The sequence below is a fragment of the Rothia nasimurium genome, from assembly GCF_042660305.1.
GTDB lineage: Bacteria > Actinomycetota > Actinomycetes > Actinomycetales > Micrococcaceae > Rothia > Rothia nasimurium.
Map to the genome: position 1 here is coordinate 1 of NZ_JBHSTW010000013.1, position 96,407 is coordinate 96,407.

The window sequence follows — 96,407 nt, forward strand, 5'->3', positions numbered from 1 at the left end:
CCGATGGGGTATCGGAGCCAGGCTTTGGCAGCCCTGACGGTCTAGGATTAAACCAGTCCAACTTTCGGGGGCTAGTTCACAGCCGGTGGCGGGCTTTTGTATGGGCGCGGGCACAACATGTTGTGGCTACCGCCAAATGTGGCGGTGGCGTTGCCACATTTGGCGGTCAGCGCCACAGTTAGAAAAGGGTTAGCGGTGTAGGCGCGGACGTCCGTGCTCGGCTAGGCGCGTCGCGCAGAGTCGTCCGTCTTCGCGGCTCCTGGAGCAGCGCCGATACTTGCAAAGCTGTCAAGCCCTGTGGACGATTCTTAACACATAGCAAGGCCGCTACGACATACAGGCTGATAAGAGCAAAAAATAGCTGAAGTTATCCACAGATTCACCGCCCCCTCTAGAAAACGCGAGGTCTGGTGGTCAAGGTAGTGGGTATGAGCAGGATATACGATCAGATCAAAACCTCATCGGAGCTGAAAGACGAAGGTATCAGCTCGTCCGAAATTTCTCGGCGGTGTCGACGGGGTCTACTGTATAAGATCGCGACCAATGCCTATACGCCGGTGCAGACGTGGCAAAGTTGGGACGGCCGTCACCGGTTTATAGCCCAGCATGTGGCGTTTATGAAGACGCACCCTCAGTATGTGCTGAGTCATTCATCTGCAGCTCTTTGGTGGGGAGCGCCTTTATTGGAAGCACCCGCAAAGATATGGGTGAGCAGCGCTTCTTCTGCTGTGCGGTCAAAACCGGGTGTACATGTGAGTAGGTCGCGCAAAGAAATCTGTGACCAGGCAGTACTGAATCAGGGGCTAGCTGTGACTACGCCTCTTCAGACGATACTTGACTGCTGCCAGAGTCTTCCTTTTTTGAGTGCTTTGTGCGTTGCAGACTATTTTCTGCACCACCGTTTGGTGCCAGCTGCCGAGCTACGGAGTGCCCTGCTCAAAAGCAGCGGTAGGTATTCGAAACAGCGTCAAAAGATAGCTGAGTATATGAGCGAAAAATCTGAGTCGCCTGCAGAGACGGTTGCACGGTATCTGGTGATGTCGTGGGGTCTGTCTCGGCCTGAGGAACAGAAAGTTATTTGGGTGGGGCAGCGGTACTATCGTCCTGATTTTTTGTGGGAGGATGCCAAGGTCATCCTGGAGGTCGATGGAGACGTGAAGTACTCGGGAGCTTATGGGCAGCCGGATCATGTGCTTCAGAAGGAGGTTATTCGTCAGCGTGACCTTGAGCTGCGAGGCTATCGTTTTGTGCGTGTTAGGTGGAGCGACTTGATGAATAACCCTGAGCTTGTGCGAAAGAATCTGGTGGATAAGGGCGTCCGCTGATGGGCGGGGGCGCAACATGTTGTGGCTACCGCCAAATGTGGCGGTGGCGTTGCCACATTTGGCGGTCAGTGCCACAGTTAGAGAAGGGTTAGCGGTGTAGGCGCGGACGTCCGCGCTCGGCTAGGTGCGCTCAGTTGCAGTCACAGCTGGGGCATAGGTTAGACAAGCCTTCGTCATGGGTTAGCCGCCCATAGTTGAAGGTATGAACAACAGCGCAGACCAGAACATCGAACAGAACCCGCAGCAGACCCAGGCAGAGCAGAAGACCAGCTGGGTCAAATCCAAAACCACTCGACGTACCGCCCTCATCGGCGGTCTGGGCCTTTTGGGCACCGCAGGTCTGGGTAGCGGATGGGCCTACAACCGCTACCTGCGTGACCACACCGAAATCGCAGACGTAGCCGCCTACGAGGCCCAGGCTGCCTCGAACAGCACCACAAGCGCCGCGGCGTCCGACACCGAACTGACCAACATGCAGGTAACCGACACCGGCGTCACCGCAGATAACGGCTCTATCGCCCTGAATACCATCGTGCTCAACGAGGGCGCCAGCGACCAGATCACCGCCTACACCGCGGAGGTCAAGCTGGGGTCGGCGAGCATCCTGCGCTCGGCCTTTGCTAATAACCAGTTCGGCCTGAACATTGTTGACCTGCCCAGCAACATCGGCGCAGAACACAACGCTATCTGGGCTATTAACGGCGACTACTACGGCTTCCGCGAAACCGGCATCGTGGTGCGTAACGGCGTGGTCTACCGCGACTCTCCTGCCCGCACCGGCCTAGCCTTCTACGCTGACGGCAGCGTCAAAATCTACGACGAAACCAGCACCGACGCCCAGACCCTCCTGGCAGAAGGCGTCCTGCAGACCCTCTCCTTCGGCCCGGCCCTGGTCGAAAACGGCGCAATCCTTGACGGTATCGAAGACATTGAAGTAGACACCAACTTCGGCAATCACTCCATCCAGGGGCAGCAGCCCCGCACCGCCGTCGGAGTTATCGGTACCAACCACCTGCTCTTTATGGTGGTCGATGGCCGCTCAGAAGGCTACTCCCGCGGTGCCACCATGACCGAGCTGGCCCAGATGATGCTCGACGCCGGTTGCACCACCGCCTACAACATCGACGGTGGCGGCTCCTCCGTGATGCTCTTCAACGACTCCCTGGTCAATAACCCGCTGGGCAAGGGCCAAGAGCGCGAAACCAGCGACATCCTTTACATCGCAGGAGCCTAAAGGTCATGTTGATCCTGATTCCCGCCTACAAACCTGATACCTCCCTGGTGCGTCTCATCGAAGACATAGACACCCGTGCCAGCGCTGAGGGCATCACCGCCCGCGTACTGGTGGTCAACGACGGCTCCGGCTCAGACTTCGCTCCTATCTTTGAGCAGGTCGAGCAGCTGGGTGCCCGGCTAGCCCCTGCGCCCTCGGTTGAGCGTCGTTTTGCCCGGTCTGGGCTGGTATCGGTGACTGTGCTGCACCTGCCCGCTAACGGTGGTAAGGGTGCGGCGCTGCGGGCGGGAATCACCTGGGCTCAGGCTGAGGCACCCGGTGAGGTTATTGTGACCGCGGACGCTGATGGTCAGCACCTGCCCGCCGATATCCTGGCCGTGGGTAGGGAAGCGGCGGCGCAGGCGTCCGCCGGGCAAAAAACCCTGGTGATGGGCGTGCGAACCATTGCCGACCCCACCGCCCCCGAGACCCGGGTGCCGCTGCGCTCCCGGGTGGGCAACGCCCTGACCGCCGCCCTGTTTGGCTTGTTGACCGGGCAGAAACTGGCTGATACCCAGACCGGCCTGCGCGGGCTGACCCCGCAGATTCTGCCCTGGGCGCTCGATCTGCCCGGTGACCGCTACGAGTATGAGTTCAATATGCTGCTGCGGGCCTCGCGCTTTGGGGTTCAACTGACCCAGGTGCCGATTACTAAGGTTTACGAGCCGGGTAACCCCACCAGCCACTTCAACCCGGTCCGGGACTCCCTGCGGATTTACGCGCCGCTGCTGGCCTTCCTGGCGGCAAGCTTCTCGGGCTTCATCATTGATACGGTGGCCCTGATGGTGCTGGTTGCCCTGGGTGCGCCCCTGCTCCTGGCGGTGGTGGGGGCTCGCGTGACCTCGGCCCTGTGTAACTTCGCTCTTAACCGTATCGTCATGCACGATGGTGGGCCCCGCCCGCAGACCCACCACTCCCTGGGACGCTATGCGGTACTGGCTGTGGCGATTCTGGCGACTAACACCGCTCTGCTGGAGGCCCTCACCTGGATAGGGCTGCCGCTGCTGGCAGCTAAGGTGCTGGTCGAGCTGGTGCTCATCCCGGTCAGTTTTGCGGCGCAGCGCCGCTGGGTGTTTGCCGATCAAGGGCAGGGCACACAGGCAAAGAGCGCGGACGCCGCCCTCCCCGCGCCTGCGCCGGGCGAGCAGGCACGTGAGCAGCAAGCCCTGCTCAAGGTTGCCTAACCCCTAAGAGTTGCGGAAAACGGTGGTGGGCCCGGTCAAAAGACCGGGCCCACCACCCTTGTATATGTTCCTGTAGGGCCTACTTGTAGGAGCCCAGCAGCACTGCCGCGCCGCCGTCCACGCCCTTAGCACCCTGCACGTAGTCGGGGTTGCTCTTGTGCTCGCCAGAATCCTTCTGCACGGTACCCAGCACCCACGAGGGCAGACCGCGCTTGTTCAGGCGCTCAACAGCCGCATCGGCAACAGACGGGTCGACCACAGCAATCATGCCCACACCCAGGTTCAGGGTGCGTTCCAGGTCAGCCTGGGGAACAGAACCCAGCTCACCAATCAGCTTGAAGATAGCGGGAATCTCCCAGGTGGAACGCTCCACCACACCCACAGTGCCCACGGGCAGCACACGGGCCAGGTTAGCGGCCAGGCCGCCACCGGTCACATGCGAGAAGCCGCGCACACCCGAACCGGTCTGGCCGTCCTCACCGTTCACGGGGAAAGCCTCAATCAAATCCAGGCAGTCAGCGGTGTAAATGCGGGTGGGCTCCAGCAGTTCCTCGCCCAGGGTACGGCCTAGCTCAGCAACCTCGCGCTCGTATTCCCAGCCGGCAACCGACAGCACCTTACGCACCAGGGAGTAGCCGTTAGAGTGAATACCGCTGGAGGCCATAGCAATCAGCACATCGCCCTCGCGCACACGGTCGGGGCCCAGCAGCTCGTCTGCCTCGACGATGCCGGTAGCGGCACCTGCCACGTCGTACTCGTCCTCAGCCAGCAGACCGGGGTGCTCAGCGGTCTCGCCGCCCACCAGGGCGGTACCAGCCAGCGAGCAACCCTCAGCCACACCGCGCACAATATCGGCGATGCGCTCGGGCACCACCTTGCCGGTAGCGATGTAGTCAGTCATAAAGAGGGGGCGCGCACCGGTCACCACGATGTCGTCCACCACCATACCCACCAGGTCATGACCGATCGTGTGGTGGATATCGAGCTTCTGGGCAATCGCTACCTTGGTACCCACACCGTCGGTGGAGGTCGCCAGGTAGGGCTTACGGTAATCTTTGAGCACAGATAGGTCAAACAGGCCAGCAAAGCCGCCCACACCGCCAACCACACCGGCCCCGTGAGTTGCCTTGACGGCGTCCTTCATCAGCTCAACAGCGCGGTCGCCCGCCTCAACATCTACACCAGCCGAAGCGTAGGTAACTGCGTTCTGGTTCTCGCTCATTTAGCGGGCCTCTCGGTCAGTGCCGGTAGAATCGGCAGGAATCGTATCTTGGGGAAGGACTAAATCTTCAAGGTCTGAATCGGGGCCAGGCTCACAAGAACCGGTGCCCGATGACGCCGCCGGGGCACCATCAAACTTGTGCTCCAGCGCCTCGGTGCCGGGGCGGGTTTCGATAGACACCGCCTTGGCCTTAGAAGGCTTATGAGCAACAGGACGCTCTACCGTCACCTCAGCCGCGGTACCGGCCAGCGGGCCCCCCTTGGAATCATCAAAGATGGACTTGCCGCGGCGGTCTTCGCTGGGCAGCTCGATGGGGTACTTGCCGGTAAAGCAGGCGGTGCACAGGCGCTCGCGGGGCTGCTCGGTAGCGGCAATCATGCCCTCTTCTGAGATGAAGCCCAGGGAATCTGCACCCAGCGACTTACCGATCTCTTCAATGGTCAGGCCGTTAGCGATCAGCTCGGAGCGCGAGGCAAAGTCGATGCCGTAGAAGCAGGGCCACTTGACCGGCGGGGACGAAATCCGCACGTGTACCTCTTTCGCACCTGCCTCTCGCAACATGCGTACCAGGGCCCGCTGGGTGTTACCGCGAACGATAGAATCGTCAATCACGACCAGGCGCTTACCCTCTACTACGGAGCGCAGGGGGTTGAGCTTGAGCCTAATGCCCAGCTGGCGGATGGTCTGCGAGGGCTGAATGAAGGTGCGGCCCACATAGGCGTTCTTCACCAGGCCGTTGCCGAAGGGAATGCCGGATTCCTCGGCGTAACCAATCGCCGCCGGGGTACCGGACTCGGGCGTTGGCATGACCAGGTCAGCTTCTACATGGTGTTCACGGGCCAGCTGACGCCCCATCTCAACACGGGACTCGTAGACACTGCGGCCCGAAATCGTGGTATCGGGGCGGGCCAGGTACACGTACTCAAAGACGCAACCGGCGGGTTTGGCTTCGGCGAAGCGCTGGGAGCGCAGGCCGTCCTCATCAATCGTGATGAACTCACCGGGCTCTACCTCGCGCACGAAGGACGCACCGACGATATCGAGGGCAGCGGTTTCTGAGGCGATGACCCAGCCGCGGTCAAGACGGCCCAAGACCAGCGGACGCACGCCCTGGGGGTCGCGCGCAGCGTAGAGGGTGTGCTCGTCCATGAAGACCAGGCAGAAAGCACCTGAGAGGGTGGGGAGCAGGTCGAGGGCGGCCTCTTCGAGGCTGTCAAAGTCGTGGTCCTTGAGCAGAGCAGTAACCAGGGCGGTGTCGGTGGTGTTGCCCTGGGCGAGCTCACCGCGTTCGGGGCGCTTGCCGCCGTTCTTGGCTAGCAGGCGGTCGTAGAGGTCAGCCGAGTTAACCAGGTTGCCGTTGTGGGCGAGGGCGAGCGTGCCGTGGGGGGTGTCGCCCAGGGTCGGCTGCGCGTTCTGCCAGATGTTGCCGCCGGTGGTGGAGTAGCGGCAGTGGCCTACTGCCATGTGGCCGGTCATTGAGTTGAGGGTGGCCTCGTCAAACACCTGGGACACCAGGCCGATATCTTTGTAGACGTTCAGGTGTTTGCCGTCGCTGGTGGCGATACCGGCTGACTCCTGGCCGCGGTGCTGTAGGGCGTAGAGGCCGTAGTAGGTGAGCTTAGCGATATCTTCGCCGGGGGCCCATACACCAAAGACGCCGCATTCGTCTTTAGGGCCGTGATCAACGGGGTCAAGGTCGAAGGATAGTTTTCCGTCAGGACGAGCCAAGGTGGTTTTCCGTCTCTTGTTGTGGGGTGGTTATCTCGCCGTGCAGCGTGGGGTAGCACACGTGAGCGAGCGAACATATCAAGTGTACCTGCCCGATACGCTACTGATAAGTAAAGCCCACCGTGTGAACGTTTCTGCTCACGGGTGGGCTTGATTTAGTCTTGCTGGCTGACAGCGCGGTAGGTGGTGGTGCGCTTGGCTGAGCGCTTATCGAGGAGCAGGGCTACTACGATGGCGGTGGCGGTGCAGAGGGCCCCGAAGATAACGGCCATCACGCCGTAGATTGCGCCAAAAGTATAGTTGGGGTTTTCCGGGCCGAGGGCGGTCACAACAAAAGCCACAATGAGGCCGATGAGCAGGCCGGTGATAGCAAATGCCGGTAGGGAGGGGGCGCGGCGCACCGTCAGGTTGGCACGGTCAGGCGCGGACGCCGGTGCAAAATGCTGGCCGGGGGCTGCCTGCTTCTCAGCCTCGGTGAGGGGAGTAGCAGGTTCGGTGGGGCGACGGAATCTCGACAGGATGCTCATAGCTATCAACCTTATCAAGAAGCCGCACGCAGCGAGGCGTAAACGAGCACCGGGGCTAGAGCAGCGGCAGGTAATCGCTCAGATCTGCCCGTAGCCCGGACGCCGAAATCGCGGGGGCGGCACTCTGCCAGCTGGCATAACCCAGCGCGATAGCACACCAGGTCAGCGGGTCGGTTTCAACAACGTTGGGCGGGGTGCCGCGGGTATGCCGCGGCCCGGCAATACACTGGGTCACCCCCATGGGCGGTACCCGCACTTCCACAGAATTACCCGGGGCAAGGGTCGCCAGCTCCTCGAGCAGAAAACGGACGGACGCCGCCCTCACGCCCCGGGGCAGGGCAGCGAAAGCCGCCGCGCGGGCGTCCTCACCCTCTGTACCCTCAAAAACCTGCCGTACCTGGGCAAGGGCGGCGAGGCCGTCCGCCTCGGTAATCTTGCGGCGAATCGCCATTAGAGCAGCCCCTCAAAAGCCGCACCGGGCTCGATAGTACCCACGGGCTGCCCGCCACCGGTGATGGGGAAGGTCGTGGCCGTAACCGCCCGGTCAACGGCCTCGCCCTCAAGAAAACCGGCGGCCTGGAGCGCCCGCACAGCGACCAGGGAAGCAGCCCGGCTTGAGCCATCGAGCATCTTCAGCGCCACCGATGCGCCAGAACGCAACCCGATAGCCAGCACACCCTCAGCCCCGCGCTTGACCACGGCATCGAGGGTCTCAGCCAGCACCGTATCGGAGCCGCCGGGCGCGTGGACGTACTCGGGGTAGTCCACCATAGCGGTGGCCACGGTGGCTGCACGGGCATCGGCCTTAATGTTCTCAACCGCCGCGCCCAGGGTTGAATAGGCGCGGGCGAGGCCCACCAGCGAGGTCGCAGCTACCGGAGCGCCACAGCCATCGACGGTGACGTGCTGGGGAGTTTCGCCCGTGAACTCCTCAATAGTTTGAAGTACCAGCTCCTGCAGGGGGTGGTGCGGGTCGGTGTAGTTATCTGTCGACCAGCCCGACTTCACACAGCCCCACAGAAAGGCCGCGTGCTTACCGGAACAGTTAAAAGCCAGACGCTGCTTGTCGTGGCCGACCCTTACCAGGGCGTGGTAACTGGGCTCATCAGCAGGCCAGGCAGGAGGGCAGAGCAGCGCATCGGCGGTCAGCCCGGCCTCAGCCAGCACCGACTGGGCAACCTTCATATGCTCAAAAGAACCGGTATGGGAACCGGCAGCCAGCGCAATCTGGGCCCCCTGTAGCTCAGCCCCCGCGTTCATCGACGCAATAGCCTGCAAGGGTTTGAGCGCCGAACGGGCATAGACCAGAGCCTCGGGGGATCCCAGGCTCAGGGCGGTAGAACCGTCGGGCGCCAGTACGACCAGCGACCCCACATGGCGGGACTCGATAAAGTCACCACGGGTGACGACTGCCAGCTCTGCTGCCTGCTGCGCGGTAAAAGTCTGCATGCCCACCAGTCTACTGGGTAGCCACTAGCGCTGAAACGAGCGATGCCCGCACTTATTCTGATTCATCCGCAACTAGTTGCGGGTTTTTCAGAATAAATGCGGGCATCTACCGACTGGCCGTGCGAGATGAGCTGGGTGCGGCGTCCTCGCTACTGCTCTTTCTGCTGCTCAGAAAGAGCCTTGAGCGCCTCGCGGGCCGCGCGGGCAGCTCGCTGCGCCTCAACCTGGGCCTCGTCTGCCGCTGCCAGGGCCTGGTCGGCAGCAACCACAGCGGCCTGGGCCAGAGCACGCGTGGACTCAACCGCCACAACCTGGGTGGGGCTGACCGGATGCTCCGGCGCGGACGCCGGTTGCTGAGCGGGTGCCGGGGCCGCCACTTCGTGTCGAGCGTCTTCCACCGGGGCGGACGTCCGCGATTCAGTAGGTGCCGGGGCCGCCTCTTCCTCGTGGGCCTGAGCTTCGAGCTTGGTGCCCTCAACGTCCAGGTCGGGGAGCAGGCGGTCGAGCCAGGCGGGGAGCCACCAGGCCTTTTCACCCAGCAGGTACATGAGCGCCGAAATCAGGGTCATACGCACGACGAAGGCGTCCAGCAGAACACCGACCGCCAGCACGAAGCCGATGGAGGCAATCATGGGGTCACCGGAGAAGACGAAGCCGATAAAGACACCGGCCATAATCAGCGCCGCAGCGGTGACCACGCGGGCGCCGTGATGGTAGCCCACCACAACCGAGGTCTTAGCCCCGCGACCGTGCGAGTAGGCCTCTCGCATGCCCGAGACCAGGAAGAGCTGGTAGTCCATGGCCAGGCCGAAGAGAATACCCACAGCCAGAATCGGCAGGAAGGCAAGCAGCGGGCCGGGGGTTGAGACGTTGAAGAGCTCAGCAGCCCAGCCCCACTGGAACACAGCCGTGGTCGCACCGAGTGCTGCCAGCAGGGAGAAGAGGAAGCCCAGGGTTGCGGTGACCGGTACCAGAATGGAGCGGAAAACCAGAATTAGAACCAGCAACGACAGGCCCATGACCAGCGCAACGTACACCGGCAGAACCTCAGCCAGGTTCTGGGCAATATCAACGGCCATTGCGGTCTGACCGGTGACGCCGAAGGTCACCTCACCGTTCTCGGTTGAGACGGTCATATCACGCAGGGCGTGCACCAGGTCGGTGGTTGACTGGGCGTTGGGGCCCTCGTCGGGAATCACCTGGTAGAGCAGGGCGGAGTTATCGTCAGAGATCATGGCGGGAATGACGGCTGAAACGTCGCTCTGATCCAGAAGATCCTGGCCCACCTCAACCTGCAGAGCCTTAGCCTGTTCCTCGGTGGTTCCCTCGGGCAGGCGGGCTGCTACCACGATGGGGCCGTTCTGACCCTCACCAAACTTGTCGGCAATCGTGGTGTACGAGATGTAGGCAGCTGAATCCGTGGTTTGAGAGGCACCGGTCGGCAGACCCAACCGCATATCGGTCACCGGCAAGGCGACAGCACCCAGCGCCAGAACCACAGCGGCAACGGTAGCAATCGGCTTCTTCAAGATCAGGCCGATCCAGCCGCGGTGGGCCTCCTCGTGGTCAGCCGCCGCCTGCTTAGCTTCTGCCCGAATGGAAGCCGCCTGGGCGTCGTCCTCGCTGGCGGCCTGAGCGCCAGCCGCAATTTTTGCTCGCTGCTTTTTGCTCAGGACGCGCTCACCGAGCAGGGACATCACGGCGGGGGAGAGGGTGGTAGCAACTGCCACAGCAACGGCGACAGCAAAGGCACCGGCGTTACCCATAACGCCCAGGAAGGGAATGCCCACAACGTTCAGACCCAGCAGGGCGATAATGACGGTAGCGCCTGCGAAGAAGACTGCGCCGCCAGAGGTACCGGTTGCCAGGGCAATAGATTCCTTCACGCCCATACCCTTAGCCAGGTTCGTGCGGTGGCGGTTCAGAATGAAGAGGGTGTAGTCGATACCTACAGCCAGACCCAGCATGGTGCCCAGGGTGGGGGTGGTCGAGGTCATCTCCACAAGGCTAGACAGCGAAAGGACGGCCAAGGCAGAAGTACCCACGCCGATAATCGCCGTAATAATCGGCAGGCCAGCAGCTACCAGAGTGCCCAGCATGAGAAACAGGACGATAAAGGCAATGCCGATACCGATAATCTCCGCGGTTGCATTCATATGGGTCTCAACGCCCTGCATGTACTGGTCGTAGGTGACGGTCAGACCGCTATCTGCCAGTACATCAAGCTTCTGCTGGGTTTCTTCGAGAGTTTCCGCCGGGATAGAACCGGTCTCCGCATCAAAGGTAACGGACACGATCGCGGTGGAGTTATCCTCAGAAATCGCAACACCGCTCTGGGACATCTCCAACAGGGCAGCGTTCTGCTCAAGGGTGCTCTTGCCGCTCTCTACCTGGGAGCGGGATTCTTCGAGCTGAGCCAGGCCGGCCTCGTAGTCGCTGCGCCCCTGGTCAAGCTGAGCCTGGGCTTCATCGAGCTGGGCACGGCCCTGGTTGAGCTGTTCAGCGGTCGCATCCAGCTGAGCCCGCTGAGCATCCAGCTGGGCCTGCTGGCCGTTGAGCTCACCGAAAGCTTCCGGCGGTGCTCCCTCACCCTCAAGGCGGCTACGGGCCTCGTTCAGCTGATTCTGGGCGTCCTCAAGCTGGGCGTAGCCCTCATCAAGCTGCTGCTGACCTGAATCCAACTCGGCACGGCGAGAATCAAGCTCGGCCTGGCCCGAATCCAACTGGGCCTTCGCCTGATCGAGCTGAGCCTGGCCGTCCGCCATCTGCTGCTCGCCGCTAGCCAGCTCGGCCTGCCCAGCATCAAGCTGGGCCTGGGCATCCGCAAGCTGCTGAGCAATAGCAAAGGGGTCGTTGACGGTATCGACACCCTCAACGCCCTCAGCCTCAGCAACGGCGCCAGCGACGGCAGCTTTTTGTTCGTCGGTGAAGGCTGAGCCGTCCTCGGTCTGTACGATGGCAGAGCCGGTACCCGCATTGAGATTCAGGTTGAAGGTGTCGGTCAGCTCTTCCTGAACCATCTGCGCCTCGGTGCCAGGAATAGTAATGGAATCGGTCAGCTCCCCTTTAAAGGAAGCATAAGCACCGCCAGCTAGCGCAATCACCAGCGCCCAGATGCCGATGACGGCCCAGGCGCGGCGAGCTGCGAAGCTGCCGACTTTGTAGAGGAATTCAGACATGGTCTGCCGGTTTCCCTTTCGTGTGGTTGTGTTTTCTCTTAAACGGTCTGGTGGGAGGTAACGCTGCCGTCAGCGGCAAATACCGGGGTTCCGGCTGCTACCTGGTGGATATAAGCGTGGATATGGGGCACGAACATCTGGGGCTCGATGACCAGCTGCTTGGCGGGCTCTTCAAAAATATTCTCTTCAAGTTCTTGAGCGAACCGCACAAAGGCGAAAACGTAACCCATCAGCAGGTTGTAGGCGAAGAGACCAAGGGCTAGTGACTGGTCGAGTGATAGGTCGGGGTAGAGCCGATCAATCTCGCTACAGAGGGCGTTGCAGATATCGCCCAGGGTGAGGGTGACTTCGCGGGCTATCAGGTCAAACTCTTCCTCAACCAGTGCTGCGCCCAGAGTGACAAAGCGGACGAGGTTCTGCTGCACCCGTTCGGTTTCTACCGCCTCGTGGAAGTGCTGCACCAGGGCCTGCGGGAGGTCTTCGATGGCGACTCCCCGGGGGAAGGGAGGCTCATCGATGCAGGGTTCGAGGTGGACTGAGAGTTGGTAGGTCAGGGCGTCTTCGAGTTTTTTGAAGTGGTTGAAGACGGTGCGTTCAGAGACCCCTGCCTGCTCTGCGAGAGCCGATGCTGTTAGGCCTGTTCGCCCGCTGGTGAGCACAAGGTGTTCGGCGGCTGCGGCGATCTTTTGTTTGGACGCCGTCGAGCGGGCCCTGCGCCGGTCGAGGGGAGGGGTGTGTTTCAGCATGTATTTACAGTAACTGCAATATTGCAGGAACTGCAAATAGTTGGGGTGTGGGGTTGGGCACGGTTGCGGGTTGCTGGGCGTGGCTGGCGCGGACGTGGGGCGTTGGGTGCTGGGCGTGACTGGCGCAAGCCTTCCGCATTTATTCTGAAAACACCGCAACTAGTTGCGGGTAAATCAGAATAAATGCGGGGAGATGGTGGGATATAGAAGTTGAGCGGTTTCGGTTGTGACCTTCTGTTGCAATTTTTTCCACAGGTTCGATGCGCGCCCTGACAAGGTATAACTGAAGTTTTCCACAGGTTCGAAAATAGTGCTTGAGTGCCCACCGCCGCTCTGCGACAGTAGTCCCATGCACGACAGAATTGAACGGGTTGCCTCAAAAGTCAAAACATCTCAACAGCTCAACTTCGAAGGGCTGAGTAAAAACCTCATCGGCGCTATGCACCGGCGGGGCGAACTTATTAGGCTGACGCGGGGTGTCTATGTTTCAGCTGTAGAGGGCCGGCAGTTCACGCCCGAAGAGCGGTGTATCGCCGTGACCGTAGCGCTCGCGATGTCTCACCGGCAGGCGGTGCTCAGTCATGCTTCTGCTGCTCTCGTGTGGGGCGCTCCGCTCTTTGGGTTGCCCGCAAAGGTTGAGCTGTCCCTTCCACGTTCTAACCATCGGCACCATAGCCAGGTCAGGTACCATAGCGCCCGGTCAGAAGTATGTGAGGCGGCCCAGATGGTAGCTGGTTTTCCGGTCACGGACCCGCTCACGACTATCCTTGATTGCGCCCGATCTTTACCTGCTGTTCAGGCCTTGGCGATTACAGATTATTTTCTGCATCATGCGCATGTGCCTTACCGCGATCTGCATGCCCACCTCGCAAGCTCTAGCGGCTATCGAACGGGAAGCTTTTCCCTCATCGCTGAGTCGATGAGCGCTTTGACCGAGTCACCTCTTGAATCCCTGGCAATGCTCAGAATCGTACAGTCCAAGCTCGAGCGCCCTCGTCAGCAGCTAGAAATTTGGACGCACGACGGTCGGGCACACCGCGCAGATTTTGCCTGGGAGGCCTTAAAACTTCTTTTAGAAGTCGATGGCCTACACAAGTACTACGGCGCCTACCGCCCACCCGAGGAGCAGCTACGAAGGGACGCCCTGCGGCAGCGTTCGCTTGAGCTTGCGGGGTGGACGGTCATTCGGGCCACCTGGGATGACCTCATGAACAGGCACCATGCCCTTATTCACCGTCTTATGCAAGGTGGGGTGAAGAAACTTGAGCAGTAACCGGCAGTTCTCCCCGCACTTATTCTGAAAACCCCGCAACTAGTTGCGGGTACATCAGAATAAATGCGGTAGGTAGATGGGTGCGGACGCCGCTGCCCACCTACCAGCCCCTGGCAGGGGAGTGGGTGGCGGGCGTCCGCAAAAATCAATCGGCAAAAACCGCTCAAACTGCGGTAAAAACTTCATCAAATCGTGACCTTGCCGGTAGCCTAAAAGAATGAAGGTTTTGGTACTGGGCCCCGGCGGTCGTGAACACGCAATTATCCGAGCACTCCTGAAAGATCCAGCCGTTACCGAGGTGCACTCAGCCCCTGGTAATGCGGGTATCGCCCAGGATGTCCCCGTGCACGCTATCGATGCAAATAACCCCGAGGCAGCCCTTGCGCTAGCCACCGAGTTGGCCGCTGACCTGGTTGTCATTGGCCCCGAGGCTCCCCTGGTCGCAGGCGTCTCAGATACCCTGCGCGATGCCGGTTTCGCTGTTTTCGGCCCGTCCAAGCCGGCTGCCCTGCTCGAAGGGTCCAAGGCTTTTGCCAAGGAAGTCATGGCCAGCGCTAATGTGCCCACCGCTATGGCTAAGGTCGCTACCAACCGCGAAGAAGCAGAAACCGCTCTCGCTACCTTTGGCGCCCCCTACGTCGTGAAAGATGACGGCCTGGCCGCCGGTAAGGGCGTCGTCGTCACCGAAGATTTCGATGCAGCCCTAGCCCACGCTGAATCCTGCTTCGCAGCGGGCGGTAGCGTCGTCATCGAAGAGTACCTGGACGGCCCCGAAGTCTCCCTCTTTGTGATCTCCGACGGCAGCACCTGCCTGCCCCTCTCGCCCGCCCAGGACTTCAAGCGTATTTTCGACAACGACGAGGGCCCCAACACCGGTGGCATGGGTGCCTACACCCCCCTGCCCTGGCTGCCCGAAGGCTTCGTAGAAGAGGTCATTGAGCGCGTGGCCCAGCCTACCGTTGATGAAATGGCCCGCCGGGGCACCCCCTTCGTGGGCGTCCTCTACTGCGGTCTGGCAGCGACCTCCCGCGGTATTCGCGTCATCGAATTCAATGCCCGCTTCGGTGACCCCGAAACCCAGGCCGTGCTGGCCCGCCTGCGCACCCCGCTCGGTGGCGTCCTGCTGGCAGCAGCCAAGGGCGAACTGCCCGCCGATCTCACCCTCGACTGGGATCCCCGCACCGCCGTCGATGTGGTCATGGCCGCCGAAAACTACCCCGATACTCCCCGCAAGGGCGATGCCATCACCGGCCTCGACGCCGCCAACCAGCGCGAGAACGTACACGTTGACCACGCAGGTACCGCCCTCGACGGTGACAGCATCGTCACCGCCGGCGGTCGCGTACTGGCCGTTGTAGCCCTAGGCGAAAACCTTACCGAGGCCCGCGACGCCGCCTACGCCGGTGTGCGCGACATTGCCTGGAAGGGAGCCCAGTACCGCTCAGACATTGCGCTCGCCGCCGCCGAGAATCGTATTCAGATTCCCGCCCAGAACTAACCTCTCCGTGACTGCCCACCGTACCCCGCGTGGGCAGTCACTTTTATCATTACCCCACACCCCACCTGCACACCCCCAGGAGAAGAGCATGAGCCATACCCCCGTAGACATCCCCGGCTGGAAGCACGTGTATTCCGGCAAGGTCCGCGACCTCTACATCCCCGATGAGGACACCCAGGATGTGACCGGCCTGAACGTAAAGGACGACGCCGAGCTGCGCGCCGGTTCCGTGATGGTGGTTGCCACCGACCGCATCAGCGCCTTTGACCAGGTGCTACCCACCGAGATCCCCGATAAGGGCAAGATTCTGACCCAGATGTCCCTCTGGTGGTTTGAACAGCTCAAGGGTGTGCCCAATCATGTGCTGTCCACCGATGTGCCCGAGGTTGTGGCTGGTCGCGCCATGATCTGTAAGTCTCTCAACATGTTCCCGGTTGAGTGCATTGTGCGCGGCTACCTCACCGGTTCGGGTCTGGCCTCCTACCGTAAGACCGGCAAGGTCAACGAGTTTGAGCTGCCCGCCGGTCTGGTAGATGGCTCCCGCCTGGAACCTGCCCTCTTCACGCCCACGGGCAAGGCAGAGGTGGGGGAGCATGACGAGCCCATCACCCGTGAAGAGCTCGACGCTGAGGTGGGGGAGGCTATCGCCGACCGCCTGCAGGAACTGACTCTCTATGTCTACGAGACCGCCGAGAAGATTGCGCGTGAGCGCGGCATCATTCTGGCCGACACCAAGATTGAGTTCGGTACCGACTCCTACCGCGGTGAAATCACCCTGGGCGATGAGGCGCTGACCCCCGATTCATCGCGTTTCTGGGATGCCAACGACTACGAGCCCGGCCGCGCCCAGGCGTCCTTCGATAAGCAGTACGTGCGCGACTGGCTCAAGAGCGAGGAGTCGGGCTGGGACGGCACCGGCCCCGTGCCTGAGCTTCCCGCCGAGGTTGTGGAGAAGACCCGCGCCCGCTACGTTGAGGCCTACGAGCGTCTAACCGGTCAGACCTTCCAGGCCTAGACCTGCCCATCGCGCACCTTCTGGTGGTACTCGTAATGGGCGGCACCAATTTCTGAGAGGGCGTAGAACCATCGAATGTGCTCAGCGACTGTTCGCTGGGCACGTTCTGCATCTCCTGCGATAACCGCCGCGTAGATAGCCCGGTGTTGCTCTTGGAGCTCCCGCTTGGTGGCTTGCCAGTCGTCGAGGTAGGGCACGGCCTCCTGCACATAGCCCACGGTGGCCAGGTGCAGGGAGTCAATGACGGTGTCCATGACGATGTTGCCGCCGAGGGAGGAAATTTCGTAGTGGAAGCGGGTGTCGCAGAAGTGGAAGCGGTCATCGCTAATATCTGCGTGATCCATTTCGTCGAGGTACTGCCGGGCGGTTGCTAGGGATGCGGCGTGTTCGGGTTTCTGGGCTACATCGGCTGCCCGGGCGGCAGCTTCACCTTCGAGTAGGACGCGGGTGCTCACGATATCTGCGACCGGCAGGGTGCGGGTGGCGATATGCATGCGCAGGGCCCAGCCCAGGGCGTCCGAGGGTTCCGATACTACGACTGCACCGGCTTTGGGGCCAGAACCCACTCCCGAGCGAATGAGACCCACGGCTGAGAGAATGCGTAGGGCTTCGCGCACCGAGGCACGGGAAATGCCGTACTCTTCGGCGAGGGAACGCTCACCGGGTAGCCGGTCGCCCACGCGCAGCTGGCCGTGGCGCAGCCGGTGCTCTATCGACTCGAGCAGGGCGGTGTAGGTGGGCTCTTTTTCTTTCACGCGCTGTCTTTCAGGTGGGGTAGGTACATAGACAAGGTATAGGGAAGGGCGGTGCAGTTCCAACGTATGTTACGTGGGACTGCACCGCCCTTGCCTGCCTAACTCATAGGGCGAGGCTGGTGATTAGTGGCCGGTGAGGTAGGGCTCAACCAGCAGGCCGGAGAGGACGGTGGCCTGGAGGAAGACCAGGGCACAGACGGCCAGCAGCAGGATGAAGGACCAGCCGAGAACTGCCTTGAAGATTTCGGACTCCTTGCCTTCCATGTTGACCGAGGTGGCTGCGATGGCGAGGGACTGGGGTGAAATCATCTTGCCGACCACACCACCGGTGGTGTTGGCTGCCAGCATGAGTTCGGGGTGGGCACCGGTCATGCCGCCTTCTTGCAGGTGCTCAGCGGCGGTGACCTGGAGCTTGGAGAAGAGGGCGTTGGCCGAGGTGTCGGAGCCGGTGACGGCGGTGCCGACCCAGCCGAGGACGGGTGCCAGGAAGGCGTAGGCTACGCCGAGGGAGGCGACGTACTCACCGATGGCGACGGTCTGACCGGAGTAGTTCATGACGAAGGCCAGGGCCAGAACCAGGGCGATGGTGGCTGCTGACCAGCGCATCTTGTAGGCTACAGAGCCGATTTCCTTGAAGGCGTCAGCAATTGAGAGCTTGTACTTGCCGTTTTCGTTGAAGATGGCGTAGAGGACGGCGACCAGGATGCCGGAGATCAGCAGGTAGGTGCCGGGGTTGTTGAGCCAGGAGCAGGTGTAGACGGTGTTGACCGGTTCTCCTGCTGCGGTGAGCAGACGCTCTGAGAGCAGGGGCATCTTGAACTTGATGGCGGTGGTCTTCATCCAGTCGACCAGGGGGGTGTAAAGGTTAGCGACACCGAAGATGATGACAACGACCAGGTAGGGCATGAGGGCCATCCAGATGCGGCGGCCGGGCAGGTGCTCAACGTCGAGGGGGGCGGTGATGCCGTAGCGTTCGCGGACGCCTTCAACACCGCGGGGCTTGACGAAGCGCATGAAGACAACGGCTGCTGCGATGGAGACGATGCAGGCTACGACGTCGGTGAGCTGATAGACGAAGTGCGCAGAGGCCCACCACTGGGCAACGGCGAAGGAGGCGCCGATGACGGCTGCGTGCATCCAGGCGTCCTTAAGACCCTTGACGCCGTCGAGGATCCAGAGCAAGATGAAGGGCACGAAGAAGGCGATGAAGGGGGCCTGGTGACCAACGAGGGCTGCGATGACGGTGGCGTCCTTGCTGCCCACTTCACCGGCGGTGGTGATGGGGATAGCGACGGCGCCGAAGGCTACGGGAGCGGTGTTGGCGATCAGGACGGTGGTGGCAGCCTTGAGGGGCTTGACGCCCAGGGCCAGAATCATGGTTGCGGTAATAGCAACGGGGGCACCGAAACCTGCCAGGGCTTCCAGCAGACCGCCGAAGCAGAAGGCGATGAGGATGGCCTGGATGCGCAGGTCGCCGCCACCGATCAGGTCGAAGGTGCGGCGCAGGTCTTCAAAGCGGCCTGAGAGTACGGTGACCTGGTAGAACCAGATGGCCATGAGGATAACCCAGACGATGGGGAAGAGGCCGTAGATGCCGCCGCGGAAGGCCGACATGCCGGCCAGGTCCCAGGGCATGCCGAAGCCGAAGATAGCAACGAGCAGAGCTACCAGCAGGGAGACGAGGCCTGCCACGTGGGCGCGGGCCTTGAGACCCAGCAGCATGATAAAGAACGCCAACAGCGGCAGGGTGGAGACCAGGGCGCTGAGCGCGAGGCTTCCTCCTACGGCGTCGGTTACAGCGGTATAGGTATTTTCCACCGTAATTCTCCTTAGTGATGTGTGGTATGGCTGGGCGTCACATCTCTGGGGCGCTGAGCCAAAAAATATGAGGTCTAACCTTCTGTGGTCAGACCATTGTTTTCGAGGTCTACGTTACATGAGGTGCTTCACTTCCGCCAAGCTATTGCTGTATCTACGTGCGGTATTTTTTCCACCCCTGTGGTTTTGTGGGTTTTCGAGGTGGTATAGACGTGCTTTTGTGCTGGAATGTGTACGCTCTTGTGGTTTTGGTGACCGGCGGACGCCTACAGCTGGGAAGCGGGGAACATTCAGCTTTCTTTATGTGGTCAGACCGTTAGTTTATTTGCATAAGAAAATATGCTCTATTTAAAGTATCGTAAGCCCTGCTCCATCGTGTTAAATGAAGTGTAGGAAAAGAATCTAAACAGGCACCCTGCCCCGCCTTTCTCATCCCACCCCGGCCACTGGCGTCCGCGCCCCTGCTGCGGCGAGAAGTATGCGGGCTGTCCCTGCCGCACAGAAGAAGAGAGAACCAACATGCGTGTCGCACTGTTTTCAACGTGCATCGTCGACGCAATGTACCCCAAGGTAGCTAAGGCTACCGTTGACATTCTGGAGCGCCTCGGCCACGAGGTCGTCTTCCCGCAGGGCCAGACCTGCTGCTCCCAGATGCACGTCAACTCGGGCTACTTCGACGACGCTTACCCCATCGTCAAAACCCACGTGCAGGCCTTTGAAGAATGGGACTTCGACGCCATCGTAGCCCCCTCAGGCTCCTGCGTGGCTTCCCTGGGCCACCAGCAGCCCATGATCGCAGAGCGTGCAGGCGACGACGCCACCGCCCGCGCAGCCGCCTCACTGGCTGCCCGCTCCTTCGAGCTCTCCCAGTTCCTCATCGACGTCTGCGGTATCACCAACGCCGCCGAACAGCTGGGCTCCTACTTCCCCGAGAAAGTCACCTACCACTCCTCCTGCCACGGTATGCGCCTGCTAGGTCTGGGCACCCGCCAGGAAGACCTGATCCGCACCGTGGGCGGTCTGGAATACACCCAGATTGACGGCCTGGACCAGTGCTGCGGCTTCGGTGGCACCTTCTCCTTCAAGAACGCAGACACCTCCGGCGCCATGGTTGCCGACAAGGTAGAGAACATCGAAGCAACCGGCGCATCGGTCTGCACCGGTGGCGACTCATCCTGCCTGATGAACATCGGCGGCGCTCTCTCCCGCAAGAACTCACCCGTACAGACCGTACACTTCGCCGAGATTCTTGCATCCACCAAGGAAAACCCGCTCAAGGTCACCGGCCCCGTAGCTGTTACCGCAGGAGGTAAGTAAAGCCATGTCAACCACCGCACTCGGCATGCCCAAGGTCCGCCACGGCGTCGGCAACATCTTCGAATTTGAGCCCTTCCCCGAATACGCAGAGAAGGAACTCCAGAACGAGCAGCTGCGCGCCAACCTGGGCTTTGCCACCCACAAGATCCGTACCAAGCGCGCCGCCGTCATCTCTGAGCTGCCCGACTGGCAGGACCTGCGCACCGCTGGTTCCATGATCAAGCAGAAGGTCATGGCCAACCTGGACACCTACCTCGAAGAATTCGAAAAGAACTTCACCGCCCGCGGCGGCCACGTTCACTGGGCTCGCGACGCCCACGAAGCCAACGAAATCGCCCTCAAGCTCATCCAGGCTGAAGGCGTCACCGAGGTCAACAAGATCAAGTCAATGGCCACCGCCGAAACCGGCCTCAACGAGTTCCTCGAAGAGCACGGCATCCACGCCATCGAAACCGACCTTGCAGAAGAAATCGTGCAGCTGGGCGATAACGACCGCCCCTCCCACATCCTGGTGCCCGCAATCCACCGCAACCGCACCGAGATTCGCGATATCTTCCTCAAGAAGATTGAGGGCGTCAACCCCAACCTCACCAACGACCCCGCAGAACTGGCAGAAGCCTCCCGCTTCCGTCTGCGCGAAAAGTTCCTGACCAACAAGGTCGCTATCTCCGGCGTTAACTTCGGCATCGCCGAAACCGGCACCATGACCATCGTTGAGTCTGAAGGCAACGGCCGTATGTGCCTGACCCTGCCCGATACCCTGATTACCTTCATGGGCATCGAGAAGCTGCTGCCGACCCTGCAGGACCTTGAGGTCTTCACCCAGCTGCTGCCCCGCTCGTCCACCGGTGAGCGCATGAACCCCTACACCTCCATGTGGACCGGCGTCACCCCCGGCGACGGCCCCCAGAACCTGCACGTTATCCTCATGGACAACGGCCGTACCGCAGCCCTAGCTGACCAGGTCGGACGCCAGGCCCTGCACTGCATCCGTTGCTCTGCTTGCATGAACGTCTGCCCCGTCTACGAACGCGCGGGCGGCCACGCCTACGGTTCCACCTACCCCGGCCCCATCGGCGCGATTCTCTCGCCCCAGCTCGGCGGTATCGAGAACCAGTACAACTCCACCCTGCCCTACGCATCCTCCCTCTGCGGCGCTTGCTACGACGCCTGCCCCGTGAAGATTAACATCCCCGACGTGCTGGTTCACCTGCGCGGCAAGGCCGTTGACCATGAGAAGGCCCAGGGCGAGTTCGCAGGTGGCAAGAAGGAACGCCACGTGCAGATGGACGCCATGATGTTCGGTGCCAAGAAGCTCTTCAGCTCAGGTGCCCTCATGGCCCTGGCCACCAAGGGCCTGCCCGCCTCCAAGCTGATTACCGGCAAGAAGGGCAAGATCACCAAGCTGCCCGGTATCGTCGGCGGCTGGACCGAATACCGCGATATCCCGGCACCCCCCAAGTCCTCCTTCCGCAACGAGTGGAAGAAGGAGCGTGGCTCCGCCCCCAAGCGTGTAGGTGGCGAACGCGTTGACCTTCAGTCCATCATTGCCGCTAACCAGGCCAAGATTGCCGAGGCCCACGCCAACGCTGAGACCGCTAACCCCATCGCCCCCAAGGAGGCCAACTAATGTCTGATGCAAAAGCAGAAATCCTGGGCCGCATCCGCGCCTCCCTCTGGGACAACCCCCAGCCGGCTGAGTCCGTCCGCGCCTACCGCCGCGAAAGCGACAAGGGCGCCGAGGAAATCATCGAGATGCTGGTCGACCGCCTGATCGACTACAAGGCTAACGTCTACCATGAGACCGAAGAGACCATCGCCGCCCGCGTGGGTGAGCTGCTCGGCAAGTCCTCCCGCTACGTGGTGCCCACCGGCCTCAAGACCGAGTGGCTGCCCGAAGACACCGCAGCCCGCTCCCGCGTGGTTGACTCCGGCAACGCCAACAAGCCCGGTGCCCTCTCCGTGCGCGAACTCGACGCTATCGACGCGGTTGTCACCTCTTCAACCGTCTCCTGCGCTGAGACCGGCACCATCGCCCTGAACAGCACCGAGACCGAAGGCCGCCGCGCCATCACCCTGGTACCCGACCACCACATCTGCGTGGTCCCCGTCGATACCATCGTCGAGCTGATCCCCGAGACCGTGGCCCGTCTGAACTTCGACAAGCCCATCACCTGGATCTCAGGCCCCTCAGCGACCTCAGACATCGAGCTGATTCGCGTTGAGGGCGTACACGGCCCCCGTACCCTGGACGTCATCATTCTCAAGTAGGCTACATTAGCTCCTTGATACCAAAGGGCCCCCTTGCTTCAGCAAGGGGGCCCTTTGGTGTCGGTGGGCAGTAGCAGCGTGAGCGCAGTACTAGGAATTCGGACGCTTGATGACAGGAATCGCGCCAGTTGCTGCCCGCACCGCGGCGGCCCGCTCTAGCTTCTTGGCGCTACGACGCTGCCGCGAGCTTGAGCCGCCATCGTCACCTGAGCTGTTACCGGCGTCCTTGCGCCCCACTGCCCCAAGGGCCGAAGCCCAGAGGGGAAAGAGCAGGACGGTCAGCGCCCCACCTGCCACTAGCAGGGAGGCGTGCTGTTCACTGAGCAGGTCGTTGGCCAGTGCCACCTCGGTGACAGCAACAATGATGGGCAGGCCCGCCGCAGAGTAGAGCCCCAGCTGGAGCTTTTCCTGCACGGTGGTGAGCCCCGAACCGGTGTCGAAGAACTTTTCAGCGGCAAAGACCGGCAGACCGCGCACCACCAGAATACCGAGCACAATACCGGCAAGAAGCAACGGCTGCTCCCAAATGACCGATACCTTAATGCCCATACCCGAGCTCACGAAGAAGAGGGGAATGAGGAAGGAAAAGCCCAGGGCCTCAAGACGCTTGGAGAAGGGCTCGAAGGCACCATCGGGGGTAAGGGAGCGCAGGATAATGCCGGCGGCAAAAGCACCGAGCACCACATCGAGCTCAAAGACCGCGGCGACCATCATGAGGGTAGCCAGAAGGAACATGGCCAGGCGGAGCATGGTCTGGCTGGTGGTGTTAGCCTCAGCTGCCATGGTGCGGCGCAGGCCAGGAATATGCTCGAAGAGGCGGTGGGGCACAACCGCTGAAACTACCGCAATGACCATAAAGGCCAGCAGAATCAGCACCGCAACCCAGGGGGCATGCGATGAGAGCAGCAGGGACATCGCAAAGATAGGGAGCACCTCGCCGATAGCCCCGTGCACCATCACCCCGTCGCCGACTTTCGTGCCCGCCTTACCGTGGCTTTTGAGTAGAGGCAGCAGGGTGCCCAGGGCGGTTGAGCTCAGAGCAATACCGATGACCGCGTAGGTAGAGAAAGTACCCGAAAACTGGGAGAGGCTCATGGCTAGAATCAGGCCGAGGGTGAAGCTCACCAGCCAGGAGCCCACAGCGAAAGCCCCCTGGCGTCCGCGCAGGGCTCCGGCGTTAATTTCGTAACCAGCCAGCAAAAAGAGCAACCCTAACCCCAGATCTTTGACCAGGGCAACCCCTCCGTCGGCGCTGGCAAGCCCTAGCATCTGCGGGCCAATGAGTACGCCGAAGATAATCAGGAAGACAACATCAGGGATTTTCTTCTTCACCAGGGCGGACGCCAGGGGCGCCAGTAGGGCAGCGGCAGCTATCCAGAAGATAGAAACATACTCGCTGGTCGCCGAAGAACCGGCGGCCAGAAGGACGACGTCGGTGGAGTGGGTGCTCATAGTGACTTTCAGAGAGATGAGGGGCAACCTAACCAGTGTGCCATGGCTTCCCCTGCCCGCGCAGGGCGGCGGGGCAGTGTTAGGCTAAAGCAGGTATTTATTGAGGAGTATTGCGTGACCGACCTAAAGACCGCAGGCCGTGTTATCGGTATTGACCTGGCTCGCTGGGCTGCCCTGATCAGCATGTTTATTGCATACTGTGCTCCGGCGAGTGGCCCCAGCGATGTGTTGAATCTCAGCGAGTTCTTGGCTACCCCGCTCTTTGCCTTCCTCTTGGGGGCAGGTGCCCTCTTTTCGTCTCAGCGTATGAGCTTCCCCGCCCTCTTCGCCTCCTCGGTAGTACGAGCTATTGTGCTAGTTGCTCTGGGGCTCTACATCGGTACCTGGGGCGCCCAGGTCGATATCGTGCTGGAGTACTTGGGGGTATTGAGCCTGATTATGGCCCCTCTTGTCTTCCTGCCCTCCTGGGCCCTGGCCCTCCTGGCTGTGGGCAGCTGGTGGTTTGCGGCGTCCGCCCGGACCTACTTCCGCCCCCAGGCTATGCAGGCATCTCTCGACGGCAGCTACACTGCCTACCTCTACGAATGGATGTTCACCGGCCAGAACTACCAGGTTTTTACCCTGCTGACCTACGCCTGCACCGGTGCGGTGATCGCCTTCCTCATCGAACGCTGGGGTGTCTGGGGCGATGTCGCCCTGGCCCTGCTGGGAAGCCTGGCGACCGGCGGTCTCTTCTGGTACTCCCGTTTTGCTGTTGCAGAGTTCCTCCCCTACACCTCCAGCCGGCTTGAGATCGCCTTTAGCCTGGCAGCCTGCCTGGCGACCGTGGGCTGGTGCTGCCTGCTGGCGCGTGCTCTAGCCGGGCGGGAGCACCTGGCCGGTGCCCTGGTGGGCGCCGGGCGTATGACCCTTTCCCTCTACGTGCTCCAGATTGCCGTGCTGGCCCTGTACGCTAACTATGCCCCGGCCTACGGCCTGCCTGCCTCCGATAACTCCTGGGCCATGATGTTCGGCCTGATTCTGGGGGCTCTGCTCTTTGCCTGGGTCTGGCAGCGCCTGCTCGGGCAAACCTTCGTGCGGCGCGGCCCGCTTGAGACTCCCTTAGCCTGGGTCTCTGGCAGGGGGTAAACTCTCAGTATGCATACTTCTTCTTCGGAAACCGGCTCTATCAGGGCCGGTTCCTCTTCACGCACCTGGGTGCGGGTTGCTCTTGCCGTCCTATTGACCCTCACCTGGCTTGCTGTGGCGGGTATCGGCGGGCCCTACTTCGGAAAAATCTCCGAGGTCTCAACCAACTCCCAGACCGACTTCCTGCCGGCGTCCGCTGAATCTACCCAGGTGGTAGAGCAGCAGGGCGACTTTCTGGGCACCGACGCGGTGCCCGCAATTCTTGTCTTTGAAGCTGACGGTTCCCTCACCGATGCCCACCGCACCTACCTAGAGGGTCTCACCGGCCAGCTGGCGGCGTCCGGCACTTTCACCGGTGAAAGCTCGCCCGTCATTTACTCAGAGGACGGTCGGGCAGCGGAGCTCATTCTGCCCATCTCCACCGCCGATGAGACCCGAGAGGTCGTTGATGGAATCCGCGCCGAGATAACCCAGGCCCCCGACGGCCTCACCGGCTACGTGACCGGCCCGGCTGGCTTCTCGGCCGACCTGGTTGAGGCATTTGGCGGTATCGACGGCATCCTGCTGGCGGTAGCCCTTATCGTGGTCTTCGTGATTCTGCTGGTGGTCTACCGCTCACCTCTGCTGCCCATCATCGTGCTGACCAGCTCGATGGTTGCCCTCTCGGGCGCTATCTTCGTCATTTGGCACATGGCGAATGCCGGCTGGGTGATGATCAATGGCCAGGTGCAGGGAATCTTGCTGATTCTGGTGGTTGGTGCTGCAACCGACTACTCCCTGCTCTATGTAGCCCGCTACCGTGAGGCCCTGACCCAGCACCTCTCGCGCTGGGAGGCAACCCGGGTTGCCTGGCGCGGGTCCCTTGAACCGATTCTGGCCTCCGGCGGCACGGTGATTGCGGGTCTGCTGTGTCTGCTACTCTCTGAGCTGTCCTCGAACAAGGCCCTGGGGCCCGTGGCAGCTACCGGCATTGTGCTATCCATGCTGGCCTCGCTGACCTTCCTGCCCGCGGTCCTGGCCCTGCTGGGCAGGGTAGCCTTCTGGCCTGCCCGCCCCCGCTATTCCGCTGAGGTTAAGGACGCCTCAGCCGGCTTCTGGGCGAAAATTGCGGCTTTCGTGTCGGGCAAGCCCCGCAAGGTTTGGCTGGTCACGGCTCTGGTACTGGCTATCTTCGCCGGCTTTTCTGCGACTTTCCAGGCCAACGGGGTGCGCCAATCTGACCTGGTGCTGGGGCAGTCCCAGGCACGGGACGGCCAGAATGTACTGGCTGAACACTTCCCCGGTGGCTCAGGCTCCCCGGCAAATGTAATTGTGCCTGCTGCCGAGCAAGATACCGCAGTGGCTGCCCTCGACGGGCTCGACGGGGTGAGCTCCATTGCCGCGGTAGCCCAGGAGTCACCCGCTGGTACTGTGCCGGTGGGCGCTTCTGCTGAGTCAGTGCCGCCGGTTTTTGCCGCTATCACCCCCACCGAGGTTGAGGGGCGCATCATGCTCCAGGTAACCCTGGCTGACCCCGCCGACTCACAGCAGGCAGAAGAGACCGTGCGCCAGATGCGTGAGAGCCTGGCCAACGTAGCTCCCGGATCCCTGGTGGGCGGAACCACCGCGTCTGACCTCGATACCATCGATAGCGCCCAGCGTGACCGGGCCCTGATTATCCCGGTAGTGCTGGTCGTTATCACCCTAATTCTGATGGTTCTGCTGCGCTCAATTCTGGCACCGCTAATCCTGGTGGCTGCCACCGTGCTCTCTTACCTCACCGCCCTCGGCGTCTCAGCCCTGGTCTTCAACCACGTTTTCAAGTTCCCCGGTGCTGACCCCACCGTGCCCCTCTACGGGTTCGTCTTCCTCGTCGCTCTGGGTATTGACTACACCATCTTCCTGATGACCCGCGTGAGAGAAGAAGCCCTGCATCGGGGTACTAAGAGTGGCCTGCGCACAGCCCTGGTAGCAACAGGTGGCGTGATTACCTCAGCCGGTATCGTTCTGGCGGCCACCTTCGCAGCCCTGGGCGTTATCCCGCTGATTTTCCTCGCCCAGCTCGCCTTCATTGTGGCCTTCGGCGTGCTGCTCGACGCCACCGTAGTGCGAGCTCTGCTCATACCGGCACTCGTTGAAGATATCGGCAAGAAAATCTGGTGGCCCTCACGGCTCTCCCGCTAAGGCCTTAGCACAGAGCCTATCTCGCCGGGTGAAGCCACCTGCCAGGCCCATAAAGAAGGGGCCTCCCTGTTCTACAGGGAGGCCCCAATGTCTTGAGTTAAGCTGGCTTAGGCTGCCAGGAACTTGAGGTAGTCAGCAACGAACTGATCAACGTTCTTCTGCTGCTCTTCTTCTAGCTCCAGCTTGCCGGTGCCCCAGGCTTCACCGGGAATACGGATGCCCAGGCCCTCGCCCTCCATCAGGTCAGCGCGGACGTAGGGAACCAGATTGCGCAGGTTCTCGCGCACAAACTTGCCGTAGGTTGAGTTAGCAACCGAAGCTACACCGACCTTCTTGCCGTTAAGAACGGTGGGGGTGGTGTTGTCACCCGCGATGACGGCGCGTGAGGCCCAGTCAATCAGGTTCTTGAGACGGGCGGGGTAGGAGCCGTTGTACTCGGGGGAGACCAGAATCAGACCGGCCGCGTTAGCGATGTCGGCGCGCAGCTTCTCGACGGAAGCGGGGGCGGGGAATTCGGAGTTCTGGCTGAGCAGGGGGACGGCTGAGAAGTCGTAGACCTCGGCGCTCTGCCCTTCGTTTTCAAGGGCTTCAACGAGCTGCTCTGCCAGCTGGGTGTTGAAGGAGCCGTCGCGGTCGGAACCTGAGATAACGAGAATTTTCTGTGACACTGGTTTTCCTTTCACATTTGCATTTTTCTTTAGACTACACCCTATAAACTTTACAAGGCAAGTATTTGTGACGCGGTGTGACGTGCAGAAGACAAGAGAGATATGAAAAACCGCCCCCGGCTAGAGCAAGGGGCGGTTGTGCTTGGTCGGGATGACAGGATTTGAACCTGCGGCCTCGTCGTCCCGAACGACGCGCGCTACCAAGCTGCGCCACATCCCGATTGTTGCGTATAACAACCTCTCAAGTATAGCGCGGCGGTCTTAAGCCTGCCAAATCACCGGGTTTCTAGCCCTCGGTGCTGTTGTTCTCTTCCCAGGCCCGGGCCATGGCGGCAAAGCGTCCGCCGGCCTCCACCAGGGCCGCGGGGGAGCCGTCCTCTACCACGCGCCCGTCCGACACTACCAGCACCCGGTCGGCGGTAAGCACCGTCGAGAGGCGGTGGGCAATCACCACGGAGGTGCGCCCGGCCAGTAGGGACTCCAGACCCCGCTGAACCAGTTTTTCGGTGGGGATATCGAGAGAGGCGGTGGCTTCATCGAGAATAAGGACGGCCGGGTCGGCCAGGAAAGCGCGGGCAAAAGAGATGAGCTGACGCTGCCCGGCAGAAACCCGCCCGCCGCGTTTTGACAGGTTGGTGTCAAAGCCCTGGGGCAGGCTCATGATGAAGTCGTAAGCCCCGACCTTTCGGGCTGCCTCAAAGACCTCTTCGTCGCTGGCAGCGGGGTTGCCCAGGCGGATGTTGTCAGCCACGGTGCCCTTGAAGAGGTAGGCCTCCTGGGTGACCATGACAACCTCCCGGTGCAGTTGCTCATCGGAGAGGTCCCGCAGGTCTACCCCGTCGAGGGTTAGCTGACCGTGGGTGACGTCGTAGAAGCGGGCGATGAGCTTGGCAATGGTTGACTTACCAGCACCTGTTTCACCCACCAGGGCTAGGCGCTGCCCCGCAGGAATATCGAGATTCAGGCGGTGCAGGGCGGGGCGTCCACTGACGTACTCGAACTCAACCTCATCAAAGACCAGGTGCCCCGTTGCTGGGGTCTTGCGCTGGGCCGGACGTTCGGGCTCGGCAACCTCGGGCTCTTCAGCGAGAAAGCCTGAGACTTTTTCGAGGGCAGAGACCGCTGACTGAAACATGTTGTAGTAGTCCGAGAGCATGAAGATGGGTTCAAAGACCCGGTTGGCGTAGATGACCAGGGCTAGCAGGGTTCCGGCCTGCATGGAGCCGCCCAGAATGGAATAACCGCCAATGACCAGCACAATGGCCACGAAGGTGTTACCCAGGGCCTGTAGGGCTGGCATGTAGGTGCCGTGCACCTTGATGGACTGCATGACGCGCACTCGGTAGTCCTCGGCGGCGTCCGCGTAGGCTGCACGCGAGCTTGCCTCGGCACGGAAGGCCTTGACGGCGGCCAGGCCGGTGAAGGTTTCGGCAAAGCGGGAGATGATGCGGGCGGACGCCACCCGCTGGGCCCGGTAGGCCAGTTCAGATTCGCGGCGGAACCAGGCGGTCAGCCAGGCGACGGGCAGCATCATGACCAGCAGGGCCAGGCCTGCCCGCCAGTCCATCAGGCAAAGAGCAACCACGGTAAAAGAGATAGAGAGCAGCATGGCTGCTAGCTCGGAGAGACCGAAGTCAAGGAACTGGCGAATCGTATCGAGGTCGCTGGTCAGGCGGGAAATCACCCGACCTGAGGTGTAGGTGTCATGAAAGCCCACAGACAGTTTCTGAGCCTGCTCAAACATGCGCTGGCGCAGGTCGAAAAGCACTTTCTGGGAAATCTTATAGGTGAGCAGAATGTTGGTGTAGGTGGCTAAGCCCGCGATTAAAGCAGCCGCTACGTAGAGGGCCGCTAGGGTGATGGCATAGCTGCTGTCCCCGGCGAGAAGGGGCTCCAGGGCATCGTTAATGGCCGTGGAAATCAGCCAGGGCATGGCGGTGGTCAGGGCGGTTGCCAGGATGACCAGGAAGAGGGTGAAGAGTAAATGGCCCCGCACCGGCCGTAGGACATCAAGCAGAAGGGCAACCGAGCGCTGCCGCACCATCTTGGCCTCTTCGCGGCTGAGCGTTATCTTGTCTTCGGCGTCGGAAATCTTGTGTGCTGCCACGGTGCTAGCCCTCCTTGCTCTCGTGGGCCGGAGCCCCGGCGTCCTGCCCTGCGGCAGGCAAGGTGGTATCGGTGCTCATGAGGTCGCGGTAGACGGGGTTATCCAGAAGCTCTGTATGGGTGCCCACCGCTGCCACCTGCCCCTGCTGCAAGAGCACAACCCTGTCGGCCAGGGCCACCGTAGAGGGCCGGTGGGCCGTAAGCAGGGTGGTGGTTTCGGTCAGCTCCTGTTTGAGTAGACCCACCACCTTTTCTTCGGTGGTCACGTCCAGGGCAGAGAGGGGGTCATCGAGCAGCAGGACGGCCGGGGCGGCAGCAATAGCGCGGGCTAGTGAGAGGCGCTGACGCTGACCGCCTGAGAGGCTCATGCCCTCTTCACCAATCACGGTATCTAGCCCCTGCGGAAGCTGGTAGACATAGTCGGCAGCCGCTATGGTCAGGGCCCGGTGGAGTAGGGCATCTTCCTGGTCGGGGCTGAGCCCGCTGCGGTCAACCCCCAGCAGGACGTTCTCCCGCACGCTGGTTGAGAACAGCAGGGGGTCTTCAAAGGCGATTGACACCTGGGAGCGAAGCTCCGGCAGAGGCAAAGAGGCAATGTCTCGGCCGTTCAAGCTGATACTGCCTGAGGTGGGCTCATACAGTCTTTGCACCAGCTGCAGGACGGTAGACTTGCCTGACCCGGTTGAGCCCACCAAGGCAATAATTTCACCGGGTTTCACGTGTAGAGTGAAGCCGCTGAGCACCTGCTGCTCCTGCGCGCCGTAGCTGAAAGTGACGTCCTGAAAATCAAGGCGGGCAGCAGCTGCACCGGGGCGCTCGCGGTGGGCGGGTAGAAGGTCGATATCTTCGCCGGCTTCACCCACCATGACCTGGCGGTGGCGGTCCATTGAAACGCTTGACGCCAGGTACATAGAAATCAGCATGCCCGAGCGCTCCACCTGGGTGAAGAGGATGGTGGCGGTGGCGAAATAGCTGGTGAGAGCGCCGACAGTCATGACGCCGGTGCTCACCAGGTGCAGGCCCCAGAGCAGGGCTACACAGAGGGAAGCCCCGCTGATGAAGGTGCTCTGCATACGGACCCGACCCATGGCCCTGCCGCGCGCAACTTCAAGGTCAAGCAGCTCTAGGGACTCTGCTCGGAACCCCGCCAGGGCATGGGGGCCGCGTCCTAGCGCCTTGAGCACGCGCAGGCCCTGAACCGACTCCTCAACCGTGGTCGCCAAATCACCGGTGCGCTCCTGGGCCTGGCGGGTGAGGGTGCGGAAGGTCAGCACAAACCGCCAGACGCAGAAGAGAGTCAGCGGCATACTGGCAAGAAAGACAAGGCCCAGCTGCCAGGAGCCTGTGAACATATAGAAGCTACCCACCGTCACCTGCACCGCCACGGTAATGATCTGGATCAGGCCGAAGGCTGTCCAGCGGCGAATGGTGCCCAGGTCGCTCATGGCTCGGGTGAGCAGCTGACCTGATGGCCAGCGGTCGTGGAAGGCCACGGGGAAACGCAGCAGACGGTCAAAAAGGTCAATGCGCATGGTGTTCTCAACCGTGCTGGCAGGCTCAATGACCAGCTGCCTGCGCAGGAAGAAAAGAGCTGACTGGGCCAGACCCAGGGCAAATACCAGGGCGCCGCCTGCCCAGACTGCTCCCACCGTGGGCTGGTCGGTGAGCATAGCATCGACAATCCATCCCAGTACCTGGGGGATAGAGATAGCAATGATGGCGGCGGTGAGGGCTACGAGAAGCCCGCAGACCCAGCGGCCGCGAATGGGGCGGGAGTACTGCCAGAGGGTGATGTCCTGCTCGGTGCGGGCACCGGGTGGTACAGGGGGAGGGGTTGGTATGGGGGAGACGCGCAGTAGTCGAGAAGCCATAGTAATCTATCTTACATTTGCATTCCTGCAAAAACCAGATAGATTACCTGGCGGTTAGGGTCACTAGTACGGCTTCGGGCGGGCAGAAGAGGCGCACCTGGGCATAGCGTGAGGTGCCCAGGCCCGCCGTCACCTGCACGGGCACGTCCCCCTGGTAGGAGAGACCCTTGGCCCGGGCAGGGGGCAGATCGCAGTTGGACACCAGGGCCCGCCCACCCGGGAGGCACACCTGCCCACCGTGGGTGTGGCCAGCAAAGATAGCCTGGGCGCCGTCGTCCGCAAAGCGGTTTAGGGTGCGCAGGTAGGGGGCATGGCAGACACCCAGGCGGACGCTCGGGCTCGGCTCCGCATCGAAAGCGGTGGGGGAGAAGCCGGGGTGGCGGTCGTACTCCAGGTGGGGGTCGTCCACCCCAGAAAACTCTAGGCGCAGCCTTCCAAGGGTGAGCGTCTCGTAGCGGTTGATCAGCCCTACCCAGCCGCGGGCATCGAAGGCATCGTGCATGGCCTGGGTGGGGAGCACAGCGCGGGTCTGGTCGTTGGCCTCGTCCCCGGTGTTCTTCTTCCAGAGGTAACGGGCCGGGTTCTTGGGCACCGGGGCAAAGTAGCAGTTAGAGCCCGGCACATAGACGCCCGGGAAATCCAGCAGGGGATCCAAGGCCTCTAGCAGGGCGGGAAGACCGTCCATGTGGGAGAGGTTATCGCCGGTATTGATGACCAGGTCAGGCTCTAGCTCGGCCAGAGAATGCATAAAGGCGGTTTTCCGAGCCTGCCCTGGAATCATATGCATATCCGAGATATGCAGAATCTTGAAGGCGGGGCTACCTTCCGGCAGAATCGGCAGGGTTTCCCTGCGCACCTGGAAGTTATTGAGCTCAATAAAGTGGGCATAAGCGGCTGTGGCGGCCCCAGCTACGGCACCCGCTGCCAGAACCGCTGAAAGGGTCTGGGCAAGAGTGCCAGCTGAAGCCGCCACGCCACGAGAATTCTGAGAATTCACGGGAGTCCTTACTGGTTAGTACCAAGAACCGTGTTCGAAGGAGTATCGAACCTGTCGGTGTTGTAGTTCTTCGCCTGAGCCTGCATGAACTTCTGCCACTGGGCACCTGCGTAGGTGGCACCGTCCACGTAGTCCAGAACCCTACCGTTGATGGAAAGGCCGTTGAGGGGGCGAGAGGTATTTTCAACGCTACCCACCCATGACGCGGTGGAGAGACCCCGGGTGTACCCAACGGTCCAGGTATGGGCGGAGTTATCAGTAGTACCGGTCTTAGCGGCGGACGCATCGGTCAGGCCAATGCCGCGCTGGTAACCCGAGCCGTCCACCAGAACCTGCTTGAGCACGTAGTTCACACCGTTGGCGACATCCTCTTCGAGCACGCGCTCACAGGTGGACTCGTAAGTCTTGACCTCGGTATCGCCCTTGGTGACCTTTTCCAGCGCCATAGGCTCGCAGTAGGTACCACCGCTCGCGAAAGTAGCATAGGCTGCTGCCATGGCGAGGGGAGTAGTGCCGCGTTCCCAGCCACCGAGCAGGTAGGCAGGATTATTCATGTTGTAAGGGTCATTGCCCAAACCATCGGTAATACGGAGCTTAGCGCGAAGATCGTTGATGGCGCAGGCATCGGTCACCGACGCCATCTTAATGGCGTAGGAGTTAATGGAGTTCTTCAGGCCGTAGGCTACTGTGCCCCAGGTTCGGCTTGAGCCATCTGCGTTCTGGAAGGAGTAGCCGGTTCCAGAGCTTGAAAGCACGTACCCCTCAGGCTGGCAGCTAGCAGGCCACTGGAAACTTTGCGGGTAGCTGACAGTGGTGCCATCGATGGTAGCGTTGACGCCCTTGCCGTCCTTAATCCACTGGGCTAGAAGCACGGCCTTGAAGGTTGAACCGGGCTGCCAACCCGCTACACCGCCGTGATCCACATCTGCATTGAAGTTGAAGTAGTTATCCGCAAAGTTGCTCGTATCAGAAGGGCCGTAGCCGGAGTTCTGGGCCATGGCAATAATCTTGCCGGTACCGGGAGCAACGGAAACGAGAGCGGCGCTGACGCGATCGGGGTTGTTGGTGGAAGGCTGGGTGGCCTCAACCTGGGTCTTGGCGTCCTTCTGGGCATCGGCATCAACGGTGGTAACGATCTTGTAGCCGCCGCGGTAGAGGGCATTTTCACGGTCCTCTTCGGTGGCGCCGAAGGTCTCATCACCCAGGAAATCAAATATTGCGTACCTACAGAAATGCGCAAAGTCACCGGCGGTGGAGCAGCCCATGGGGGTGGTGTGAATGTCGAGAGTAATCTCTTCATTCAGGGCATCGGAGTATTCGTCCTCGGTAATTTTACCGTCGCGGAGCATGGTGCCCAGAACTACATCGCGACGTTCCTTGGACAGTTCGGGGTTAACATCGGGGCGGTAGACGTTAGGTGAAACCACCATGCCTGCCAGAATCGCCGATTGGGAGATGCTGAGCTCTGATGCTGAAATGCCCCAGTAGTAGTAGGCTGCGGCCTCTACACCGTAGTTGGAACCGCCCAGGTTGATGATGTTGAGGTAGCCCTCAAGAATCTGGTCTTTAGAGAGATTCTGCTCCATCGAGATGGCCAGCTTAATTTCCTTGATCTTATCAAGGTAGTCCTTATTAGCACCCAGGGTACCTGCCTCGGTGCCTGCCTGCTCAGCGGCATCAATCAGAAGGTTATTGACGTACTGCTGGGTCAGAGTAGAAGCACCCTGGCGGGCTTCGGGGTTAATGACATTGTTGACCAAGGCGCGGGCAATACCCATGGGAGAAACCGCGCCGTGATCGTAGAAGTTACGGTCTTCAGACGAAAGAATTGCATCCTTCATGTGCTGGGAAATGTCATCCAGCGCCACCTCGGTGCGGTTCTGGGCGTAGTAGGATGCCAGCTCAGTTTTTCCGTCATTTGCGTAGATGACGGACGGCTGAGAGAGCGGTCCGTCACTCAGGGAGGCGGGCAGACTCTTAAACCAGTTCATTGATGCATTAATGGATGCACTGAGAGCTGTAGTGGGCGGCACCATAATCAGCGCCGCAATAAAACCGGCAATGATGCTCAGCGCAATAAACTGAACAAGGTCGCCGGGACTACGGCGCCTCTTTCGCACATTCTTTGAAGAAGCCATTGCATCAGTTTATCGGCTCAGGGCGAAAAGCGCACCGGCATGCATGTCACAGCCACCCAAGAAAAACCTGTGAGAGATGTAAGAGTCGTCTTTTTAGCCCCGGTGGTCTAGGCTTGGTGCTATGGAAAAATGGGAATACGCAACAGTGCCCCTGATGATTCACGCAACCAAGCAGATCCTCGATAACTGGGGTGAAGACGGCTGGGAGCTCGTTACCGTGCTCCCCGGTGCCCCCGCTCCTAGCGGCGCCACTCCCGCCGGGAACATGGTTGCCCCCACTCAGGGCAATCCAATCGCCTACTTTAAGCGCAAGAAGGCTAGCAACTAAATACTCACACCAGAACCGGGTTCAGGCTTCGCCCCGAGCCCGGTTTTTGGCCCCTAGAAACACTGCTTTTCAAGAAGGTACACCGTGTCAAAGATCGAAGATCGACTCACAGAACTTGGCTACGACCTGCCCGAGCTGGCAGCCCCGGTAGCCGCCTACGTTCCTGCCGTCACCAGCGGTAACTATGTCTACACCTCAGGTCAGCTACCTTTCGTCAAGGGGGAGCTACCCGCCACCGGTAAGGTATCAGACTCCGGCGCTGAAGGCTTTGTAGACCCCGAGACCGCTCAGAAACTAGCTAGCCTCTCAGCCCTCAACGCCCTGGCCGCCGTGAAGTCGGTCATCGGCGATCTTGACCGCATCACCCGCGTGGTCAAGGTGGTTGGCTTCGTCTCATCAGACCCTTCTTTCACCGGCCAGCCCGCCGTCATCAACGGAGCCTCCCTGCTGCTGGGCGAGGTCTTTGGCGAGGCCGGTGTGCATGCCCGCTCAGCCGTTGGCGTGCCCGTCCTACCGCTGGACTCCCCGGTAGAAGTTGAAATCATCGTGGAATATGCCTAGCCAACCCATGTACACCGGTGCCCTCAAACGGGTGCCGCCGCCGGCGTCCGCCCCCTATGCAATGGTGGCGGCCCCCGCCCCCAAAACCCACCCCATCCCATCGAGCCAGCAGGACTCAGCCCGTACCTGGCTCGATGAAGGGGAGTGCACCCCGCGCACGGCCAAGCCCGCAGCCGCGGTCGTTTTTGTGCGTGACGGCACTTCTGGGCCTGAAACCTTTATGACCTACCGGGTGAAATCCCCCATGGGTCGGGTTGCCTTCCCCGGCGGTCTTGGTGTGCCCGAGGACGCCGCCCCCATCGGCTGGGTGGGCCCCAGTGGTGACTACTGGGCAAAGGCTTTCAGCGAGGACGACTTGGGGGCAGCACACGCAGTTGTGGTCACCGCAGTACGTGAGCTCTTTGAAGAGACCGGTGTGCTGCTAGCAGGTAGCGGAGAGCTCTCAACCATCGAACTCACTAGCGGGCACGAATGCATGGCCTCCCGCCAGGCCGTTGCCCAGCAGGATAAAACCTTTGCTGACTGCCTTGAACGCCGGGGCCTAAAGATTCGCGCTGACCTTCTCAAACCCTTAGCGCGTTGGCAGTCACCGGGCTTCTTCCACAAGCGCTACGACATTCACTACTTCACCTGCGCGGTGCCCGTGGGGCAGAGCCCCTCCCTGCTAGCTGGCAAGGGTATCTGGGGGCGCTGGGTAAACGTGCGTGACCTGGTAGCCCACCCCATGAGCGTGGAGCTCGGTAACGAAATTGGGCAGGAGGACACCATCGGGGTTCCCTTCCAGGAGCTGGTGACCCCCGGCGTCATGTACCTACTTGAACAGCTGGCCGCCTCATCGGGGGCGGTAGCCTTCCTGGCCAAGCGACGTCAGGTTTCCCTCTACCTGCCCGAGGTCAAGCAGGACGCCGCCGGCACCTGCTACCTGGCAGTACAGGAGAAAAAGGTCTAGTCGTGCCCCTCAAGCATCAGGCCCCCAGCCCAGTACCCATCTCGTTCTCACAGAGACTTACCAGATGGGCGACCCTGGTGGCCTGCTTTCTTTTGGTGGTGATTGCCGGTGGCCGGTATGGGTTGGACGTGTTGGGTTTCTTGCTCATCCCCGAGGTTGGTCTTTTCTGCCTGGGGCTCTCTTACCTGGCGTCCCTTACCTTATTGGTGTGTGGAACCGGCTATATCTTCAAAAGCCTGGGAAAAATCCCCCAGCCAGACGGGGTCAGAAGCAGCACTCTGGTCTTGCTAACCACCTGGTTCGCCCAAGGGCTTCTGCTCTTGCTGGTAAGTGCTCTAGCCCTATTGATGACTCTTTTCTTTATCTTCTTGTTGGTGCTGGGCAACGACTGGACGCGCTACGAGATTGAGGGGAAAACCTATTACCAGGCCAGAACCCCATTTTGGGGTGACTCTTGCAGGCAACTAGAGCAGACCTACCTGATATTTGCCCGTGACCTTGGCGATAGCTATGTCTGCTGGTACAACAACTACGACGGCAAGGCCACCCCCACACCGCCGAGCAGCCTGGATGAGATTCGGGTGCCAGAGGCCTTCACTCCGTCCGCACCATCAATGCCTGTCCCCGAGCCCACCGGCCAGCCCTACACTCCCGCTCCGCTTACCCCGGTTGAGGCTGAAAACGTCACCGACATCGACGAGAGCGGAACCTTCGGTCTGGTTCTGGCCAACAGCAACGACATCTACGCCGCAACCTACAGCCCAGACCAGGGCCACTGGCTCATGGGCGGAAAAATCTCTACGGTTGGAGCCAAATCCCTAGAACTCTGCGGTCACCAGCGCCTCAGCGAGACAGTCCTGGTTTACTGCCAAGCCCGTGCCGAAGGGGCCACACTGCTGACCAGCCCAGATAACGGGCTCACCTGGACTACCCACGAGCTAGACCCAGCTGCCTCCTACCTTCTAGAGGCCCACTACACTAACGGAATCTACACCCTTGAAGTTGGCTACCCGGCCTGGGTTCCCTCAAGTAGCACCACCATCATCACCTCATCCGACGGCCTCACTTGGCAGACCCGCTAACCACCGGCGTCCGCCCCTGCCCGGGGTAGGTACAAAAAACCGGGTGGTCAACTAGAGCTGACCACCCGGTTTTAAAGTATTGAGAGCAGGCAGGACGCCCGCCCTACCTTAGCGGGAGCGCTGGCGCAGACGCTGCAGGTCGAGGATGACCACAGCGCGAGCCTCCAGGCGGATCCAGCCGCGGGAAACGAACTCAGCCAGAGCCTTGTTCACGGTTTCGCGGGAAGCGCCCACCAGCTGGGCCAGTTCTTCCTGGGTCAGTTCGTGGGCAACCAGCACACCGTCGGTGGCGGGGCGACCGAAACGGTCAGCCAGGTCAAGCAGAGCCTTGGCAACGCGACCGGGAACGTCTGAGAAGACCAGGTCAGCCAGGTTCTCGTTGGTGCGGCGCAGGCGGCGGGCCAGGGCCTGCAGAACCTGGGCGGAGATGTTGGGGGACTTCTCCATAGCCTTACGCAGGGACTCGTGCTTGACACCTGCCAGGCGGGTCTCAGAGACAGCGGTTGCGCTGGTGGAGCGGGGTGAGGGGTCGAACAGGGCCATTTCGCCGAAGATTTCGCCGGGGCCCATGATAGCTACCAGGTTCTCGCGGCCATCGGAAGCGGTGCGACCCAGCTTCATCTTGCCTGAGATGACGAAGTAGAGCTGGTCGCCCTGGTCACCTTCGTAGAAGAGGGTAGCGCCGCGTGAAAGGTCGACTTCGGTGATGTCTTCGGTTAGCGCTGCAAAGGCTTCGTCGTCGAGTGAAGCGAACAGCGGAGCACGGCGTAGTACTTCAATATCCATGGTTCTCTTTTACTCCTGATGTGGATCTAAAGGGCGATTCGAGTGCAGTGCCCTGTACACACAGGGCGGGCAGACTTCTAAGCATAGTCTTTGCCTAGTTCATCACACAGCACTTTTATCTGTGACATATTCAACTAATAAGAGCCTACAGGATATTTGATGCTTTCGATACCCAAAGCGCCTAGAGCTTAGTCCCTTCACCGAGAATTTTTCCTGAGTTTCCGCCTATTTTTTCAGGTTGGGCGTGTAGGCTGTGGTATTCCTGTGAGGGCTGAGTCCCGGCAGAGCTCCCAGCGTCCGCTCGGTTTTTACTGAGGCGGCATAGGGTGGAGCCTAGCCCGTTTGGCCTTCCCCGTTGAATGGAGAATCATGACCGTTCTTGACTGGGTCATTATTGCTATTATTGCCCTCTACTTCTTAGCCGGTGTACGGCAGGGGCTCTTTGTCACCCTGGGTACCTTTGTTGGGTTTGTGCTGGGCGCGGTTGCAGCTATTTACGCCACCCCCTGGGTCATTGACCAGGTTGATGCACGGTGGTACCTGCTGGCCGGGCTGGGCACGGTACTTGCCTGCCTGGTTTTGGGGCAGACTCTGGGTATGACCCTGGGCAGTGCTATCCGCAGGGCAAGCGACCGCACGCCCCTGCGAGGTCTGGAGCGGCTTGCCGGTGGATTAGTCAACATGGTGCTGGCCTCGCTCGTGATTGTCACGGTGGTGCTGGTCGTCCGCCCCCTGGGTATTCCCTCTGTTACCGCTTTGACCGCAGACTCTAAGGTCATTAGCTGGATGATGCAGATGACCCCGGCCTCCGCCCAAGAGAAGGTCACCGAGATCCGCGGCCAAATCGTACAGGCCACCGGCCTTCCTGAAATCTCCCAGCTACTCTACCCCGAGCAATCTGCCCCTCTAGGCACCCTGCAAACGGCGGCCCTGGACGAGGCCGGCTGGTCGGTTGTGCAGGTGGTGGGATCAGCTCAGGCCTGTAATTACACATCGGAGGGGTCAGGGTTCGTGGTGGACGGCGGCCTGGTGGTCACCAACGCCCACGTGGTGGCAGGCGTCAGCACCCCCACCCTACTCAGCCGCGACGGCCAAGCCGCAACAGGCGATGTGGTCTACTACGACACCGAACGCGATATCGCGATTATCAGCGCCCCCGATCTTGACCTCACCCCCCTGGCCGTCAACCAGGCCGAGGTCGCTTCGGGAACCGAAGTTGCCTTCATGGGCTACCCCGGTGGCGGCCCCTTCACAAGCCGGGCTGCAATAGTTCAGGGGTTGGGTTACACCCAAACCATCAATTCACAAACAGGTGAAACTAACCCCTCCCGCCTGGTCTACCAGCTCGCTGCCCAAGTGCAGCAGGGTAACTCCGGCGGGCCTGTGCTCACCGAGGACGGGCAGGTCATGGCTATGGTCTTTGCCAAGTCAACCCAGAGCCAGACCGGTTATGCCGTCCCGGCGGCGCATATTCTTGAGGCCCTGGCTCAGGTCAGCGCAGCCTCACCCGAGGTTGCTACCGGCCAGTGCGTGCCCAGCTAAGGCTGGGCGAGCTGGGTGGGGCGGGCGTAGAGAAGATAAACCGCTAGCCCCACCCCCAGCAAAACCAGCCCGCCCGCAAGAGAGGCGGGCGGGAGCGTCCCCACCACCAGGCAACAGCCAGCCGCCCCGGCGGCCTGCAGGGCGCGGGGGTAACGGCGGTAGGAGCCGGTCTGGGTAAAGGCTGCCAGGTTGGCTACACAGTAGTAGAGCAGCACCCCGAAAGACGAAAAGCCGATAGCGCCGCGCACATCAAAGAGCAGAATCAGGGCGGTGACAGCAACCGCTACGGTGATTTCTAGCCGGTAGGGTACCCCGTAGACCGGGTGCAAGTGGGCAAAATAGGTAGGAAAGTCGCGATTGGAGGCCATAGCCTGGCCGGTGCGGCCGATACCCGTGATGAGGGCAAGCAGGGCTCCGAGTGCGCCAATCGAGGCAGCTAGCCCCATAAGGGCTGCCAGCGGGACCGAGGATCCCACGGCGGTAGCTAGCGGGGCCGAGGATCCCACGGCGGTAGCCAGCGGGGCGGACGCGTCCGCCAGACCCTCATAGCCCAGCTGGTGAATGAGGGCCAAGGCAACCAGTACATACAGTGAGCCCACCAGGGTAAGGGCAATGATGATGGCCCGCGGAATGGTGCGGGCGGGGTCCCTCACCTCTGATCCCATAGTTGCGATGCGGGCATAGCCCGCGAAGGCAAAGAAGAGCAGACCCGCGCCCTGCAGTATCCCGTAGATGGTTGCCACCGGGCTGATGGGGGCAGCGGACGCACCCGCCCCAGCCCCTGCGTTTGGGCTGGTGATCGCCGGGTCGGGGGCTACCCCGAGCAGGACTGCCCCGAAAAAGACTGCCAGGGCTAAGAGCACCAGCGTAACCAGGATTTTAGTGAGGGCCGCGGTGCGGGTAATGCCCCTGTAGTTGACGGCGGTGAGGGCAGCAACTGCGGCGATAGCGAGGAGCTTTTCGTAACCCGGTGCTAGATAGGAGGCAAAGGTCATGGCCATAGCGGCACAACTGGCGGTTTTACCGATTACGAAGCACCAGCCGGCGGCAAAGCCCCAGGCATGCCCCAGTTGGCGACTGCCGTAGATGTAGGTGCCGCCTGATTCTGGGTGCTGGGCGGCCAGCTGGGCCGAAGAGGTGGCATTGGCGAAAGCGAGAAAAGCAGCTAGGGCTAGAGAGAGCAGTAGCCAGTTGCCCGCTGCCGCTGTTGCCGGGGCGAAAGCGGCAAAGAGGCCTGCCCCAATCATGGATCCGGCACCGATATAGACGGCGTCGGTCAGGGAGAGCTTTGCCTGAGGTTGGGGGGCCATCGTACCGGGTTAGCCTAGGTGACGGGCTAGGAAGGCTAGGGCTAGTTCGTAGCCCTGGGCCCCGGCACCGGCAATGACGGCGGTCGCCTGGGGAGAAACATAGGAGTGGTGGCGGAAGGGTTCCCGCCGGTGCACGTTGGAGAGATGTACTTCAACGACCGGCAGCTCGGCCGCTTCAAGGGCGTCGTGCAGGGCCACGGAGGTGTGGGTGTAGGCGGCCGGGTTGATGATGATACCGGCGGACGCGGTGCGGGCGGCCTGGATGGCGTCGATCAGATCGCCCTCGTGGTTGGACTGCATGAAGGTAATCTCATAGCCCAGCTCGGCGGCCTGGGCGCGGAGGGTGGCTTCGATGTCGGCTAGGGTGGTACGCCCGTAAATCTCGGGTTTGCGTGCGCCGAGCAGGTTGAGGTTGGGGCCGTTAATCACGGAGATATGTCGTGGTGCAGTCTGTGGTGTTGCCATAGGTTCTAGTTTTTCACACGAAAACGCCCGCCTCCAGCTTGCAGCCATAGATGGAGCACACTGGGGCGGGCGTTTAATCAAAGAACACTAACTTCGATAGATGTGGGGCATGCGTGCCAAAGCCGACTGGCTGGGGCTGGCATGAATTGCTTGCGAGCCAGCAAGAAGGTTAGTCGGCGGGCACGCATGCCCCACATCCTGTTATATCGCGCTGCTAACCCTTCTTGAAGTTAGCCTCGATAGCTTCCATGACGGTGGGATCTGCCAGGGTGGTGGTGTCACCGACCGGGCGGTCTTCGGCGACGTCCTTGAGCAGACGGCGCATGATTTTGCCGGAGCGGGTCTTGGGCAAATCATCCACAATCAGCACGCGCTTGGGCTTGGCAATCGGGGAGATTTCGACGCCCACGTGAGCACGAATCTGCTCTGCCAGCTCGGTCTCGTCGTGCCCTGCTGCCTTGGCCTCGTCGTTGAGGATGACGAAAGCCATGACGGCCTGGCCGGTGGTTTCGTCGGCTGCACCAACAACCGCTGCCTCGGCGACCGCGGGGTGGGAGACCAGGGCGGACTCGATTTCGGGGGTGGAGAGGCGGTGGCCGGAGACGTTCATGACGTCGTCCACGCGGCCCAGGACCCAGAGGTCGCCGTCGGCGTCGCGCTTGGCGCCGTCACCGGCGAAGTACATGTTTTCGAAGCGGGACCAGTAGGTGTCGACGAAGCGGTCGTCGTCGCCCCAGATGGTGCGGAGCATGGAGGGCCAGGGCTCGCGGATGGTCAGGAAGCCGGACTGCTCGTTGGGCAGGGACTCGCCCAGGTCGTCCACCACGTCGATGGTGATGCCGGGAATGGGCTGCTGGGCGCTACCGGGCTTGGCCGCGGTGATACCGGGCAGCTGGGAGACCATAATCGCGCCGGTCTCGGTCTGCCACCAGGTATCGACGATGGGGCACTTGCCGCCGCCGATGACGCGGTGGAACCAGCGCCAGGCTTCGGGGTTGATGGCTTCGCCCACGGTGCCGAGCACGCGCAGGGTAGAGAGGTCGTACTGGGCGGGGATGTCCTCGCCCCACTTCATCATGGTGCGAATAGCGGTGGGGGAGGTGTACATGATGGTCACCCCGTACTTCTGCACGATTTCCCAGAAGCGGCCGCGGTGCGGGGCATCGGGGGTGCCTTCGTAGATGACCTGGGTGGAGCCGTTGACCAGGGGGCCGTAGGCGACGTAGGAGTGGCCGGTGACCCAGCCGACGTCTGCGGTGCACCAGTAGATGTCGGTTTCGGGCTTGAGGTCGAAGATGTTCTTGTGGGTGAAAGCGCCCTGGGTGAGGTAGCCGCCGGTGGTGTGCAGAATACCCTTGGGCTTACCGGTGGTGCCGGAGGTGTAGAGGATGAAGAGGGGGTCTTCGGCGTTCTGGCGGGAGGGCTCGTGCTCGGTGGACTGCTCGGCAACCAGCTCGTGCCACCAGACGTCGCGGCCCTCAGCCCAGTTGATATCTTCGCCGTTGCGCTTGACGACCAGAACCTTTTCGACCGAAGAGCCACCCTTGGCCAGGGCAGTGTCGACGGCGGGCTTGAGCATGGAGGGCTTGCCGCGGCGGAAGGAACCGTCGGCGGTGATAACCAGCTTGGCCTCGCCGTCCTCGATGCGGGAGAGCAGGGCGTCGGCTGAGAAGCCGCCGAAGACGACCGAGTGCACAGCGCCGATGCGGGCGCAAGCCAGCATGGCGATCACAGCTTCGGCAATCATGGGCATGTAGATAGCAACGCGGTCGCCCTTAGAAACACCCAGGGATTCGATGCCGTTGGCTACGCGGGAGACCTCGTCCTTGAGCTCTGCGTAGGTGTAGGACTTGGTGTCGCCGGGCTCGCCCTCAAAAAGGATGGCGGTGCGGTCGCCGTTACCTGCTTCAACATGGCGGTCTACGGCGTTGTAGCAGGCGTTGAGCTCGCCGTCTGCGAACCACTTGGCGAAGGGCGGGTTGGACCAGTCGAGGGTTTCGGTGAAGGGCTTGTACCAGGTGAGCAGGTTGCGGGCCTGTTCTGCCCAAAATTCGGTGCCTTTTTCTTTGGCTTCTTCGTAGATGCCGGGCTGAGCGTTGGCCTGGGCTGAGAATTCGGCGCTGGGGGCGAAGACGTCCTGGGTGTCGGTCATGGTGTGCCTTCCTGTTCTGTGGGGCGCGTCATTGATGTGCGCCACAAACGGACTTTTTCTCACCTTAGCGCACCATGTAGCGCTAGTCACAAATTTGTGCGTTCGTGTTACGCGAAATCAGGACGCCGGTGGCAGCTAACCCGGGTACCGCAAAGACGGGCGGCGGTAGGCTTGGGATATGCCCCTACATGCCGATGTACCTCTTAGCCCTGACGAGCTCGCCCAACTCGAAACCCGCTCTGTACCCGAGCCCAAGGCGCGAGCGTCCGCCCGTAAGTACGCCCGCGCAGCAGCTCGCGGTGAGGCCGAAAGCCCCCTAGCGCTCACCCGTCGTGCCCGCAAAATCAACCGTATTTTGGGGGAGACCTACCCCTATGCGGTTGCCGAACTCGATTTTGATAACCCCTTTGAGCTCCTGGTAGCTACCGTGCTCTCAGCCCAAACCACCGATGTGCGCGTGAATGCCACCACCCCCGAACTTTTTGCCCGTTACCCCGATGCGGCGGCGCTGGCATCCGCCCGAATCGAAGACGTGGAAGACATCGTGCGGCCTCTGGGCTTCTACCGCTCCAAGGCCAAAGCAATCGTGAATCTGGCAGCCCAGCTGGTGGCAGATTACCGCGGGCAGGTACCGGGCAGGCTTGAGGAATTAGTTAAGCTCCCCGGGGTAGGGCGAAAAACCGCTTTCGTGGTGCTGGGTAACGCCTTTGGCAAGCCGGGAATTACCGTCGATACCCACTTCGGCCGCCTGGCCCGCCGCTTTGGCTTCACCACCGAAGAAGACCCCGTTAAGGTCGAACGCGACGTCGCCGAGCTGTTTGAACCCAAGGACTGGACGCAGCTTTCCCATCGGCTGGTCTACCACGGCCGCCGCATCTGTCACGCCCAAAAACCGGCCTGCGGGGCTTGCCCCATTGCCGATCTTTGCCCGGCTTACGGTGCCGGTGAAACCGACCCGGTGGCGGCAGAGAAACTGCTCAAGTACGAGATGGCTCCGGGGCGTGAGCGCCTGCACCTGCGTTTTGTGCAGGGTGCTACCCGTCGCCAGCTGCGGGAAGAGGGGTGGACGCTCAGTGCCTAGGAAAGAGATGTTCGGGGAAGAGAAAGCGGGGCAGCACCCCGCCTTAGCGGCCCTGCAGGAGTTGGCGGAGCGGGCCCCGAGCGTTGTGCGCCCCGAGGATTCGTGGCCGATTGGGCAGATGGACCCGGGCACCGTTAAAGAGGCCGCTGTGCTGGTGCTGATGGGGGTGCTTGATGAGGCTCCGGCGCAGAATACCGGGTGCGGCACGGTTGCTTCGGACCTTGACCTCTTGGTGCTGGTGCGGTCGGAGGCCTTGCGCCATCATGCCGGTCAGCCTGCCCTACCCGGTGGGCGGATCGACCCTGAGGACTACGACGAGGCAGCCCGTACCGGCCGAACCGTCCAGCAGGTAGCTGCCCTGCGGGAGGCTGTGGAAGAGACCGGCCTGCAGGCTGAGGGGGTGCGCCTGCTGGGTCAGCTCCCGGCGGTCGATTTGCCGGTGAGTAACTACCGGGTGACTCCTGTGCTGGGCTGGTGGGACCTACCGACCCCGGTGGAGGCAGTAGACCGGAACGAGTCAACCCTGGTGGTGCGCGTGCCGGTGGCAGACCTGCTGAACCCGGCTAACCGGCTGACCGTGACGGTGACTCGCGGCCGGACCAGGCACAAATCCCCGGCTTTTGAGGTGACCGGCGACTTCGCCCCCTTTACCATCTGGGGTTTCACTGGCAACCTGCTCTCCCGGGTCTTTGAAGAGCTGGGCTGGGAAGAACCCTGGGATAAGAAGCGCACCCGGGAAGCTGGGAGTTAGCCTATTTAGCTTGCGAGTAATCGTCGGTGGTGACCACGGTGACGGGGAATTCGACGTCGGTGGGGCCGAAGATGAGTTCGGCGGCAGCTTGAGCTGACTCGCGCACGATCTCGGCGGCGCGGGCTGATTCGCCGATGGGCCCGTAGAGCATGATTTCGTCGTGGAGGAAGTAGACCAGGCGGGTTTGCATGCGTTTGCCGAAGCGGCGTTCGGTGCGGAGGCGTTTGCGGATTTGGGCCATCCAGATGATGGCCCATTCGGCGGCTGTTCCCTGGATGACGAAGTTGCGGGTGAAGCGGCTGTGGGTGCGGGCGGCTGAGCGGGCGGCGCGTTCGTCGGCTGCGGTGACCTGGTTGCGTTGGGCTTGGAACCAGGCGTGGGAGGGTGCTGGGGAGGTGCGCCCCAGGTAGGTGGTGACCTGCCCGCCGCGGAGGCCTACGTCGGCGGCGTGTTCGGTGAGGCCGATGGCGGCTGGGAACATTTTTTTGAGGTGGGGCATGAGCTGCCCGCCTTCGCCGGTGGTGGCTCCGTACATGGCAGCCAGTAGGGCGATTTTGGCGTGGGAGCGGTCGTTGAGCACGCTGCCGGTGCGTTCGCCGACGTGGGCGATGCCGAGGTAGAGGTCGGTGCCGCGTCCGGCGACGGTGAGGGCGCGGTCGCCGCTCATGACGGCGAGGATGCGGGGTTCGATTTGGGCGGCATCTGCGACGGTGAGCATCATGCCTTCTTCGGCGCGGATGGCGGGGCGGACGTCCTTGGGGATTTGCATGGCCCCGCCGCCGTGCCCGCCCCAGCGGCCGGTGGCGGCGGAGCCAACTTCGTAGGTGGGGTGGAAGCGGTTGTTGGTTATCCAGGCGTCGAGCCAGTTCCAGCCGTTGGCGGTGTAGAGGCGGGCGAGGCGTTTGTAGCCGAGCAGGGGGCGGACGAGCTGCCAGCGTTCTTCGCGTAGGTGGGGGACGGCGTTGGCCCATTCGGTGAGTTCCCATTTGCGGGTGGAGGTGACCGAGTGGCCGGCTGCCTGGAGGGCTTTGAGGACTTCTTGGGGGGAGTCGGGGTTGAGGTTGGGGGTGCCGAGTTCTTCGCGGATGCGGGTGGCGAGGCGCTCCATCTTGTAGGGGCGGTCGTAGCCTGCGGGGCGGGGGCCGAGGGTGTGTTCGAGGATTTTTTCGTGGACGGTGCGGTTCCAAGGCATGCCGTGGTGCTTCATTTCGGCTGCGATGAGGGCGCCCTGGGATTCTGCGGCGAGTAGGAGGGAGAGCCGGGCGGGGGCTGGGCAGGCGGCGACGGCCTCTAGCTGGGTGCGGAGTTCGGTGAGCAGGACGGACGCGGTTGGCCCGGCTATCTCGTGCTGTTCGGGGGAGGTTGTGCCCAAGTCGTCAAAGAGGGAGGTTTGCCCCTCGATTTGCCGCCTGGCGGGTAGCACTCCTGCTGGGGGCGCGGGTACGGGGGTGAGGTCGATGGTGGGCGTGTAAGGCAACCGGTTTTGGGCGCGGGTGGCGGCGGTGAGCAGGATTCGCTGGGCAAGGCGCAGATCGTGGCAGGACGCCGGTGAGACGCCAGCTGCCAGCAGTGCAGGCATGAGCTCGCGGGCGTCCGCCCAAGCCCAGCGGATTACCCGGTGCGGGTTCTGGGCTTCTACCGCGCGCACAAAATCGGGGAGCTTAGCGAAGGGGAAAATGCGGTGGGTGCCTGAGCCGGTGTCGTTCAGCGTAATAGCCTCCCACAGGGGCGTATCGCCGGGGGAGGTCGCTGGGCCAAGCACGATGTACATCTTTCTATTATGCCGTTTGCGCTGTTCACAGGGCTAGACACGGCACTTCTTCTGTGGCATAAAGAGAGACAAGAGAAAGATGCCGGGGCAGGGGCCTACCCTGAAAGGTAGCCATGCCCGATACTGAGATGCGTGTGCGCCGGTCGCGGCGCCGTTTCTTTGAGCCGACCCCCACAGACCTACCCGATGATATGCCGCTCTTAGCGGTAGAACCTGCCGAGACCGACCTGGGCCCACTCACACCTCTGGTGAGCAGAGAAGGGTTAACCGATATTTTCGTCAACGGCCCGCAGGATGTCTGGTACGAGGCCGCCGGTACCCTGCACCGGGCTGCCATTACCTTCCCCGACGACGAAGCCGTCCGGGCACTTGCCACCCGGCTGATCCTATCGGCTGGCGGCCGCCTGGACGACGCCTACCCGGCCGCCGACGTCCAAACCCAGCAGGGAATCCGCATCCACGCCCTGCTCCCACCCCTGAGCCGCTCCGGCACCCTGCTCTCCCTGCGCCTTCAACCGGCTCAGCGCCCGTCCTTACGGCAACTACAAGAGCGCGGCATGATGGGGCGCGACCTGGAACAGGTGCTGCGGCAGCTGGTGCGCTCGCGGGCTAATCTGCTGGTCAGCGGGGGAACTGGAACCGGCAAGACCACCCTGCTGGGTGCCCTGCTGCAGGAGGCGGACGCCGGTGAGCGGCTACTGCTGGTAGAAGATACTTCTGAACTGCAGCTAGACCACCCGCATACGGTGAGCCTACAGGCCCGGGCCGCTAACGCCGAGGGCCAGGGCGAGGTGGGGCTGGCAGAGCTGATTCGGCAGGCCCTTCGCATGCGGCCCAGCCGGCTGGTGGTGGGTGAGTGCCGCGGGGCTGAGGTCATGGACATGCTGACGGCCATGAACACCGGCCACTCCGGGAGCGGCACCACGGTGCACGCTAACTCCGCAGGGTCTGTGCCTGCCCGGCTCTACGCCATGGGGGCTCTCGCTGGGGTAAGTAGCCAGGCTGTGGCTCTGCAAGCTGCGACGGCGCTGGATTATATTGTGCACCTTGAACGTGAGGGTAAGCACCGTATAGTACGCGGGGTTTACCGGCTGGTAGGCGGGCACAACCTTGCCGTTGAGCCGGTCTGCACTGTGGAGCCGCGCCGTCGCGGCACCTACCTGCGCTGGCACCCCGGTGGTGAAGAGCTCCAGCAGGCAGCCGGGCTACCTCAGAGCACGGGGGTGGGTGCCTGATGCCGGTCAATGGTCTGAAAAGTCTTGGGGTTCGCAGCGAATCTGTGGGCTTAGAAGAGCTGGAGCTATGGCCCGATGCCATCTGGCGTCTTGCCGCCCTGCTGCGCGCGGGGTGCTCACCGGCGCAGGCCTGCACCCACGTAGCGGCCTATCTGGTGGGCCTAGAACATGAGGGGCGCACCGAACAGAAATCCGGCCTGCTCGCACTTGTGGGAAAGCTGCGGCCGTCCGCGTGCCAGCAGCAGGGCCTTGAAGGTGCCCGGGCCCAGATGGCCCAGCTTTTTGAGACCGCGAGCGCCCAAGCCCAGAAGGGCCTGCCCCTAGCCGGTGTGTATCTGAAGGCTTCCGGGCAGGCTGAGCTGCGCGAGAGCGTGAGGCAGGGAGCCGCCAGGGTGGCAGCCTGCTGGCAGGTGGGGGAGCGGACGGGCGCCTCACTAGCCCAGGTGTTTGAGCGTCTAGCCCGTTACCTGGAGACGGAAATTGACCTGCGCCAGCAGCGGGAGACGGCTTTGAGCGGGCCGCGGGCTACCGGTCGAATCCTTTCCTGGCTGCCTTTTGTGGGGCTGGGGCTGGGAATCCTGATGGGTACGGATCCCTTAGGGGTGCTTCTAGGTTCAGTTCCCGGGGCTCTTGTTGGGGGGCTGGGGCTGGTGCTGGCCTGGTGCGGCAGCCGCTGGACGGCCCGCCTGATTCGCCGCGCGGAAGAGGGGCAGTGATGCTGGGTCTACCGAGAGCGGGGAAGCAGCCCCGGGCGTCCGCTCCTAAACTAGATGCTGCCTTCTACCTGGATATGGCGGCCACCATGCTCGCGGCAGGGCTTTCGATCCCTGCGGTGCTGCACCAGCTGGGGCAGCTTGAAGAGGGAAGATACGAGGCAGAACTGACCGTTGTGGTTGAGCGCCTCTATCAGGGGAAGAGCTGGGCGGACGCCTGGGAGCAACCGGTTGCCCCGGGGCTCGTAGGCCTGTATGAGGCGCTGGGGCTGACGCTGAGCACGGGTGCACCGAGTGCCCAACTGGTGAGGGTTCTGGCCCAGCGGCAGCGCCGCCACCGGCAACGGGCCTATGAGAAAGCGGCTGCCCGTTTGAGCGTCAAACTGGTGGTGCCGCTGGGAGCTTGCTCGCTACCGTCCTTTATCTGCCTCGGGGTGGTGCCCGTTCTCATAGCCTTGTTTCCTGCGCTTTTTTAGAAGCGGGCAGGCGGTACGGACAGGTTGTCCACAGGCCTCCGGTGGAGGGCGCTGGGGCGTCATAAAAGCGTCACGGCTACACCGCTGACGAGGGAGCCGGGAGCTTTGCTCCCTGAAAAGACGGGAGAGCAGGCCCGCTGCCCTTATCCACAGGTAACACTACTCTTTACGCTATCTCGGGCAACTGGAAAGCTACAGGTACCTCGGGTGAAGGCCCCGGCGTCTTTCTCACTACCTCAACCCGCCCCTTACCCCGTCTTCACCCGAGTTCACCCGAAAGAACACAGCGCCTCGGCAAGGCCGCCGAGGAACACCATATCAAGGAGGAAACCGTGTCGAACACTCACCCCACATCACCTGTAGAAGGCCAGGTTTTTCAGGCCGGTCTCGATGACCCCGAAGCGGGCGCTACGACCGCCGAGTACGGAATCGTCATGCTGGCGGCCGTAGGCTTTGCGGGCCTACTCGTGGTCATCCTCAAATCTGAAGAAGTCCGCCAGATGCTGCTGGGGCTGGTGCAAACAGCCCTCTCAACCGGAGCATAGACCGCCTTCTATCTCTGTGCCCGGGCGGTTCAGCCCGGGCACAGAGACTGGAAAATCCGTAATTGATACCTGAAAGCCCTGGAACCCTCAGCCCAAGATAAGGTGGTGATACCGTGCAGACACTAGCCGCACCAGAAAACGAGAGAGGGTCAAGCACCGCTGAATTTGCGGTGATACTCCCTGCCCTTGTGTTCGTTCTGGCCCTGGTGCTGGGAGCTGCCGCAACCGGTATCGTACAGCTCAAACTGGAAGAGGGCGCTCGCCTGGGAGCCCGGGCAGCAGCCCGCGGGGAAACAGCCGAGACCGTAACCCGCATCGTGCAGGAGATAGACCCCGCAGCTACCGTCACCCTGGCTCAGGATGACGACATGACGGTCGTAACGGTGAGCAGGCAGGCTCCGGGAGTTGTGGGAAAGGTCAGCGGCTGGACGCTTACCGCCGATGCCCGGGCCCTCACGGAGCAAAGCCCTGTGTCAGAAGGTGGTAGCCCATGATGGCGTTTACTGGCGCTAAACGGCCCACTGACACTGAGCAGTCCACCGGCTCTGAGCGGGGGAGCAGCACCGTTGCCACGGTGGGCCTGGTCTGCGCTCTTCTTATTCTCGGGGCTACCTGTGCCGGGCTCATTGGGGTCATTACCGCGCAGCACCGGGCAGCGGCAGCAGCGGATCTAGCGGCTCTTGCCGCAGCGGACGTAGCCCGCGGCCTTGCTCCCGGAGAGCCCTGCGCGGTAGCCGAGCGCGTTGCCCACTCTAACGGGGCTCGGTTGGGTGGCTGCGGCCAGCCCGCCGGGTTGGGCGGGACGGTGGACGTCCGCACCCTCGTTGATATCACCGGCCCCTTCGCTTTCCTTGGTCCTGCTGAGGGCATATCCCGGGCTGGGCCACCTGATTCCTCATAACCGAGGCCAGCCCCGCTCGCTATAGCAAAGCTAGAAGGGGTCGTCGGTAGCGGCGAAACCGGTCAAAGACTCAGCTACACCCACCGGGGCAGGTTTCCCCTCTACCCGGTGTCCCACCGCGTAACTCCCGGCTCCTGTTTCTCCAGCTACCGGGCTTTCAACCGTCGGGCCTAAAGGCTTGAGCAGTTTTCTGCGCTCTTCATCGGTGAGTTCATCGGCCTCAACGAGCAGGGCAGCTAAAAGCTGGGCGGCACCCGCCTTGTGCAGGGGCTCGTTCCGGTTACCGCACTTGGGGGACTGCACACACGAGGGGCAGCCCAGCTCGCACTCGCAGGCCAAAATTGTATCGAGAGTGGCCCGCAACCAGTGGCCCACCTGCTCAAAGCCCCGCTCGGCAAAGCCAGCCCCGCCAGGGTGGCCGTCGTAGACGAAAATCGTGGGCTGTTCGGTATCGATATGAAAGGCGGTCGATAAACCACCGATGTCCCACCGGTCGCAGGTGGCTACCAGGGGGAGCAGACCGATAGCGGCGTGCTCAGCGGCATGCAGGGCTCCGGGGATATCCCGCTCATGAATCCCCGCAGCGTGCAACAGGGTAGCTGGCATAGCCCACCAGATAGCCCTGGTCTGCAACTCCTGCGGGGCAAGGTCAAGCGGCTCATCACCCAGAACCTGTTGGCCCACCAGGGACTTCCGCTGGTAGCCCACCACCTGGGAACGAACCCGCACCCTGCCGTAGTTCAACGACACCTGCCCCTGCTGCCGCGTTTCCTCAGCACCCAGTACGGTCACTTCGGTGATATCACGGGACTGAGTGTAGTAATCGGGGCTCACTGCCGAGACCGCAATAACCTTGTTGTCCTCATCAAGATCTTCCACCACATAGGTCTTGCCCTGGTGGGTGTAAATAGCGCCGGGGTGACCCTGGGAGTGGGCGTGGCCGTCGTCCATACTGCCAATCACGGCACCCGTTTCGCAGTCAATAATCTGCAGGGGAGAACCACCCCCGCGCAGGTTCACAAAGTCACTGGCAGACTCGGGGTGGGTCCAGAACCAGCCGGTAGCCCGCTGTCTCAGGTAGCCCTGCTCCACCAGGCGGCCCAACAGCGCCTCGGTGGTGCGTCCAAAGACCATGAGCTCCTCCCGGCGCAGGGGAATCTCAGCTGCCGCAGCACACAGATGCGGGCTAAGCACATAGGGGTTCTCAGGGTCGAAAACGGTTTTTTCAACCGGCCGGTCAAAAATATCTTCGGGGTGGTGCACCAGGTAGGTATCGAGGGGGTCTTCGCTGGCAATCAGGACGGCAAAAGCGTCCTGCCCTGCCCTGCCCGCTCGTCCTATCTGCTGGTAGAAGGACGCCCGCGTGCCAGGCCATCCGCCCACCAGCACGGCATCCAGCCCCGCAATATCAATACCCAGCTCCAGGGCGTTGGTCGAGGCTACGCCCAGAATCTCACCCCGGCGCAGGCTGGCCTCAAGGGCCCGCCGCTCCTCGGGCAGGTAGCCCGCGCGATAGGCTGCGATACGGGCAGAAAGGCCGGGCTCAACCTCATCGAGATAGCGGCCAGCGGTCTGCGCGATAGCTTCAGCCCCGCGACGGGACTTAATAAAGGAAATCGTGCGGGTACGGTTCACCACCAGGTCAGTGAGCATCTCAGCGCTCTGGGTAATGACCGACTTACGCACCGGCGCCCCGTTCTCACCCGCGCCATTGCCCTGGGCACCGGGCCGAACACTCACCCCATTAGCATGGGCAGAAAGCTTGTCATTGACCGCAGCCGCATCAGTAAACTCCGGCTCCCACAGCAGTACATGGGTAGCACCGCGCGGAGCGGTACTCTCAGTTACCGCGGTAACCGCGGTGGGCCGCGACCCAATCAGCCGGGCAAAAGACTCAGCCGGCTCCGCACTGGTAGCAGATGCCCCGATAAACACCGGGGTAGCACCGTAGTAGCGGCACACCCGCCGTAACCGCATCATCAGCAGAGAAACATGGGCCCCAAAGACGCCCCGGTAGCCGTGGGCCTCATCCACAATCACATACTTGAGCTTGCGCAAAAACCCAGCCCACCGGGCATGATTGGGCAAGATAGCGTGGTGCAGCATATCCGGGTTAGCCAGAATGAAGTTGGCGCGCTCGCGAATAAAGCGGCGGTCGGCCTGCGGGGTATCGCCGTCGTAGCTCTCAGCCACGAGCCCGGGAAGTCCTAAGTTGCGCAGGGAGGCCAGCTGGTCTGCCGCCAGGGCCTTGGTGGGGGAGAGGTAGAGGGCCGTTGCCCGCCCAGAATCAAAGCCGCTAGCCTGGGCCTCGAATTCGCCCCGGTAGATAGCGTCAAGGGCGGGTAGCTGGTAGGCCAGGGACTTACCCGAGGCGGTTCCCGTTGCCAGAATGACGTGCCGGTTGCCGGGGGAGTCGTGCGCGGCCGTTGCCGCCTGCACCTGGTGTAGATAGGGCTCGGCGACCCCTAGGTTCTGGTAGGCCTCAACCACCCGTGGGTGGGCCCAGGACGGCCAGGGGGCAGTTTCTGCGCGCCGGGCAGGTAGGGTGCGCACATGGGTGACCTGCTCAGGTAAGGACGCCAGCCCCAGCTGGTCGAGCACCACGGCCAGCTCGCCGGGCTGGGGAGCGCGAGTGGACGGGGCTCCGGCTGGGTGTGAGCGCGAGGGAAGGGCATCGGTAGGCACCCGTCTATTATGGCACCGCGAGAGCGCGCGTAAATATTTGCTCTTTCTATCCTGTTATCTGTGACCTGCACTATAAGGGGTGGGATAATGGACTGTATGAGTATTCCAATGAACATTCAGGGTAAGAAGACCACCGAGCAGGAGCCTGTGGTCACGGTCCTCACCGAAGAGCAGATTTGGGAGCTAATTGAGGGCACCCGGTTTGCCCGTCTGGGTACGGTAGGCGAGGACGGCTACGTGCACATCACCCCGCTCAACATTGTGACCGACGGGGTTCGCATCTTCTTCCGCACCGCCTCCGGCAGCAAACTTACCCAGCTTTTGATGAACGAGAAAGTAACCGTGCAGTTCGACCGGGCAGAGGGCAGCCACGCCTACTCGGTCAATGTCTTTGCCACAGCCCGCCTACTGACCGAAACCCGCGACATTGACTACGTTGGCAAGCTCAACCTCGAGCCCTGGCTCGATACCGAGAAGCTGGAGTTTGTGGAGCTGACCCCGCAGAAAATGACTGGGCGCCGCTTCCGCCTGGGCTAGGAGCGCCAGTCGCCGCCCCACCGAGGGGCATAAGGTCTAAAATAGGGGTGTGTCTCAAGAAAAAATTATCCTCTACTACTGCTTTGCCCCTGTGACCGACCCCAAGGCCGTGATGCTGTGGCAGCGTGCCCTCTGCGAGAAGCTGGGCCTGACCGGCCGCATCCTAATCTCTAAGCACGGCATCAACGGTACCCTGGGCGGCGACATCAACGCCCTGAAACAGTACGGTAAGACTACCCGCCAGTACCCGGGCTTCGAAAAGCTCGAACTCAAGTGGTCTGACGGTAGCGCTAGCGACTTCCCCCGCCTTTCGGTAAAGGCTCGCGACGAGATTGTCGCCTTCGGCACCCCCGATGAACTCATCGTCGATGAAAACGGTGTGGTGGGTGGCGGCGTGCACCTGAAGCCCGAAGAAGTGAACAAGCTGGTTGAAGAGCGCGGCGACGAGGTCGTCTTCTTCGACGGCCGCAATGCCTTCGAAGCCAAAATCGGCAAGTTCAAGAACGCCATTGTGCCCGATGTGCGCACCACCCACGATTTCATTCAAGAAATCGAATCGGGCAAGTACGATGACCTCAAAGACAAGCCCGTCATCACCTACTGTACCGGCGGTATCCGCTGCGAAATTCTTTCGGCACTGATGAGGAACCGCGGCTTCAAAGAGATTTACCAGATTGACGGCGGCATCGTGCGCTACGGCGAAAAGTACGGCGACTCCGGCCTCTGGGAGGGCTCGCTCTACATCTTCGACAAGCGCCAGCACATGAACTTCTCACCCGACACCGTCACAATCGGCGAGTGCGAACACTGCGGCGCTAAGGCCAACACCTTCGTCAACCTCGACGTGGACGGCGTGCGCGACCTAGTGCTCCTGTGCCCCGACTGCCAGGCCAAAGCAGAGGCCGAGCGCGAGGCTGCGGCAGCGTCAGCATGAGTGAGCAGAAGACCCCGGTCTACGAAACAGCTCTGATTGAGTATGGCACCTTCATGGTCGCCGGTGTCACCGACCCGGCGACAGAAGAGAGCGACTTTGGAGCCTGGTGGGAGCGCCTCTACAGCACGCTTGAGTCGGGCGGGGGCGACCTGGCCGCCCAGCGTCTGGCTGCGGTAGAAAAGCTGCAGAAGGTGGGCGTCGTAATGCCGGACGCCGACGATACCGGTTTTACCTACACGGCGGGTTTCATTGTGCCCGGCGGTATTAAGGACGTTGCGGCCCTTGGGCTGACCGGCGTGATGGTACCGGCTGCTATGTACGCTACCGTCCTGGTGCAGGGGGCCATTACCCCGGGCGTCCCCCCTGCCCATATCAAGGCGGGCTTCAACCACCTGGCCAGCACCTTTATCCCCTCGAAGGGGCTGGAGCCTACCGGCGTCTGCCTAGAAGTGTACGGGCCCGGTGAAATCACCGACGAGAATTACCGTATGTATCTCTGGCAGGCTGTAACGAGCCCGCAGGCCGCTTAAAGAAACAATAAAATACCTCCCGCAGTGCGATATGCGGGAGGTATTTCTCTCTAAAGTATGTGCGCTTGCGCGCCCCTGGATAACGGTTGAACTGGTGTGGTAATACCGAAGGGAAAAATCTTTAGGAGTTCTGCTCTACGGCCAGTTCGGCCTCAAGCTTCTCGATAATCTCTGCGATGAAGGCGGGGCCACCGTTAGCGGCCTTTTCCTTCCAGTCAGCGATGGACTTTTCCAGTTCGGCAATTTTTTCTGCATTTGCCATAAGGTAAATATAACCCAGACCTCTAGAAAAAATCACCTTGATTACTATTTGACCTTTTCCCAGTTTTCGATGGGGCCGGGTACGACGGTGAAGAGCGGGTGGGTGACTTTAGTGGGTGACGTGGAAAAATGCTGGTCATACCACTGTGGGGAGCGGGCTTTTACTTTTTCTGCCAAAAATGAGATTTCGTAGTCTAGCTGGCCGTCGGTAACTGGTAGCGGTGACAACTCAGGTTGAGCAGGGAGCACCAGCAAACTGCGGTTGAAGTTATAGCCCCGTCTATCAGCCTCATCAGCCAGCCCGTGCAGGTAGGTGCAGATGTAGGCTAGGGGGTCACTAGAGGCTTTGAAACGGTCCAGCTGGGGGTGGTTGGTGTAGCCCTGGGTGAGCCCCTGGAGCACTTTCTGGGCAAGCAGGGTCTCACGCCAGCAGGCCACTAGCCCCTTGGCATCGAGCAGGGAGGGGTGCACAGACCAGATACGCATTAGCCTTCAGCTCTGCGGGCGATGGCTTCTTCGAGGCGGTCGAGTTTGCCGGTGAGTTCACCTGAGTCGTGACCTGGGCGAATGTCGGCTTTGAGCACGAGGGAGACCCTGTTGCCGTACTTTCCAACGGCTTCGGTGGCGGCTTTGATCACGGCCATGCACTCGTCCCAGTCACCTTCGATGGTGGTAAACATGGCGTCGGTGCGGTGGGGCAGGCCCGAATCGCGGACGATCTGGACGGCTTCTGCAACGGCGTCGTGTACGGACCCGGACGGGTCGCCGCCGCCGGTGGGGGCTACAGAGAATGCAAATAACATGTCTCTACCGTACCGCTCATACGGTTAAATAGAGAGCGTGATGACTTCTGATTTTTCTCGTGTTCCCGGTGCCCCCGTCAGCGCCGACATTACTGCTCTCGCCCGCCTGCACACCGCCCTGACCGAGCTCAACTACACCTACGACGGTATCGAGGAGCTGCTGGGGGCCCGCGCTTTTGAGGCCATGACCCGCGACCAGGTGGTGCCCGGCCTTTACCGGGTGAGCCAGATTCTGGGGCAGGAGGCCACATCAGAAACCTTTACCACCGCCCAGCGGAACCTGGCCCAGCTGGTGCGCTTCTTCCTCTTTGGCACCGCCCTGCCCGGTGGGGACCTTGAGGACGCCCTGGGCGCAGGTAGCCTGGACCTGCTGCTGGATCTGGGGCTGGCGGAGCCCACCGAGGACGGCCTGGTACAGGCTGCCGTAGACCTGCGGCCGCACGCTGCAGATGATGGAACCGAACTCTTTGTAGCCAGCGACTTGGGCGCCCACCAGCGCCCCGGCGTCCTGCGCAAGGACCATGTGCTGGGTATCGGCCATGCCTCCCTTACCCTGGCCCAGCTCACCGAGCGAACCCCCGTAGACCGGGCCCTTGATTTGGGCACCGGCTGCGGCATTCAGGTCTTCCACCTGCTGGCCCACACCCGCCACGTGACCGCTACCGATATTTCTGAGCGCGCCCTGGCCTTTACCCGTTTCAACCTGCTGCTCAACGCGTCCGCCCTGAACCTTGATGCGACCAACCTCGAAGAGCGCGTGAGCCTGCGCTTAGGTTCCCTGCTCGAACCGGTCGCCGGTGAAACCTTCGACCTGGTGGTCTCTAACCCGCCCTTTGTTATTACCCCGCGCAGCGACCACGAGAGTCCCGAAGACCAGTTCACCTACCGCGACGGCGGCATGGCAGGGGACGGTATCGTCTCAACCCTGGTGCAGCAGCTACCCACCGTGCTTGCCCCCGGCGGGCGTGCCCAGATGCTGGGTAACTGGGAAATTCCCGTTGACGGGCAGGACGGCCCCGTCGACTGGGCAGACCGCCCCCGCGCCTGGGTGGGGGAGGAGACCGAAGCCTGGTTCATCCAGCGCGAGGTTCTTGAACCCGAACAGTACGCCGAAACCTGGCTGCGAGATGCCAGCGAAAACCGCGACCCCGCCCACTTTGAAGCCGCCTACACCGCCTACCTGCGCGACTTCGCCTCCCGCGGCGTTGGCTCCATCGGGTTTGGCATGATTTGGCTGCGTAAGCCGAACCCGGGGTCCGCAGGGGAGCGCCTGCACCGCTTCGAAGAAATCACCTACCCCATCCAGCAGCCCATCGCCCCCTTCATCACCGAGGCGGTGGAGCACTTTGATCAGGTCACCGCCTTGAGCGATGCCGAGCTGCTAGAGAAGCACCTGGTCGTTGCCGGGGACGTGACCGAAGAACGCCATGCCACCCCCGGCTCTGAGCACCCCTCCGTGATTCTGCTGCGCGCAGGTGCCGGACTGCGCCGCACCATCCTAGAAACCACAGAGACCTCCGGCTTCGTCTCCGCCTGCGACGGGGAACTGACCGCCGGCCAAATCGTCGGTGCCCTAGCTGCCCTGCTGGGCTGGGAGACCGAAGAACCCAGACAAGTATTAATCAGTAACATGCGCGAACTGCTCGAAAAGGGCTTTTTGCGGATTGACCAGGGCGACTAGACTGGGGCCATGGTAGAGAATCCTATTAAAACCCTGACCGAAGACCGCTGCTGGGAGCTGCTAGCTGCCCACGAGTTCGGCCGCCTGGCCCTGGCTGTTGGCGGGGAGGTAGATATCTACCCCGTCAACTTCGTGGTGCACGAGAAGAAAATCTACTTCCGCACCGCAGCCGGCCAGAAGCTCTCAGAAGTCGTCATCAGCCGCAAGGCCGCCTTCGAAATTGACGAGGTCATCGACGGTACAGCCCGCTCCGTTGTCGTGCACGGCAACGCCCACTGGCTCACCAGCGAAGCCGACCTCGACGCGGTCGAAGCCTTGGGCCTGTGCACCTACTCACCGACCTACAAGACCAACTGGGTTGAGGTAGAGCCGGTGAGCGTCAGCGGGCGCGAGTTCGAAATCGGGGCAGAACCTGCTGATGAGCTTTAAGGGGCTAAGGGGGCCAGCACCGGTACTGGCCCCCGCACGCCCGCGCTCTAAGGTCACATCGGTCTAAGTAGACACGAAGCCCCGTAAGTCGGCTATTGTTGTGCATACATGCGAAAAACCGACCCCAAGGAGCCCTCAGTGCCCACTAAGGCAACCACCGAGCACGGCAAGTCACTGCTGATCGTGGAATCCCCCTCGAAGGTGAAAACCATCAGCGGGTACCTGGGCGATGCCTTCATCGTTGAATCCTCCATGGGGCATATTCGCGACCTTCCCCAGCCCTCTGAGTTGCCCGATGAGCTCAAAAAGAGCCCCGTCGGCAAGTTTGCGGTCAACGTAGAAGAAGGCTTCGAGCCCTACTATGTGGTCAACCCCGATAAGAAAAAGAAGGTCACCGAGCTCAAGCGCCTGCTCAAAGAGTCCGATGCCCTCTATCTGGCAACCGATGGTGACCGCGAAGGTGAAGCCATTGCCTGGCACCTGCTGCAGGTGCTCAAGCCCAAGGTGCCCGTATACCGTCTGACCTTCCCCGAAATCACCAAAGAAGCGATTCAGCGTGGCTTCAACGAACTGCGCGACATTGATAACAACCTGGTGGACGCCCAGGAAACCCGCCGTGTGCTCGACCGTATCTACGGTTACGAGCTCTCACCGGTGCTCTGGCGCAAGGTCTCCCGCGGCCTTTCAGCCGGGCGCGTGCAGTCTGTGGCAACCCGCCTGGTCGTAGAGCGTGAGCGCGAACGCATGGCCTTCCGCTCAGCCACCTACTGGGACCTCACCGGTACCTTCACCACCTCCGCCTCCGAATCTTTCACCGCCAAGCTCTCCGCTGTTGATGGTGCCCGCGTGGCTACCGGCAAGGATTTTGCCGACGACGGCACCCTCAAGACCAGCGCCCGCGGCAAGGTTGCCCACCTGGACGAAGCCGCCGCCAGCTCCCTGGCGTCCGCGCTGGCGTCCGCCGAGTTCGCCGTCCGCTCGGTCGAAACTAAGCCCTATACCCGCCGCCCCGCTGCCCCCTTCACCACCTCAACCCTGCAGCAGGAGGCCGCCCGTAAGCTCCGCTTCTCGTCCCGCTCCACCATGCAGGTGGCCCAGCGCCTCTACGAGAACGGTTACATCACCTACATGCGAACCGACTCGGTTGCCCTGTCTGACCAGGCCACCCAGGCTGCCCGCAAGCAGGCAGCTGAACTGTACGGTGCCGACTTTGTGCCTGCGTCCCCGCGTGTCTACACCTCCAAGTCCAAGAATGCCCAGGAAGCCCACGAGGCAATCCGCCCTGCGGGGGATTCCTTCCGTACCCCCGCCGAGGTCAAGGGTGCCCTCAGCATGGACGAGTTCCGCCTCTACGAGCTGATTTGGAAGCGTACCGTCGCCTCCCAGATGGCGGACGCCAAGGGCTCCACCGCCTCCGTCCGCCTGGGGGCAACCGCCGCCGACGGCCGGGATGCCGAGTTCGCAGCGTCCGGCACCGTCATCACCTTCCGCGGCTTCCTCGCCGCCTACGAAGAAGGCAAGGACGCCCTGCGCGGCGAAGAGGGCAAGGGCGAGACCAAGGACGGTAAGGACGACAAGCGCCTACCCAACCTGGCAGAAGGCGACTCCCTGCGCGGTAGCGATATCGAAGCTGCCCGCCACGAAACCTCACCCCCGCCCCGCTACACCGAGGCATCCCTGGTCAAGGCTATGGACGAGCTCGGCATTGGCCGCCCCTCAACCTATGCAGCCGTTATCTCGACCATCATGGACCGCGGCTACGTCAATAACCGCTCCGGCTTCCTGGTGCCCTCCTGGACCGCTTTCTCGGTCGTCCGCCTGCTCGAAGAGCACTTCGCCAAGTACGTGGACTACGAGTTCACCGCCGAAATGGAAGAAGACCTTGACCGCATTGCCCGCGGTGAAGAGGCCCGCCCCGAGTGGCTGTCTCACTTCTACTTCGGTGGGGGAGACAAGCGCGGCCTCAAGCCCATCGTTGATAACCTGGGCGACATCGACGCCCGCGCAATCAACTCTGTAGAGGTCGCCCCCGGGGTCAACCTGCGCGTGGGCAAGTTCGGCCCCTACCTTGAGACCGGCGGCGAGATTGACACCGAAACCGGCGAAATCAAGGACCCCATCCGCGCCAATGTACCGGCTGATCTGGCACCCGATGAGCTGACCGAAGAGAAGGTCGCTGAACTGCTGGAAGCCGGTAAGAACGACGGCCGTGAACTCGGCGTTGACCCGGCCACCGGCCGCACCATCGTGGCCCGTGACGGCCGTTTTGGCCCCTACGTCACCGAGGTTATCCCCGAGATGACCGAGGAAGAAATTGCCGCCTGGATGGAGGCCCAGCCCACCGAGTACTACAAGAACGGTAAGCCCAAGCCCAAGAAGAAGCCCAAGGCTGAGAAGCCCCGCACCGGCTCCCTCTTCAAGTCCATGGACCTGGCAACCGTTACCCTGGATGACGCCCTCAAGATTATGGCCCTGCCCCGCGTGGTCGGTACCGATGCCGAGGGCACCGAAATTACCGCCCAGAACGGTCGTTTTGGCCCCTATCTGAAGAAGGGCACCGACTCCCGCTCCCTGGAGACCGAGGACCAGATTTTCTCTATCACCCTGGAGCAGGCCCTGGAGATTTACTCCCAGCCCAAGCAGCGCGGACGCGGCGCCGCCAAGCCCCCGCTCGCTGAGCTCGGCGTAGACCCGGTCTCTGAAAAGAAGATTGTGGTGAAGGACGGCCGCTTCGGCCCCTACATCACCGACGGCGTCACCAACATTACGGTGCCCCGCAGCGAAACCATCGAGTCCCTGACCCACACCCGCGCGGTTGAGCTGCTCGCTGAGAAACGAGCTAAGGGCCCGGTTAAGCGCAAGACCGCCGCCAAGAAGCCGGCGGCCAAGAAAACCACGGCTAAAAAAACCACAGCCAAGAAGACTACGACCAAGAAGAGCACCGCTCAGAAAGCGGGCGAGTAGCCGGTTATCGCATGGGTCCCGTCCTTGTACACTGGTAGGCAGGAAAACTTTTTGTCACCACTCAAGGGGGACCCATGCGTCTAGGCGTGCTCGATATTGGCTCAAATACCGGCCACCTGCTTCTGATTGAGGGGCAGCTAGGCTCCCGCCCCGAAGCCTACACCGCAGCCCACAAGGAGCCCCTACAGCTCGTCCGCTACATCGACGCGGACGGCAACATCACCGACGAGGGCCGCGACCGCCTCACCGCCTTCGTGAAGTCCGCAGTGCTCTACGCGATTGAGCACGGGGCGGAAGACCTCTTAGCCTTTGCCACCAGCGCCATTCGCGAATCCAAGAATGGCCCCGAGGTGCTGCAGCACGTGCAGAACCAGACCGGCGTCAACCTCACCGAAATCACCGGCGACCAGGAAGCCGCCATCACCTACCACGCCGTGCGCCACTGGCAGGGCTGGGGCGCAGGCCGCATTCTCAACTTCGACATCGGCGGCGGCTCCTTCGAGTTCTCCACCGGCATGGACGCCTACCCCGACGACGCAATCTCCGTGCCGCTGGGTGCCACCCGCCTGACCGGCGACTGGTTCAGCGCTCCCGTGCCGTCCCCTAAGGAAATCAAAAAACTCCGCAAGTACGTGCGCGAAACCCTAGAACCCGTCGCCGAGACCCTGCTGGCCTACGGGCAGCCCAATATGGTTGTGGGAACCTCCAAAACCTTCCGCTCCCTCGCTCGTATCTGCGGGGCAGCCCCCTACTCGGCGGGCCCCTTCGTCAAGCGTGAAATGCTGCTACAGGATCTGCGCCTGTGGACCCGCCGCATGGAAGCCATGCCCCCCAGCGAACGTGAGGACCTACCCGGGGTGTCCGACGTCCGCGCCGAACAGATGCTAGCCGGGGCTATCGCGGCAGAAACCGCCATGGACGTCTTTGGCGTAGACCGCATGCGCGTTTCCCCCTGGGCCCTGCGCGAGGGCCTGGTGCTACGCCGCCTAAACTACCTCTCCCAGCAGGGGCCCGAAGCCATGATTGACCCCCGCTCCCTGGCAGAATTCGTGCAGGACTAGCCATGAGCACCGACGCACCCAAGAACCCGTCCGCCCGCAAACCCGTGCCGGTGGCACTTTCTACCTCCTGCCTCTTCCCACTCGGCGTACCCGAAACCTTCTCAACCGCCGTAGACCTAGGCTACGGCAGCGTGGAAGTCATGATCACCCACTCGGCCCTCTCCCAAGAGCCCCACGACCTGCTCGACCTGATCCAGAAATACCAGATCCCCATCTCCGCCATTCACGCCCCCACCCTGCTCCTAACCCAGCAGGTCTGGGGCCGGGCCTGGAACAAAATGCAGATGGCCGCCAAAATGACCAAGGCCGTAGGGGCGGACGTCATTGTCGCCCACCCGCCCTTCCGCTGGCAGAAGCTCTACGCCAAGAACTTCGTTGCGGGCGTGCGCGAAATATCAGAGCTCGAAAACGTTAAAATTGCCGTGGAAAACATGTACCCCTGGTCCATCAAGGGCCACGCGGTAGAGATGTACGCCCCCCACTGGGATCCCTCCCGCTTCGACTACGACTGGATGACCTGGGACTTCTCCCACGCAGCCGCAGCCGGGGTCGACTCCCTCGAGGCCGTCAAACGCATCGGCTCCCGCCTGGGGCACGTGCACCTGACCGACGGCTCCGGCGATAAGGTCATGGACGAACACCTGGTACCCGGCCACGGCACCCAGCCCGTCGCCGAGACCCTGCAGTACATCGCAGCTAGCGATTTTGACGGCGTTGTCTGCGCTGAAGTGTCAACCCGCAAGGCCAAGGGCGCAGGGGCCCGCGACGACATGCTCTACGAGACCCTGCAGTTCGCCCGCACCCACCTAGCTAGGAGAACATCATGACTACCGTTGCTTTTATCGGAACCGGCTCCATGAACGGAGCGATCGCCTCGGGCCTGCTCGCTGCGGGTACCGACCCTACCTCTGTGCGCGCGACCGTTGGCTCTCACGCCAGCATCTCTACCCTGCGTGAGAAGCTGGGGGAGGGGGCTCAGGGCGTAACCATCCTTGCCGGTGAGGACGATGCGCAGGCTAACCTCAAAGCCACTGAAGGGGCCGACGTGGTGCTTCTGGGCGTCAAGCCCTATGCCATTCTTGATCTTGCCCGCGAAATTTCACCGGCTCTGGGTGAGAATACTGTAGTGGTGTCGGTTGCTGCCGGTATCACCCTGGAAGCCTTACAGCGGGCCCTGCCCGAGGGGCAGCCGGCAATCCGTTGCATGCCCAATACTCCTTCGCGGGTGGGCAAGGGCGTGCTTGCTATCTCGGTGGGGCAGACCGTGACCGAGGAGCTTAAGGACGCCGCCGCTCAGGTTCTGGGAGCAGCAGGCCGGGTGATTGAGGTTGAGGAAGAGCAGATGGGGGCGGTGACCGCTGTGTCGGGGTCTGGCCCTGCCTATGCCTTCCTGCTGGCAGAAACCATGGCAGCTGCGGGCGTCAAGCTGGGGCTCGACGAAAAGACCGCGACTGAGTTGGCTGCTGCTACTGTGGCGGGTGCAGGTTACCTGCTGGACGCTGACCCCAACCCCCAGGATCTCCGCAAGGCGGTTACCAGCCCCAAGGGTACAACCGATAGGGCAATTACCGCCTATATTGATGGTGGCCTTTTTGAACTGACGGAGACCGCTATGCGGGCCTGCCTAGCTCGGAACGAGGAAATGACCGAAGAGTTCAGCTCCGAAAAATAGTACAGGCCTAGTCTAAAAAAGAGGATCTGTAAAAGCAGGCTGTGTTACCAAAACCCCTGATGGGGCTGAGGTAAGCAGCCTGCTTTTCCTTGCAAACAAAAGCAGTCTGGATACACTAAAGGCCAGTCCGTAGGGAATCGGACTGGCCTTCAGCTTTCTCCTCCACCGGTAGGGATCCGGCTTCTAGAGAAGGCTCGCCACCTGAAGGAGATGGGATTAGGGGGAACCATCTGGAAATCTTCAGGCCTTGAGCTACTTGAACGGGTTCGCGGACCGTTCAGTAATCACTCGCACCTTTAGAGGTAGTTATAACTATATGCCAATTTCTCAGTTAATGCACCCTGAAAATCGAAAAAAGACGAATTATTTCGGAATACACCTGAGCGGTTTCCATGCCCAGGTGGGTATAGGGTATGGTCAGGGCTTTCTTGTAGGTATAAACCTGTTAGGGGCGTGCGGCAAACCTTTCAATCAGGTCTACCTGGCCAGAGACAATTAATAAATCGCGAGAAGAAACCCGGGTATCGGGTGTCGCATAGGTAATTTCTTCACCCGGCGATTTCACTCCCACGATGGTCACCCCGTACTTCGACCGCACGTCAGACTCAGACAGGGTAAAGCCATGGGTCTCCTTGGGAGGGTACATCTTGACGATGGCAAAGTCGTCATCGAACTCGATGAAGTCCAGTAGTCGCCCTGAGACTAGGTGGGCTGCTCGCACCCCCGCATCCGACTCCGGGTAAACAACCCGGTGTGCTCCAATACGGGAGAGAATCTTGCCATGGGAAGGGGTGATAGCTTTGGCCCAAATACGTTCGATGCCCAGGTCGACGAGGTTGGCGGTAATCAGCACTGAGGCCTCCACGGAGGTACCCACGCCTACCACAGCGGCGGTAAAGTCCTGGGCCCCCAACTGGCGCAGGGCATTCATATCGGTTGCATCTGCCTCAACCACGTGGGTGAGGTCGCCCGACCATTTCTGCACCAGCACCGGATCTTTCTCAACAGCCAGCACCTCCTTGTTCTGGCGAACGAGCTGGGCGGCGGTAGCCGAACCAAAGCGTCCTAAGCCGATCACCAGCACGGGGGCGCTGTGGGCGGGGCGGAAATCTTTTCTAGCCAATGATGGGCCTTTCTTCGGGGAATTTGTAGAGGCGGCGGCGGGAGCGCATGGCCAGGCCGGTAGCTACGGTGATGGTGCCGATACGGCCGATGAGCATAAGGATGGAGAGAATATAGGTGCCGGACGGCGGCAGCTCGGCTGAGAGCCCGGTGGACAGTCCGCAGGTGGCATAGGCCGAGATGACTTCAAAGAGGGCCCTGTCGAGGCCGACCTGGCCGATGAGCATAATAGCGGTGGTGCCTGCCAGCACAAACACGAAGCTCATCATAATCACGGAGATAGCGATACGGAGGACAGCATCGGGAATGGTGCGGTTGAAAGCCACGACGAACTGGTCGCCGCGTGCTTCTGCCAGGATCGCCAAGAAGACCACGGTGATGGTGGTGATTTTGATACCGCCTGCGGTGGACGCCGAGCCGCCTCCAATGAACATGAGCACGTCGGTCAGCAACATAGTGACCGGGTGAATATCCGCCATATCGACCAGGTTGAAGCCGCCCGAGCGCGTCATAATCGAGGCGAAAGCGGCATTGAGCATCTTATCGCCTACCCCCATAGCGCCGATGGTACGGTCGTTGCCCCACTCTAAGGCACCCCAAGCAAAAGAGCCCAGAAAGAAGAGTGCCAGGGTGCCAATAATGGTGAGCTTGGCATTGAGATTCCACTTGCTAAAGCGCAGGTTATTGCGCAGAACCAGGATGACGGGGAAGCCTAGGGAGCCGACCATAACCCCCAGGGCGATGGGGAAAAGAATCCAGAGGTCGTGGCCGTAGGGCACGATGCCATCGGAGTGGGGAGTAAAACCGGCATTGTTGAATGACGACACCGCATAGAAAACACCGTGCCAGACTGCCTGCCAGAGGGGCTCGCCCAGCACAAGGAAGCGGGGGATCAAGGTGAAGGCAATTAGGGCCTCGATGGCAATGGAGGTAAAAGCCACGGTGCGCAGTACGGAGCCAACCTCACCCAGGCGTCCGATGTTGAGGGACTCCTGGGCAATAATTTTGGACCGCAGGCCCAGCTTGCGGCCTACCGCCAGGGCTAAGATCGAGGTCAGGGTCAGGGTTCCCAGCCCGCCAATCTGGGACCCTAAGAGAAGCATGAGCTGGCCGAAGAAAGTCCACTGCTCGGCGGTGGATACCGTGGTGAGACCGGTGACGGTCACGGCGCTTGTAGCTGTAAAGACAGCATGGTGGAACTCGACCTGCTGGCCATCGCGTGATGCCCAGGGGGTGTAGAGCATGAGTGAGAAGAAGACAATAACCAGCAAGAAGGCTGCGATGGCAATGCGGGAGGACGAGGAGCCAAAGAGGCGGTCTACCAGGTCACGTAGGCGCGCTGCCCGGGCCTGGAAGGCAGCCGAAAACTTAACAATCTGAAGGAGCTGCTGGTATTCCAGTTGCCCCTGCTCCATGGCGTCCAGAACCCGCTTGCGCTCTTGGACCTTGCGCACAATTTTGCCCACGTTCTTCACCTCGCTTTCTTCTGCCGTCTCTAGCGTAGTCTGCGTGTCATGTATGCGGGGTGTGGTGCCCACAGAGTTTTTATGTGTTTAATGGTAAGTGTGACTCAACTTACCAAAGGAGGTAGTGCTGGTGGCTATCATCGACAGCCTGACGCCCACCAATGTGCGTGTGCTCTGGACTCCCGCCATGGCCAACTACTATTTTGGCGACTATCACCCCATGCACCCTTCTCGGCTGGATGCCACGGCTAAGCTGGCTCGGGATCTTGGGATTTTTGACCTCCCGCAGGTAGAGCTTGAGGAGCCTGAAATTGCCACCGTGCACCAGCTGATGCTGGCCCACGACTACCCCTATATCGACGCCGTACAAAAAATTAGCGCCGATCCCACACTCACTATTGCTAGCTGCGGACTGGGCACCGAAGATACTCCCGGTTTTGAGGGGGTCCACGAGGCATCTGCCCGGCTGGCCGGCGGCACCTATCAGGCCGCCGAAGCTATCTTGAGCGGTAAGGTCAAGCACGCGGTTAACTTTGGCGGGGGTATGCACCACGCCTCACGCGATCACGCCAGCGGCTTTTGTATCTATAACGACTGCGCCGTCGGCATTGCCTGTCTGCTTGAAGCGGGGGTGCAGCGGGTCGTTTACATCGATGTGGACGCCCACCACGGGGACGGCACACAAAGCATCTTCTGGGATGACCCTAGGGTTATGACGATTTCCCTACACGAGAGCGGCATGACCCTTTTCCCCGGAACCGGCTTTGCTAACGAAGTAGGTCCCGAGGGGTTGGCGGCTGGAACCTCGGTTAATATCGCCATGCCTGAAAGTACCACCGATTCTGGTTGGTTGCGGGCCTTCGACGCTGTGGTCCCCAGCCTGCTGCGGCAGTTTCAGCCCGAGGTTATCGTCAGTCAGCACGGCTGTGACTCCCATCTGGCTGATGATATGTCGCACCTAAATATCAGCATCAATGGTCAGCGGGAGATTGCCGCCCATATTTCCTTACTGGCGGACGAACTGTGTGAGGGGCGTTGGGTCGCAACCGGGGGAGGGGGGTACTCCATCTATAACGCTGTGCCTCGCTCCTGGAGTCACCTCATTGCCGTGGCAGCTGGGCAGCCCCTGGATATAAATATGCCAACTCCGGAATCATGGCAGACTTATATGCTCCAAAAGTACGGTGCTAAGGTGCCCACCATGATGGGGGACCCTGTCGACCTCTGGTGGTACTCCTGGGAGGTAGGCTACGACCCAGCGAGCAGCGTCGATCGCAGTATCATGGCTACTCGCAAGGAAGTATTCCCGCTCTGGGGGCTTGACCCCTGGTATGACTAGCCCCGTAGGGTAGGGCGTGGGGCGCCAGGGATGGTGGCTAGGTTTACCCGCAGCTTCTTTGCCTGGGTGCTAGCTGGGCGTAGACGAAAAGTGTCCCCATTTCTGCTGGTCAAACATGCAATTGTGGGTATATATGTGCAAAGATGTCAGTATGAAAGACGACGTATTTGCTGTTATCGCTGACCCCACGCGGCGACACATCCTCCAGGCACTAGCCGTCGAACGACTGGCCGTTGGCGAGTTGGTTGAGGAGCTGGGCGTCAGTCAGCCCACCGTATCTAAGCATCTCAAGGTGCTCCGCACTGCCGGTTTGGTTGAAACCGAAGCCGTAGGCCAAAAGCGGTTCTACTCCATTACCCCCACGCCTTTGACCGCCGTTAAAGCCTGGGCGGAGGGGCTGCTGGCCGCTCCTGCCCTCGAAGAAATGCAGGCAGAGGAGGCAGAAGAAAACTCGACCGCTGCCCAGTCTGCTCCTGAGCAGCAGGGCGAGGCGTCCGCTCCGGCCGTGGACGTGCCCCACCCCAACACCGCCGGTATTACCTTCACCCCGCTGACCCCCTTTACCCCCGTGCTCGATAACCGGGTGGACGAAGAGGCTGTGGAGAACCAGGCGCCTGCCAATGTAGAGCAGGACGCCGTCAGCGACCAAGTACGCCAGCTCGCACAGAGCCTGAGCTTGGGCACCAAAGATGAGGAGCCCATTAGCTTCAAAGTACCCACCCCTGAGCAGGTCATTGCCCAAGAGGTAGCGGCCAAGGCAAGTGATGAACAGGCCCATAAGCAGGCCCACAAGCAGGCCGGTGGTGAAGAGGGCGACGACCGTGGCCTGCTGGCCAAGCTCACCCGCTGGGGTCGCCGCAGCTCCCGCTAGGCCCTTGCCCACCAACCGCTAGTTTCAAAGGACACCACAAGACTGTATGGCACACCATCAGCAGCTTCTCGACTGGATCGAGAACGAACTGATTAACCAGACCCTGCACCTGGGCGATAACTTGCCCGACGACAGGGTGCTGGCCCGTGAGGTGGGTATCAGTCAGAACCACATGCGGGAGAGCCTCAAGCACTGCGAAGAAATCGGGGTGCTCAGGCTCTACGAGGGGCGGAAAAAGAGCATTATCGCCCAGCTGGTGCGGGAACCGGCGGCCTCGGCAGGGCCAGCCGTCAGCCTCTATCTGGCCAGCTCCCTCTCGCCCCGCCAGGATTTGCTGGCAACCTGCCTGCTGCTTGAAAACCACGCCCTCACAGGGCCCGACTACGACCAGTCAGCCTTCGAAGAGCTAGACCGCATCGTGGAGGCCATGCAGGACGACGCTACCAGCCTGAGCGACTTTCACGAGCTCGAAGCGGATTTCCATATCCAGCTGGGAAGACTCTCTGGCAACGCCCTGATTTCTGCCCTCTTGGCGACCCTGCGTGACGCCATGATCGAGGCCCGCTTCGAGCTGGTCAGCCAGGTTCCCCTATGGAGCGCTACCGCCTCGCGCCTGCGTATGGAGTATCGGGCTATCGTCGATGCCGCCCGATCTGGCGACGCCGCCCTCGCCCAGACCCTGCTCAGGGCCAACTTGCAAGAGCGTTTTGCTGAAGCGGGCCACCCGGTCGATTTTGAGACCCCGACTAGGGAAGCGGGCAGCATCAACCTTGAACCCATCGAGGTTGAGACCCAGGAGCTGGTGCCCGATACCTGGGGCGGGCCCATTGAGCCTGATCTGTTTGAAGCCCTCACCAGCATCCAGCCTATGGACGCCGCCCCTGCAAGCGCTCAGCCCCCTACCGGGAGCGCAACCCGCCGCAGGCGGGGGACGGTGAGCCCGGTCGTCCGCGCCGCTAGCGCTACCGCCAGCGCTGACCCCGGGGCAGCAGCCCCCAGGAAGCCGGAGGGGTCCACGGCCAGTGAGGCTCCCCAGCTGCAGGGCGCAAGGGAAGAAAATGCCAGTGACGCCGATGAAGCTGCAGCCCCGCAGAGTGTAAGGAACCAGCCCGCTAAAAAGCGTTTTGACGTGGCTGGCTACTTTGGCTTCCGCAAAAGCGCCCCCGCCCAGCAGGAGACTGGAGGGGGTCGCGACCCCCACGCTGCAGAACCTGCCAGGGCAGTGGAAGAAGACCCGGGGAAAGATGCCGCAGCGGCCCTGCGCGAGGGCTACGAATACGCCACCAGTGACCGCTAGAGGGTAGATAAAACGAGAAAATGCTCTCACTTGCCGGTGAACAGTCGGCGAAAAGCCCTGTTTGCCTGTAGGCTTGGGAGAGAGCGTTTTTTCACGCCGAGGGTATTGCTATGCCCTTTATGCGTGGTTTGGAGCGTTTATACCGGTATAGCGCCCGGATAGCTACCGACCTACCGCCCCCGGGTGGTTGCTGTCGGCCGGGTATCGACCACTATTTAATAAGTGAGGTGAATCCAATGGGTTCAGTTATCAAGAAGCGCCGCAAGCGTATGTCTAAGAAGAAGCACCGTAAGCTTCTTCGCAAGACTCGCCACCAGCGCCGCAACAAGAAGTAAATTCTTCACCGCGAGCCCCGCACCTGTTTCGGTGCGGGGCTCGCGCTGTATCACCGGACTTTCGGGGCGGACGGGTCCTCTCGCCTCGCGGGGGAGCGGCGGGTTAGAGTGGAGCAATGGCTACACCACTGATTGAACTGCTGACTAAGCCCGGCTGCCACCTGTGCGAAGCTGCGCGGGAGACGACCGGTCGGGTGACAGGCAGCTACGGGCTGACCTACACAGAAATCAACGTTGAAGAGCACCCCGACCTGTTGGAGCGTCACCGCACCGAGATCCCGGTGCTGCGGGTTGACGGTGAGGTTAAGGACTTCTGGCAGGTCAATGCCAAACGCCTGGCGAAGATTATTGAGAAGAAACTGGCGGAGTAAACCGGCGGGGTTGCTGGTTAGCGCTTACTGACTAGGTTTGAGAGACTAGAGATATGAATACTTCTTCGGCAACTGTTACCGTGCACCTGATGCGCCACGGCGAGGTGCACAACCCCGACCGTATCGTGTATGGGCGTCTGCCCAACTACCACCTGTCTGAGACGGGTCAGAAGATGGTGCGCCTGTCTGCCGAAGAGTTCAAGCGCCGCGCGGACGCCGGTGCCAACATTGTGCACCTGGTCTGTTCCCCGCTCACCCGCACCCGCGAGTCGGCTGCCCCCATCGAGGAACTGCTGGGCCTGGTTGCCCAGCCCGATGAACGTGTGATTGAGGCCGGGAACTACTTCGAGGGTCTGCACGTGAATAAGCAGGAGCTCTTGAACAACCCCCGCCACTGGAAGCACCTGCTTAACCCCCTGCGTCCGTCCTGGGGTGAACCCTACCGGGACCAGGTGGAGCGTATGGCTGAGGCTATTAAGGACGCCGCCCGCACCGCCTACGAAAAGGGCGGGGACGGCGCTGAAGCAATTATTGTCTCGCATCAGCTACCCATCTGGATGGCCCGCACCTCTGTAGAGGGTGGGGCGCTGCCGCACGACCCGCGCAGCCGCCAGTGCAATTTAGCTTCCATTACAAGTTTTACCTTCCCCAATATTTTCGCCCCTGGCAAGCCTAAACTCTCCTATGTTGAGCCTGCTGCCGAGCTCTATTCAGGTGTTATTCAGTTACCGGGGTCATAATGGCACCGACTACAAGCGCACATTACACTGACCTGAAAGACCTGTAATTCATGTCTACCTCTTTCCCCCTACGTGTGAGCCGCAAACAGGCCCTGAGCATCGCCGCTTTGGGAACTGTTGGCCTGCTCTCTGCCTGCTCATCAAGCCAGGACTCCCTGGCTGCCCAGGCAGATGCCGGAGACTCCAAGGGCTACATTGCCGGTGACGGTAGCGTCACCGAATATGCCGCAGGTGAGCGCGGTGAACCCGTTGACTTTGAAAGCGAGCTCTTTGACGGTACCGTCGTCTCAGCCGCAGACCTGCGCGGCAAGCCCGTGCTGCTGAACTTCTGGTACGCAGGGTGCGCCCCCTGCCGTGTTGAAGCTCCCTGGCTCAACGAACTGCACGACACCTACGGCGAGAAAGTTGCCTTCTATGGGGCCAACGTGCGCGACGAAAAAGGTACCGCTGAGGCTTTTGAGAAGAACTTCTCCGTGCCCTACCCCTCCTTCCGCGACGTGACCGGCAAGGTGCTGCTTGCCATGAGTAAGTACGTGCCTGCCCAGGCGGTGCCGACCACGGTCGTCCTCGACGCTGAAGGACGCGTAGCGGCCCGTATTCTGGGGCAAATCGACAAGTCTGTGCTGGGCACCCTGCTCGAAGACCAGGTCAGTGCCTAGTTTCGGCAATATCGTTCTCGATGGCTCCCTCTGGCTCGCCCTGCCCCTTGCGGCACTGGCGGGCCTGGTCTCGTTTGCCTCCCCCTGCGTGCTACCGCTGGTGCCGGGCTACCTGGGCTACGTGACCGGCCTATCGGGGGGAGAGATGAGCCCCCGCCGCCGCAACCTGCGCATGGTGACCGGCATTGGTCTGTTTGTGCTGGGCTTCTCGTTTATCTTCGTACTCATGTCTGTGGTCTTAGCCCAGCTGGGGGCGGCCCCCTGGCTGCGCGGGCAGGGCTGGGTCAACCTGGTGTTGGGCCTGCTGGTGATTGTGATGGGTCTGGTCTTCATGGGCCGCTTCGACTTCTTCCAACGCGACCGCAAAATTGAAGCCAAACCCCCGGCCGGCCTCTGGGGCGCCCCGATTCTGGGCATCACCTTTGGTCTGGGCTGGGCCCCCTGTATCGGCCCGACCTTCGCGGCCGTGCAGACCCTGGTCTATACCGGCGGCTCCGATAACAGTAAGGCCATTTTGCTGACCTTGGCCTACTGCTTAGGGCTGGGCGTCCCCTTCCTGCTGGTAGCCCTGGGCGTAGCCCGCGGAGTGAACACTATGGGCTGGGCGCGCCGACACAGGTTACTCCTTCAGCGGCTGGGCGGCACCATGCTGATAATCATCGGGCTGCTACTGGCCACCGGCGTCTGGACCCAGATGATGTCCTGGTTCCAGGCCACCATGCCGGTCTACGAACTTCCCATCTAACACACTACACACATACCCACCGAACCGAAAACAGCAAGGAAAACATGGCAGAGAATCAGGACGCCCCGGCCCTAGGCCCGCTGGAAATGCTCCGCTGGGCCTGGAGACAGCTGACCAAGATGAACACGGCCCTCTTCCTGCTGCTCATGCTAGCGGTTGCCGCAGTGCCCGGCTCTATCTTTCCCCAGCGGATTCAGGATACCGCCGCGGTAGCTAACTACATTGAGGCATACCCCACCTGGGGCCCTATCGCCGATAAGCTCCAGCTCTTTGATGTCTTTTCCTCGGCCTGGTTTGCCGCTATCTATATTCTGCTCTTTGTCTCCCTGATCGGTTGCGTTATCCCGCGAGCTGCCAAGCACTATAGGGCCATGCGGTCAGGCCCGGCCCGCACCCCGAAGAACTTTGCCCGCCTGCCCCAGCACCGCACTCTGACCATTCCCCTTGAGGCTGGGGCGGGGGAGCTGACCGCCGCCCGTGCTATCGAGGACGCCGCCGCCGTCCTGAAAAAACGCCGCTACCGCATCGAGGTACGGCAAGAAGCCCCGGGCGTTGTCAACGTGGCCGCCGAGCGCGGCTATCTGCGTGAACTGGGCAATATCCTCTTCCACCTGGCCATGATTGGGGTACTCATCGCTGTAGCTGTCGGCTCCCTCTTTGGTTACAGCGGCCAGCGTATCGTGGTCGAGGAGGAAACCTTCGTCAATTCCCTAGCTTCTTACGATTCCTTTAGCCCCGGCACCAACTACAACCCCGACTGGCTACTGCCCTACTCGGCTACGATGACCTCCATGACGGTCGAATACGACCGCCAGGAAGGTTCACCCACCTACGGGTCAGATATCAACTACGAAGCCGAATTTACCCTGACTACCGCAGATGGTCAGCAGCGCCAAGAGACTCTCAAGGTCAATCAGCCTATCTACTTTGAAGGCACCTCCATCTACCTGCTGGGTAATGGCTACGCCCCGATCGTTCGCGTCATCAGCGCCGACGGCTCTCTCGCCTACGAAGGGCCGGTGCCGGGTCTTCCCTCCGGGCGTAGCTACCTCTCATCTGTGGTGCTCAAGGTGCCAGATGCCCAACCTGACCAGCTGGGTTTTGTGGGCATGTTCCTGCCCACCGGTGAACGTACCGCAGGTAGTGCACCCACCTCCATTGACTCAGACCTCCTCAACCCCATGCTGGTGCTACAGAGCTATACCGGTGATCTGGGTCTTGATAGCGGTGTGCCCCAGAACGTCTATGTGCTCGATGTCAATAAGCTCCAGCCTTTGAACAGCATGGCTATGGGCAACGGTATTGTGCTTGACGCTATCAACAACAAGGCCTCCCTACCCGGCGGACGCGGCACTATCGAGTTTGTGGGGGTCAAGCGGTTTGCCGGTATTGAAATTCGCTCAGACCCTGGTCGTCCTATTGCTCTGATCTCCTCGGCCCTGCTCTTTGCCGGCCTGCTACTTTCTGCCTTTGTGGCCCGCCGCCGTGTCTGGGTGCGTGCCACTGAAAGCGGTAGCGGCGCAGACCGGGTGCTGACCGTCGAATACGGTCTGCTAGCCCGTGGAGAAGACCCCAGGCTCGCTACCGAGGCCGATAAGCTCACCGACCTCTTTGCCGAGCAATGGGGGCTAGAATTTGATGAAGCCTAACCTACCCACCGCCTACCCCGGGGCAACTCGGCCGGGCACTGGCGTCCGCGCCCTACCTCAACCTGTGAAATGAGAAGACCATGTCAGAAGTCAATATAGAGCTGGCCCGCTGGAGCGAACTCTTTATGTACCTTGCGGCGATCACCTACATGGTGGCTTTCGTCGCCTTTGCCTGGGACGTTGCTGCCCACTCCCGCACCACCAAGCGCCTCGAAGCTGCCACGGCTCCCGACACGGAAAAGGAACTCGTAGGTGCCGGTGCCCGCGTCAAAAACGCCCGCTCAGCTCGCATTAGCGGCACTGAACAGGGCACCGGCGAACGCGGCATGGGCTACAAGAAATCAGCAGCCGCCAAGATCGCCGGTCACGTCGCCGACTCAGAGATGCGCTACGGTAGCGGCGAACGCCGACCCGCCGCCCGCGCCGGTGTGGCCATTCTGGCCCTGGGCTGCCTGATTCACCTGGCCGGTGTGCTCTCCCGCGCCTTTGCCGCTAACCGAGCGCCCTGGGGCAACATGTATGAATTCTGCACCACCGGTGCCTTGCTCGTGGTCGTGGTTTACCTGGGCTTCCTGATCTTCCGCGACCTGCGCTTTGTGGGGACCCTGGTATCTGGCCTGGCCCTGACCATGATGACCGCAGCCACCATTGCCTACCCCACCCCCGTAGGTCAGCTGGTGCCCGCTCTCCAGTCCTACTGGCTAGTGATTCACGTATCCATCGCGGTGCTGGCTTCCGCTATCTTCACCATCACCTTCGCCATGGCAATCCTGCAGCTGGTGCAGACCGCTCGCGAACGTCAGATCATCGAAGGCACCGACAGCTCCCTGGTGCGCCTGGGCTTCATGCGTCTGATCCCCTCGTCCACCGCCCTGGAAAACTTCTCCTTCCGCCTCAACACCGTGGGCTTTGCCATGTGGACCTTCACCCTGGGTGCCGGTGCTATCTGGGCAGAAAAGGCCTGGGGTCGCTACTGGGGCTGGGACACCAAGGAAGTGTGGACCTTCATCATCTGGGTGGTCTATGCCGCCTACCTACACGCTCGTGCCACCCGCGGTTGGTCGGGCCCGCCTTCAGCCTGGCTCTCCATTGCAGGCTACCTCTGCATCATCTTTAACTTCACCGTGGTCAACGTCTACTTCTCGGGTCTACACTCCTACTCGGGTCTGTAGGATTTATCGCTGACGCTTTTCCACAGGTTCAAAAAAGCCCCCGCACCTTGTGAGCGGGGGCTTCTGCGTAGGCGTTGTTCGGTAATAAACAACAAAAGTCTTGAAACCTATCTAGGTATATGGTGTACTTAGATATGAGAGGGGTGTGATATGCAACCTACTACCTACCCGCCTTCCCTGATCCGGGCAACCCTGCCCACCGCCGTCCTAGCCTGCCTAGAGCAGGATGACCTGCACGGCTACGGTCTGGCTACCCGCCTAGAAGAGCTGGGCTACGGACGCTTACGCGGTGGCTCCCTCTACCCGGCGCTGTCCAAACTGGAGGAAGCCGGGTACGTCACCACCACCTGGACGGAAGGGGAGAGCGGCCCTGCCCGCCGCCAATACCGGCTCACGGACGCAGGCGCCCGCCAACTCGCCGAGGAGCGAGCCACCCTGGCCCGGCTGACCAGCGTCCTTGGAGCCTAAACCGCCAGAAGTGTTTCAACATGACTCAAGGAGGAGACATGGCAACTAACCCCTACGAACGCCTGACCGTCGCAATCGAAGAAGCCAGCGACAACCCGGCAGACAAAGACTGGGTGCAAACTGCCTTTGCGACCCTAGCTACGAACGGTGTCAAAGCAGTCACCAGTGAAAGCGCCCTCAACGGCGTCATCCGCCAGGTAGCTGAAACCGGTCAAAGTACCACCGACCTCTACGGTACGCCCGAGGAATGGGCCGCAGAAAAAATCACCACCTGGCGCGAAAAGGGGACCCAGGCCTTTTCCGAAGACGAACCATGGGCCCTCAAAGAAGTAATCGTGGCAGGTTTCTTGACCGGGGCGTTCTTTAGCATCCTTTTCTGGGTGGTCAGCGTACTACCCAGCGATAGGCCGAGCTCCCAGCCGGTGGCCTTCTACCTACTCCCAGCCTTCCTAGGGTTTGCCGTCATGTTTTCAACTGCCCTCTTCCAGCGGCTTCGATCTAAGCTCGGTTTTACATCAGGTGTTGCGGTATCGGCTCTGATTGTTCTTGTTCTCGCATGCGGTGTAGCTTTCCTGCTGTTCTGGTCCTACGAGGTTGTGACGACAACTTTTCCTGCCTGGTTTCATCTGCCTGTAGCAGCAGGCTCTGCTCTGCTAGGAGGCTTGGCTGCACTTGCTCTTCCCAAGGGGTCTACTCACGTGATGGAAGGCACCGATAACTACAGTCAGCCCGAAACCTGGCTTGCACGATTCAAACAGGAGCTCTGGAAGCGGGGCGATATTTCGGATGCCCGTGTACGGAAAGAAGTCTCCCGGGTCAAAGAACATGCCCGCGAAAGCGGCAGTAGCTACCTGGAAGAATTCGGCCACCCGGTAGCCTATGCCCGTTCCCTCTCAGAGCAAAAGAAGGTCAAGCCCTACCGGCTCTACCTCTATTCCCTCATGATGATCGCTTGTCTTGGTTTCTGGGGTTATGGGCTGTGGGCTACTCCAGATTCGGCCAGCCTAAGTTGGCGTTTGCCCCTTTTCATCTTCGTGGCCTGCGTTTTGGTTCTAGAGCTCTGTAAGAACTACCGAACCTACCGCCAGGCCAAGAAATAAGAGCGAACCCCACGTTTTGTCACGAGCCCCACCTGTAAACCGTGGGGCTCGTGACAAAACGTGGGGTTCGAAAAAACTAGGACTCGTCGTCCGGCTCTGTGGCCTCCTCGCCATGGGCAGAGCCCTGCCCACCGGCGTCCTTACGGTTCTTGCGCTGCTGCCACTCGGCGTCCTGGCGCTCGCGCCGGGCCCGGGCCTCAAGGAACTTCAAAAACTCAGGGTCATCATCGGGAGCCACCGGCGGCTTAGCAGCAGGCGCCCCAAAAGACCCGTGGCGCGACCCGCGCGGCCGCCCCAGCCAGAACCACAGCACCGACCCCAGCAGTGGAAAGAGCACCAGCACAGCAAGCCAGGCCCCCTTGGGCAGGGTGCGAACGCGCAAACGGTCGGTCTGAGCGGCATCCAGAATCGAATAAATCCACACGCCCAGCAGAAGAGCGGCGCCGCCAATAATCAAAATAGCTCTACCCATACCCCCATTTTTCCATGAACAGGCCCGCCCACCCCTCTTTGTGCGCTCACAGCGTGCCAGCTGAGCGGACGCCCGCCGTGCAGATCTTGCCCGCAGCGGGTTGGGTAGAATGAAGGGGTGAATTTTCTGAAGTACTCCCTGCTCCGCCTGCTGTTCTCAGCTGCCGCCTTCTTCGCCTCCTACTACTTTGGCGTGGGCTTCATCCTGGCCATCATCTTCGGCGCGCTCATCGGCTTCGCCATCTGCTACCTGGCCTTCCCCCGCCTGCACGACGCCGCAGCCGCCGACTTTAACCGGATGATCCGCCGCAAGAACAAGCCCAAGAAAACAAGCCTAGAAGACGAAAACCAGGCGATTGAAGACGAGCTGGACGAAGCCGCCCGCCGCAGCCAGGGCCTTTAGTAGCCGGTAAAGACGGTGGCCCGCTCAGCAAAGATTTCAAGCGGGTGCAGGGCTACCGCCAGGGCAATGAGCAGTGAATATATGAGGGCAATGATGCCAGCCTGCTTAAGTACCGGAATCAGGTCGCGGCCCAGGGCGCCCGAGAGCACCACCAGGGCTGAATGAACAACCGGCCCAATCAGAATAAAGGCCAGGGCGTACCAGGGGTTCTGCGGAACCAGCAGGGCGGTCAGGGCCAGCCCCAGGCCCATCTCTACGGCGTAGGTGATGCGCGAAGCGCGGTCGCCCAGACGCACCGCTAGGGTTTTCTTACCCGCCTCAATGTCGGTGGGAATATCGCGTACGTTATTAGCCATCAGCAGGGCGCAGGAGAAAAGCCCCAGGGCTACGGCGAAGACCCAGGAGCTCAGGGTCAGCTGGTTGCTCTGGGTAAACATGGTGCCGAGGGTAGCGACCAGGCCAAAGTAGATAAAGACGAAAATATCGCCCAGGCCCATGTAACCGTAGGGGTGCTTGCCGCCAGTGTAACCCCAGGCCGCCAGCACAGCCGAGGCACCGATAGCTAGGAACCACCACTGCTGCGAGAGCATAATCAGGGTCAGACCGCTCAGGCCGGCCAGACCAAAGCAGATAAAGGCTGCCATCTTCACGTGGGAGGGCTTGGCCACGCCCGAGCCGACCAGGCGCAGGGGGCCCACGCGGACCTCGTCCGTGCCCTTAATTCCATCGGAGTAATCGTTGGCGTAGTTGACGCCCACCTGCAAGAAGAAGGCCACGAGGAAGGCCAGTAGGGCGCGGCCGGGCTTGAACTGGTGCACCTCGTAGGCGGCCGCAGAACCAGCAATGATAGGAGCTGCCGCCAAAGGGAGCGTGCGCAGACGCGCCCCTTCAATCCACTGTGCAACCGTTGCCACTGTTGTGCTCCTTATCAACCCAAGTTTCGATGTGGCGTCGCTACGCCACAAATACACACCATTCTCTCACTTTTTAGCGGTGGACGCCCGCTAGTGGCCGCGTGACCTAGCCCGGTTCGCCGACTGGGCTTTCCAGGCTTCTGCAAGGAGCGCCTGGACGGCCCGCCGGTCAGGCTTGCCGGTGGGAAGAGTCGGCAGCTCAGGGAGCACCTTAACGAGTTTGGGGGCGGACGCTGCCCCCAGCTTTTCTGCCACCAGCTGGGGGAGGGCGTTCGCAAGCTTAGAAGCGTGTGCGCTGTTACCCGCCACCAGGGTGACGGCGGCGGCGATAGCGGTACCCCAGCGGGCATCTGGAACCCCGGCCACCAGGGCCTCACGCACAGCCGGGTGACTTTCGAGGGCGGTAGCTACGGCTGCCGCGCTGGTTTTGATACCGCCAGAAATGAGCACGTCGTCGGCGCGACCTGCTACAGTGAGGGCTCCGGTGCGCAGGTCTTGGGTGCCCAGATCGTCGGTGCGGTACCAGCGGGTTCCCTGACCGTCTACAAAGAAGTGGGCGGCGGTGCGCTGAGGATCATTGGCGTAGCCGCTGGCAATGGTCGGCCCGCCCAGCCAGATACGCCCAGGAGCTTGTGGGTCGGCGGCATCGGCTTCTATCTGCACGCGGACGCCCGCCAGCGGCTTGCCCTCGTAGACGCAGCCCCCGGCGGTTTCGGCCGACCCGTAGGTACGCACTACGGGGAGTGCCAGATCGTGGGCGCTTGCGATGAGGTCGGCGCTGGCCGGCGCCCCGCCCAACAGAATTGCGGAGAAAGAGCGCAGGGCCGCGAGGGTTTCTTCGCGGAGGGCGCCCTCCGGAGTCTCGAGCAGGCGGTGTAGCTGGGTGGGTACCAGGGAGACCAGCCGTTGCGGGGCTGAGAGCTTTTCGGCGGAGCTGACAAAATCCTGGGCCGTGAAGCGGGTGCCCTCGCTGACTGAGCCGGTCAGGACGGGGACGGTACCTGCCAGGGCAGACCTCGCCACCACCTGTGCCCCGGCAACGTACTGCAGGGGCAGAGCCAGGAGCCACTGGGCGCTGCTTGTCCCAGTAGCTGTTTCTGTTCCCTGAGCCGAAGCACGTAAAGCTGAGGTGGAAAGCACCGTCTGTTTGGGGGCACCGGTGGAGCCGCTGGTTGTGACCACCAGGGCGGGGGCGTCCTGCCCTCTCTCTAGCTCTGTAAAGCAGGTGCTGAAGGTGTACAGGGCTTCGGTGACCTGCTGGGTGGGGCTGGTGGGCTGATCTGCTCCGACGCGGACGACGCTGCCCGGCCCGGGCAGGGCAGGCGCGGGGAGTGGGGTAAGGGAATCTAGTGTCATGGCTCTTTTTAGTCTACGCCTGGTGATTATTGCCAGATAGTATGCCTACTTGGTAATCTTGTAGGTAACACCTTCTGCTTCTCAAGGTCGAGATAGGAGCCAACCCATGCTTGAAGTAACCGGTGCAGAAATCGCGATTCTGCTACTTTATCTGGCCCTGCTGGTGCTCTTTTTTGTAGTGCTCCTGGGGTTCCATAAGAAAAATAAGACCGAAATTCGAGTGATTCGTAAGCGCTTGGGCCTGGGTGAGAATGCCACAGGTAACACCGACAAGGGAGCCTAACCATGACTGTACTTGCTACTAATCCGCTGGTGCCCACTACTGGGGAGGTCGTTCTTTCTGTGATTGGACTGGCCTACCTGGTCTTCATGCTGGTTTTCTTGGTCTTTCTGGTCAACGTGCTGCTGACCTGGCACCGCAAGAACAAGCTGCGCATTATCGAGCTGGAGTTCGAAGAACGCGCCATTGACAACCGCAAGGCTGCCCGGCGCATGGCAGGCCCTGAGGCCTAGCCCCGGGCCGAATGCAAGGACGCCCCGCCCTGCCTTCCGTGGAGAAGATGGGGCGGGGCGTCCTACTTATATTTATTCTTTAAGCGCTTCGTCTAGCTTCTCACTCAGCGGGGCCGACAGAGACATGCTGTAACTCTTCGACAGATGGTTGGTGTCGAAATAGACCGGAATTCCGCCAATTACCCCGTGACAGGAATCGTCGGGGCAAAGGTAGTCGGTCATATCGATGGTGGGGATGTTCAAAGAGCGAGCTGCCTCAAATTGGGGATCTGGCCATAAGACAGTACTGGCGGATGCTACGCACTGCGTACCTGAATACGATACGCAATCGGGGCCAACTGAAGAACCCGCGGTAGGAACATCACGAACAACAACCACCTTGCTGCCCTGCGCCTGCCAACGATCAACCCAGGGTTTCATTGCTTTCGCATACTGCTTTTCTTGGGGCGCGCCGCTACCGTTTTCAAGGCCCTGGCTACTGGAGTAGTTACCGATAACAATTAAATCTGGCTTCTCCTGAGTTACCTCGTTGAGGACACGGCCGGGCCACTTGGGGCAGGTATCTGAAAATGTCTGGGCAACGGGCACCTGGCGTCCAGGAGCAAGCCAGTAGGTCAGGGGAGTCTCCCAGAGGGAGCAACCTGAGTGACTAAAGAACGTCATATCCCACTGTTTTTCGCGGGCAATAGGGTAAACCGCTGGGCGCCAGTGATCAATATGTGAGTCACCGATAAACCAGACCTTCGTGGGGTCTGCCGATTCCGCAGCGTAGTTGCAGTGAATCTTGACCCTTGACCCGCCGTTGGGGACCTCAGTTGATTCAAGAACTTCACATTCTTGGTCAAGCGGTATCCACGGTGCTTCGCTTTCTGAGCCAGCAGCGATTACAGGCTCTGCTGTGAAGGCCTCCTTGCAGTGCTCAGTGTTTACAAGGGCCATACCCCCAACACAGCTAATCTCTGCTGTCTCTTTTTCTTCACCCGATGTTTTGGTATCTGACGCAGAACCCGCGACCTGGTTCATACTTGCCTGGATTTCCGCCTGTTGACGGGCAGAGTACTGCTGGGCATAGAAATGGGTTGCTGCAGAACTCGTGCCAATAAGAGCTAACGTAGCGATAACCGAGATGAAAACAGTTTTTGGGGCAAAGAGGGGCTTAAACTTGAAACGAAAGGTGTTTTCAATGAACTTCTGCGTCGTGAAGGCCAGCAGAAAGACAAGCGGAAGCACCACAATATAGGTCCACCACTCGGCAGCGTGGCCGAGGGCAAAGGGCAGAAGGACGGCCACAGGCCAGTGCCAGAGATACAGGGAATACGACATATCCCCGATGGACTGCGTAGGGCGCCCCTCAACAAGAAACCGTAACCAAGGCATAAAGGTGAACGGCCCTGTTGCAATAACGGCAGCAGCGGCAAGAACCGCAGCTAGCGTACTTAAACCGGGTACTCCGCTTTCTTCCGTGTAGAGAAAGGCTGAGCTCAGAAGTACGAGGTAGGCTGCAAGCTGAGCTAGGTTGCGGAGAAGCTTGGGGTAGAAGCTATTATCGAAGGCCTTGTTGAGCGAGAAAAACAGCGGGGAGAGAAGAGCGACCAGAGCGCCTACCATAAACTCCCAGACGCGAGTAAATGTATTGAAATATGCCCCAGCCTGACCAGATGCTACCTGGCTTTGAGCGAATGCTAGAGACAGAATAAGTAGCGTGAAAACACCTGAACTCAATACCAGGTTCTGCAATCGTGAGTTGCCCCCAAGGAATGTTTTTACCTTGAAAGCTCCTAGAAATAGCAGCGTAAGCGCTATCGGCCAGATGAGATAGAACTGCTCTTCAACTGACAGGGACCAGTAGTGTTGAAATACCGTAGGGTTGCTGTCTTGGGCGAAATAGTCTGTTGCAGAGGCATACAGATTCCAGTTGTGAAAATAGGCGCTCGCCGCGAAGAAGTCCCAGGCGGTGCGACCCCAATAACTTACAGGTGCAAGTGCCAGCGTTGCGATAAAAGAAACTGCACCGACGAAGATCGCGGCCGGGAGCAGGCGTCGAGCCCGGTTCGCGTAAAAGTGTTTAAAACTGACGGTATTGCGTTGTCTGAGCTCTTTGAGGAGATGAAGCGTGATGAGGTAGCCCGAGATGACGAAGAATATATCTACCCCGATATATCCGCCGGTGATGAAGTTCGGCCAGAAGTGGTTGCCAATAACGAGAAGGACGGCGATAGCTCTTAGAGCTTGTATATCGCTTCTGAAATTTTTAGTTGGGCGGGATGCGGCGGCCATGAATCTCTTTAAAGAAAATGTGTGGTGGTGATAACTGCTTATCAACTCTAAACCATCGCAGCAGGGTGAATGCGGAAGGGACATACGCAATTCGCTGTGGAGCGTCTATGGGGCAAGGCTCCAACAGATGCCCACCAGACTCTCGTACTGTCCACAGTGAAGGTGGGCAGTGCGAGAGTCTGGTGGAACCTCAGTTTTTCTTCTTTTGGCTGCGGCGTCTACTCGTAGTGGTACCTCACCGCTGCAATACGCACAGAGTTGCCCACGATTTTGTAGACCAGCCGGTGCTCTTCGGTAATTCTGCGGGACCAGTAGCCGGAGAGGTTGTTGCGCAGGGCCTCTGGCTTGCCAATGCCTTCGTTACCGTTGCATTGGATATCTTTGAGTAGGGTATTAATTCTTTTGAGAACCTTGCGATCTTGCTTTTGCCACCACAGGTAATCTTCCCAGGCCTGACTGCTCCAGATAAGTTCCACGCTGCTGCCTAATCTTCGAGAAGTGCTTGACTGGAGCCTCCGCCTGCTTCGAGTTCATCGATTGCATCGAGTAGCTTACGGGCATTGGCAGGCGAACGTAAGAGGTGAGCGGTCTCTTTGAGCGATTCGTATTCGGCAAGTGAAAGAATGACGGCAGGTTCGCGCCCTGCCCTGGTGATGACGACTTCTTCAAGGTCTTCTACCGCGATATCGAGTACCTGGGCGTAGTTGGCGCGGGACTCGGTGTAGGTCATAGTTTTCATCAGAACCTCCTGTACAGAAAACTGTACGCTTGAGAGGAGGTATCTTCAAGAGCTAATATTTTTTCCTTTGGAATACCGCACACCGCAGGGGAAGTATCGTCTTATTTTTTGCTCAGACAGAGAAGAAAGCCCATCAGACTCTCGTACTGTCCATAGGGAAGGTGGGCAGTACGAGAGTCTGGTGGGCACTTAGCCTGCGGCGCGGCACTGAGCCGGGCACGCGGACGCCGGTGGGCGGCTAGAAGTAGTAGGGGTAGTTCTCCCAGTTGGGGTCGCGCTTCTCAAGGAAGGCGTCGCGGCCCTCGACGGCCTCGTCGGTCATGTAGGCCATGCGGGTGGCCTCGCCGGCAAAGACCTGCTGGCCGACCATGCCGTCGTCCGGAAGGTTGAAAGCGAACTTGAGCATACGGATAGCCTGCGGGGACTGGCGGGCAATATGGGCTGCGTACTCCAGGCCCTTTTTCTCCAGCTCGGCGTGGGGTACTACGTCATTCACAGCGCCCATCTCGTACATGCGCTGGGCGTCGTACTCCTTGGCCAGGAAGAAAATCTCGCGGGCAAACTTCTGGCCCACCTGGCGGGCCAGCAGGGCTGAGCCGTAGCCGGCGTCAAAGGATCCCACGGTCGCATCGGTCTGCTTGAACTTGCCGTACTCTTCTGAGGCGATCGTCAGGTCAGCAACCACATGCAGGGAGTGGCCGCCACCGGCCGCCCAGCCCGAGACCAGGGCGATAACTACCTTGGGCATGGTGCGAATCAGGCGCTGCACCTCCAGAATGTGCAGGCGGCCTGCGCGGGCCGGGTCAATCGAATCGCGGGTCTCGCCCTCGGCGTAGCGGTAGCCGTCGCGGCCGCGAATGCGCTGGTCGCCGCCGGAGCAGAAGGCCCAGCCGCCGTCCTTGGCAGAGGGGCCGTTGCCGGTCAGCAGCACGGTGCCCACGTTAGAGGTCATGCGGGCGTGATCCAGCACCCGGTAGAGTTCGTCGACGGTGTGCGGACGGAAGGCGTTACGCACCTCGGGGCGGTCAAAAGCGATGCGGACGGTCGGCAGATCCCGCAGAATCTCACCGGCCTCGTTGCGCTCCACCTGGCGGTGGTAGGTGACATCGGTGAGGTCCTCAAAGCCCTCAACCAGGCGCCACTGGTGGGGATCGAAAATATCAGAAACCTTGGCAGGAAGTTCGTTAGTCATAGCCACCAGTCTACCCAGGGGCGCCCCGGGCTGGTTCCTCGTATGTAATTGAAAGTTTCATCTGCGCGTTCAAAGAACACGCAGATGAAACTTTCGACGACATTCAGCGCAGAAAAGGACGGACGCCGCCCCCAGCGCCCCTGCCCGCAGGCAGGGGAGTGGGGTGCGGCGTCCTGACTTAGACGAAGCTGCTAGCGGGAGAGCTCCACGGCGCGGTCGAACTCTTCGTTGATCTCGCGGGCGGTGGCGGAGTCACTCTTGTAGGTGGCAACCGACACCAGGTAGGCAAAGAGCAGGTTGACCAGGAAGCTGGGTACAATCTCGTACATGTAACCCGAGAGCACCTCGTTGTAGCCCCAGACGAAAACGGTGATGGTGCCTGCCACCATGCCTGCGACGGCACCAAGTGCGGTGAGCTTGCGCCAGTAGAGGGAGAGAATCACGATGGGGCCGAAGGCTGCGCCGAAGCCTGCCCAGGCGAAGGAGACCAGGGAGAGCACGGAGGAGTCGGGGTTCCAGGCCAGCAGGCCTGCGATGACAGAGACAACCAGCACGCCCGCGCGGCCTAGCCAGAGGCCTTTAGCATCTGAGAGTTCCTTGCCGCCGCTGGTGAGCTTGTAGAGGTCTTCAGCTAGGGCAGATGAGCAGACAATCAGCTGGGAGGAAAGGGTTGACATAATAGCTGCCAGCACCGCTGCCAGCACGAACCCGGCCAGCAGGGGGTGGAGCAGAATCTGGGACATATCCAGGAAGACCGACTCAGCATTGGTGGTGTCTGTCAGGGTTGCTTCGGGGTGGCGGGCAAAGTAGGCGATACCGATGAGACCGGCGCTCATGGCACCGACCAGGGTGGCGATCATCCAGGTGATGCCGATGCGGCGGCCGGCGGTGGCGTCCTGGGCTGAGCGTAGACCCATGAAGCGCACGATGATGTGGGGCTGGCCGAAGTAGCCCAGACCCCAGGCAGCTGAGGAAAGAATACCCAGCACGGTGGTGCCCGCAAAGAGGGAGAGGGCGGTGGGGTTGACGGACTCGATGGTGGTTTCAAGGCCGGAGAAGCCGCCGACGTAAACCAGGGCCATGATCGGCAGAACAATCAGAGCGGTGAGCATGAGCAGGCCCTGGACGACGTCGGTGTAGGTTGCACCCAGGAAGCCGCCGAAGAGGGTGTAGGCGACGGTGATGCCGGCGACCAGTAGCATGCCGGTGTGGTAGTTACCGCCGAATGAGGACTGGAAGAAGACGCCACCGGCGACCATACCGGAAGAGACGTAGAAGGTGAAGAAAATCAGGATGACCAGGGCGGCGAAGATGCGGATGATGCCTCGGGGGTCGCGCAGGCGGTTGTGGAAGAAGGAGGGGACGGTCACCGAGTTACGGGAGACCTCGGTGTAGGCGCGCAGGCGGGGGGCCACGAACTTCCAGTTGAGCCAGGCACCGGCAGTTAGGCCGATGGCAATCCAGGCTTCAGCCAGGCCGGTGATGTAGAGGGCGCCGGGTAGGCCCATGAGGAGCCAGCCCGACATGTCCGAGGCACCCGCTGAGAGGGCCGCTGCGGTGGGGGAGAGGGAGCGCCCGCCGAGCACGTAGTCGTCGAGGTTGTTGTTCTTGGACTTGGCCCAGATGCCGATGCCGACCATGGCGGCGAAGTAGATAGCCAGGGCTATCAGCTGGTAGGTGGTGTTGCTCATGAGCTCCCCTTGGGTTGTAGGCGAGGACGTGCGGGCTGGGGTGGGTGCGTCGGCGCACCTTCCCTTATGTGCAGTTTCTCTAAAGTATCTTGTTTAGATTACTTGAGGCATCTTCCCGCATGCAGGTTTTGGTCTGTGCGTTAGCTTACACCCTGAGGGTCTGGGTGACACTATCTCGCCGCCTGAAGCTATTTAGAATCTTCGTACAAAAACGGTGAGCTTTTCTTAAGAGTGCTTCTGCGAGCGTGGATCTATCACGGGTAGGGCCGATGTATGCAGTGTTACCGCGATGGCTGACCTGTTGGTGCGCCAGACGATGTAGGCGCCGGAGGCGGCGATGAGCACAATGCCCAGGTAAGACCAGGCAGAGAGCACTTCACCCAGCATGAAAGTGCCCACGATGGCCCCTACCACCGGATCGATGGAGAAAAGCACCCCGATGACGGCGGCGCTGGTCAGCTGCCCGGCGATGTTATCGGCAGAATAGGCCAGGGCTACGCCCACGATGGCGGAGAGAGCCAGCTTGAACCAGGCGTCCGAGTCCAGCCCCGCCATGGCGGGCACCGATAGGGGCAGTTGGATGAGGGCCGAAAAAGCCAGCGACATGGTGGTGCCGCGCAGGCCGCTGGTTGCGTCGGATACTGAACCCATGCGGGCTGAGAAGATGGTGTAGCCGGCCATCGAGGCGGCTGACCCGAGGGCCCAGATAAAGCCGATAGGGTGGGCGTCCCCCGCGAGTGTAGGCCCGGCAATCATCACGACTCCGGCCAGAGCGAAAAAGGCGATGAGCCCGTCGCGCAGGCGCCGCACACCGAGCAGGGCCACCACAAAGGCACCCAGGTATTCAAAGGTCACCGCTACACCCAAAGGAATATGGTGCACCGCGTTGTAGAAACAGACGCTCATCAGGGTCAGCACCAGCCCGTAGACCAGCACCTGGGGAAGGTCCCGCTGCCGCAGGGCAAGGGGGTTAGGCCGCACCAGCGCCCACAGGACCACAGCGGCAATCAGGGCACGCAGGGCGGCGACCTGGGTGGGGCCAACGCTAGCAAAGAGCACCGAGACAATCGCAGCTGAAATCTGAATACCCAGGGAGCCAGTGAGGATCAGAAGCAGGGCAGCGGTGCCCCGGCGTTCGGCCGGTATGCGGTCAGCGAGGTTCACAGCGCCTCCTAAAGCCCGCAGGTGCTTTCGAGCAGCGGGTCTACCACCGTCCAGGGGGCCCGTTTGATACGGTCGGGGCTAAAGACAGAGAGCATCTCAGCAGCTGTTTCGGGCAGGTGGGGGCCCTTCTCGCCCGCGTTTTCTCCGGTGATCGGGGGCAGCGGAATAGAGGCAGCAATCATGCGCATGATGTGGTCGGTACTGACTCCGGCGGCGGTGAGCTCAGCAAGGGTCACGGCCCCGTCCCGTTTAGCCAGGCGCTTGCCCTCGGTGTTGAGGGCCAGGGGAACATGGGCGTAGACAGGCACCTGCAACCCCAATAGGTGAGCTAGATAGGCCTGGCGGGGAGCAGAGGGCAGCAGATCGTCGCCGCGCACCACCTCGGTGACCCCCTGGTAATCGTCATCGACCACACACACCAGGTTGTAGGCGTAGACCCCGTCGGCCCGCACCAGCACAAAATCGTCGACCGCGTCGGTGTATTCCCCGGCGAAACGGTCGGTGACAGTCCATTCGCTCACCTGGGCTTTCAGGCGCAAGGACGCCGGCCGAAGCTGCCTGCGCTCAGCCCGTTCTGCCTCGGTGAGGTTGCGGCAAGTGCCGGGGTAGGCACCGGGGGCGCCGTGCGGGGCGCTGGAGGCCTCCTGAATTTCTTTGCGGGTGCAGTAGCACTCGTAAACTAGCCCGGCCTCGCGCAGGCGGGTCAGGGCATCCGCATAGGCAGCTAGGCGAGTGGACTGGTAGAGTACCTCCCCATCCCAGTCGATGCCCAGGGCGGCAAGGTCGGCCAGCTGACGCTCTGCCGCCCCCTTCTTGACCCGGTCTAAATCCTCCACCCGCATCACAAAACGGCCCCCCGCGGTGCGGGCCATCATCCAGGCCAGCAGGGCGGTGCGCAGGTTGCCCAGGTGCAGGTCACCCGAGGGGGAGGGCGCGTAACGGCCGCAGGGCAGAGGAGCGGACGGGGGCGAAACGGGGGCGGAAGTAGAAGACATCACCCCTCTAGTCTAGTAGCTCACAGGCTTTTGCAATATGACAGAAGGTTGCGCTGAGTAGGCAGAGAGCTGTCAAAAAGTGCAGTGTGGCAAGAAATAACCCCGCAAGTGGGGTTTAAACAGGCTGCTCACCTGCCTGAGTCCAGTACCTTAGAGAGTATGGCTAGAACTCTTGAAATTGCCGATGGTATCTATCAGATCTCAACGGATAACTACCGTCTTAACTCCGGTCTGATTGTGGGCGCAGAGAAGGCTATGGTGATTGATACCGGTGCCGGGCCCCGTCAGGGCGCTGAGATTCTAAGAGCGGTCCGCCGGGTCACCGACCTGCCCCTGGTCGCGGTCAACACCCACGCGCACTTCGACCGCTTTATGGGCAATGCCGTGTTCGCCGCCGACGGGGTCACCGACATCTGGGCCCACCCCCGCGCCGCCCGAGCTATCGAAAGCTACGGCGACCGCCAGCGTCTTTACGTTGAGGTGCTAGAACCCGAGATGGCCCACCAGCAGGGCCCCAACACCGAGCTTGTGGTACCCACCCGCTTCCTGCCCGGTGACGGCACCCGCCCGGCCTTTACCCGCGTAGAGCTAGGCCAGCGGGCCGTTACCCTCATGTACCTGGGCCTGGCCCATACTGACGGGGACGTTCTCGTAGGCGTAGACGACGTCCTGTTTGCCGGCGATATTATCGAGCAGGGCTCAGACCCCGCCTTCGACGACTCCTACCCCGAACTGTGGGTCAGCACCCTGCGCACCCTGGCAGGGCTAGACCGCTACCGTATCTTCGTTCCCGGTCACGGCACCCCGGTAGAGAGCACCTTTATCGAGCGCATGGCCGACACCATGGAAGATGCCGTGCAGAAAATTGCTGACTCTGCCCTGAAGAAGGTCAAGGGGGCCACCACAGCCTCCATGTACCAGCTGCCCTATTCGGGCGGGTCCACCCGTATTCTGCTTGACCGCCTAATGAAGCTTGAAGCCCGTGAGGCTGAGGGGCAGGGGCTCTCGACCGTCACCTTCGAGGGGGACGCTGCCTCCGGCCTGACCGGCCCCATTACCCTTGGGCAGGGCTAGAAGTCCCTCGCACGTTTTGCTCAGAAGCTTAGGCGATAGAAAGAAAGAGCTACCCAGCTAAATGCCGGGTAGCTCTTGCCTTTAAAATGAATCCAGTCTGTATTAGTAAGCCCAAACCTTTCGGTAGGCGCTGCGCTTCTTGTTCTGGGGGCGTAGCAGGGCGACCTGGGTGCTGGTGGTCAGGGCCGCTACCGCCCCAATCATGCAGATTGCTGCCATAAAGGCAGAGCCGGGAATCGGGTTAGTGTAGGTGACCCAGTAGAGGGCCAGAGCGCAGAAACCCGAGAAGAACCCCGAGATAGAAAGCAGGGGAACCAGAATCAGCCCCGACCGCTGGGTATCGCTCATATCAAGCTCTTCTGAGCGCATGAAACGCAGAATCACGAGCCCCAGCACACCCCAGAGACCGGTGACCAGAATAGCTGTGACCACATCGGCTGGGCGGTGCCAACCATTGACCACGGTGGAATAGCCGGCCGCTACCGTAAAGACCATGCTGATCAGGGCTACGGTGGGGCGGAAACGCTTGGGGGAGGCCAGGAAGAGGGCCAGGCCCGCAGCGGCTGCGAAGGTCGTGTGACCGGACGGCGCTGAGTTGCCCAGGGCCTCCTGAATACCCAGGTTGGGCTTGACGATGATGTAGTTCTTCAGCAGCTGGGTGGTGAGGTTAGCCCCGGCGGCAATGGCCACACCCACCAGGGCGGGCACAAAGCGGTGCTTCCACAGGAGCACAAAGAGAATACCGATAGCCGCGGTAATACCGGCAGCGGTAGGAACGAAGTCGAGCAGGGTGGAGGTTTGCTCGGTATAGGTCATGAACTGGTAGGAGAACTCCTGGAAGGAAATCTCGTCGAGCTCCTGGCCGGTTGGCGTTGTAATAAAGAAAATAAAGGCCGCCATCAGAAGGCAGAAGAGGGTTCCTGCCGCAAAGAAGTGCTGGATCAGGGTCCAGAGCGAGGGGCGGGTCTGCCGAATATGGGAGGGGGTCAGCATATGCAAGCGGCCTGAGGGGGAGTCCTCACCCGAGTGAGCCTGCTGGTAGGGCGGACGGCCGTAGCCCGGCTGGGCCTGCGCCGGGTAGCCGGGGCGGGGTCGTCCTTGCGGAGCAGCGGCAGGGGGCCTGTAGCTAGCCTGTGGCGCCCGGTGGGCGGTGACGGCGTCCGGACGCGGGGCCGCAGCCTGGGCGCGGGCTTTGGCCGCGGCGCGGGCGGCGCGTTCCTTCTTGACTCTATGGGCTGCCTCTTGAGCTGCAGTCTGGGCGGCAGCAAAACCGGTCTTAGCTGCCGCCAGACCACTGGCGGTACCGGCCTGCAATTTAGCTTTGATGGCCTCACCCTGGGGGGCAGAAGGCGCGGCAGGGAGTACCACGGTGGCGTCATCGTCCATAAAAGCGGCGCGGGTCTGAGAAGCGGGAAGCAGCTCGGTAGCGTCTTCACCGGGGCTCACCGGCAGAGCGACCGTGCGGTCGTCGTAGGCCTGGGGCATGAGCACCTCGGTGGCATCGTCGGGTGCGCCAGAAACAGCGTTAGAATCGCGCTTCTCAAAACTCACAGTTATCCCTAAAGACCTTTCTGCTGCGTGTAGACACGTCAACGAGCCTACCAAGCCGTGCCTCTTATTTCAGCCCTAGACCCTGCTAGAGATGAACAGGCTCAGCCTGCACTGCCATTGTGACAAACTCACATGGGACTTTCCTGAGAGAACCCCTAATGTTGCGCGAGCACCTGAACACAGCCCCGCAGAAGCGGTAGAAGAGTAGATTAGAAAGTATGACAGCTAGCGCCCTGCCCCTTAACGTTCCCCTGCCCCCGCTTGAAGAAATCTTATCGGCGACCCGTGTAGTAGCCCTGCCTATGAGGGTGAAGTTCCGCGGTGTCAGCCTACGTGAAACCGCTCTGATTCAGGGGCCGGAAGGATGGGGCGAGTTTGCCCCCTTCCTCGAATATGAGCCCGTGGAGGCATCCGCCTGGCTGGCCTGCGCTATCGAAGCGGCTTGGCTGCCCTACCCCCAGCCGCTGCGTACCAGCATTCCGCTCAATGCTACGGTGCCCGCGGTGCCTGCTCAGGCGGTAGAGGACGTATTAGCCCGCTACCAGGGGCAGGTGCGGGAAATTAAAATTAAGGTGGCTGAGGCGGGCCTGCCCTTTGAAGAATCCCTGGCCCAGGACCTGGCCCGGGTAGCGGCCGTCCGCGCGGCCTGCCCCGGGGCTCGCCTGAAGATTGACGCCAACGGCGGCTGGGAGGAGGGCCAGGCCGTCCGCGCCCTGACCGAGCTGGCTGACTACGACCTGCTTTACGCTGAGCAGCCTGTGCCGGGTATCGAGGGCCTGGCCCGGGTGCGTGAGGCACTGCGAGCCCGGGGTAACCCTCTACTGATCGCCGCCGATGAGGCAGTGCGTAAGGCTGATGACCCGTTACGGGTCGCCCGCCTGGGAGCAGCTGACCTGATGATTATTAAGGCCGCACCCCTGGGAGGAGTCAGACGGGCCCTAGAGCTAGTGGAGCAGGCCGCCCTACCTGCGGTTGTCTCATCGGCTCTTGAAAGTTCGGTCGGCATCCGTACCGGGGCAGCGCTGGCCGCTGCCCTGCCCCAGTTGCCCTACGGGTGCGGGCTGGGCACGGTCTCCCTCCTGGCTCAGGACGTCACCCCCAGCCCCCTCGTAGCCCGAGACGGCTACCTGCCCCTGTGCGATATCGCCCCTGACCCCCGGCTCCTCGAAGAGGCAGCAGCCAGCCCCGAACGCACCGCCTGGTGGCACCGCCGTATCGAGGCCTGTTACCGCCTATTAGACCAGACGGCAGCTTAGGGCCCGCCCTAGCCCACCGAAGCCTGCCCTGCCTCCTAGAAGGTCTTGGCGGAAAACCGGCCTGGCCCCAGCGCTGAGCGCAGCGAGTAAACTGGTGGGGTGACTGATGCACCCTCAACCTCCTTTATGACCGCAATTTCTGTGCTCGACACCCTGGTGCGGGCAGGAATGCGGCATGTTCTCATCGCTCCGGGCTCACGCTCAGCCCCCCTAGCCTACGCCCTCGCCGCCCTAGACCAGGCAGGAGTCATCGAAGCCCACGTGCGCATCGACGAGCGCAGCGCCGCCTTCACCGCTTTGGGAATGGCCAAGGCCAGCGGCCAACCGGTGGGTATCGTCACCACCAGCGGCACCGCCGTGGGCGAGTGCCTCCCGGCCCTCATGGAGGCCTACCACGCCGGCGCACCCCTGGCCCTGCTCTCGGCCGACCGCCCTGCCCGGCTCCAGGGTACCGGCGCCAACCAAACCACCGACCAGCAAGTGATTGCTCCCGCCCACACCCGAGCGTCCTGCACCCTCGAAAACTACACGGCCGACCCAGCCGACCCCCAGAGCGCCCAGCTCAACGCAGCGCTCGCAGCTCTGACCGGGCGTTCAGCAGATAACTGGGACGCCCCCGCAAACACCCCGCGGGGCCCCGTCCAGATCAACCTGGCCCTTGACACCCCGCTTACCCCCAACCCTCTAGACCAGCAGATTCTAGAGCGCTGGGCGCGCTCGCTGGCCGAAAACCCACCGGCACCTGCCACCCCACTACCCCCGGCTGACCCCAGCGCAGCTAGCTGGCTACACGCAGGCACTGGCAAGGGGGCTGGGCGGACGGACGGCGCCGGTACCGCCCGCCGTGCCGTCGTGGTAGCCGGTGACGGAGCAGGGCCTATCGCCCAGGCCTTTGCCCAGCAGCAGGGTCTACCCTTGCTGGCCGAACCCTCATCGAACGCCCGCTTCTCGCCCCTGGCTGTGCCCGCCTACCGGCAGGTGTTGGCAGGGCACCTGGGGCAGCAGGTTGAGCGGGCTGTTATCTTCGGTCACCCCACCCTCTCCCGGCCGGTTGCCACCCTACTGGCCAACTCCGCGGTAGAACGCGCCCTCTACGCCCCCTCACCTGCCCCCTGGTATGAGCCCGGGGCCCTTGACCTGCGGGAGATTGCGACCCTGGCTGAACTGGCCAACTTCGCAGGCACAGGTCGGGGAGCTACCACCGAGGACGGCCACAAATGGACGACCAGCTGGAGCGAAGCCGGGCAGGAACTAGCCCGGGAACTGAACCAGCAGGTCGCCAACTACCGGGCAGGCACCTACACCCTGAACGACCAACCCGACGCAAGCTCAGCCGACCGCACCGCAGGCTACGCCCTGGCAGAAGCCACCTGGCGGAGCTGCCTAGAAGATGGCGCCGTGCTGATGGTGGGCTCATCCAACCTCATCCGCGACCTTGACCTCATCGCCCCCTCCCTGGCCGCCTCACCGCTGGTCTTTGCTAACCGCGGACTAGCCGGCATCGACGGCACCATCGCCACCGCGTCCGGAATCTCCCTGACCCTCAACCGCCCGGTACGCGTGCTCGTCGGGGACCTCACCTTCCTACACGATACCGGCTCCCTCAACATCGGCCCCCTCGAACGCAAACCCAACCTTGACGTACTGGTCTATGACGACCGGGGCGGCGGAATCTTCTCAACCCTGGAACACAGCCAACTAGCCCAGCACGAGAAATTCGCCCCGGCCGTCCGCCGATTCTTCACCACCCCGCACACCGCCCAGCTCGAAGAACTCGCAGCAGCCTGGGGCGAGAACGGGATCAGCGTCAGGGTGGTGCGGCCGTAGGGTCTTCTAGCAGTTGTGTGGCTCGGGTACCCGCAGGCTCATGCTGGATGAAGCCCAGCAGATTCCGAGCGCGCGAGGAAAAAAATCTGCGGGCGGAATAGGCGTAAGCCTGACCCTCACGCCCCGCCTGACGGCGGATTTCGTTCGCTCTTGTGTGCTCGCGCGCTCGCACTCGCTCACTTCATCGAGCCAGCAGCTTCGCTACGAGCCTGCGGGCGCCCGTCTGCGCTGAATCTTAACGCAAAAGCCCCTCCACACCTGTGAACTGCTCCCCATAAGTTGGACTACTAAAAAACAGTCACCAACTAATGGGGAGCATCTCCTATGCGAGCACGAAGCTCA

General features: G+C 61.4%; 88 protein-coding genes and 1 tRNA gene. 51 read left to right on the top strand and 38 right to left on the bottom strand.

Going from position 1 to position 96,407, the window contains the following annotated elements; genetic code table 11:
- Positions 1-986: 986 nt before the first annotated feature.
- The 3 genes from ACFP6B_RS05825 to ACFP6B_RS05835 all read left to right on the top strand — a co-directional run bounded on the left by ACFP6B_RS05825 (position 987) and on the right by ACFP6B_RS05835 (position 3,782).
- On the top strand, positions 987-1,325 hold the full coding sequence (locus ACFP6B_RS05825) for an endonuclease domain-containing protein (RefSeq protein WP_237185106.1): 339 nt from the start codon (positions 987-989) through the stop codon (positions 1,323-1,325).
- A 202-nt stretch (positions 1,326-1,527) separates the two neighbouring features.
- Positions 1,528-2,559: a phosphodiester glycosidase family protein gene (locus tag ACFP6B_RS05830; RefSeq protein WP_377128028.1), complete on the top strand. Its 1,032-nt coding sequence runs from the start codon at positions 1,528-1,530 to the stop codon at positions 2,557-2,559.
- 5 nt (positions 2,560-2,564) lie between these two features.
- A complete protein-coding gene (locus ACFP6B_RS05835; protein ID WP_377128031.1) occupies positions 2,565-3,782 on the top strand; it encodes a GtrA family protein in 1,218 nt (405 codons plus the stop codon).
- Positions 3,783-3,861: 79 nt separating this feature from the next.
- On the opposite strand, the gene purM is transcribed toward ACFP6B_RS05835, so the two are convergent.
- The 7 genes from purM to ACFP6B_RS05870 form a co-directional block, all read right to left on the bottom strand.
- Positions 3,862-5,004 carry a phosphoribosylformylglycinamidine cyclo-ligase gene (gene purM, locus ACFP6B_RS05840; RefSeq protein ID WP_377128034.1) on the bottom strand — a complete coding sequence of 381 codons (1,143 nt, stop codon included), beginning with the start codon at positions 5,002-5,004 and terminating at the stop codon, positions 3,862-3,864.
- The gene (gene purF / locus ACFP6B_RS05845; protein ID WP_377128037.1) at positions 5,005-6,732 is read right to left on the bottom strand and encodes an amidophosphoribosyltransferase; all 1,728 of its coding nucleotides are present in this window, start codon (positions 6,730-6,732) and stop codon (positions 5,005-5,007) included.
- 155 nt (positions 6,733-6,887) lie between these two features.
- Positions 6,888-7,259, bottom strand: coding sequence for a hypothetical protein (locus ACFP6B_RS05850; protein WP_377128040.1), 372 nt, complete (start codon positions 7,257-7,259; stop codon positions 6,888-6,890).
- Between the two features lie 55 nt (positions 7,260-7,314).
- Complete coding sequence (locus tag ACFP6B_RS05855; RefSeq protein ID WP_135012526.1) at positions 7,315-7,710, bottom strand: sterol carrier family protein; 396 nt, start codon at positions 7,708-7,710, stop codon at positions 7,315-7,317.
- Positions 7,710-8,708, bottom strand: a complete 999-nt coding sequence (locus ACFP6B_RS05860; protein ID WP_377128044.1) for an asparaginase — start codon at positions 8,706-8,708, stop codon at positions 7,710-7,712. Before ACFP6B_RS05860 ends, ACFP6B_RS05855 begins: the two co-directional genes overlap by 1 nt.
- A gap of 149 nt (positions 8,709-8,857) precedes the next feature.
- Positions 8,858-11,887 carry an MMPL family transporter gene (locus ACFP6B_RS05865; RefSeq protein WP_377128047.1) on the bottom strand — a complete coding sequence of 1,010 codons (3,030 nt, stop codon included), beginning with the start codon at positions 11,885-11,887 and terminating at the stop codon, positions 8,858-8,860.
- 38 nt (positions 11,888-11,925) lie between these two features.
- Positions 11,926-12,633: a TetR/AcrR family transcriptional regulator gene (locus tag ACFP6B_RS05870; RefSeq protein ID WP_377128050.1), complete on the bottom strand. Its 708-nt coding sequence runs from the start codon at positions 12,631-12,633 to the stop codon at positions 11,926-11,928.
- A gap of 349 nt (positions 12,634-12,982) precedes the next feature.
- Here ACFP6B_RS05870 and ACFP6B_RS05875 point away from each other — a divergent pair, with 349 nt between their 5' ends.
- From ACFP6B_RS05875 to ACFP6B_RS05885, 3 genes are all read left to right on the top strand, one after another.
- On the top strand, positions 12,983-13,906 hold the full coding sequence (locus ACFP6B_RS05875; protein WP_377128053.1) for a hypothetical protein: 924 nt from the start codon (positions 12,983-12,985) through the stop codon (positions 13,904-13,906).
- Positions 13,907-14,123: 217 nt separating this feature from the next.
- Entirely contained in the window at positions 14,124-15,404 is a 1,281-nt protein-coding gene (gene purD / locus ACFP6B_RS05880; RefSeq protein ID WP_377128056.1) for a phosphoribosylamine--glycine ligase, read from the top strand.
- 88 nt (positions 15,405-15,492) lie between these two features.
- Positions 15,493-16,419, top strand: coding sequence for a phosphoribosylaminoimidazolesuccinocarboxamide synthase (locus ACFP6B_RS05885; protein WP_377128059.1), 927 nt, complete (start codon positions 15,493-15,495; stop codon positions 16,417-16,419).
- Here ACFP6B_RS05885 and ACFP6B_RS05890 read toward each other — a convergent pair.
- Together ACFP6B_RS05890 and ACFP6B_RS05895 are read right to left on the bottom strand one after the other, a co-directional pair.
- Entirely contained in the window at positions 16,416-17,174 is a 759-nt protein-coding gene (locus ACFP6B_RS05890; protein ID WP_237199883.1) for a FadR/GntR family transcriptional regulator, read from the bottom strand. The two genes, ACFP6B_RS05885 and ACFP6B_RS05890, sit on opposite strands and share 4 nt — an antisense overlap.
- A gap of 123 nt (positions 17,175-17,297) precedes the next feature.
- The gene (locus tag ACFP6B_RS05895; RefSeq protein WP_377128063.1) at positions 17,298-18,992 is read right to left on the bottom strand and encodes an L-lactate permease; all 1,695 of its coding nucleotides are present in this window, start codon (positions 18,990-18,992) and stop codon (positions 17,298-17,300) included.
- A 519-nt stretch (positions 18,993-19,511) separates the two neighbouring features.
- Between ACFP6B_RS05895 and ACFP6B_RS05900 the strand changes: the two genes are divergently transcribed.
- From ACFP6B_RS05900 to ACFP6B_RS05910, 3 genes are read left to right on the top strand one after another with little or no spacing between them, the layout of a single operon-like run.
- The gene (locus ACFP6B_RS05900) at positions 19,512-20,309 is read left to right on the top strand and encodes a (Fe-S)-binding protein (RefSeq protein WP_346874918.1); all 798 of its coding nucleotides are present in this window, start codon (positions 19,512-19,514) and stop codon (positions 20,307-20,309) included.
- Positions 20,310-20,313: 4 nt separating this feature from the next.
- Positions 20,314-21,939: a LutB/LldF family L-lactate oxidation iron-sulfur protein gene (locus ACFP6B_RS05905; RefSeq protein ID WP_377128067.1), complete on the top strand. Its 1,626-nt coding sequence runs from the start codon at positions 20,314-20,316 to the stop codon at positions 21,937-21,939.
- Positions 21,939-22,580 (top strand): LutC/YkgG family protein, encoded by a 642-nt coding sequence (locus ACFP6B_RS05910; protein ID WP_377128070.1) that lies wholly within the window; start codon positions 21,939-21,941, stop codon positions 22,578-22,580. Before ACFP6B_RS05905 ends, ACFP6B_RS05910 begins: the two co-directional genes overlap by 1 nt.
- Before the next feature lie 90 nt (positions 22,581-22,670).
- Here the strand turns inward: ACFP6B_RS05910 and ACFP6B_RS05915 are convergent, their stop codons facing one another.
- Complete coding sequence (locus ACFP6B_RS05915; RefSeq protein ID WP_377128073.1) at positions 22,671-24,032, bottom strand: cation:proton antiporter; 1,362 nt, start codon at positions 24,030-24,032, stop codon at positions 22,671-22,673.
- Between the two features lie 114 nt (positions 24,033-24,146).
- Here ACFP6B_RS05915 and ACFP6B_RS05920 point away from each other — a divergent pair, with 114 nt between their 5' ends.
- Together ACFP6B_RS05920 and ACFP6B_RS05925 are read left to right on the top strand one after the other, a co-directional pair.
- The gene (locus ACFP6B_RS05920; RefSeq protein WP_377128076.1) at positions 24,147-25,160 is read left to right on the top strand and encodes a DUF418 domain-containing protein; all 1,014 of its coding nucleotides are present in this window, start codon (positions 24,147-24,149) and stop codon (positions 25,158-25,160) included.
- Positions 25,161-25,169: 9 nt separating this feature from the next.
- The gene (locus ACFP6B_RS05925; protein WP_377128079.1) at positions 25,170-27,323 is read left to right on the top strand and encodes an MMPL family transporter; all 2,154 of its coding nucleotides are present in this window, start codon (positions 25,170-25,172) and stop codon (positions 27,321-27,323) included.
- A 107-nt stretch (positions 27,324-27,430) separates the two neighbouring features.
- Here ACFP6B_RS05925 and ACFP6B_RS05930 read toward each other — a convergent pair whose 3' ends face one another.
- From ACFP6B_RS05930 to ACFP6B_RS05955, 6 genes are all read right to left on the bottom strand, one after another.
- The gene (locus tag ACFP6B_RS05930) at positions 27,431-27,991 is read right to left on the bottom strand and encodes an NADPH-dependent FMN reductase (protein ID WP_377128082.1); all 561 of its coding nucleotides are present in this window, start codon (positions 27,989-27,991) and stop codon (positions 27,431-27,433) included.
- Positions 27,992-28,134: 143 nt separating this feature from the next.
- A tRNA-Pro gene (locus ACFP6B_RS05935) sits at positions 28,135-28,211 on the bottom strand.
- 66 nt (positions 28,212-28,277) lie between these two features.
- On the bottom strand, positions 28,278-30,098 hold the full coding sequence (locus ACFP6B_RS05940) for an ABC transporter ATP-binding protein (RefSeq protein WP_377128085.1): 1,821 nt from the start codon (positions 30,096-30,098) through the stop codon (positions 28,278-28,280).
- A 4-nt stretch (positions 30,099-30,102) separates the two neighbouring features.
- A complete protein-coding gene (locus tag ACFP6B_RS05945; RefSeq protein WP_377128088.1) occupies positions 30,103-31,968 on the bottom strand; it encodes an ABC transporter ATP-binding protein in 1,866 nt (621 codons plus the stop codon).
- Positions 31,969-32,011: 43 nt separating this feature from the next.
- Positions 32,012-32,941, bottom strand: coding sequence for a metallophosphoesterase (locus ACFP6B_RS05950; RefSeq protein ID WP_377128238.1), 930 nt, complete (start codon positions 32,939-32,941; stop codon positions 32,012-32,014).
- Positions 32,942-32,973: 32 nt separating this feature from the next.
- A complete protein-coding gene (locus ACFP6B_RS05955; protein WP_377128091.1) occupies positions 32,974-35,103 on the bottom strand; it encodes a transglycosylase domain-containing protein in 2,130 nt (709 codons plus the stop codon).
- Between the two features lie 121 nt (positions 35,104-35,224).
- Between ACFP6B_RS05955 and ACFP6B_RS05960 the strand changes: the two genes are divergently transcribed.
- From ACFP6B_RS05960 to ACFP6B_RS05975, 4 genes are all read left to right on the top strand, one after another.
- The gene (locus ACFP6B_RS05960; RefSeq protein ID WP_185174154.1) at positions 35,225-35,431 is read left to right on the top strand and encodes a DUF4177 domain-containing protein; all 207 of its coding nucleotides are present in this window, start codon (positions 35,225-35,227) and stop codon (positions 35,429-35,431) included.
- 84 nt (positions 35,432-35,515) lie between these two features.
- Positions 35,516-35,992 carry a RidA family protein gene (locus ACFP6B_RS05965; RefSeq protein WP_377128095.1) on the top strand — a complete coding sequence of 159 codons (477 nt, stop codon included), beginning with the start codon at positions 35,516-35,518 and terminating at the stop codon, positions 35,990-35,992.
- Complete coding sequence (locus tag ACFP6B_RS05970) at positions 35,985-36,941, top strand: NUDIX hydrolase (protein ID WP_377128098.1); 957 nt, start codon at positions 35,985-35,987, stop codon at positions 36,939-36,941. The genes ACFP6B_RS05965 and ACFP6B_RS05970 overlap by 8 nt, the downstream gene beginning before the upstream one ends.
- A gap of 347 nt (positions 36,942-37,288) precedes the next feature.
- A complete protein-coding gene (locus tag ACFP6B_RS05975; RefSeq protein ID WP_377128101.1) occupies positions 37,289-38,023 on the top strand; it encodes a hypothetical protein in 735 nt (244 codons plus the stop codon).
- Positions 38,024-38,131: 108 nt separating this feature from the next.
- Here the strand turns inward: ACFP6B_RS05975 and ACFP6B_RS05980 are convergent, their stop codons facing one another.
- Positions 38,132-38,809 carry a Crp/Fnr family transcriptional regulator gene (locus ACFP6B_RS05980; protein ID WP_083091991.1) on the bottom strand — a complete coding sequence of 226 codons (678 nt, stop codon included), beginning with the start codon at positions 38,807-38,809 and terminating at the stop codon, positions 38,132-38,134.
- A gap of 369 nt (positions 38,810-39,178) precedes the next feature.
- Here ACFP6B_RS05980 and ACFP6B_RS05985 point away from each other — a divergent pair, with 369 nt between their 5' ends.
- Positions 39,179-40,351, top strand: coding sequence for a MarP family serine protease (locus ACFP6B_RS05985; protein WP_377128105.1), 1,173 nt, complete (start codon positions 39,179-39,181; stop codon positions 40,349-40,351).
- Here ACFP6B_RS05985 and ACFP6B_RS05990 read toward each other — a convergent pair.
- The 3 genes from ACFP6B_RS05990 to acs form a co-directional block, all read right to left on the bottom strand.
- A complete protein-coding gene (locus tag ACFP6B_RS05990) occupies positions 40,348-41,661 on the bottom strand; it encodes an APC family permease (RefSeq protein WP_377128108.1) in 1,314 nt (437 codons plus the stop codon). The genes ACFP6B_RS05985 and ACFP6B_RS05990 overlap by 4 nt on opposite strands.
- Before the next feature lie 9 nt (positions 41,662-41,670).
- Positions 41,671-42,126 (bottom strand): type II 3-dehydroquinate dehydratase, encoded by a 456-nt coding sequence (gene aroQ, locus ACFP6B_RS05995; RefSeq protein ID WP_377128111.1) that lies wholly within the window; start codon positions 42,124-42,126, stop codon positions 41,671-41,673.
- Positions 42,127-42,340: 214 nt separating this feature from the next.
- Positions 42,341-44,278 (bottom strand): acetate--CoA ligase, encoded by a 1,938-nt coding sequence (gene acs, locus ACFP6B_RS06000; RefSeq protein ID WP_377128114.1) that lies wholly within the window; start codon positions 44,276-44,278, stop codon positions 42,341-42,343.
- Between the two features lie 178 nt (positions 44,279-44,456).
- Here acs and nth point away from each other — a divergent pair, with 178 nt between their 5' ends.
- Together nth and ACFP6B_RS06010 are read left to right on the top strand one after the other, a co-directional pair.
- Positions 44,457-45,359, top strand: coding sequence for an endonuclease III (gene nth, locus ACFP6B_RS06005; RefSeq protein WP_377128117.1), 903 nt, complete (start codon positions 44,457-44,459; stop codon positions 45,357-45,359).
- Positions 45,352-46,110: an NUDIX hydrolase gene (locus ACFP6B_RS06010; protein WP_377128120.1), complete on the top strand. Its 759-nt coding sequence runs from the start codon at positions 45,352-45,354 to the stop codon at positions 46,108-46,110. Before nth ends, ACFP6B_RS06010 begins: the two co-directional genes overlap by 8 nt.
- Position 46,111: 1 nt before the next feature.
- Here ACFP6B_RS06010 and ACFP6B_RS06015 read toward each other — a convergent pair whose 3' ends face one another.
- The gene (locus ACFP6B_RS06015) at positions 46,112-47,881 is read right to left on the bottom strand and encodes a bifunctional 3'-5' exonuclease/DNA polymerase (RefSeq protein WP_377128123.1); all 1,770 of its coding nucleotides are present in this window, start codon (positions 47,879-47,881) and stop codon (positions 46,112-46,114) included.
- A 113-nt stretch (positions 47,882-47,994) separates the two neighbouring features.
- On the opposite strand from ACFP6B_RS06015, the gene ACFP6B_RS06020 reads away from it, so the two are divergent.
- The 6 genes from ACFP6B_RS06020 (at position 47,995) to ACFP6B_RS06045 (ending at position 51,751) form a co-directional block, all read left to right on the top strand.
- Positions 47,995-49,116, top strand: a complete 1,122-nt coding sequence (locus ACFP6B_RS06020) for a TadA family conjugal transfer-associated ATPase (protein WP_377128126.1) — start codon at positions 47,995-47,997, stop codon at positions 49,114-49,116.
- Between the two features lie 44 nt (positions 49,117-49,160).
- Entirely contained in the window at positions 49,161-49,832 is a 672-nt protein-coding gene (locus tag ACFP6B_RS06025) for a type II secretion system F family protein (RefSeq protein ID WP_377128129.1), read from the top strand.
- Entirely contained in the window at positions 49,832-50,305 is a 474-nt protein-coding gene (locus ACFP6B_RS06030) for a type II secretion system F family protein (RefSeq protein WP_377128132.1), read from the top strand. The genes ACFP6B_RS06025 and ACFP6B_RS06030 overlap by 1 nt, the downstream gene beginning before the upstream one ends.
- Positions 50,306-50,637: 332 nt before the next feature.
- On the top strand, positions 50,638-50,850 hold the full coding sequence (locus tag ACFP6B_RS06035; RefSeq protein ID WP_237194936.1) for a DUF4244 domain-containing protein: 213 nt from the start codon (positions 50,638-50,640) through the stop codon (positions 50,848-50,850).
- A gap of 113 nt (positions 50,851-50,963) precedes the next feature.
- Positions 50,964-51,344, top strand: coding sequence for a TadE family type IV pilus minor pilin (locus tag ACFP6B_RS06040; RefSeq protein ID WP_377128136.1), 381 nt, complete (start codon positions 50,964-50,966; stop codon positions 51,342-51,344).
- Entirely contained in the window at positions 51,341-51,751 is a 411-nt protein-coding gene (locus ACFP6B_RS06045) for an Rv3654c family TadE-like protein (RefSeq protein WP_377128140.1), read from the top strand. The genes ACFP6B_RS06040 and ACFP6B_RS06045 overlap by 4 nt, the downstream gene beginning before the upstream one ends.
- A gap of 30 nt (positions 51,752-51,781) precedes the next feature.
- Here ACFP6B_RS06045 and ACFP6B_RS06050 read toward each other — a convergent pair whose 3' ends face one another.
- Entirely contained in the window at positions 51,782-54,355 is a 2,574-nt protein-coding gene (locus ACFP6B_RS06050) for a DEAD/DEAH box helicase (RefSeq protein WP_377128241.1), read from the bottom strand.
- 177 nt (positions 54,356-54,532) lie between these two features.
- Between ACFP6B_RS06050 and ACFP6B_RS06055 the strand changes: the two genes are divergently transcribed.
- Genes ACFP6B_RS06055 through ACFP6B_RS06065 form a run of 3 tightly spaced genes read left to right on the top strand, consistent with a single transcriptional unit; the run spans position 54,533 to position 56,437 of the window.
- A complete protein-coding gene (locus ACFP6B_RS06055) occupies positions 54,533-54,973 on the top strand; it encodes a pyridoxamine 5'-phosphate oxidase family protein (RefSeq protein ID WP_237185039.1) in 441 nt (146 codons plus the stop codon).
- A gap of 49 nt (positions 54,974-55,022) precedes the next feature.
- A complete protein-coding gene (gene trhO / locus ACFP6B_RS06060) occupies positions 55,023-55,907 on the top strand; it encodes an oxygen-dependent tRNA uridine(34) hydroxylase TrhO (RefSeq protein ID WP_237206132.1) in 885 nt (294 codons plus the stop codon).
- A complete protein-coding gene (locus tag ACFP6B_RS06065; protein ID WP_377128145.1) occupies positions 55,904-56,437 on the top strand; it encodes a GyrI-like domain-containing protein in 534 nt (177 codons plus the stop codon). Before trhO ends, ACFP6B_RS06065 begins: the two co-directional genes overlap by 4 nt.
- 121 nt (positions 56,438-56,558) lie before the next feature.
- Here ACFP6B_RS06065 and ACFP6B_RS06070 read toward each other — a convergent pair whose 3' ends face one another.
- The 3 genes from ACFP6B_RS06070 to ACFP6B_RS06080 are packed head-to-tail and all read right to left on the bottom strand — an operon-like array spanning position 56,559 to position 57,501.
- Positions 56,559-56,699 (bottom strand): hypothetical protein, encoded by a 141-nt coding sequence (locus tag ACFP6B_RS06070; protein ID WP_237185034.1) that lies wholly within the window; start codon positions 56,697-56,699, stop codon positions 56,559-56,561.
- 44 nt (positions 56,700-56,743) lie between these two features.
- Positions 56,744-57,184, bottom strand: coding sequence for a pyrimidine dimer DNA glycosylase/endonuclease V (locus ACFP6B_RS06075; RefSeq protein WP_377128149.1), 441 nt, complete (start codon positions 57,182-57,184; stop codon positions 56,744-56,746).
- Positions 57,184-57,501: a thiamine-binding protein gene (locus tag ACFP6B_RS06080; RefSeq protein ID WP_185174173.1), complete on the bottom strand. Its 318-nt coding sequence runs from the start codon at positions 57,499-57,501 to the stop codon at positions 57,184-57,186. The genes ACFP6B_RS06075 and ACFP6B_RS06080 overlap by 1 nt, the downstream gene beginning before the upstream one ends.
- Before the next feature lie 40 nt (positions 57,502-57,541).
- Here ACFP6B_RS06080 and ACFP6B_RS06085 point away from each other — a divergent pair, with 40 nt between their 5' ends.
- From ACFP6B_RS06085 to proC, 6 genes are all read left to right on the top strand, one after another.
- Complete coding sequence (locus ACFP6B_RS06085) at positions 57,542-59,182, top strand: DUF7059 domain-containing protein (protein ID WP_377128152.1); 1,641 nt, start codon at positions 57,542-57,544, stop codon at positions 59,180-59,182.
- Between the two features lie 9 nt (positions 59,183-59,191).
- Entirely contained in the window at positions 59,192-59,611 is a 420-nt protein-coding gene (locus ACFP6B_RS06090; RefSeq protein WP_377128155.1) for a pyridoxamine 5'-phosphate oxidase family protein, read from the top strand.
- A 138-nt stretch (positions 59,612-59,749) separates the two neighbouring features.
- The gene (gene topA / locus ACFP6B_RS06095) at positions 59,750-62,575 is read left to right on the top strand and encodes a type I DNA topoisomerase (protein WP_377128158.1); all 2,826 of its coding nucleotides are present in this window, start codon (positions 59,750-59,752) and stop codon (positions 62,573-62,575) included.
- Between the two features lie 74 nt (positions 62,576-62,649).
- A complete protein-coding gene (locus ACFP6B_RS06100) occupies positions 62,650-63,636 on the top strand; it encodes a Ppx/GppA phosphatase family protein (protein ID WP_377128161.1) in 987 nt (328 codons plus the stop codon).
- Positions 63,637-63,638: 2 nt separating this feature from the next.
- On the top strand, positions 63,639-64,463 hold the full coding sequence (locus ACFP6B_RS06105; RefSeq protein WP_377128164.1) for a sugar phosphate isomerase/epimerase family protein: 825 nt from the start codon (positions 63,639-63,641) through the stop codon (positions 64,461-64,463).
- Positions 64,457-65,308 (top strand): pyrroline-5-carboxylate reductase, encoded by an 852-nt coding sequence (proC, locus tag ACFP6B_RS06110; protein ID WP_377128244.1) that lies wholly within the window; start codon positions 64,457-64,459, stop codon positions 65,306-65,308. The genes ACFP6B_RS06105 and proC overlap by 7 nt, the downstream gene beginning before the upstream one ends.
- 445 nt (positions 65,309-65,753) lie before the next feature.
- On the opposite strand, the gene ACFP6B_RS06115 is transcribed toward proC, so the two are convergent.
- Entirely contained in the window at positions 65,754-66,431 is a 678-nt protein-coding gene (locus ACFP6B_RS06115; protein WP_346876149.1) for a potassium channel family protein, read from the bottom strand.
- On the bottom strand, positions 66,424-67,845 hold the full coding sequence (locus ACFP6B_RS06120) for a TrkH family potassium uptake protein (protein ID WP_377128247.1): 1,422 nt from the start codon (positions 67,843-67,845) through the stop codon (positions 66,424-66,426). Before ACFP6B_RS06120 ends, ACFP6B_RS06115 begins: the two co-directional genes overlap by 8 nt.
- A 238-nt stretch (positions 67,846-68,083) precedes the next feature.
- Here ACFP6B_RS06120 and ACFP6B_RS06125 point away from each other — a divergent pair, with 238 nt between their 5' ends.
- The 12 genes from ACFP6B_RS06125 (at position 68,084) to ACFP6B_RS06180 (ending at position 78,642) form a co-directional block, all read left to right on the top strand.
- Positions 68,084-69,235, top strand: coding sequence for an acetoin utilization protein AcuC (locus ACFP6B_RS06125; protein ID WP_377128250.1), 1,152 nt, complete (start codon positions 68,084-68,086; stop codon positions 69,233-69,235).
- A gap of 151 nt (positions 69,236-69,386) precedes the next feature.
- The gene (locus ACFP6B_RS06130; protein ID WP_377128167.1) at positions 69,387-70,106 is read left to right on the top strand and encodes an ArsR/SmtB family transcription factor; all 720 of its coding nucleotides are present in this window, start codon (positions 69,387-69,389) and stop codon (positions 70,104-70,106) included.
- 46 nt (positions 70,107-70,152) lie between these two features.
- Positions 70,153-71,403, top strand: a complete 1,251-nt coding sequence (locus ACFP6B_RS06135) for an FCD domain-containing protein (protein ID WP_377128170.1) — start codon at positions 70,153-70,155, stop codon at positions 71,401-71,403.
- Positions 71,404-71,639: 236 nt separating this feature from the next.
- The gene (locus ACFP6B_RS06140; RefSeq protein WP_005504750.1) at positions 71,640-71,738 is read left to right on the top strand and encodes a 30S ribosomal protein bS22; all 99 of its coding nucleotides are present in this window, start codon (positions 71,640-71,642) and stop codon (positions 71,736-71,738) included.
- 116 nt (positions 71,739-71,854) lie between these two features.
- Entirely contained in the window at positions 71,855-72,109 is a 255-nt protein-coding gene (locus ACFP6B_RS06145; protein ID WP_377128175.1) for a glutaredoxin family protein, read from the top strand.
- A gap of 53 nt (positions 72,110-72,162) precedes the next feature.
- Positions 72,163-72,849 carry a histidine phosphatase family protein gene (locus ACFP6B_RS06150; RefSeq protein WP_237185011.1) on the top strand — a complete coding sequence of 229 codons (687 nt, stop codon included), beginning with the start codon at positions 72,163-72,165 and terminating at the stop codon, positions 72,847-72,849.
- A gap of 50 nt (positions 72,850-72,899) precedes the next feature.
- Positions 72,900-73,508 carry a TlpA family protein disulfide reductase gene (locus tag ACFP6B_RS06155; RefSeq protein WP_377128179.1) on the top strand — a complete coding sequence of 203 codons (609 nt, stop codon included), beginning with the start codon at positions 72,900-72,902 and terminating at the stop codon, positions 73,506-73,508.
- A complete protein-coding gene (locus ACFP6B_RS06160; protein ID WP_377128182.1) occupies positions 73,501-74,253 on the top strand; it encodes a cytochrome c biogenesis CcdA family protein in 753 nt (250 codons plus the stop codon). The genes ACFP6B_RS06155 and ACFP6B_RS06160 overlap by 8 nt, the downstream gene beginning before the upstream one ends.
- Positions 74,254-74,297: 44 nt before the next feature.
- Positions 74,298-75,902: a cytochrome c biogenesis protein ResB gene (gene resB / locus ACFP6B_RS06165; RefSeq protein ID WP_377128185.1), complete on the top strand. Its 1,605-nt coding sequence runs from the start codon at positions 74,298-74,300 to the stop codon at positions 75,900-75,902.
- 80 nt (positions 75,903-75,982) lie between these two features.
- A complete protein-coding gene (gene ccsB, locus ACFP6B_RS06170; RefSeq protein ID WP_377128188.1) occupies positions 75,983-77,074 on the top strand; it encodes a c-type cytochrome biogenesis protein CcsB in 1,092 nt (363 codons plus the stop codon).
- A gap of 150 nt (positions 77,075-77,224) precedes the next feature.
- Positions 77,225-77,542 (top strand): PadR family transcriptional regulator, encoded by a 318-nt coding sequence (locus ACFP6B_RS06175; protein ID WP_377128191.1) that lies wholly within the window; start codon positions 77,225-77,227, stop codon positions 77,540-77,542.
- A gap of 38 nt (positions 77,543-77,580) precedes the next feature.
- Positions 77,581-78,642 carry a DUF1129 domain-containing protein gene (locus ACFP6B_RS06180; RefSeq protein ID WP_377128194.1) on the top strand — a complete coding sequence of 354 codons (1,062 nt, stop codon included), beginning with the start codon at positions 77,581-77,583 and terminating at the stop codon, positions 78,640-78,642.
- Positions 78,643-78,718: 76 nt separating this feature from the next.
- Here the strand turns inward: ACFP6B_RS06180 and ACFP6B_RS06185 are convergent, their stop codons facing one another.
- On the bottom strand, positions 78,719-79,114 hold the full coding sequence (locus ACFP6B_RS06185; RefSeq protein ID WP_377128197.1) for a PLD nuclease N-terminal domain-containing protein: 396 nt from the start codon (positions 79,112-79,114) through the stop codon (positions 78,719-78,721).
- Positions 79,115-79,231: 117 nt separating this feature from the next.
- Between ACFP6B_RS06185 and ACFP6B_RS06190 the strand changes: the two genes are divergently transcribed.
- Positions 79,232-79,516, top strand: coding sequence for a DUF4229 domain-containing protein (locus ACFP6B_RS06190; RefSeq protein ID WP_185174190.1), 285 nt, complete (start codon positions 79,232-79,234; stop codon positions 79,514-79,516).
- Here the strand turns inward: ACFP6B_RS06190 and ACFP6B_RS06195 are convergent.
- Together ACFP6B_RS06195 and ACFP6B_RS06200 are read right to left on the bottom strand one after the other, a co-directional pair.
- The gene (locus ACFP6B_RS06195; RefSeq protein WP_377128200.1) at positions 79,513-80,430 is read right to left on the bottom strand and encodes a 1,4-dihydroxy-2-naphthoate polyprenyltransferase; all 918 of its coding nucleotides are present in this window, start codon (positions 80,428-80,430) and stop codon (positions 79,513-79,515) included. The genes ACFP6B_RS06190 and ACFP6B_RS06195 overlap by 4 nt on opposite strands.
- A gap of 90 nt (positions 80,431-80,520) precedes the next feature.
- On the bottom strand, positions 80,521-81,786 hold the full coding sequence (locus ACFP6B_RS06200; RefSeq protein ID WP_377128203.1) for an AMP-binding protein: 1,266 nt from the start codon (positions 81,784-81,786) through the stop codon (positions 80,521-80,523).
- 106 nt (positions 81,787-81,892) lie between these two features.
- Between ACFP6B_RS06200 and ACFP6B_RS06205 the strand changes: the two genes are divergently transcribed.
- Together ACFP6B_RS06205 and ACFP6B_RS06210 are read left to right on the top strand one after the other, a co-directional pair.
- Positions 81,893-82,069, top strand: a complete 177-nt coding sequence (locus ACFP6B_RS06205; protein ID WP_237184993.1) for a hypothetical protein — start codon at positions 81,893-81,895, stop codon at positions 82,067-82,069.
- A gap of 2 nt (positions 82,070-82,071) precedes the next feature.
- The gene (locus ACFP6B_RS06210) at positions 82,072-82,299 is read left to right on the top strand and encodes a hypothetical protein (RefSeq protein ID WP_377128206.1); all 228 of its coding nucleotides are present in this window, start codon (positions 82,072-82,074) and stop codon (positions 82,297-82,299) included.
- Positions 82,300-82,371: 72 nt separating this feature from the next.
- Here ACFP6B_RS06210 and ACFP6B_RS06215 read toward each other — a convergent pair whose 3' ends face one another.
- From ACFP6B_RS06215 to gluQRS, 7 genes are all read right to left on the bottom strand, one after another.
- Complete coding sequence (locus ACFP6B_RS06215) at positions 82,372-84,576, bottom strand: acyltransferase family protein (RefSeq protein ID WP_377128209.1); 2,205 nt, start codon at positions 84,574-84,576, stop codon at positions 82,372-82,374.
- Positions 84,577-84,794: 218 nt separating this feature from the next.
- Entirely contained in the window at positions 84,795-85,052 is a 258-nt protein-coding gene (locus ACFP6B_RS06220) for a Txe/YoeB family addiction module toxin (protein ID WP_377128212.1), read from the bottom strand.
- Positions 85,053-85,060: 8 nt separating this feature from the next.
- Complete coding sequence (locus tag ACFP6B_RS06225) at positions 85,061-85,315, bottom strand: type II toxin-antitoxin system Phd/YefM family antitoxin (protein ID WP_185174196.1); 255 nt, start codon at positions 85,313-85,315, stop codon at positions 85,061-85,063.
- Between the two features lie 238 nt (positions 85,316-85,553).
- Complete coding sequence (locus ACFP6B_RS06230) at positions 85,554-86,507, bottom strand: 1,4-dihydroxy-2-naphthoyl-CoA synthase (RefSeq protein WP_377128216.1); 954 nt, start codon at positions 86,505-86,507, stop codon at positions 85,554-85,556.
- 191 nt (positions 86,508-86,698) lie between these two features.
- Positions 86,699-88,198: a sodium/proline symporter PutP gene (putP, locus tag ACFP6B_RS06235; protein ID WP_377128219.1), complete on the bottom strand. Its 1,500-nt coding sequence runs from the start codon at positions 88,196-88,198 to the stop codon at positions 86,699-86,701.
- Positions 88,199-88,423: 225 nt separating this feature from the next.
- A complete protein-coding gene (locus ACFP6B_RS06240) occupies positions 88,424-89,362 on the bottom strand; it encodes an EamA family transporter (RefSeq protein ID WP_377128222.1) in 939 nt (312 codons plus the stop codon).
- Positions 89,363-89,370: 8 nt separating this feature from the next.
- Positions 89,371-90,357: a tRNA glutamyl-Q(34) synthetase GluQRS gene (gene gluQRS / locus ACFP6B_RS06245; RefSeq protein WP_377128225.1), complete on the bottom strand. Its 987-nt coding sequence runs from the start codon at positions 90,355-90,357 to the stop codon at positions 89,371-89,373.
- 159 nt (positions 90,358-90,516) lie between these two features.
- Here gluQRS and ACFP6B_RS06250 point away from each other — a divergent pair, with 159 nt between their 5' ends.
- Complete coding sequence (locus ACFP6B_RS06250; RefSeq protein ID WP_237222526.1) at positions 90,517-91,431, top strand: MBL fold metallo-hydrolase; 915 nt, start codon at positions 90,517-90,519, stop codon at positions 91,429-91,431.
- A 102-nt stretch (positions 91,432-91,533) separates the two neighbouring features.
- Here the strand turns inward: ACFP6B_RS06250 and ACFP6B_RS06255 are convergent, their stop codons facing one another.
- Positions 91,534-92,982, bottom strand: a complete 1,449-nt coding sequence (locus ACFP6B_RS06255; RefSeq protein WP_377128229.1) for a phosphatase PAP2 family protein — start codon at positions 92,980-92,982, stop codon at positions 91,534-91,536.
- A 218-nt stretch (positions 92,983-93,200) separates the two neighbouring features.
- Here ACFP6B_RS06255 and ACFP6B_RS06260 point away from each other — a divergent pair, with 218 nt between their 5' ends.
- Both ACFP6B_RS06260 and menD read left to right on the top strand, forming a co-directional pair.
- Positions 93,201-94,238 carry an o-succinylbenzoate synthase gene (locus ACFP6B_RS06260; RefSeq protein ID WP_377128232.1) on the top strand — a complete coding sequence of 346 codons (1,038 nt, stop codon included), beginning with the start codon at positions 93,201-93,203 and terminating at the stop codon, positions 94,236-94,238.
- A 99-nt stretch (positions 94,239-94,337) separates the two neighbouring features.
- A complete protein-coding gene (menD, locus tag ACFP6B_RS06265; protein ID WP_377128235.1) occupies positions 94,338-96,065 on the top strand; it encodes a 2-succinyl-5-enolpyruvyl-6-hydroxy-3-cyclohexene-1-carboxylic-acid synthase in 1,728 nt (575 codons plus the stop codon).
- Positions 96,066-96,407: the final 342 nt, after the last annotated feature.

What these genes read in the sequence shown, in the direction of transcription:
- ACFP6B_RS06090 (WP_377128155.1), top strand. Translation starts at nt 59,192, where the DNA reads ATGGTAGAGAATCCTATTAAAACCCTGACCGAAGACCGCTGCTGGGAG.
- ACFP6B_RS06205 (WP_237184993.1), top strand. Translation starts at nt 81,893, where the DNA reads ATGCTTGAAGTAACCGGTGCAGAAATCGCGATTCTGCTACTTTATCTG.
- ACFP6B_RS05985 (WP_377128105.1), top strand. Translation starts at nt 39,179, where the DNA reads ATGACCGTTCTTGACTGGGTCATTATTGCTATTATTGCCCTCTACTTC.
- putP (WP_377128219.1), bottom strand. Translation starts at nt 88,198, where the DNA reads ATGAGCAACACCACCTACCAGCTGATAGCCCTGGCTATCTACTTCGCC.
- ACFP6B_RS05910 (WP_377128070.1), top strand. Translation starts at nt 21,939, where the DNA reads ATGTCTGATGCAAAAGCAGAAATCCTGGGCCGCATCCGCGCCTCCCTC.
- ACFP6B_RS06185 (WP_377128197.1), bottom strand. Translation starts at nt 79,114, where the DNA reads ATGGGTAGAGCTATTTTGATTATTGGCGGCGCCGCTCTTCTGCTGGGC.
- purD (WP_377128056.1), top strand. Translation starts at nt 14,124, where the DNA reads ATGAAGGTTTTGGTACTGGGCCCCGGCGGTCGTGAACACGCAATTATC.
- ACFP6B_RS05925 (WP_377128079.1), top strand. Translation starts at nt 25,170, where the DNA reads ATGCATACTTCTTCTTCGGAAACCGGCTCTATCAGGGCCGGTTCCTCT.
- ACFP6B_RS06055 (WP_237185039.1), top strand. Translation starts at nt 54,533, where the DNA reads ATGAGTATTCCAATGAACATTCAGGGTAAGAAGACCACCGAGCAGGAG.
- ACFP6B_RS06015 (WP_377128123.1), bottom strand. Translation starts at nt 47,881, where the DNA reads ATGTACATCGTGCTTGGCCCAGCGACCTCCCCCGGCGATACGCCCCTG.
- ACFP6B_RS06250 (WP_237222526.1), top strand. Translation starts at nt 90,517, where the DNA reads ATGGCTAGAACTCTTGAAATTGCCGATGGTATCTATCAGATCTCAACG.
- ACFP6B_RS05915 (WP_377128073.1), bottom strand. Translation starts at nt 24,032, where the DNA reads ATGAGCACCCACTCCACCGACGTCGTCCTTCTGGCCGCCGGTTCTTCG.
- purM (WP_377128034.1), bottom strand. Translation starts at nt 5,004, where the DNA reads ATGAGCGAGAACCAGAACGCAGTTACCTACGCTTCGGCTGGTGTAGAT.
- ACFP6B_RS06230 (WP_377128216.1), bottom strand. Translation starts at nt 86,507, where the DNA reads ATGACTAACGAACTTCCTGCCAAGGTTTCTGATATTTTCGATCCCCAC.
- ACFP6B_RS05905 (WP_377128067.1), top strand. Translation starts at nt 20,314, where the DNA reads ATGTCAACCACCGCACTCGGCATGCCCAAGGTCCGCCACGGCGTCGGC.
- ACFP6B_RS05875 (WP_377128053.1), top strand. Translation starts at nt 12,983, where the DNA reads ATGCACGACAGAATTGAACGGGTTGCCTCAAAAGTCAAAACATCTCAA.
- ccsB (WP_377128188.1), top strand. Translation starts at nt 75,983, where the DNA reads ATGTCAGAAGTCAATATAGAGCTGGCCCGCTGGAGCGAACTCTTTATG.
- ACFP6B_RS05885 (WP_377128059.1), top strand. Translation starts at nt 15,493, where the DNA reads ATGAGCCATACCCCCGTAGACATCCCCGGCTGGAAGCACGTGTATTCC.
- ACFP6B_RS05835 (WP_377128031.1), top strand. Translation starts at nt 2,565, where the DNA reads ATGTTGATCCTGATTCCCGCCTACAAACCTGATACCTCCCTGGTGCGT.
- ACFP6B_RS06080 (WP_185174173.1), bottom strand. Translation starts at nt 57,501, where the DNA reads ATGTTATTTGCATTCTCTGTAGCCCCCACCGGCGGCGGCGACCCGTCC.
- ACFP6B_RS06125 (WP_377128250.1), top strand. Translation starts at nt 68,084, where the DNA reads ATGGCCAACTACTATTTTGGCGACTATCACCCCATGCACCCTTCTCGG.
- ACFP6B_RS05830 (WP_377128028.1), top strand. Translation starts at nt 1,528, where the DNA reads ATGAACAACAGCGCAGACCAGAACATCGAACAGAACCCGCAGCAGACC.
- ACFP6B_RS06260 (WP_377128232.1), top strand. Translation starts at nt 93,201, where the DNA reads ATGACAGCTAGCGCCCTGCCCCTTAACGTTCCCCTGCCCCCGCTTGAA.
- ACFP6B_RS05975 (WP_377128101.1), top strand. Translation starts at nt 37,289, where the DNA reads ATGACTCTTTTCTTTATCTTCTTGTTGGTGCTGGGCAACGACTGGACG.
- ACFP6B_RS05900 (WP_346874918.1), top strand. Translation starts at nt 19,512, where the DNA reads ATGCGTGTCGCACTGTTTTCAACGTGCATCGTCGACGCAATGTACCCC.
- ACFP6B_RS06130 (WP_377128167.1), top strand. Translation starts at nt 69,387, where the DNA reads ATGAAAGACGACGTATTTGCTGTTATCGCTGACCCCACGCGGCGACAC.
- ACFP6B_RS06215 (WP_377128209.1), bottom strand. Translation starts at nt 84,576, where the DNA reads ATGGCCGCCGCATCCCGCCCAACTAAAAATTTCAGAAGCGATATACAA.
- ACFP6B_RS06145 (WP_377128175.1), top strand. Translation starts at nt 71,855, where the DNA reads ATGGCTACACCACTGATTGAACTGCTGACTAAGCCCGGCTGCCACCTG.
- ACFP6B_RS06030 (WP_377128132.1), top strand. Translation starts at nt 49,832, where the DNA reads ATGCTGGGTCTACCGAGAGCGGGGAAGCAGCCCCGGGCGTCCGCTCCT.
- ACFP6B_RS05960 (WP_185174154.1), top strand. Translation starts at nt 35,225, where the DNA reads ATGGAAAAATGGGAATACGCAACAGTGCCCCTGATGATTCACGCAACC.
- ACFP6B_RS06120 (WP_377128247.1), bottom strand. Translation starts at nt 67,845, where the DNA reads ATGGAGCAGGGGCAACTGGAATACCAGCAGCTCCTTCAGATTGTTAAG.
- acs (WP_377128114.1), bottom strand. Translation starts at nt 44,278, where the DNA reads ATGACCGACACCCAGGACGTCTTCGCCCCCAGCGCCGAATTCTCAGCC.
- aroQ (WP_377128111.1), bottom strand. Translation starts at nt 42,126, where the DNA reads ATGGCAACACCACAGACTGCACCACGACATATCTCCGTGATTAACGGC.
- ACFP6B_RS06180 (WP_377128194.1), top strand. Translation starts at nt 77,581, where the DNA reads ATGGCAACTAACCCCTACGAACGCCTGACCGTCGCAATCGAAGAAGCC.
- ACFP6B_RS05825 (WP_237185106.1), top strand. Translation starts at nt 987, where the DNA reads ATGAGCGAAAAATCTGAGTCGCCTGCAGAGACGGTTGCACGGTATCTG.
- ACFP6B_RS06075 (WP_377128149.1), bottom strand. Translation starts at nt 57,184, where the DNA reads ATGCGTATCTGGTCTGTGCACCCCTCCCTGCTCGATGCCAAGGGGCTA.
- ACFP6B_RS05855 (WP_135012526.1), bottom strand. Translation starts at nt 7,710, where the DNA reads ATGGCGATTCGCCGCAAGATTACCGAGGCGGACGGCCTCGCCGCCCTT.
- ACFP6B_RS06150 (WP_237185011.1), top strand. Translation starts at nt 72,163, where the DNA reads ATGAATACTTCTTCGGCAACTGTTACCGTGCACCTGATGCGCCACGGC.
- ACFP6B_RS06105 (WP_377128164.1), top strand. Translation starts at nt 63,639, where the DNA reads ATGAGCACCGACGCACCCAAGAACCCGTCCGCCCGCAAACCCGTGCCG.
- ACFP6B_RS06020 (WP_377128126.1), top strand. Translation starts at nt 47,995, where the DNA reads ATGCCCGATACTGAGATGCGTGTGCGCCGGTCGCGGCGCCGTTTCTTT.
- ACFP6B_RS06070 (WP_237185034.1), bottom strand. Translation starts at nt 56,699, where the DNA reads ATGGCAAATGCAGAAAAAATTGCCGAACTGGAAAAGTCCATCGCTGAC.
- ACFP6B_RS06045 (WP_377128140.1), top strand. Translation starts at nt 51,341, where the DNA reads ATGATGGCGTTTACTGGCGCTAAACGGCCCACTGACACTGAGCAGTCC.
- ACFP6B_RS05990 (WP_377128108.1), bottom strand. Translation starts at nt 41,661, where the DNA reads ATGGCCCCCCAACCTCAGGCAAAGCTCTCCCTGACCGACGCCGTCTAT.
- ACFP6B_RS06225 (WP_185174196.1), bottom strand. Translation starts at nt 85,315, where the DNA reads ATGAAAACTATGACCTACACCGAGTCCCGCGCCAACTACGCCCAGGTA.
- ACFP6B_RS06085 (WP_377128152.1), top strand. Translation starts at nt 57,542, where the DNA reads ATGACTTCTGATTTTTCTCGTGTTCCCGGTGCCCCCGTCAGCGCCGAC.
- ACFP6B_RS05850 (WP_377128040.1), bottom strand. Translation starts at nt 7,259, where the DNA reads ATGAGCATCCTGTCGAGATTCCGTCGCCCCACCGAACCTGCTACTCCC.
- ACFP6B_RS05870 (WP_377128050.1), bottom strand. Translation starts at nt 12,633, where the DNA reads ATGCTGAAACACACCCCTCCCCTCGACCGGCGCAGGGCCCGCTCGACG.
- gluQRS (WP_377128225.1), bottom strand. Translation starts at nt 90,357, where the DNA reads ATGTCTTCTACTTCCGCCCCCGTTTCGCCCCCGTCCGCTCCTCTGCCC.
- ACFP6B_RS05970 (WP_377128098.1), top strand. Translation starts at nt 35,985, where the DNA reads ATGCCTAGCCAACCCATGTACACCGGTGCCCTCAAACGGGTGCCGCCG.
- ACFP6B_RS06140 (WP_005504750.1), top strand. Translation starts at nt 71,640, where the DNA reads ATGGGTTCAGTTATCAAGAAGCGCCGCAAGCGTATGTCTAAGAAGAAG.
- nth (WP_377128117.1), top strand. Translation starts at nt 44,457, where the DNA reads ATGCCCCTACATGCCGATGTACCTCTTAGCCCTGACGAGCTCGCCCAA.
- ACFP6B_RS06155 (WP_377128179.1), top strand. Translation starts at nt 72,900, where the DNA reads ATGTCTACCTCTTTCCCCCTACGTGTGAGCCGCAAACAGGCCCTGAGC.
- ACFP6B_RS05860 (WP_377128044.1), bottom strand. Translation starts at nt 8,708, where the DNA reads ATGCAGACTTTTACCGCGCAGCAGGCAGCAGAGCTGGCAGTCGTCACC.
- resB (WP_377128185.1), top strand. Translation starts at nt 74,298, where the DNA reads ATGGCAGAGAATCAGGACGCCCCGGCCCTAGGCCCGCTGGAAATGCTC.
- ACFP6B_RS06100 (WP_377128161.1), top strand. Translation starts at nt 62,650, where the DNA reads ATGCGTCTAGGCGTGCTCGATATTGGCTCAAATACCGGCCACCTGCTT.
- ACFP6B_RS06065 (WP_377128145.1), top strand. Translation starts at nt 55,904, where the DNA reads ATGAGTGAGCAGAAGACCCCGGTCTACGAAACAGCTCTGATTGAGTAT.
- ACFP6B_RS05945 (WP_377128088.1), bottom strand. Translation starts at nt 31,968, where the DNA reads ATGGCTTCTCGACTACTGCGCGTCTCCCCCATACCAACCCCTCCCCCT.
- ACFP6B_RS05980 (WP_083091991.1), bottom strand. Translation starts at nt 38,809, where the DNA reads ATGGATATTGAAGTACTACGCCGTGCTCCGCTGTTCGCTTCACTCGAC.
- ACFP6B_RS06135 (WP_377128170.1), top strand. Translation starts at nt 70,153, where the DNA reads ATGGCACACCATCAGCAGCTTCTCGACTGGATCGAGAACGAACTGATT.
- ACFP6B_RS06210 (WP_377128206.1), top strand. Translation starts at nt 82,072, where the DNA reads ATGACTGTACTTGCTACTAATCCGCTGGTGCCCACTACTGGGGAGGTC.
- ACFP6B_RS05865 (WP_377128047.1), bottom strand. Translation starts at nt 11,887, where the DNA reads ATGTCTGAATTCCTCTACAAAGTCGGCAGCTTCGCAGCTCGCCGCGCC.
- ACFP6B_RS05955 (WP_377128091.1), bottom strand. Translation starts at nt 35,103, where the DNA reads ATGGCTTCTTCAAAGAATGTGCGAAAGAGGCGCCGTAGTCCCGGCGAC.
- ACFP6B_RS06175 (WP_377128191.1), top strand. Translation starts at nt 77,225, where the DNA reads ATGCAACCTACTACCTACCCGCCTTCCCTGATCCGGGCAACCCTGCCC.
- ACFP6B_RS06200 (WP_377128203.1), bottom strand. Translation starts at nt 81,786, where the DNA reads ATGACACTAGATTCCCTTACCCCACTCCCCGCGCCTGCCCTGCCCGGG.